Genomic DNA, 115,343 nt, shown 5'->3' on the forward strand with positions numbered 1-115,343 from the left:
TGCCCCGGCTCCCTCGGTCTCCGCGCCGGGAGCCACGTCCAGGCCCTCCAGGGCGTCGCTGTCGGCGGAGTCCCGGGTCAGCGGGGCGGCGAGCCGGTCGGCCTCCTCGGCGCTGGCAGCGACGGCTGCGGCCGAGCGGGTCGTGAGGGTCTGGGAGGCGGCCCGGGGCGAGGAGACCAGGGAGCGCAGCAGGGCGATCGCCGACCACCAGGCGATCCGCGCCTCGCGCCGCCCCTGCTCATCCGCCGCCTGGACGCGCTCGCTCGCGTAGGCGATGGCGTCGTCGAGCAGCGCCCGGTACGCCGGGGACAGCTTGTACTTCTCGTCCTTGGACTTGCGGTCGGAGGGAAACACGGTCTTCTCGGCCAGGCTGTCGTCTGCGAGCCCGCTCTCCCTGGTGAGGTACTGGCGTACGTCGCCACGCTTGCGCTGCACGAAGTGCTGGGCAAGGAGCCGTCGACCACGGTCCGTCTCCAGGTCCACGTCGGCCAGTTCCGGACGGACCAGGCCGAGGAGGTTGCGGAAGCCGGACTCCTTACCGCTGTGCGGGGTCGCGGTGACCAGCAGGAGGTGCCGATCGGTGTTCGCCGCGATGCGCCGCAGCAGCTCGTAGCGGAGCTGATTCTGGGTGGAGACGGTGTCGTCGGCGGCTACACAAGTGTGGGCCTCATCGACGATGACGAGGTCGGGGCAGTGCCGTACGAAGTCGTCTCGGTGCCGGGTGGACTTGATGTAGTCCGTCGAGACGATGACGTGCGGGTACCGGTCGAACAGGGACTGGCCGAGGTCCAGGCCGCGTTCCAGACGGGAGACCGTGGAGGCGAGGACGAGTTCGGCGTCGATGCCGAACTTGGTCCGCAGCTCCTCCTGCCACTGCTCGGCCAAGGCGGGCGAACAGAGCACGGCCAGGCCCCTGGCCTCGCCCTGGGCCAGGAGTTCCTTCGCGATCAGGCCCGCCTCGACGGTCTTGCCGATACCGACGTCGTCGGAGATCAGCATCCGTACGGTCTGCTGCCGCAGAGCCATCAAGAGGGGCACGAGTTGGTAGGCGCGGGGCTCCACGGCGATGCCGGCGAGGGAGCGGAACGGCCCGGCGCCGGAGCGGAAACCGATCCGCAGGGCGGAGCGCAGCAGCCCGGCCGCCCGCTGGTCGCCGAGGTCGGCCGGGGATGGGTGCGCGAACTGCGCGTCCCGTACCCGCTCGAACGCGGGGAAGACGGCGGAGATGTCGTCGTCGGAGCCGCCCAGAGGACGCAGCACGAGCAGGTCCGGCTCGCTTTTCGGAAGGACGACCCACTCGCGGCCACGGGCGGTGACCAGGGAGCCGGGGGTGTAGGTGTGCGTCATCGGGGCATCCTCGCGGAGATGTCAGCCGGTTCCACGGCCGGGCGGGGCGGGAAGTGCGGGCGTGCCGTCACGAGGACGGGCCGAGACCGAAGTAGCGGGCGTGTTCGGTGGCGATGGCGTCCCAGTCGCTGCCTTCCGGGAAGCGGATGACGTCCCACCGGGCGAGGTACAGCCGCTCCTCGGCATCCTCGTCCCGCGCCGCGTCGTCCTCGGCGTCCACGTCGCCGAGGAAGACGGCGAGGTTGACCCCGGGCATGCGGTAGACGAAGTCGGGTCGGGCGTCGGCCTCGGGGACCGTGATCCCCGCCTCGTCGGGCAGCCGGAGGCCGCGCTCCCTGAGCCAGGTCAGGAACTCCGCCTCCACCGAGGTGAGCCGGGCGGCCTGACCGGGGGTGGAGGCGGACGCCGCCACCAGCCTGCGGTGCTGATCGGTGGTCGTTTCACCGCGCCTCTCGCTAGTCGCTTCGGCAGAGGCAAGCCGAAGCAGCAGGGCAGTGACCGAGTGGCGGTTGATCACGCCGTGGTGGAGCTGGTTGCCGTAGGTCAGCAGGCACTCGTAGCAGCCTCGCGCACAGGGCCGGTCGGGGTGCGGGCCCTGTGCGTCCTCACCGTCCTCATCGAAGTGACAGATGGCGAGAGCCTGTTGGGCCGCCTTGGCCAGAGCCCGCGGTTCGGCCTGGAGCCGCCGGAGGACGCCCGCGCCTCCCTCTGCGGCCTCGGTGAACAGCAGCCGGTCGCGCGGGCCGTCGGCCGGCGGCAGCAGCTCGCTGGTCAGCTCGGAGTCCTCCAACTCGAAGGCGGTCTCGATGCCGCGCTCCAAGGCGTACATCAACGTCAGGGCGACCGGTTCCGGCAGCGGCTCGTCAAGGGTGACGACGAGGATGTTACGGCGGTCCTCGACGAACGGGATGACCCGCTTCTTGCGGCGCTTCTCCTTGCCGTCCTCGTCGATGACGGGCATCTCGCTGGAGTCACCGGAGGCGTCGGAGGCGTCCCGCTCGTTCATCCAACGCCCGTCGGCCGGGTCGAGCCAGTAGCCGGGCGGCTCGTTGTCCTTGGCGCGCAGCCTGCCGACGTTGGTGATGCGGACGGTGGCGGAGTCACCGTAGGTGAGCTTGGCGAGCGGACCGGCGAAGTCGGCGACCTGAGCGTCCTGCCGTCCCTTGCGCGTGCCGTGCCGCCGGAAGCGGTACGACGTCTCCAGCCGGAATCCAGCCCGGCGGCGCTCTTCCTCGTCGGAGGAGATGCGCTCCCGGCGCTGGGTGTAGACGGTGTGCAGGTGCAGCAGATTGTAGGTCGGCGCACCCAGCGGCTCGTCACACATCTCGCACTTGTCCCGGCGCTGCTCGGGTTCGTCGAGGTAGCCGCAGTGGGCGCATCGGCGAGCCTCACTGGTGGAGATGTCACCGGAGGAGTCGGGCGGCAGCTGGATGCGGGTGACCTGGTAGCGGGCGCCCTCGTGGTAGATGAGCGCGCCGGGGCCAAACTCGCGGATCGCGAGGAAGCGGGGCCTCTGGAGATAGTTCCCGTCGCCCTGACGGCCGCCCCGCGTGGGGATGAAGGCGGCCAGCGGCAGCCGGGGGAAGGAGTAGCCGGGCAGGAAGCCCTCGGACGCGAGGTAGCGGTAGGGGTTGAAGTCGGACAGGACGGAGCGGTTGTCCGGGCTCTCGTTCTTGAGCAGGTTGAGCTGGGTCTCGGCCTGCGTGCGGCGCCGGAACGCCTGCCGCCGGTCGCCTTCGGTCAGGGTGTGGTCGAGGACCCGCTTGTTCTGGACGTACTGGTCCACGAGGGCCGCCCGGTACAAGTCGCGCCAGCGGTCGAAGGCCCGGTCGAAATTGCTCGACGCCTCGCGCACGGCGTCCTCGATCCACCGTTCGTCCCACCATGTGGTCTCACCGAACTGGGGCAGCAGCGGGCCGAGGATGCGCCGGGCGGCGGCCACGGTGCGGTCCTGCGCGCCGGGGTCGTGGGAGGCGTCCCGGATGCCGTCAAGAAGAACGAGGCCGGGATCCGGGCTGCCGGAGGTCTCGTCGTGGGCGATGTCGAGGATCTGCGGGATCGCCCGCCCCAGCGTGAGGTCGGCCTCGGCGAGCCAGATGCCCTGGAGGTGCGAGCGGACCAGGTCCTCGTTGGCCAGGTCCAGGCGCGGCGGGGCCACGGCGCCGGCCACCATGCGGGCCGAGTCGCGGAAGTAGTACTGGTCGTGGCTGTTGCCGGTGGCGCAGTAGGTGGTGACGAGGGCGGGCTGGCCGCTGCGCCCGGCACGGCCACTGCGCTGGGCGTAGTTGGCCGGGGTGGGAGGGACGTTGCGCATCATGACAGCGTTGAGCGAGGAGATGTCGACGCCCAGCTCCATCGTCGGGGAGCAGTAGAGCAGCTTGAGTTCGGCCTTGCTGAAGGCTTCCTCCCGCTTCTGCCGGTCCTCGGGGTCGACCTGCGCGGTGTGCTCCCGCGCGAACAGCCCGGACAGCCCGTCGGCCGTTTCGCGGTAGAGCTGGCGGAAGAAGGCGTTGACGCGCGGGCCGTCGCCACTGGCATACGTACGGGTGAGGGGATCATGGGCGCCGGTCTCGCCCGTGCCGGCCCGCCAGATGATGGAGGCGGCCGACACCCGGTAGCCGGTGGCGGTCGTCGTCGGCCTGCGGAAGCGCCCGGCCCTCTGCGGGGCCACGGACACCTCGGTCACGAGCGCGGCGTTCTTGAGGACCTTCAGCAGATCCTCGATGACCGTCTGAAGGTCGGCGGAGTCCATATTCTTGTCGAACCCGCGATGCGTGCGGCGCAGGTACTTGCCGTACTTGCCGCGCGCGGACAGGAACACCCCAGCGCGGTCCATCCCCGGCTTCGAGGGCTGAGGATAGGCGGTGGCGACCTTGGGGGTGTCGCTCTTGGAGAGCACCCACGGGTCGACCAGCCTCTCCTCACTGGCGCTCTGGAGTGAATCGAAGTCGTCACGGAAGTACTGCACGTCGATGGCGAGCGACCGGCGCATCTCGTCGAGCAGCGCCTTCATGATCTCGCCGCGCAGGGAGGCGTCGGCCTCACGCAGGGAGGGGTGCGCCTGCTCCCAGCGCTCCTGGCGCTCGGCGACCCACTGGAGGTCGGCGTAGTCGATCTCCAGGAGTCCTGTCTGCTCCAGGTTCGGCATGGTGACGCGCCAGCCACGCTCCAGGTCGAGGTAGAGCCGGAAGGCGATCACATCCCGCAGGGTCCTGGCCGCGGCGGCGGCCAGCCGCGGGGGCAGGTCGGACGCGCCCGTGTACACGACCGGCTCCAGGGCGAGGGCGTTGGAGACCCGGGAGGTCAGCTCCTCATGCGGGATACCGTCCGGGCCCGCATCGACGGCGGCTCGGTACAGCGCCCCGCGCAATTCGGTGACCTGGACGAAGTCGTTGAAGTGACCGGCCTGGAGGGAGGCGTCCTGCCGGTTGTCGACGAACGTGAGGAGCTTGCGTGCTTCTTCGGGGAGCGCCGCCTTCGGCACGCTGTTCAGCGAACGCACGACGGATGCGGAGATCAGCGAGGTCGCCGAGGAGCGGCCTTCCTGGTCCAGGGTGGCGAGCTTGGCGAAGTCCTTCCCGCGGGTCTGCTCGTAGGAGACCGAGCAGTGCAGGCAGAACAGGAACGGGGCGGGGATGAACGCCGCGTGCAGTTCGCCTTTGGACTCGTTTCCGTACGGGTCGACGGTGATCGCCCGCGGTAGCCGGTCCCGGTAGGACTTCTTGACGACCTCCTGGCCCCTGTCATCAACCTCCAGCCAGGACTCGGGCAGCCGCCGGTCGGCGATGGCCTCTTCCGAGGTGTGGGGCCAAGGAGTGGTGTGCTGATAGCGGTCCGTGTCGAGGTAGAGGTAGCCGTCACCGGCGCGGCCCCCGGTGGCAGCGGTGTCCCGGCGCGGCTCGTAGCGGACCTCGCCCTCCTTCTCCGTGCGCCACACGGTGAGGTACTCCTGACCGCACTCGCGGCAGAAGGCGAGGGGCATCAGGACGTGTCCGTCGGTGCCGGGTCGGACCCGCTGGTAGTCACGGGTGGGGTGGCGGTCAGCCTTGTTCTCCAGGGTGACGTAGACGGTGTCGCCCTTGGACAGGAACTGGTGAAGCCGGAAAGCGAACAAGGGGCGTTCGGTGACGGGGTGGTACGCCTGCGAGCCCGCTTCCAGCGTGGCCCGAAGGGCGTCCGCGCACTGCTTCTCCGGCACCCCGCTCTGCCCCGCGAGTTCGGCGGCGGCCTCCTCGATCTTGCGGGGGCTCTGGCGCACGAGCTGCCCCGTGGCGTCGTCGGTACCCAGGCCGAAGTACGTCTCGATCCATCGCGCGAGAGGATCGGTCACGAGGTCGGCGTAGGCACGCGGGGCGGAGGTCTTCGTAAGGCGCTCGACGGGGACGGCGGTCGGGGTCTCGCCGGTGGCGCGAACCAGCGTCTCGCCGATGACGTGCTGGGGGCTGACCTTAGTGCCGAAGAGCTTGGTCGCCATGTCGGCCACCACGTTCTTCTGCTCCTCCAGACTGCCTTCGGTCGACATCGTCGCGGAGGTCCCGATGCACTGCACGTCGTCGGCGCGGCAGGCGTCGCGCACCCGGCGGATCAGCAGGGCGACGTCCGCGCCCTGCCGCCCCCGGTAGGTGTGCAGTTCGTCGAAGACGAGGAACCGCAGCCCCTCGGCCATGGCTACGAGGCTGTCGCGGTCGTCGGGCCGGGTGAGCATCAGCTCCAGCATCACGTAGTTGGTGAGCAGGATGTCCGGCGGGTTCTTGCGGATCTGCCTGCGGGTCTCGTCGTCCTCCTGGCCCGTGTAGCGGGCGAAGGTGACCGGCTCGTTACCGACGCCGTAACCATTGCGCAGGTACTTCTCCAGCTCCTTGAGCTGGCTGTTGGCGAGGGCGTTCATCGGGTAGACGATGATGGCCCGCACCCGCTTGGGCGCGTCGGGCCCGACCTGCTGCCGCTCGTTGAGAACCCGGTCGACGATCGGGACCATGTAAGCGAGGGACTTGCCGGAACCGGTGCCGGTGGTCAGGACGTAGGAGACGCCGGCCGCGGCCGCGTCGATCGCCGCACGTTGGTGACGGTGCAGGGTGAGCGAGCGGCCGTCGCACACGGTGGAGTCCTCGGACTTCCCCGCCTGGAAGATCTTCGCGCATTCGTCGTGCAGGACCTTCTGCGCGGCGAGTTCCGCGACCGTTCCGGCGGAAGCGAAGAAGGGGTTGAGCGACAGCCAGGGGTTGGGCCACTGCGATTTGTCATCAAGGTCCTTCTTCACGAAGTCTTTGATGCGCTCGTCGCGGATCACGGTGCCGCCCTCGGTGAACGAGCGGTAGTCCTTGATGAGCTGCTCGTGCACACCGAATACGTCCATGCCGGAGCCAGACAAGGAACGCTTCGCGGGTCCCGGTGCCGCCGGCTCGGAAGACTGCGGCCCGGTGACCGAGGCGGCCTCGTTGGCCGGCCGTAGCAGCCACTTCACCGGGTCGAAGTCCTGCCAGACAGGAAGAGCGCTGCCCTCCGCCACAAAAGGAAGCAGCGCATCCCGGACGGCCACCGCGTCAGTCGGGCGGTCGGCGGGGTTCTTCGCAAGGAGGCGGTCTACAAGGCGGGCCAGCGCCTCCGGCACATCCGAACGGAGCAGACGCACAGGCGTCGGCTCCTGATTGACGTGCTTGTCGCGGAAATCGAAGGCGGTGTTGCCCATGAAGGGCGGGTTGCCCAGAAGCATCTCGTGCAGCAGGCATCCGAGGGCGTACAGATCGGCGGCCTGGGTGACGAGGCTGCCCTCGAACTGTTCCGGCGCCATGTAGCGGGCCGTGCCGACAGTCACTCCAGTGCTGGTCAGCTTGGTGCCGTCGGGGTCGTCGACGATCCGGCCGATACCGAAGTCGAGGACCTTGACCACGCCACCGCGGGTGATCATCACGTTGCGGGGCTTGAGGTCTCGGTGAACCACTTCGGCAGCATGAGCGGCGGCCAGGGCGTCGGCCATCTGTGCCCCGATGGCGGCGACCCAGGGCACCGGAAGCTGCCCCTCCTCCGCTACGAGGTCGGCGAGCGGATGCCCGTCCAGGAATTCCATGACGAGGAAGGGAAGATCGCCATTGGTCTCGTCCACCCCACCGTCGATCGTGCGGGGCAGGTTGGGATGGCTCAGCAGATGCATGATGCGCACCTCGCGCGCAAACCGCTCGACCGCCTTCGGATCGGTGCGGGTCTCCACCAGCGTCCCCGAGCGGCGGCGGCGGATGAGCTTGAGGGCAACGACGCGGTCGGGAGAGTCCTCGGCCTCGTCCAGGTCCTCGGCGCGGTGAACCTCACCCATGTTTCCCGAGTCGACGTAGCTCAGCAGGCGAAACCGCCCTGCGACCGTCTCGGAACCCTCACTCATGCTGCTGCCTCCCCGTGCGGCCCCGCCGAGAGAGCACGCGTTTTCCCCATGTGGCGGGCGTGCTCATCGTGTCAGACGAGAACACCCAGAGAAGGAACGTACACGAGAATCGCAACGTGAACAACCATTAGCGTGTTAACATCGTCAACGCGCCATGGAGTGGACTACCTCGGCTGCACGATCCACCCCGCACGACCACGGGCGGGGTGAAACGGGCTCAGACCAGCAAGGTCGCCTGCCCCACGCAGGTGTCGCGGCATGGGAGGGGCCGGCGCAGCGGTGCCGAGGCAACGGCCTCCGTGACCGGATGGCGACGGACTGCGCGACCTTCGTCATTAGTGTGCTCGCGAAGACAGATCATGACAGCCGGAATGGGGAGACGAAATGGGCGATCTGGCCAAAGCCGTAGCGGAACTTGAGGAAGAGGTCGAGGACGTCCGTGAGTTGCGAAAGATCGTGGAGCGGCTCGACACCGAAATCAGTGCCCGCATGGAAGAGATCGAGGGCATCGGAAGTGAGGTCCTCGAACTCCATGGCGACCTCGACAACCAGATCGCCGAGCACGACTACGTGGCCGTCGAACAGTCCGTCACCTCTCTACGAGGACTGGTGGACATAGAGACAGTCCTGCCCGCAATAGATGCCGTGCTGCTCCTCACCGCCCTGCGCGACGACGATCCCGTACCCGATCTCAGCCTGCCCCTGTCATCGTTCGACGAAGATGACTCCTGGGATCATCCTCGGCTCTCGCAGGAGAACCTGGACGGCGCGTTCAAGGCCGCGCTGGCACGGGCGGATCAGCGCTGGGAAGAGATCTGGGGCGATCACTCCTGGGAAGACCTGGACGAACGGGACTCCCAGCGGGCCGAGGACCACGCTGATGCCGAGCGGGAAGCGATCAAGGGCCGGGCCCGCCGGGCCGGGGCTCATGTCATGGAAATTGTCGACTACATCGGTGACACGCTCTGGCCCGACCTCGTGGAGGCGGTGGAAGCCGGCGCCCGCGAGCGGGCGGTCCAGGTGCTGGCAGCCGCGTACGCTGCCGCACGGGAGACCGAGCCAGCCTACAAGCTGTACGAAGTCAACCTGTCGCTTCAGTACGAGTCGGCGCCGATGTCCCTCGGCGCTATGGGCGAGTTCCTGAGCGGTGCCGAGGCGTGGTTGATGTCGCCGAAGGCACAGTGAAAAGCATAGCTCTCGCCGGCCTCCCCCAGTGCTGAAGCGTTGGTGATCGGAGAGAGCCGATCGCCACCTCAGCTTGGTCACGGAGCACTTGCAGCCACACCGCAAAGGCAGCCGAACGCTCCACGTAGCCTCGCAGGCATGGGCAGCACCCTCAACCACGCCAACCAGACCACACCGACAGCTCGGCTGCACTGCCTACGCCGCGTCAGCAGCCTCAGCCACCGCCGCTCTCTGAAGCAGCTGAGCAAGCTCCTCCCGCCCGCGCCTGATCAAGCCGAAGGCAGCCACCGGGTCCGTGTCCGGCGGCAGCGGGGTATCGGTGAGGACATCCGTAAGGGTGTACCGGCCGAGCAGCCACCGCTGCAGTGCGCGCCAGTCGGCACGCCGGTCAAACGGTAGGCCGTCCGCCCACGGCGATGCCTCGTATCGGGTGTCGTCGGTGCCGCTGGCATGGAGTAGCCCGGAGCGACGCACTAGGCACGGGAAGCAGACTCCGCAGTTGGCGATGGGAGGGCCGCCGCTTCGGCGGGTTGGGGGCTTGCCGCAGCTCAGGGTGGACTCCAGGTCGGACGGGGTGAGGCCCGCATCACGTCCGGCCTTGCACACCTCGCCTTTCGTGAGCTGGACCAAGGGGTTGACCACCTGCACCGTGCTCTCCGCATCACTCACGGCAGTTACCAAGGCGTTCAGATTGCCCAGCGTTCGCGGGTGCACGGAGCGGGTGGAGCAAGCGGCCGAACGTGCTGCTGTCAGGAGAGGATTGAGGGCGAGCTGGCCGTTCTCGGGGATGTGGACGGTACTCACCCCGTGCGCGGTGGCGGCGCGGATCGCACCTGCCGCATACAGCAGGCCACGTGTGCGGGAGGAGGTCTCCAGCCGTGACCCCGAGCCGTCGCCCGCCGGGGTCTGGCTCATCGGTAACCGCAGGACCGGCCGTGCTCCGCCCAGTCGTTCGACGGCCTTGTACACCCGCTGCTGGAGACGCAGCAGGCCGATCTCGCGGAACATCACGAGCAGCAGCGGGCGGGAGTCGTCGGCACGCGAACGGGTGGCGGCCCAGCTGAGCGAATCCAGTCCACCGGAGAACAAGGCGACTTCCGAGGCGCGGGGGTCGTCCGGAGAGACCAGCGCCTCTTCGACGTAGTAACCGGTGAGAGGCCGGAAATCCACATTCCAAAGATCCCCGGTGAGAACTTGGAGGAGCGCAGCGAGGTGGGTACGGACTGTTGCGCTTCCCCATCGCTCGTGTTCCGTGACGGGCACGGCGAGGCTGATACGACGGGTCCACCGGTCCCGTACTCCGGTCCGGCGTACGTACTTGTCGGCGATGAACGCAGCCCTGGCGACGCGGAACAGATCCTCGGCCCAGTCGGGGACGGGACCGGGCAGATGGTGCCGGCCAGTGATCCGGCGCTCCCTTTCCTGGAAGGCTTCCTCGCCGATCTCCGTCCAGCGGTCGCCACGAGGACGGTCGCCCTGGGGCCCGCGCCACCACAGAAAGTCGTCGGAATCGGTCACGCCGCAGCTCCCTCCTCTCCGGTGATCTCCTCAGTGATCAGGCCAAGCACCTTTCCGACCGCCCGCGGTACCAATAACTCGGCGATCTTGGGCAGTGCAGCCGCCGGATCCTGCACAGCGCCCACCACCGACTGCGCGGTATCCACAGCCTGTTCAAGGTCCGTCGCTTCGGCGGACTCCTCGCAGGGATTCGGCACCAGGTCCACCACTTTCTCCGCGACCCAGTCAGCGATCCTGCTTTCCGGATCGGTCACGATGAGCACCGGGACCGCCAGCTTGACGTGCTCGGCGACAACGGACCTGAGGAACTCCCCCACCATCTCGGCGAAGAACACCTGGTAGAGGTCGCACAGGATGTCCCAAGTGAAGCCACCGCCAGCGCCTCCGCCCATGGCGTCGTCCAGCTCGGGATGTCTGCTCCGGACATCGCGGACCGCCGCGGCCATCCCTCTGCGCACCGCGGCGTCGGCGAGCGTGCCGCCGTCCCCTCCGACCTCCGACACGAGGCGCGCGACGAGCGCGTCCTCCGACTCCGCGCCCTCTGTGGCCAGAGATCCCAGGGCCCCGGCGAGCCGTTCACCGGCCGCACAGGCCGTGTCGTACAACCCGAAGGCCGATCGATCGGCACGGAGCGTCTCGTGCAGGGCGCTCAGGTGGTCCGCCGCGATCTCCTCCAGCCGCTGATCCGCTTTGCGCGAGTCATCGCGCCAGCGCGCCAGCCGCCTCCCAGCGGAGCTCCACCGATCGCCGTTCGGCCCTTTCCATCGCGTGGATGTCCCCACATCGCCCCCAACGATGGTGCTCCAACCTGCACTTCGTCCATGGCATCAGACCGGACAATCCCCAGGTAGGGCGGGACTCGGCCAGGGCCTCACGGACCAGGCAGGTGCTGAAACAGCCGGGTGTATCACTTCCCGTGACGCCTACACCTAGAAGCGTGACCAGCCGTAACTTTGAGTTACAGGCATCCCGCAAGTCCCCGTTCAGGGCAGGTGACGGGCTGGCAAGATTGGCCCTTGCGCCATATGCCCTGTTGTTCATGGCCTCTGCAGAGGGCTCGCTGACGGCGTCTCAAATCAGCAACCTCCGACTGCCCGCACCAGACGACATCAGTCGCCTGAAGGCCGCTTGCGATCCGAGTCCGGTCGCAAATTGTCATCCATCACACGGGCAGCCGGCATACGGGGCGGCCACGCCGGCATGGATTCCGCGGTCGTGCACAGGAACCCGGCGAGCGGAGGGTGAAGCCCATGGCCAAGCTCACGGAGGAGTGGGAGCGAGAGGGTACACACCTCAGCTGGGCGGAGTACGTGGATGGTGAGCCCTGCCGCGGTTGCGGACAGCCCATGACGGATGAGCTGGGGAGCTGGCCACCCCTCATGAAGTTGTCCGAGGCGGAGAAGCGCGAATACGAGAAAGCCAAGCAGAGGTTCCGCGAGCGGCACGCCGACTTGCAATGGGTTGTCGGCCGGGAGCCCTCGTGTATCGAGGCGTCAGGACTCAGCGGCCGAATCGCGCCCCGGCCAGTGCTTCGGCGGGGCGATGGCCGGGTCCGTGATCTGGAGGCGCTTCTGCCGGGTCGGGTCGATCGACGTCAGAGAGACGAGACGCTGGCCGTCAACTGCTTCGAGTTCGGACAGGGCGTGAGGAAGGGCCGCGCAGACAGTGGCGATCGCAGTGCCCAGGCCCACCAGGCCACCGTGCTTGTTGTTCTGGCGGTACTCGATGCGATGCAGGCCCGACTGTGCAATGGCCGCTACTTCGAGGGGCCGGCTGAGCTGCTTGGTGTCGTTGGTGATCACGACCTCGAAGCCGTCGGCCTTGGCCTTGGCGTACAGCTCGATGTCCTTCGTGCCCATCCAGCCTTTGAGATCGTGGACGTGGACGACTTCATGCGCCTTCAGCAGGATGCGCACGATCTCGGCCATGGGGCGGGGCACATTCTCATCAAGCAGCAGTTTCAAGCGACGGCCTGCCGGGGTTCACTGCTGCCGTAGCTGTCGACGTACTCGCTGAAGTCAGCCGCATCGCGGGCGGCCTCGGCCGTCACGCCTGGGTAGAACTCGCCGATCTGGTCCGGCGGGATGCCGTCTCTTACGAGGGCGGCGATATCTGACGCCGGGATCCTGGTGCCTTGGATGACCGGTTCTCCGCCGCGGACCGACTCGTCGACCGCGACATGCTCACGGGGGGTGAGCAGAGCGGGAATGCTGCGGCCGTCCTTGTAGAAGGGCGCGAGAACATCCACCATCTGGTGGATGACCACGTTGCCCCCCTTGATCAGGTCTACGGCGTGGTCGGGCTCGGCCAGATAGATCGTGTCCGGGCCCGCGACGAGTTTGTACGTGGAGAGGTGCTCCCACTCGCCGAGGTCTTCTCGAAGCGTGTTCAGCGCACGGCGGATCTTCTGCAACGAAGCCTCTTCGCGCAGCTGCACACAGATGCGGAGTGCGACAACGTCGCGGAACGAGTAGAGGATGGGCCTCTCGCTGGAGATCTCGGGGACGAGCACGGCGCCCTTGGGCCCGGAGGCCCGGCGCCAGTGGGACAGCTGGCGCAGCGTGGCGCCGGAAAGAGCCGCGGCGAGTTTGGGTTCGTACGACACCGCATGCCTCCTTCCGTCTTCCGCCCCCATCGATATCGGCCTGAACGTACCCCATTCTCCTGGAGGCCACTCAGCACAGAAAGCGAAGGGGCCCATTCAGGGTGAGCCGGGAACGCCGGACGCCCCCATGTCGCACAGACCACCGCCACGGGAATCGCCACACGCCGGCACACGTCCGTGGCATTTTCGGCCACCCACCGGCGGCGCCCGTATGCGCCGCGTAACCTCACGGGCATGGGGGCATCAGCATCCGATGCAGGTCAGGACGCCGACGAGGAGGCACGGAGGCGGCTGACCGCGTACACGTACCTCAGCGCGCCCGAGCGGCTGGAGCACGTCGCGATCATGCGGGTCTTCTGCGGGACGCTGCTGGCGGATCTCGCCGTCCCGGACATCATGGCGAAACTGCGCCAGGCCGATGCTTCCGCCGCAGGACTCGACGCCGACACCCTCACGGTCCGACTGGAACAGCTGGTCCAGTGGGGAAACCTGCTCCGCAGCAGCCACACGGTCAACGCGTCCAGCATCAGCGAGTACCAGCGATCCCGCTCGCGCTACCAGCTGTCGAAACTGGGCGAACGCATTCAGCGGGACGCCGACGGGGTCCTGTCCGAAGCCGACGCCGCCCGCGAGGTGAGCAACGAACTGCTGGCACTGGTCGAGCGCGGACTACGGGAGCTGGCCGACCTCGTGACCGCGCCGGGCGGCGTCGAGCCGCAGGACGGACTGGAGCGGATCAGCACGCTGTTCGTGCAGTTCACCGAGTTCGCGGACTCCATACGCGACTTCTACGCCTACCTCGGCCAGGTGCTGTCCCGCTACGACCTGGACAGCGCCGAGTACCAGGGCTTCAAGGAGCTGCTCCTGGACTACGTCGAGGCGATCACGGAGGACGTGGCGTTCCGCGCGCCCCGGATCTCGGCGGCATTGGACACCCTGTGGCCGCACATCCCGGCTCTGCTGGACCGGCTGGACTCCCACGCCCAGGGGCTCACCGGATCCTCGGCGCAGGCGCAAAACCAGGCGCAGGCGCAGGGAGCAAACCGCCCGGAGGTCCGGATCCAGCGCAGCCGGGGCCGCGAACTCGCGGACTGGGAGGGCCTGCGCGGCTGGTTCAGCGACACCGACGGCCAGGGCAGCCAGGTCGACCAGCTACGCGACGCCACCCTGCGCGCGTTGCAGTCGCTGCTCGCCAACGCCAAGCGGATGCTTCGGTCGGCCACCGGGGAGATGTCCCGGCGCAAGGATCTGCTGCGGCTGGCCCGCTGGTTCGACGAAGCGGCGCCGCAGGACGCTCACGACATCGCCGTCGCCGCCTTCGGACTGTACGGCGCTCGCCATCTGGGCATACCTCCGGCCACCGACAAGGTGGTGCCCGCCTACACGAGCTGGTGGACCGGTCCGGTGGTCGAGGTGCCGGTTGCCCTGCGCGAAAGAGGCAGCCGAGCCCAGCGGGGCCGGGCCTCAGCGGTGGAGGACCACTCCGCGCAGAAGCAGCTGTTGCGGGAGGCAGCCCGTCAGCGGGCAGCGGCCAGAGCAGCAGCGGCCGACGAACTGCGCAGCGCGTCCGGCCGGTTCGCCGAGGTACGCCTCACGTCCGCGGCGCTCGGCCTGCTCCTGGAGCTGCTGGCCACAGCGCTCGGAAACGCACAGCTCAGCAGGCCCCTCAGCACAGGCGGGGAGAGGACGGCAGCGTTCGACCTCGACTCGGCCAGCAGTGAAGACGCCGAACTGCATATCCGCCTCGCCGTGCGCCGTACGGCGGGCACGCGAACGGTGCTGCACTCGGCCGACGGCGACCTGCTGCTGGACGACCTGGAGCTGGATATCGGTCGCATCTCCGCCGCGGTCGACAGCGAAGCGGAGGCGAGCATGTCATGACCCTCCCCTCGGCTCACGACGTAGCCCTGGCCGCCGAGCGCCGCACCGCCGCCCGGTTACTGCTCGCCCACCCGCTGATCGCGTCGGACGGCCCTCACGCCGACCTCTTCCCACTGATCCGCAGGCACGCTGACTGGCTGGGCAAACGGTTCCAGCAAGTGCTCGGCTACCGCCTGCTGGTCGACAGCTCCTACGCCCGGCTGTTCAAGGCGGGGCTGGGGGCAAGTTCGGGTCATCGGCTGGAGCGCTCCACCGGCACCCCCTTCACCCCACACACGTACGCTTGCCTCGCGCTGGCCCTGTCCGTGCTGGTGACCGCGCCCGAGCAGATGCTGCTGTCACACCTGGTCGCCGATATCAGGGCTGCCGCAGCCGACGCCGGGATCGAGCTGGAGGAAACGGGCCGGGCGGCCGGGAAACGAACCCTGGTCGCAGCTCTGCGCCAGCTCGTCGACTGGGGCGTGCTCATCGAGACCGAGGGCCATGTGGCCGCGCTTGCGCAGGAGGCGGGCGGAGAAGCCCTGATCACGATAGATCGGGAGCTGGCACGCGTGGTCGTCGCCGGCCCGCTCTCCCGGGCACGGGACGGCGCCGACCTGGTCCGGCGGGCAGCGGACCCGGGCTTCGGCGGACCACGCACCTACGTGCGCCGGATGCTCGTCGAGACACCTGTCGTCCACCTCGACGAGCTGACCGACGCCGAGCGCGACTGGCTGCGCACCCGGCAGCGCCGCGAAGCCCAGGCTTTCTCCGAACTCCTGGGCCTGGAGATGGAGATCCGCGCTGAGGGCGTGGCGCTGGTGGACCCCGAGGAGGAGCTGACGGATCTGCACCTGCCGGGCACCGGGACCGTCGCACAGGCCGCACTGCTGCTGGCGGAACAGCTCGTGGAACGGCTTCGGCCGCAGGAGCCGGGGCATCCGGCGACCGGCGGGATGCTCGTCATCGGGGTGGCCGTCCCGGACGGCCTGGTGGACGAGGTACTGGCCGGGCTGATCGCCGAGTACGGGCAGCGCAGCAACTGGCAACGCGGCTACCTGGAGGACCTTCCCTCCCTGCAAGAGGCCGTACTGGACCTGCTGGTCCGCATGCGGCTGATGGCCCGCGCGGGCCGGCTGCGCGCCGAGGGCGAAGGACTGCCGGAGGGGTACGTCGAAGAGGCGTCGGAAGGACGCACGGTGACCGATGTCCAGGGTGCGCGGCCCGGCGGCGGCTGGGTGCTGCTGGCAGCAGCGGCCCGCTACGCCACCCACGTCACGGTGCGCCCGGCCAACGCAGCCGGCAAAAACACGGACGTTCAAGAGGAGTTGCCGCTATGACCACGGACGCGCGTGGCCTCGTACCGCTGCCGCGTTCCGGCGTCGCGACAACCGCCGGCCCTGCGACGACCGCCAGCACCCGCTTCCGGCTGCACCGGGCGGGCATCCAGAACGTCTGGCAGTACGACGAGCAGGAGTTCTCCTTCGGCGACGGACGGCTGCTGCTGCGCGGCAAGAACGGCGCCGGCAAGTCCAAGGCCCTGGAGATGCTGCTCCCGTATCTTCTGGACGGCGACTCGCGGGCACTGGACGCGACAGGCACCGCCCGCACCACGCTCACCTGGCTGATGCTGGACGGGTTCGAGCAGACCAACCGTCTCGGATATCTGTGGGTGGAGTTCCGGGGCACGGCCGACGACGGCGGTCACCGCCACCTGACGCTCGGTGCCGCCATCCGCGCCTCGAAGTCGACGCAGAAGGCCCTGCCGACGTTCTTCGTCACCCCGCTGCGGATCGGCGAGGACCTGCATCTGGTCGAGGCCGGTAAGCCGCTGCCGGTCGACCGGCTCAAGGAGATCGTCGGCTCCGACAACACGACCGACCGTGCGGTCGAGCACCGCTCACGCGTGGCCCGGGAACTGTTCGGCGTTACCGACGCGACGCGCTACCGCAACCTCACCCAGCTCCTCCACCGGCTGCGGCGCCCGACAGTCGGCGACCGGATCGAGCACGGGGGCCTGGTCTCCCTGCTGAGCGAGACCCTGCCGGGGCTCGACGAGGATGTGGTCGAGAAGGTGGCGCGCAACCTCCACGACCTCGACGCCGTACGGGACGAACTCGGCCGTCTGGAACGCACCGACGCGGCCTTGCGCACGTTCCTCACCAGCTACCGCGGCTACCTGGCCGGAGTCCTGCGCACCTCCGCCCGGAACGTGAGTCACGAGCTGGGCGTCCTCGCTCAGCGGCGCCGGGCGGCCGGAGACGCGGCACAGCGGACGAGCGACCTGAGGACGCAGGAGGAGGAGTCGGAGGGCCGGCTGGAGACCTTGCGTGAGGAGGAACAGGCCGCCCGGACCGACCTGGCCGCCCTGCACGCCAGTCACGCCTACCGCAGCCTGCGCGAACTGTCGGAGCGTCGCGGCACGGTGGAGGCGCTGCACACCGCCGCCGTGGCCGCGTTCACCACCCTGCGGAACGCACACGACGCGGAGGAGGGTTCGGCGGAGCGGCTGGCCGAAGGTGTCGAACACCTCGGAAGCCGGCTGGCCGAGCTGGGGACCGAACACCGGGAGCTGCTGACGCAGGCGGAGAAGGCCGGGCTTCCCACCGGCCATCTCGGCGAGGCGGTGGCTCTGCCGCGCACGGTTGTCGCCCAGGCCACCGAGACCGAACTGACGACGCCGGACGGGGAGATGCGTACCGTACGGCACCGGTCGGTGGCCCGTGTGGACACGGTCACGGCGCAGGAAGGGCTGCGGTCCTGGCAGAACCAGCTGGAGGACGCCGAGGCGGTCGTGAGAAACCGGGCCCGGATGGTTCAGGAGGTGACCCGCCTCATCTCACGGGCGGACGAGGCCCGGGCCGCGGCGGCTCAGGCCGATACTGAGCGCGAACGGCTGGAGGGCGAGGCGGAAGACGCCGCCGGTCATCTCGACGGCAGCCGTCAAAAGGTCGCCGAGGAGAGCGGCGCCTACTCCCGTCAGGTCGCCGAGTGGGCGGCGCGCACGCGGAATGCGCTGGGCCCCGACTGCCCGTCGCTGGACGCCGTCCACGCCACCGTCGGCCACGAGACCTCTACCGACGCGCCGTTCGAGGACCGCACGCTGCCGCCCGACATCGACAGCCAGGCGTGGCGGGCAGCTCAGGGCGCGTTGGAGCCGTACGGCGAGGAACTCATCGGACACCGGGACGCCCTGGCACTCGGCGTCAACCGGCTCGGCGAGGAACTCGACCACCTGGCGGAGCAGAAGCGGGACTGGGAGCAACGTACCGACCCCGAGCCGCCGGCCCCGCACCATCGTGTCGCCGCGAGGACACTGGGCAGTGGAGCCCCTTTCTATCGGCTCGTGGACTTCGTGGACGACCTGGCTCCGGCCGACCGAGCCGGTCTGGAAGGGGCGCTGGAGGCGAGTGGAATCCTGGACGCGTGGGTGAGTGCGGACGGCGTCCTGCTCGATCCCCGCACCCGGGACACCCTGCTCCAGCCGGGTCCCGTGCTGTCCGACGGGCCGACTCTCGCCTCGGCCCTGCGCCCGGCCCCTGAACCGGGTTGCGGCGTCACGTCCGAGCAGGTGGGGGGTCTCCTGGCCACCATCGCACTCGCATCGGCACAGGAGACCTCCGCGCACAACGCGGTCTTCTTCGACGGCAGTTGGCGTCTGGGCGTACTCAGCGGCCGTCACGACAAGGGCGACACCGAGTACGTGGGGGCAGCCGTACGCGCCGAGACTCGGCGACGCATCCTCTCCGAGTTGGAGGAGCGGATCGCGCATACGGAACAGCGGCTGGCCGACGTCCGCGAGGAGCTCGCCGTAGCCGATGCCATGCGTCGGGCTCTCACACTCGCGGAACGGGATTTCCCCAGGGCACGAAATCTCGCGGACGCATGGAGCAGGACCGAATCAGCCGAGCGGATGCTGCGCGACCTGACCGCCAAGGCGACCCGGGCGGCGCGGCTGGCCGAGGAGAAACGCGCGCTCGCGGTATCGGCGCGGACCGAGGCGGATGCCACCGCGACCGCGCACGACCTGCCCGGCGACCCCGCCGCCCTGGACCGTGTGCGCACCGCACTGGCCGGCCTGCTCAGCGGTGTAGGGCATCTGCGCAGGGCCGTCGGCGGCACGGGCGAGCGGCTCGGTACGAACCAGGCCGATGCCGACCGGTACGGACGCGCCCGAGAGGATCGCCTGGCCGCGGGCGAGAGTTACCGGCTCCACCTCACCGGACTGCGCACTGCTGAGCAGGACCTACGCACCCGCGAGGAGGCCATCGGGTCGTCCGAGGAGGAGATCCTCTCCCGCGAGCAGGAGTCCAAGCAGCGCATCGCGAACGCCGTCCAAGCGCTCCCCGCGGCGCAACGAGCTCGCGACGATGTCCACGACCTGCGCGTGCGCGCGGAAGAGGACGAGAAGAGCCTGCGCGGGGGCCTGGCGGACCAGGAGGCGGTGGTCATCGACACCGGCAGCGCTCTCCGCGGTGCTATTGGCCGACCGGAGGTGGTACTCGGCGCCGGCCTTGAGCGGTCCTCGCTGCCCGAGTACGTATCGGATGATCCGGGCGCGGACGTCCGCAGCCGTCTGCGCGCGCTGCGGGCCCTCGCCGAAGCCGTGGAGCAGGCCCTCGGCCGCCCCACGGGCGAGGTGTCGGACAGCACTCTGCTCAACCGCCACACCGATCTCCGCGACCAACTGGCCGGCGGTTTCGACGCGCAGCTGGAGGAGCACGCCGGGATCAAGGTGTGCCGACTGGTCGACGACCACGGATCCCATGATGTCGCGGCCGTGGGCGAGCGGATCGCGGTCCAGGCGGCGGAGGCACGGGGACGGCTCACCGAGCGCGAACGCGAAGTGTTCCAGCGGTTCCTGACCGGTGAGCTCGGCGACCACCTCTCGGCGCAGGTCATCACCGCGGCGAACCTGGTCGCGGCTCTCAACGACACCCTGAAGACCGTACGCACCTCCCACGGCCTCGGTGTCGAGCTGCTGTGGAAGCTGGACGAGGACGTGGACGCGGATGTGCGCGCGGCCGTCGAGCTGTTGCGCAGTCCGTCGAGCCTCAGGACGCGCGACCAGACCGAGCAGCTGCGCGAGGTGCTGCAACGCCGGATCGAGGACGCCCGCCGTGCCGACCCGTCAGCCGGTTACGCCGCCCATCTGCGGACCGCCCTTGACTACCGCGACTGGTTCCGCTTCCACACCTTCGTGGTGGAGGACGCGGCTCCGGGCCGCCGTAGGAAACTGACCGGCCGGACCGGGCTCAGCCAGGGCGAACAACGGGTCCTCTCCTACCTCGTGCTCTTCGCCGCAGCAGCCGCCCACTTCACCAGCCTCGCCGAGTCGGCACCGCACGCGCCACGCCTGATCCTCCTGGACGACGCCTTCGCCAAGGTCGACGAACCGACCCATGGTCGGCTGGGCCGCATCCTCGTCGACCTCGATCTCGACTTCGTCCTCACCAGCGAGCGGCTCATGGGCAACTGGCCCGAGGTTCCGTCCCTGCACATCTACGAGTGCCTCCGCGATCCCCACGTACGCGGGGTGGCCACCCTGCACTACACCTGGAACGGCCGCCACCGGCGTCTGGTGTCCATATGAGCGGGCTGCCCTCCGCAACGCGCGACTGGCTGACGGGACCTGGACTCACCCGGCTCTGGCAGGGGGCACGTAAACGCCTGGAGAGCAACGGCGTACAGGCCACGGGTTCGCTCCGGCTGACCGCGATGAGCGCCCAGGAACGCAACGACCTGTCGCTCCTCCTGGGCAAAGCCCTCACCGGTGCCGCCGTGACCGTACGGCTCGACGTGCTCGACGCACGGCTACGCGCTTCGGCCGCCGGACTCGGCCTCAGGCAGACCCTGGAGGAGCTCGGTCCGCCACTCACCGACCGCCGTGGCGCCCGCGCGGACGTGGCGGCACGGCGGGAACAGGTGTGGTCGTCGCTTGCTTCGTCACTGGATGCCTCCCCTATCGCCGACCAGGAATGGCCCCGGCAGTGGTACGACCTGCTGCGCCGTGCCGGTGTTCCGAGAGGAGTGTCGCCCGAAATGGCGATCTGGACACTCCAGCAGGCGGTCCAAGTCCTCACCGCTCTCCTCGGACCCGAAGGACCTGAACGCAACGGCACACACGGCCGAGGAGAACTCGCCGCCATGACGACCGGCTCCGCGCACGGCCTGGACGACGGCACCTGGCTCGCACGCCTTGTCCAACGCGGGGTCGCCCTCGCACATGGCACCGAGTTCCCGGACGACGCGGCCGGTCGACGCGCTCTGTGGCGGCTGGTGTCCGTCACGCCGGACGAGGTCTCCAGCACGGTGCTGACGTACGGGCTGCGGCCCGAGGGTGAGGGCTGGCGGGAGCGTGCAATGCGGGAGCGAGCCGACCATCACGCCGAAGTTCACGTCACACCACGCGACCTGCATGACCTTCGGTTGCAACTGTCCGCCGGAACGCTCATCCACATCTGTGAGAATCCGCGCGTGGTGGAAGCCGCGGCGGACGCGGCCTGCGTCCAGCCCCTCGTATGCACCTCCGGCAGCGCCGCCACCGTGGTCTTCACGCTCCTCGACGCACTCGCCGCCACGGGCTGCCGCTTGGCCTACCACGGCGACTTCGACTGGCCAGGGATCACTCTGGCCAACCGGGTCATCCGCCGCTACGAAGCCTTGCCGTGGCGCATGGGCACCGCGGATTACGAGCACCTGGCCGCTCGCAGCCAGGCCGAGGGCATCCCTCAACTGGCACTCGACGGCCAGCCGGTCGACGCGGACTGGGACGCGGATCTCGCCCCTGCCATGACCGCCCTCGGCGTCGCGCTTCATGAGGAGGCCACTCTCGACCTCTTGGTGGCCGACCTGTCACGTCAGGCGTAGAGACATCGGCACTATGCCGGGCCCCGGGAGCCGACCTGTTCCGAAGGCCGCCGGCCTGGGCGGGTTTCCAACTCGGACACCGCCCCGGAGTCGGAAGCAGCAGCAGAGTCAGCGCCATGCCGTCCCCCGGAGCCCTGTGACGGCGGCGTGCCTCCACCCTGGCGCCAGGCCGAGTAGAGAACGGCCGCGGCGGAGGTGCTCGCGATGACCTGATCGGAAGGCAGATTCAAGGCGATCAGAGCTGCGGGCGTCCCGACGATGATGGCGAAGGCGCAGAGATCGGCCGTGCGCTGACGCATCGACGTCCTTTCTCACGTAGCGATTTGCGGCTGGGGTGACCACGGTGCCGGACGGCCACGAAACCCGGAAGTTCGATCTTCCGATCAGATAGATTGAATACTCTTTTGAGGAGATCGAAGGGGCGGGGGCGAGGACGTGGCGCGCCGAAGACGGGGCGGCCAGTGGTCAGAGGTGGACACGGAACTCTGCATGCCCATGCGGGAGATCGTGGGGCTGCTGCGTGATCTGGTCGACAGCAGCGGAGTCCAGCTGAAAGGGCTGCAACAGCTACTGCTGGCGCAGCACCGGGAAGGCCCGCGCCCTCCGTCGTATCAGGTGCTCTCGGACCGGCTTCGAGGCAGAGGGCTCCAGAACAACGCCTCGTTGATCTACGCGATCATCGCGGTACTCGCTCCACCAGAGCGTAAGGAAGCCATGACCGAGGAGGTCAGGCAGCACCTGGTGAACGCGCGGGCCACGCTGGCAGCCGGCAGTACACAACCATCGCAAGAGCCGACGCACGATAGCCCGGATCAGGAACTCCTGGACGTGCTGCGAGAGAACCGCGACCTTCGCAGCAAGGTGGAACGGATCGAGCGCCGCCTGGCGCGCAAGGAGAAGCACCTCCAAGCACTGCGCGACGAGCTGGCCGCCGCCGAGCGCCGAGCTCCGGCTCCGTCCGTCGACCCGGCACGGGATGAACCGACCACCGTGATCCCGCCCTTTCCGGACGAGGGTGTCGCAGCGACCCGCTTGGCAGACTCCGACATCGCAGCCGCGACCAGCAACCCTTCTTTCGCCGCCGCAGGAACTGAAAACGGGTCTGGCTCTGGCTCCTCCGACGCCGCAACCGTCGCGGATACCCTCGGCGGAATACCGGACTTCGAGGGAGCAACGGCGAACGCCCTGCGCCACGCATTCGACAGCGTGCTCGACGGACGGCGAACGGGGCGATTCGACCCGGCTACGCTCGGGAAATCCGAGAAGGTCTACCTCGGCGCCAAGGTCACTCACGAGCTCACGGCGGCCTGGGGATTCCCGCCTGGCCAGGAGACCACCGACCTCCCGATAGGACGTCAGCAGGTGGTGCTGAAGTTCACCACGGGCTCGGCATGGACGATTACGCCCGGGGAGGTCGGGAGGGTGTGCCTGCTCGTGTCAGCCAACGACGAGCGGTCCTGCTGGAGCCTCGGACTAATCCGGATCGAACCCGGCCACCTCAGCCGAGCAGCCAACCGCGACTTCAAGCGCACGCTCTCGGCCGCAGGCCGACAGGCCGTCACCTGGCTCTTCCACAACGCGCACCTGCCGGAGAACACCCTTCTCCACCTTCCGGCGCCGCTTCGAGAGAAGATTTTCGCCACCGAAGTGAGCCAGCGCGGCAGCCAGGCCCGGGTGAACAACCTCTTCAGGCTCGCGCAAGGACGGCTACTCAACCGAACCACGATCTCCACCGTCGCCATGACCGCAGATGGCCCGAAGCGAGTTCGAACCGCCCGGGAGGCGTTGCGCGGCGATGGCATCCTCGTGCTCGGCGGCACCAATCGACAGGCGACGATCGCCCGTAGCCTCGGCCTGCCCGTGCCGCGCGACGGTGAATGGGTCAGTCAACGGGTCACCCGCCGATGCCCCGAACATGGCGATGCACCGAGCATTCCCCTCTCCGATGAGGTGTGGACACTAGCTGGACCAGACGACCCGATCGAGGAGGCCCCGTCGCTCGCGAAACTCTGGTAGCGCTGAGGGAAACGTCGGCGAACCCGTCCTGGAAGGCGAGGGTGTCCGATTATCCGGTGGAGCTGCCGCTCCGGAAGCCCGCCTGTCGCTGGAGGCACTCCGAAATCTGATCGACGGCTAACTGCGGTTCCTTCGAACACAGCCCGGGGAAGAACCGTGAACCGACTGGCTACGCCAGACGAAAGCTACTGATACGAGGGGGACATGAACCAGTTCGAACTACGCCGTGTGGAAGGGCAGCTCCGCGAAGCGCTGCAAGACACCGCCCTGAGTTGGGTTCTCGACGATGTCGACGCGGCAATCGCCGCGGGAGTGCCGGAGGAGAAGATCCTCCGCCGGCGCCAGCAGCGCCGCGGCGATGACCTCCCCGCCACGAGTCCGGCTGCAGCAGCGGCTCGATACGAGGTCGTGGACCGCAGCATGCTTGGCCTCGGAGAGTACGAGTCTTCACGCAAGGGAGGGACCCTGGTCATCGCCACGCGAGCCATGACAGAGGAAGAACGTGTGCTGCTCCTCCTTGATGCGGTAAAGCGCGTGCTCGTCGACCTGCCTGAAATGGAACTGGAGGTGCTGAAGACGCTCCGGTCTGAACCCGAGGGCGACACTGGCAGCCGGAGCATGGCTGAGGGGGTCGTGTTCGAGCCGGACGAAAGCGCTCGATCGCGCCGTAGCCGAACTGAGTTCCGGGAAGATCGGGTGCCGACTGAGCGACGTACACGCGTCAGTCAGCTGCTGGCCGAAGTGACGAGGGAGGTAGTCAGTTGAGCACAGTCGATGACCTAGTCAACGAGATCAAGAGCCTTCTGGCTGCGGGGGCGGTGTCGTACGACTCCGCTTCGAAGCCGTCCGACGTCTACGAGGGCTTCATCTTCTCCCTGATCGTCACCACCGCGAGTCGGCATGGTGCCACTGTCACGTACGAAGACGTCTACGGGTTGAAGGCCAGCAACCTTGTCTTCCGGACGGGGCCCGGTCACCTGTACAGCGACAGCCAGCCCTTCACCCACGCCGTGATCGAGTTCGACGGCGCTCCCGCCCTTGAAGTCCACCTCGGCGTCTATGTGACCGGCTCGTCGGGCGTCCTGCACGAGTGCGACGTGCTGGTGCTGCCAGCCGAGGAAGCCGCCCTGAGCCGAGCACAGGGCATCGCACCACGAGGCAGTCAGAGCATCCTCATCGTCGAGTGCAAGTACTACGTCTCCAACCTCGACATCAGCCTCGCGCGGAACTTCGAGGGGCTGCGCGCCGACATCCGCACCCAGAACGAACTCTTCGTCGCCAACACCAGATCGTCGAGCATCGTGCGGTACCTCGATGCCCGGAAGAGAGGCTTCGAGCCCGACGTAGTACCCAACTCACCGCAGGCAGGCTATCTCCAGGCAGAGATCAGGAAGACCTTCAAGAGCTACCTGAGCAAGCACGCACCCTCAACGGTGATCTGACCCCGTCGCACGAGTGTCGCGCACACGTATTCAGCGCGTGCCGATGTGGGGGAGGACGGGCGGCCCCAGCGACCGTTGGCTGTGGTCCCCTTGGGAGCCATCTGGGAGCCGACCCGCTCCCCGAACCCCTTCGGGGCCACCCGAGACCGCGACAGCCCAACGCCCTGAACAGGGAAAACGCTGTCCACGCAGGCAAGATCACCACCCGCCCCTCATTCGGGACGAAGAGGTCGTGGGTTCAAATCCCGCCACCCCGACAGCTAAAACGCAGGTCAGGCCCGGTGCTGAGAGATCAGTGCCGGGCCTGATCTGCGTTGCGGCCCTGTTTTGGGTGCCATTTGGGTGCCGACTTCGGGGAGCGGCTTCCCGGTGGCTCCCGGCGAGAGGCGTTCCGCCTTTGAGTGTGCCGTGCGCCGTGTGTGCTCCGGGAGAGTCCTCCCCACGGCTTGTGCCGAGGTGACCACGGGCGGTACGACGATCGCCACGCCCGTCGTCGGCGCAGGAGGAGTTGCCGCCCGGACAGCATGATGTGCGGCGAAGCAACACTACGATCACCGTCATGGATTGGCTGGAGCGTGCCGCGAACCTGAGGCAGTGGAGCCGGGACGGGGCACGGGCGCCGCACAAGCCGTTGCTGCTGCTGTACGCGCTGGGCCGCTTTCAGGCGGATGCCGCGGACGAGTTGCCGTACAGCGCGGTGGAGGCGGATCTGAAGCGACTGCTGGTGGAGTACGGCCCGCCGCGCGGGACCACGCCCGCCTATCCCTTCCACCATCTGGTCAGCGACGGGGTGTGGGAAGTGCGGACCGAGCACGGCGCCAGCAGCCCAGGCACCGGAGTGCGGGAACTACGGGCCAGCCGGGCCACTGGGCGGCTGGCCCCGGACCTTCGGGTGGCGCTCCAGCGGGAACCGTCGCTGCTGGGCCGCATGGCAAGGGTGCTGCTGGATCTGCACTTCCCGGCGTCGCTGCACCAGGACCTGTGCGACGCGGTGGGCCTGGAACTGGAGCTGGCGGAGACAGCCACGCTGGCAACGCCCGAGAGGCGGCAGCGGGACCGGCGGATGCGGGAGATGGTGCTGACCGCGTACGAGTACCAGTGCGCCTTCTGCGGCTACGACGGCATGATCGGCGCGACGCCCGTCGGACTGGAGGCCGCCCATGTGCGCTGGTGGGCGTTCAACGGCCCGGACGAGGTCGACAACGGGCTGTGCCTGTGCTCGCTGCACCACAAGCTGTTCGACAAGGGAGTGCTCGGCATAGCCGACGGCCACCGCATCCTGGTCTCGCAGAGCTTCGTCGGCCGCAGCCCCGCCGCCCGCGAGCACGTCACAGCACTCGCAGGCCGTCCGCTCATAGGCCCCCAACCCGGCATCCCGCCCATCGCGGCAGCCCACCGCTCCTGGCACACCAGCCAGGTCTTCCACGGCAGCGCACGTCCGACTGCCGCCTGACCTGGTGGTTAGTGCGGGATTCCAAGGCACACGTGGCGAGGGCTCATCGCCAAGCGGGCATCGAGCGGACGGTCCCAGCGGAGGCCTGCCGGGGCAGACCCCGAAGGATCAGCTCCATGTGCCCATACTTCTGAAGGTGCATGAGGTGCATGAGGTGCATGAGGTGCATGAGGGGCTTGAGGGGCTTGGTGGGCAGAGGCGGCTTATGCCAGTGCCGGATGCGGCCTTGGAGAGTTCCGGGGTTCCTGGGTGATTAGGCCGTTACCACGTTCAGTGCCGCCCCGGCCGCCGTCAGTACCGTTCGGGACTGGTGTCCCACCTGGTGGTGTATGGGTACTCGGCTTAGGCGTAGGGAGCTTTTGAAGTCTGTGCTCCATGTGGTGAGGAGTTCGTTCACGTCGTGGTGCAGGGTGGGGGGTGTCGGGGCGGGGGTTGTGTTCAGTAGGTGGTGGAGGAGGCCTGCCGCGCGGAGTGGCTGGCGGCGGGCCACTATGTCCAGGGCGCAGATCTGGGCTGTCGTCAGCGGGTGGGACGCGTCGGTGGCCAGTGGCTGCCAGGATTCGGCCACCAGGTCGTACAGCCCGTCGGCCATCCACTCCAGTACGCGTCCGCGCGGGCTGTCCTGCGGCTCGGGCAGGAAGGCTCGGGCCTTGTCCAGGATCGCGGTCACCTGCCGGCCGCCGTCGAGTACCAACGCGGACAGGGCGCGCAGGGCAGCGGTGGGGTCCGGGTGGGGGGTCGGGTCGTCGGCCATGTCCGTTGTCCACAGGGGTACTTCGATGATTGCTGTGGTGCCGCCGTAGCGTGGCGGGGCGCACCAGGTGGACAGTGCGATGTTCTCGGAACCGGCCGCCAGGCGGTCGGTGAGGTCCGGGGGAGGCAGGATGAAGATCCCGGGGGCGGGGTTCTCCCAGTACAGGGCGTCGAACGTGCCGTGCTGCACGGGGATGCCGTTGTCCGCGGCGGACGTGTGGAAAGGCGCGGCGAGTTCGGGGAGGTCGCGGGTGAGCTGGACCCAGGTGCCGCCCGCTTCGACGCTGTGCAGGGAGCACTGGAGGAACGGCCGCAGCTCGTCGATCACGTCGAACAGGGCCTGGCTCTCGGGGAGTTGCCGCGAGACGATCGGTGCCCACTCCGGCTGTTCCGCCGCCATCGGACGGTAGGCGGCACGGTAATAGCCTTCCAAGGTGTGGTCGGCGCCGGCCGTCGCCTCCTCGATTCCCTGGCTCAGTGCCGCCCCGTCCGGGTCCAGGCACAGGACGAAGTTCCAGGTGACCGTGGTGAGATTGGTCGCGACCGTGGTGAGGTCGGTCGCCCTGGACGCTCCTCCTTCACCGCGTGCCATTCGCTCTGCCAGGGCCATCGCCGTCGCCGCGCCCACCGGCTCATCGGGGTGCGGGCGGGCGACCACCAGGACGTGGCGCGGGCCGTGTCCCACCGAGAGCATCTGGATCGGGCGTCCCCCGCGAGACGTCCCGATCCGGCGCAGGCGGCAGGTTCCGGGGAACCGGGAGACCAACCGCCGCGCCGAATCGGTGACTTCCGCGACCGTGGGATAACGGTGCATCATGCGCAATTGATCAACCGCCGCCGTTGCCACCGCTGTCGCCGGTGGTCTCCTTCTTGTCGAGCGGCCGGATCTGGATCTTGTTCGCCATGTCATCTCCTCCCGTTGACGGCCTGTGCTGCGCTGTTGCCGTGGTTCGAGTGGTTCGAATGGTTCGGGCGGTTCGGGTGGTTCAAGTGGTTCCGCGGTGCGCTTGCCAGCGTTTGCCTCTCGGTGGCGTTTGTCAATGTCCCCTGTTCCAACGGAAGTTGAGGTGGTGAGAATGGCTCGAAGGTGACGGTGGTGCCTGTGCTCGGTGCACTTGTCAGGGTTTGGTTCTCGGGTGACCCTTGTCGATGTCCGTTGCCGACAGGGGAGTTGGGGCGACCAGATGGGCGGGGAGATGACGGTGCCCGCGATGCGGCTGCCTCGGATCAAGCCGGAACACCGGGCCTATCGGACCGTCGACGGTCACGTCAGAATCGGAAGCGTCGTTCACGGCATCGGCTCCGAGGTGAAAGATCCCGACGGCTGGGTGTGGACGCTGGTCGAGGCCATGGACGGTACGCGCGGCGCCGCGGACATCGTCGCCGTGGTGTCCCGCAGCCACCCGGAACTGCCGCTGCCCGAAGCGGACATCGTCCAGGCCATGACGGATCTGGCCATGGCCGGGTACGTGGAGGACGCCGGTGCCGCGCCGCCGCCTGAGCTGTCCGAGCGGGAGCGCGAACGGTACAGCAGAGGCATGACCCTGCTCCGCTGGATGGACCTGCGGCCCAGGGAGAGCGCCTGGGAACCGCAACTGCGGCTGGGACGTGCCCGGGTCCTGCTGGTCGGCGTCGGCGGTACGGGCGGAGCCGCCGCACGGGACCTGGTGGCCTCCGGCGTGGGGCTGCTGCACTGCGTCGAACCCGACGTCGTCGAGCTGTCCAATCTCAACCGGCAGACCCTCTTCCGCGAGAGCGACCTCGGTACGCCCAAACTCGACGCGGCGCTCACCGCGTTACGCGCCCTGAACTCGGACACGACCGTCACCGGCGAGCGCCGCGTCGTACGCGGACCCGCCGACCTCGAAGACCTGCTGACTGGCGCCCCCGCAAACGGATCGGAATACGGAACGGAATACGGAACGGGGTACGGATCGCGGTACGACGTACTCCTGATGGCCGCCGACCGGCCCCCCGTGATCCGCGGATGGGCCAATCAGGTCTGCCTCGCTTCCGGCACGCCGTGGGCCGAAGCCGGGTACCGCGGACCGCTGGTCAGCGTCGGGGTCTTCACGCCCGGCCGTGGCGCGTGCTGGGAGTGTCTGCGCACCACCGAGTCCGAGCGACGCGATCTGCGGCTCGCGCCCGGCCGGGACGAGGACGTCGCCTCACCCCGTATGCCGTGGAATCCGGTCAACGCCGTGACCGCGGGTCTGTCGGGCAGTCTGCTGGCCCATGCCGCGCTCACCCTGCTGTGCGGGATCCCGGAGATCGAGCCCGGATACCGGTTCGGCCTCAACCTCATGGTGCCCGGCGACCCGATCGCGCAACGCTCGGAGCGACGCCCCGACTGCCCGCGTGCCGGACGGAATCGGACGCGGAAGCGGAAGCGGAAGCGGAAGCGGCGATGGATGCCATGGAACCGTCCGCCGACCCGCCACCCCAGGACCACCCGTGACGGACACCGCCGCCGAGGACCACCCCCGTGCCGACCACCCCCGTATCGAACCCTCGACCCGCGTCCTCCTCCGCGACCTCGGCATACGCCCCGACCGCGACGAGTGGATCGTGGGCCGCATGTCCACCCGTACCTTCGTCGCCGTCCCCGCGGCCGGTGCGCGCGCGGTGGAACTCCTGGGCGAGGGGCACAGCGTGGCCCGCACGGCGGAGATTCTGCGTGCCGAGACCGGCGAGGAACTCGACATCTCGGACTTCGTCAGGGATCTGGCCGCGCTGGGGTTCGTGGCGCGGATCGGGGACCGCCCGGTTCCGGACACCGAACCGCCGCGCGCGACCCTGCCACGGCTGCGCCCCCGCCATGTCCGGTACGCCCTGCATCCGGTACTCCCCGTACTCGTCGCGGTGCTGTTGGCGGCTGCCGTCGCCGCCCTGATCCGGCGTCCCGATCTGGTCCCGGGCTATCGCGATCTGCTGTGGAGCCCGCACGGCAGCCTGGTCCTGGTCAGCGGCGCGGCGGCGGGGTGGACGCTGTTGCTGGCCCACGAGCTGGCGCACCTGGTCACCGCACGCGCCGCGGGCGTGCCGGCGAACATGCGGCTGGGCACCCGGCTCCAGTTCCTCGTCATGCAGACCGACATCAGCGGCATCGAACTCGCGCCCCGCCGCCACCGGTTGACGGCCTACCTGGCCGGTATCGCCCTCAATCTGGCCGTCGCGTCGTCCCTGGTCCTGGTCCTCGCCGTGACGGACACGGGGACGACGGCCCACCGGATGCTGGCCGCTGCCCTCCTCCTGTCCCTGATGCCTCTGCCCTTCCAATGCATGGTGTTCACGCGCACGGACCTGTACTTCGTCCTCCAGGACCTCACCGGCTGCCGGGATCTGTACGGCGACGGTCTCGCGTACGCCCGTTACGTGCTCCGGCGGGTGGTCCGACGGCCGCGCCGTGCGCGCCGCGCGGGGACGGCCAAGGCCGTCGACCCGAGCACCCGGTTGCCCGCGCACGAGCGCAGGGCCGTCCGTCTCTACAGCGTCGTCCTCGTGGTCGGCACCATGGCCTGTCTGACGTTCCTGGCTGCTGTCACGATTCCCGCCGACGTCACGCTGCTGGCCCGCGCGGCCCGGGGGCTGGGCCCCGACCACGGCCTCGCGGCCAACGCCGACGCGGTGGCGGTGCTGGTGATTCTGGGTGGGGTGAACATCCTGTGGGTGGTCACCTGGTGGCGTAACCGGCGGTCGGGCAGGCGGAGGTCCGCGCGCACGGGGTGAGCGACACCGCCGGCCGGCTCACCCGTCCACGGTGCCCAGCCACAGCACATCCCTGGCCCTCGTCATGGCTACGAAGAGTTGGCTGCGGGAGAGTTCGTCGCGTTCGCGGTGCGTTTCGGAGGGTTCCGCGGCGGGGGGTGTCAGGAGGGTGTCGTGTTCGGGGAGGTAGACCTGTTTGAACTCCAGGCCCTTGGCCCGCCGGTAGCTGCCGAGTTTGACGGCGTCGACCGGGTTGCCGTCGTAGTGCTCCAGCGGGCAGGTCGGGATGCCGGCGCGTTCGAGGAGGCGTTGGTAGTGGCCGATGGCGCGCATCGAAGGGCACAGCACCGCGGTGTCGGCGTGGGCGCCGGGTGGCAGATCCCGCAGGGCTCGCAGCAGGGCTTGGTCGTGTTCCGCCGCGGTCGGCTTCGCCACGCGGATCACCTGGCCGTCGTGGTACGTGAGGTCGACGTCCCGGCGGCCCGGCGTACGTAACCCGTCGATGTCCTCGAAGGAGTCGTCGGCGACGACGGTGAGTGCCGCGTCGAGGATCGACTTGCTGTTGCGGTAGTTGGTGCGCAGCACCTGGCCGCGGTCGCCCCGGATGTCGATTCCGGCGTCGGACAGGCGGAACCCGCCCGGGTAGACGGCCTGTTGGCCGTCGCCGACCAGGAGGAGGCCGTTGGGGGTGTCGCCGACGAGGGCGTGCAGGAGCCGTACGCCGACGAGGGTCAGGTCCTGGACCTCGTCCACGATCACGGCCGCGTAGCGCGGGGGGCCCGTGCGGCTGCCCACCTCTGCCAGGGCCAGGGACAGGACGTCGTTGAAGTCGTGCACTCCGCGCTCGGTGCGCAGTGCTTCGTACGCCTCGTACAGCGCCCAGACGGCCTGTCGGTGGGGGCGGCGCAGGCTGGCGCGGCGGCGTCGGCGGGGCACCGTCGCGTACTCGTCGAAGGAGGTGACGCCGCGCCCTTTGACGACGTGGTCGATCTCGTCCTTCCAGTACTGCGGGCCCGGGTCGATCTCGGTCAGGCAACTGTCGCGGCCCGTGTGCGTCCACGCGAGGCTGAACGCGGTCTGCGCCTTGGCCCCGTGCAGGCGAACCGGGACACCGCGGTCGTGCAGGAACTCCTGGGCCCAGGAGTGCAGGCTGCGGAAGTCGACCTTGTCGGCCACGGCCGGAGACATGGCCTTGAGGAAGGTGGCCTGCACGCGGGGGAGGTTGTTGGCGAAGGTGACGTACAGGATGCGGCCGGTGGTGCGCTGGGCGAGGTGGGCCGCCCGGTGCAGGCCGACGACCGTCTTGCCGGTGCCCGCCGGGCCGCTGATGCGTGCGGGGCCGGCCCAGTTGCGGCGTACCAGCGCCACCTGATCGGGGTGGAGGAAGGTCATCCACTGTTCGATGGGGGCCCGTAGTGCCTCCTCCAGCGCCGCCTCGCGTAGGCCGTCGAGGTCGAAGAGACCGTCGGACCCGCCGTCGGGCAGTTCTTCTGGGGGCTGAGGGTGTGGCGAGGGCGGTACGGGCGGTACGGGTGATGTCGACTCCGCGAGGGAGGAACCCTCGTACTCGGGGAAGACCCGCTCCAAATGGTCGGCGATGGCACGTACGGATGCGGCGCGCAGCCGGTGGCGTTCCGACAGCAGTGCCGGTCCGGCCTCGCGCTCCCCCAGGAGCCGAACCCTGCCCAGTGCGGTGTCGACGCGGTGCCCCGCGAAGACCATGAGGGGTTGGACCGCGACCGGCGACATCCCCAGGGACGCCACCGCCGACTCGGCCGCCTTCGTCACGGCGAGGAGCTTGGTCACGTGCGCGTCGCGGCGCTCGCCACCGGAGCGGAGCGTTCCGTCCGAGGCGTCCGGTGCGGAGCGCCAGTTCTTGACGTCGAGGACGAATACACCGCCGGGGCCGACCAGCAGCATGTCCACATTGGCCGCCCGGGTCCCCGGCCACCTGCGGTCCACCAGTAACCGCCAGCCGCGCGCGGTCAGGACCAACAGCTGGGCCGCGACGCTGCGTTCGCCCTCGCTCGCCGCTTCCCAGCGGCGCGCCCGCTGCCTGGCAGCCTGCCACTGCTCCCTCAGCAGCCGCTCCTGCCGCCGCGCCTCCTGCGCCCGCCGCGACGCCGACCCACCAGCCGACCCACCAACCGATCCACCAGCCGCCATTACCCACGCCCCCTCGTACGCAGAGTGGCGATCATAAGACGATCAGCGACGATGCGGCAGGGCGCACCGACGCACCAACGAAGTCGGGGTGCCTGGGTGTCCTGCTCCCAGGAAGGCCCGGCCTTCAACCTCCGAGGTCGCCGGGGCAGAGTCGCTCTGTGGCGGGCCGCCAAGTGGTGGGGGCCGGGGGGCCTACTTCGTACGGAGTCGATCGTGAGAGTCCTGAGAACCGCGAATGCGGTGAACGCCGTGAACGCCGTGAGTACCGAGAATTTCTCCGTTGACGGCGGATTCAGCATGACCATCGGTGGTCGTCCGTCGAAGGGGTCGGTGTCCTTCGGGACGTCGTGAATACTGCCGACGAGTCCTGTTCGGCCGGGCAGCTCGATCAGGCGGTCGACGCCGCCCGTTCGGCCTTTCCCGGGTGGGCCGCGTGTCCGTACGAGGAGCGGCGTGGGCGGGTTCTCGCGGTGGCCGATGTGGTGGAGGGCGTGTCGAGGAGTTGGCCCGGGTGCTCAGCGCCGAGCAGGGGAAGTCGCCGGCCGATGCCGCCGGGGAGACCCACGGGTTCGCGTACTGGCTGCGGGAGACCGCCACGCTGTCGTTGCCGGAGGTGGTCAACGAGGACAGCGCTCAGCGGCTGTCCGTCACGCGGCGGGTGCCGCTGGGGGTCGTAGGGGCGGTCGTTCCCTGGAACTACCCGATCGGGAATGCCTGCTTCAAGCTCGCTCCCGCCCTGCTCGCGGGCAACACGGTCGTGTGGAAGCAGTCGCCCTTCACGCCTCTGACCACGTTGAGGACCGGCGAGATCCTGCGGGGCGTACTGCCCGACATCGACGTGCACGACGTGGACGCCCTGGACGTCCTGGCGGAACGGCTGTTCCGGGGCGCCTTCGCCAACTCCGGACATTTGTGCCTGGCGATCAAACGCCTCTACATCCACACCGATGTGTACGAGCCGCTGACCCGCGCCCTGGCCACCCACGCCGCACGCGTCCGCCTCGCACCGCTCCAGAACCGGCTCCAGTACGAGCGGGTCCTCGGCCTGATCCAGGACTCCCGCGACCAGGAGGACGAACAGCGGGCCGGGTACTTCGTACCGCCCACCTTCATCGACAAACCGCCCGAGCACTCCCGCATCGTCCAGGAAGAGCAGTTCGGACCCGTCCTCCCGCTCCTTCGCTACGACGACATCGACGACGCGGTCGCCCGCGCCAACGCCGGCCCGTACGGACTCGGCGCCTCCGTCTGGTCCGCCGACCCCGGGGCCGCCCTCGCCGTCGGCCGCCGCCTCGCGGCAGGCACCGTCTGGATCAACGAGGTCCAGCACCTCAGCCCCCTCGTCACCTTCGGCGGCCACAAGCAGTCATGCATCGGGTCGGAGGGCGGGGTGGAGGGGCTGTACGAGTACACCGTGCCCCGGACCGTGACCGAGGCAGCGGCTCGGACCGTCCCGTTGTTCCGGGGGGTCCGAGCCGCTGCTGAGTGGTTACGCGGTTGCGGTTACGCGGCCTGCTTGGCCGGGGCGAAGCCGAAGATGTCCACCGCGTGGTAGTACGTCCACGCCGTGGCGTTGCACGACGCCTTCGTGGCGCCCGAGTAGTTGTTGCAGACGCGCTTCAGGTCCTCATAGAACGCCGAGTCGATACGGGCCTTGTTCGCGGAGAAGGTGCCGGCCGCCTTGTAGTTGCGGTAGCCGAAGTCGTGGCGGGCGCAGGACGTCTGGAACGGGAAGCCGAAGGGGTTGTCCGGCGAGGAGCTGCAGTAGTCCGTGGACCAGTCGAAGGCGTACGCGGACCAGGCGCCCTGGTTGTTGCGGGCGGCGAGCCAGGCGTTGTAACTGGCGGCGCTCGTCTGGGTCCAGGAGCTGAGCACCTGCGGCTTGTCGGCGGGCGCCGCCGACGCGGAGACGGCCGGGAGCAGGGCCAGCGGGACCGAGAGGGCGGCTGCGACGAGGGGGAGGGTGACACGGCGACGCATGGGGGGGACCTCCGGGTGTGGGGGGCCTGAACGCCCCGTGGGGTCTCACGGGGCGCACCCAGATTGCCGCCATGTCCCTGTCAGAGATAGAGGGGCACGGGAAGAGCTAGGTGGATTACTGAAGAAGGGTTCGTGAAGGGCGTCGCCCGGCGGCCCCTCGATGCCCCGTGACCCGCACCGGAGCGCCGTACGCCCCATCTGACATGCGCCCCCGTCCCCCCGGTGCTCAGATGGATCCGTACGCCCACCCCCAGGAACGGAGTGGTACATGAGTGGTCAGGCGGGGTCCTTCGGGGGTGTCGGTGGATCGGGGGGTGTCGGTGGGGGCGGGCCCGACTTCGGGGATCGGCGGGACTTCGAGAGTGCCGATCGGGGGTTTGTGGCGGGGCCCGCCGAGCGGACCGTGGTCGACGCGGACGGGCGGGTGGTGTGGAGTTTCGACGACACCGCGTTCCTGGACGGGGAGTGTCCCGAGACCGTGCATCCGAGTCTGTGGCGGCAGTCGCAGTTGTGCGCCAAGGCCGGGCTGTACGAGGTGGCGGACGGGGTGTACCAGGTACGGGGGTACGACCTGTCGAACATGACCCTCGTCGAGGGCAAGCAGGGGGTCGTGGTCGTCGATCCGCTCGTATCGCGGGAGTGTGCCGCCGCCGCGCTCGCGCTGTACCGGGCGCACCGGGAGGAGCGGGGGGAGCGGCCCGTCACCGCCGTACTCTTCACGCACTCCCACATCGACCACTTCGGCGGGGTGCTCGGCGTCCTCCCGGACGACGGCGCGTCCGACCCCGTACCGGTCGTGGCGCCCGAAGGCTTCATGGAGAACTCCGTCGCGGAGAACGTGTACGCGGGTACGGCGATGCTGCGGCGGGGCGCGTACTACGCCGGTTCCAACATCGACAGTGGTCCGACCGGGCTGGTCGGGATGGGGCTCGGATTCACGGCGTCGGTCGGCCACCCCGGCCTCGTACCGCCGACCGTCGTCGTCCGGCACACCGGGCAGGAGGAGACGCTTGACGGGGTGGTGTTCCGGTTCCAAATGACGCCCGGTACGGAGGCGCCGTCGGAGATGAACTTCCTGCTGCCGGAGCGCCGTGCGCTGTGCATGGCGGAGAACGCGACGCACAATCTGCACAACATCCTGACCCTGCGCGGCGCGGTCGTCCGTGACGCCCGGATCTGGGCGCGGTACCTCGGCGAGGCGATCGACCTCTTCGGCTACGACGCCGACGTCCTCTTCGCCTCGCACCACTGGCCGACGTGGGGCGGGCCGGAGCTGCGGACGTTCCTCGGCGAACAGCGCGACCTGTACGCGTACTTGCACGACCAGACGCTGCGCCTGGCGAACCAGGGCCGTACCGGCATCGAGATCGCCGAGCTGATCGAGCTGCCGCCCGCGCTCGCCACGTCGTGGCACGCGCGCGGCTATTACGGCTCGGTGAGCCACAACGTGAAGGCGATCTACCAGCGTTACATGGGCTGGTACGACGGCCACCCCTCGTCGCTGTGGGAGCATCCGCCGGTGGAGAGCGCGCGGCGGTACGTGGACTGCGTGGGCGGTCCTGACGCGGTGCTGGAGAAGGCGCGCGGGTATGTCGACGCGGGTGATCTGCGGTTCGCGGCACAGCTTCTGAAGCATGCCGTGTTCGCGGCGCCGGACAGTGCCGAGGCCCGGGAACTCCTCGCGGGCACCTTCGAGAAGCTGGCGTACGGCGCCGAGAACGCGACCTGGCGCAACTGCTACCTCATGGGCGCCGACGAACTGCGGCACGGGATCACGCGCACGGTTCTCCTGGCCGGGGGCATGGAGTCGGCCCTCAGCGTCGGACAGCTCTTCGACTCGCTCGCCATCCGGGTCAACGGGCCCCGGGCGTGGGACCTTTCGCTGAACATCGGCTGGAATCTGACGGACCTCGGCGAGACATACCGGACCACCCTGCGCAACGGGGTCCTCGTGCACACACGCACCACCGCGCCCGCCGACGACGCCCACCTCGTCCTCACCCTGACGAAGGCCCGGCTCGGAGAACTGTTCGCGGCCGGGGACGCCGCCTCCCTCGGCGGGATCGAGCACACCGGCGACCTGGAGGCCCTGGAGTCGCTGATGTCCGTACTCGACACACCGGACCCGGACTTCGCGATCGTCACACCACCCAGCCAATAGCCCGCCACTGCAAGCCCCTACTGCAAGCCACCTGCTAGAAGGCCCCCTAGTCGGAGACTTCTCTCGTCGTCAGGTCCGTCAAGGATTCCCGGCGGATGAGGAGGCGGGCCGTGGTGTTGTGGACCGTGATCAGTGGTGGGCGGCCTATCAGGTTGTAGGGGGCCGCCATCGAGAGGTGGTACGCGCCTGCCACCGGGACGGCCAGCAGGTCGCCCGGTCGGATGTCCGCGGGGAGGGGGACGTCCGGGGCCACCACGTCGCCCGCCTCGCAGTGGCGGCCGACCACCGTGACCGTCGTGGGGGCGGCCAGGGAGTGGCGGCCCACCAGGACGGGCGCGTACCGGACCCCGTACAGGGCCGGGCGCGGGTTGTCGCTCATGCCGCCGTCGATCGCCACGAACAGATGGGTGCCGGTGCGTTTGACGGCGAGGACGCGGTAAAGGGCGACGCCTGCGGGCCCGGCGATGGCGCGGCCGGGTTCCAGGGTCAGCCGGGGTACCGGGATACCGGCGGCGCAGCAGCTCGCGGCGAGTTCGGCGCGTACCCGGCGGGCCAGCACCGCGAGGTCGAGGGCGTCCTCGCCGGGCCGGTACGCGATGCCGTGGCCTCCGCCGAGGTCCAGTTCGGGCAGGTCGAGCCCGTGGAGCCGGTGCAGCCGGGCCATCAGCCCCACCACCCTCCGCACCGCCGCCAGATACGGTTTCACGCTCACGATCTGCGACCCCAGGTGGCAGTGGAGTCCGGTGAGCCGCAGTTGCGGCTGATCGAGGATGCGGGCGATGGCGTGCTGCGCCGAACCGTCCGTGACGGACAGCCCGAACTTCTGGTCCTCACCCCCGGTACGGATCTTGTCGTGGCCCCCGGCGACGATCCCGGGCACCACCCGTACCATCACGCGCTGCCGCCCCCCGGGCCCGACGGCGGCGGCGATCCGGGCCACCTCCGACGCGCTGTCGATCACGATCCGCCCGACGCCGAGCCGCAGCGCGGACTCCAGGTCCTGGGGGCTCTTGGCGTTGCCGTGGAGCAGGATGCGTTCGGCGGGGAACCCGGAGGTCACGGCGAGTTCCAGCTCACCGGCCGAGCACACGTCGAGCCCGAGCCCTTCCTCCTCCACCCACCGTGCCATCGCCCGGCAGAGGAACGCCTTGGCCGCGTACGCGATGTCGGCGTCGGGGAAGGCGTCCCGGTACGCACGGCAGCGGGCCCGTACCTCACCCTCGTCCAGTACGTACGCGGGCGTACCGAACCGTTCCGCGATCTCGGTGAGCGGCACTCCGCCGACGGCGAGGTCCCCGTGCGGGAGCCGGGCGGTGGAGGCGGGCCACACGGACAGGTCGGGGCCGGCCTCGACGGCCGCCCGGGTACGGGTAGGGGCGGTCATCGCTCACACCTCCTGGAGGACGGCGGTACGGCGGGGATTCGCCGTCCGCAGGGTGGCCGGCTTGGGGGCGGGCGCCACGAACGCCGGGTCGACGGTGAGCCGGTCGACGCCGAGCGGCGCGGTGAGGGCGAGCAGCGCGGGGGCGGCGAGCCGGATCCACGGCTGCCCGTCGCCGAGCGCGTCGGTCAACCGCCGTGAGCTGGTGAAACCGACGGTCGTACGGTCACCGAGCGGCGTACGGAACAGCCGCGCCGCGCAGCTTCCACCGGGTCCCGGCCGGACAGGTACGTACCGGACCGGTACGTACAGGGGTCCGGCCGGGGGTCGATCGGAGGGTTCGGGGTCATCGGCGCACGGAATGTCCTGCATGGGATTCCTCCTGGAGGGTCCTCGAAACGGAACCACAGCTTGAAGCTATGCCCGTCCGACCGGCCTCTCGGCCACCTCCTGACGAGACGCTGACGCCCTGGAAGAGCGAGTTGACGCCCCTCTTACGCACACCCACCACGCTCAGTCCTGTGGGCACGCATCGGCTTCACCTCCGCGGCACAGACACACACCCGTTCCCGAGCCCGCGCCACAGGCACACACCCGCCCCCCAGGCCGCGCCACAGGCACACACCCGCCCCCAGCCTGCGTCGCAGGCAACACCCGCCCCCCAGCGCGCGCCGCAGGCAAACACACCCCCCACTGTGCGCGGCATACGGGCGACCGGCCCAGCGCTGCGGTTTGGGCCATCGGTCCGCTCGGTGCTCGCAGCAGGCGAAAGAGGGGCGGGTGGGTGGGGACACCGGCGCCGCAGGCCGGCACACCGCCCGCCCCGCCCGCCTCGTACGACCGGTGCGCGCCTCGCCGCAGGCGAAGGAAGGGCGGGTGGGTGGGGACTCCGGGCCTGCGGGCGAGCACCACCCCACCCCAGACCACCTCGCCCGAAGCCCGCCGCAGGCGAAAGAGGGGTGGGTGGGTGGGAACGCCCACGCCTCAGGCGCACCAACCCGCCGCCTAAAGTCAACGCACGTGACCACGTACAGCATCGGCCAGGCCGCCCGCCTCCTCGACGTCAGCCCGGAGACCGTCCGCCGCTGGGCCGACGCGGGACGGCTCCGGGTCGAACGGGACGCCTCGGGGACCCGCGTGATCGACGGTGTCAGCCTGGCCGCCCACGCGAGGTCCCGCGCCGATTCGGCCCCTCGGGTACCCGACCCGGCCGCCGCCAGGACGTCCGTACGCAACGCCTTCACCGGCATCGTCACCGCCGTGACGACGGACGACGTGATCGCCCAGGTCGAGGTGCAGGCGGGACCGCACCGCATCGTCTCGGTGGTCACCAGGGACGCGGTCGAGGAGTTGGGGCTACGGGTCGGGGTACGGGTCACGGCCCGGGTGAAGTCGACCCATGTGTACGTGGACCGCCCCACCAGCAAACCGTGACCCCCGCCACCCCCATTACCCGGCATCTGCGCGACGCCCACTCGCACCACCCTCCCAAAAGCAACCCCCGACCACGGTTCCGCCCCGCTTCCGCCGGGCATCCTTGGGGGGCGCGGTCACGCGACGGGAGGGGCTGCCATGGGAGCGGCGGGATCGACGGGGACGGCGGGATCGGCGGGATCGGCGGAGGCGAACCGGTTCACGGTGACGGGCGCGGTGGCGCACCCCGTCCGCCTGACGGTCGCCGAACTCCGCACGTCCTGGCCCCAGCACACGGCGGACGTCGTCTTCGACTGCGCGACGAGCGGCCCGAGGAAACACCGTTTCGCGGGCCCCCTGCTGCGCGAGGTGGTCACGGCGGCGGGCCCGGCCTTCGATCCGCGCCGCCGCAAGGACCGTTCCCGTTTCCTGCTGGAGATCACCGGCGGCGACGGCCACGGCACGGTGCTGTCCTGGGCGGAGGTGGACGAGGACTTCGGCAACGCACCGGTCCTCCTGGCCACCAGCCTCGACGGCCGCGAACTGGACATCGCGGGAGCGCAGTTGGTGGTCCCGTGGGACCGCTGCGGCGCCCGGTACATCAGCGGGATCACGCGGGTGTGGCTGGGGACGTGCCCGGGGCGGTGGCCCGTCACCCCAAGTCCGACGCCGCCTCCGACGCCGCCTCCGCCCGCACCTACGACCCCACCTCCAACGCCACCTCGGTCGACTTGATCAGCGCCACCACCGGCATCCCCTCGGTCAGCCCCAGATCGTCCACGGCCTCCCGGGTGATGGCGGAGGTGAGTTCCTGGCCGCCGTCGAGCCGGACCTTCACGGACGCCATCACCGCGCCGGTCGTCACCGATACGACGGTGCCGGGGAGTTGGTTCCGGATGCTCAGGGCCATGGGAAACGCCTCATTCCGATACGGGCATATGCCGGGCCTCTACCGCAGACCTATATGCCGGATTTGTACACATCCGTGCCCGTACTGTACCGACCCCTCCCCACCCCCTCGTGGACCTCCCCCTTGAACTCCTCTCGGACTCCCCTTGGACCTTCCTCCGACCCCCCTCGCATCTGCTGTGGACCATCGCCCAAAGACTTGCAAATGACAGGTGAACCTCCCTACCTTGGCGCACATGCAGTCCTACACGATCGGCCAGGCCGCCCGGCTTCTGGGCGTCAGCCCGGACACGGCGCGCCGCTGGGCCGACGCCGGCCGCGTCGCCACCCATCGCGACGAGGGCGGGCGCCGTCTCATCGACGGCAAGGACCTGGCGGCCTTCTCCATCGAGGTCGGCCAGGGCGGTATCGGCGACGAGGACCCCTCGTACACCTCCGCGCGCAACGCCTTCCCGGGCATCGTCACCGCCGTGAAGCTCGGCGATGTAGCGGCCCAGGTGGAGATCCAGGCGGGCCCGCACCGGCTGGTGTCCCTGCTCACCCGCGAGGCCGTCGAGGAACTGGGCCTGGAGGTGGGCATGCAGGCCACGGCCCGCGTGAAGTCGACCAACGTCCACATCGACCGCAACTGAGCCACGTTTCCGGCGTGGTTCCCGCACCCGCCACCCGCACGCACACACCCGCACACACCCGCACCCGCACCCGCACCCGCACCACCCAGCGGCGTCGCCGTCCCCGGCGCGGCTCGTCCCGACCGACCGGGCCGTCCACACCGGCCCGCCTCACCAAGGAGCCTCACGCCATGTCCCGCAGACTCGCCCTCACCCGGCGCCGCGCCGCCACCGCGTTCGTGACCGCCGTGCTGCTCATGCCGCTCGCCGCCTGCGGCAGCTCGGACGACAACACGAAGGACGCCGGCAGCGGCAAGGAGACCGGGAGTACGGGCAGTTCGGCGCCCGACGCCAAGCTGACGGTCCTCGCCGCCGCGTCGCTCACCGACGTGTTCGCCACGGCGAAGACGGCGTACGAGAAGAAGTACCCGGGCACCACGCTCACCTTCTCCTTCGCCGGCTCGCAGGAACTCGCCGCCCAGATCAAGCAGGGCGCTCCGGCGGACGCGGTGGTCACCGCCGACACCAAGACGATGGACGGCCTCAAGGCCGAGACCGGCACCCCGGAGATCATCGCCAAGAACCGTCTCGTCATCGCGACGGGCGAGGGCAACCCGAAGAAGATCGAGAACCTGAAGGACCTCGCGGACACCAAGCTCAAGGTGGTGCTCGCCGCGCCCGAGGTCCCCGTCGGCCGCTACAGCCGCCAGGTGCTCGACGCGCAGAAGATCACCGTCAAGCCGGTCTCCGAGGAGCCCAACGTCCGCGCGGTGCTCAGCAAGGTCGAACTCGGCGAGGCCGACGCGGGCATCGTCTACAAGACCGACGCCGAGACCGCGCCCGACAAGGTCGACGCGATCACCATCCCGGACGAGCAGAACGCGATCGCCGAATACCCGGCGGCGACCCTGAACGAGTCCAAGAACAAGGCGGCGGCAGCCCAGTTCGTGGAGTGGCTGAACTCCCCGGAGGCCCAGAAGATCCTCCAGCAGGCAGGCTTCCAGCAGCCGTAGTCGACGAGACAGGTGCCGGTACCGGAACGATCGGTACCGGCCACCCGGAAGGCACCCCAGCCGATGAGAGCGAAACCCCCGCTCACCCTCACCCTCCCCGCCCTCCTCGCGGTGGCCTTCCTCCTGCTCCCCCTCCTCGGCATCCTCGCCCGCACCAACTGGTCAGAACTCGGCGGCCACCTCACCAGCCCCGCCACGGTCACCGCCCTCAAGCTCTCCCTCCTCGTCTCCTTCTGGTCCCTCGGCCTCTCCCTCGTCCTCGGCGTCCCGCTCGCCTGGCTCCTGGCCCGCATCCCGTTCCCCGGCAAAACCTTCGTCCGCACCCTGGTCCTGCTCCCGATGGTGCTGCCCCCCACGGTCGGCGGCGTGGCACTGCTCCTCGGCTTCGGACGGCGCGGGCTGCTCGGGCCCTGGCTGGAGGACTGGTTCGGGATCACGCTGCCGTTCCACACGTCGGGCGCGGTGGTGGCGTCCACCTTCGTCGCGATGCCGTTCCTGATCATCAGCCTCGAAGGCACCCTCGCAGGGCTGAGCACCCGTTACGAGGAGACCGCCGCCTCCCTCGGCGCCTCACCGGTACGGGTCTTCTTCACCGTCACTCTCCCCATGGTCGCCCCCGGTCTGGCCGCCGGAGCCGCCCTCACCTGGGCCCGCGCGCTCGGCGAGTTCGGCGCCACCATCACCTTCGCGGGCAACCTCCCCGGCACCACCCAGACCCTCCCCCTCCAGGTGTACCTCCTCCTCCAGGACAACCCGGAGGCCGCGACCTCGGTCTCGCTGCTGCTGCTCGCCATCGCCATGGCCGTACTGATCGCGCTACGGGGCCGCTGGACCGCAGCGGCCACAGGCACCGCGACCGCAACCGACCCGACGGCAACCGCCCCACACCCCACCGACGACACCCCGAAGACCCCCGAACCGGCAGCCCGCGAACCCGCAGCCTCCGAACCCACGGCCCCCCAACCGCCCGAACCCCCCACCCCCTGGCCCCTCCACGCCGAAGTCACCGGCTTCACCCACCTCACCCTCGACGCCGGCCCCGGCACCACCATCGCGGTCGTCGGCCCCAACGGCGCCGGAAAAACCACCCTGTTGCGCGCCCTGCTCGGCCTCACCGACCGCGCCCACGCCGACCTCCGCCTCGGCCCCACCGACGTCACCGCCCTCCCGCCGCACCGCCGCGCCGTCGCCTGGGTCCCCCAGGACGGCGCCCTGTTCCCGCACCTGAACGCCCTCGCGAACACCGCGTACGGCCTGCGCACCCACGGTGTCCCGCGCGCCGAGGCCCGGCGCGAGGCCAAGCGGTGGCTGGACCGGCTCGGCGTGGGCCACCTCGCGCACCGCCGCCCCGGCCAACTGTCCGGCGGGCAGGCGGGCCGGGTCGCGCTGGCCCGCGCGCTGGCCGCCCGCCCCCGGCTGCTGCTGCTCGACGAACCCCTCGCCGCGCTCGACCAGACGACCCGCGCCCAGGTCCGGCACACCCTGCGCACCCATCTCGACGGGTTCGGCGGAGTGTGTCTGATGGTCACGCACGATCCGGTCGAGGCGGTCGCGCTCGCCGACCGTGTCCTCGTCCTGGAGGACGGCCGCATGGTCCAGGACGCCCCGCCCGCCGAGGTCACCCGCCACCCCCGCTCCCCATGGGTGGCCCGCATGCTCGGCCGCAACGCCTGGCCCGGCACCGCGACCGCCGACGGTCTCCGGCTCCCGGACGGTACGGGGATCGTCGCCGCCGAACCGCTCACCCCCGGCACCGAAGCCCTCGCGATCATCGCCCCGGAATCCGTCGCCGTGCACCGCACCCGCCCCGACGGCAGCCCGCGCAACGTCTGGCCGGGCACGGTAAGGGAGTTGACCGCTCTCGGCAGCAGACTGCGGGTGCTGATCACCTCCGACGCGGCGCCCGACCTCGTCGCCGAGATCACCCCGCAGGCCGCGACCGAACTCGGACTGAGGGACGGCGTCGCGGTGTTCACCAGCGTCAAGGCCACCGAGGTCACGCTCGTAGCCACGTAACGTCGTCGGCGGAGAGGCCCGCAAGGCCGAGGAGGTCACCGTGTTGCTACGCCAATTGGAATACCTCGTCGCACTCGCCCGCGAACGGCACTTCGCCCGCGCCGCCGACGCCTGCTACGTCTCCCAGCCGTCCCTCTCCGCCGGGATACGCCGCCTCGAAGCCGACCTCGGCGTCCCGATCGTCCGGCGCGGCGTCCGCTTCCAGGGCCTCACCCCCGAGGGCGAGGTCGTCCTCGCCTGGGCCCACCGCATCCTCGGCGAACGCGACGTACTCCACCAGGAACTCGCGTCCCTGCGCGGCGGACTGACCGGCACCCTGCGCCTGGGCGCCATCCCCACCGCACTCACCGCCGCGTCCCTCCTCACGACCCCCTTCTGCGAACGCCACCCCGGCGCCAAGGTCAGCCTGGAGTCCCTGTCGTCCCGCGACATCACCCGCGGCCTGACGGACTTCACGATCGACGCAGCCCTCACGTACCTCGACGACAGTGACCTCCGCGACGTACGGAAAATGCCGCTCTACGAGGAGCGGTACGTGCTGCTGACACCCGTCGACGGCCCGTACGCGCCGGACGCCGAGGTCCGCTGGGCCCAGATCGCCGCACTCCCCCTCTGCCTCCTCTCCCCCCGCATGCGCAACCGCCGCATCCTGGACGAGAACTTCGCCGCCGACGGCGCGATCGCGTCCCCCGCCGTCGAGTCGGACACCGTCGCGGGCCTCTACGCCCACCTCACCGCGGGCCGCTGGTCCAGCGTCATATCCCACGCCTGGCTCCACATGTTCGGCATCCCGGACGGCATGAGAGTCCTCCGCATCACAGGCCCGACCCACGGCCCCAGAGTGGGCCTGGTAACCACAACCCACCACCCGGAACCCCCCATGGCCCGAGCCCTGTTGGAAACAGCAAGGGAGGCGGGAGTACGGGAATCCCTGGACGCACTACTGAGGGAACACCTCGACGCACAGCCGCCGCAGCTCCCGTAGCTGTGGGCAGCAGTGCCGCTGGGGCGGCACGGGTGGGCACAGCGGCACCCCGCTGGCGCCGGGTGCGCCATCCGCCGTAACCCCAGCCCCCACCACACCCCCACCCCCTCCACCCCGGACCAGCCCTCATAGCACCCCCCTATCCCCGCATAGAAACCTTCGCTTTGACCGACCCCGACCCCACCCCCGACCGTAAAAGGAGCCCCACCCCACCCGCCGAAAAAGACACCCGTGAGGACCCGCCATGGCCAAAGTCCTGTGCGTGCTCTACGACGACCCCACCGACGGCTACCCCACCACCTACGCCCGAGACGACCTCCCCGTCATCGACCACTACCCGGGCGGCCAGACGACCCCCACCCCGGAAGCCACCGACTTCACCCCCGGCCACCTCCTCGGCAGCGTCTCCGGCGAACTCGGCCTCCGCGCCTTCCTGGAGAGCCGGGGACACACCCTGGTCGTCACCTCCGACAAGGACGGCGAGGGCTCGGTCTTCGACCAGGAACTCCCGGACGCGGACGTCGTGATCTCGCAGCCGTTCTGGCCCGCGTACCTCACCCCGGAACGCATCGCCGCCGCGAAGAACCTGAAGCTGGCCGTCACGGCGGGCATCGGCTCGGACCACGTCGACCTGGACGCGGCCATCGCGAAGGGCGTCACCGTCGCGGAGGTCACGTACTGCAACAGCATCAGCGTCGCCGAACACGTGGTGATGATGACGCTGTCGCTGGTACGGAACTATCTGCCGTCCCACCAGGTCGTCCTGGACGGCGGCTGGAACATCGCGGACTGCGTGGAGCGCTCGTACGACCTGGAGGGCATGCACGTCGGTACGGTCGCGGCGGGCCGGATCGGCCTGGCCGTGCTGCGCCGCCTCGCCCCCTTCGACGTGAAGCTGCACTACACGGACCGCCACCGCCTCTCCTCCGAGATCGAGGAGGAGCTGGGGCTCGTCTGGCACGACTCGGCCGCCGCGATGGTCCCGCACTGCGATGTCGTCACCGTGAACGCGCCCCTGCACCCCGAGACCCAGGGCCTGTTCGACGACGAGCTGATCGGCACGATGAAGCGCGGCGCGTATCTCATCAACACCGCGCGGGCCCTGATCTGCGACCGTGACGCGGTCGACCGCGCCCTGCGCAGCGGCCAGTTGGCGGGGTACGCGGGCGACGTCTGGTACCCGCAGCCCGCGCCGCCCGACCACCCGTGGCGCACGATGCCGCACCAGGGCATGACCCCGCACATCTCGGGCTCGTCCCTGTCCGCGCAGGCCCGGTACGCGGCCGGCACCCGCGAGATCCTGGAGTCCTGGCTGGCCGGCAAGCCGATCCGCGACGAGTATCTGATCGTCGACGGCGGCGCCCTGGCGGGCGTGGGAGCCCACTCGTACTCGGTCTCCAAGGGCTGAGGCGGGGGCGCGCGGTGCCCGTACGGCTGAGCCGCACCGTAACGAGACGAGACTCCCGGCGTTGAAGGGGAAGTGCGGACGCGATCGTGCGCCCCGCACTTGGTTCGACAACTGAAGGAGAACGTGATGTCTCGCATCGCGAAGGCAGCCGCCGTCGTCGCCGGCACGGGTGCCGTGGTGCTCAGTGGTGCCGGTCTGGCCATGGCCGACTCGGGCGCCTCGGGCGAAGCCGTCGGCTCGCCGGGCGTCGTCTCGGGCAACGTGATCCAGCTCCCGATCAACATCCCGGTCAACGTCTGCGGCAACACCGTCGACGTCATCGGCGTGCTGAACCCGGCGTTCGGCAACAAGTGCATCAACGCCGGCGGCCACCACCGCGGCGGCTACGGCGGCTGATCGCCCCTCGACACCAGCGCAGGCCCCCACCGGTTCCTCGAACCGGCGGGGGCCTTCGCGTGTCACACGTAACGATAGATCCGGCTGTGGTCGGAGAGCTGGGACGGTGTCACGTCCCACGGCGGCATCGGCTCGTCCCGGGCGACGATCCGGCCGCGCTGCGTGGAGCCGATCCCGGGCGGCCGGTCGGGCAGGTACGCGGCGTCGGGGTGCGCCTGCTGCCAGCGGGACCAGAGCAGGTCGACGAAGGCGTGGTGCAGCCAGAACACGGGGTCGTTGACGGAGGCGCCGCCGAGCATGTTCCCGCCGACCCAGCGGTGCACCCGGTTGTGGTTGCGCCACCGCGCGTCGCCCCGCTCCCGCGTCCAGCCCTCAAGCCGGTTGCGGAACCCGGACGAGGAGGTGGAGTCCCACGGCGACACGTCGTACACGGACTCCCGCATCGCGCCGTCGAGTTCACTCCGGGTCGGCAGCTCCAGCGGCGTCGCGGGGCGCCCGAGGTCCCGTACGAGGAAGTCGGCGTCGGTGAATCCGTCCTTGACGATCCACCCGCTCCGCCGCGTGAACGGGCCCGTGGTCACCTCACGGTCCGGGCCGCGTCCGGTGCCGCCGAGCAGGTCGTCGGTCCAGGGCCCGGCCACCGGCGAGCGGTCCACGGTCCAGTCCCAGTACGGCACGGTGACGCCCGGCGCCTCCTTCTGGAGGGCCCGCTCGAAGTCGAGGAGGAACTGCCGGTGCCACGGCAGGAACGTCGGCGCCATGTGCGCGACGCGCAGTCCGGGGTCGCCGTCGGAGACGTAGTAATCGACATGGGTGCGGACGAAATCGTCGTACCGCCCGCTGCGTTTGACCGCGAGGACGGCGCCGACGAACCGCTTCTTCTCGGCGGCGGTCAGGCTGCTCACGTTCTTGCGCGTGTACACCACGGCGGGTCCCTCCCCAGGGGCAGTCAGACGGTGGGCGGCGCGACACGCTCCCGGGCGAGCCGGGCGGTCCCCAACTCGTCAACGGCGGCACGGGCCGCCTCCAGGGGAGTGGCGTAAGAGGCGTAGTGATCAACCATGCTCAAGTACCCACCATCAGCCCGCCGCATCAATTCCAACGACCGCCCATCAACAGTGACCCGCACACCCCCACTCCCCTCCCCATGCCCATGCCCCACCCCCACCACATCCACAGGCACCCCCCGAATCCGCCGCCCCCGATACACCTCATCGAACACGACATCCCGAGGAACCCGATCCCGCCGCACCACAACAACAGGCACCAGAGCCCCACCAACCCCCCCAGTCACCACCACGACAAAGAGAGACCGAACCAGAACCCGACGCTTCAAGACAACTCCTACGGATGCACCCTCGAAGGGGCGCGGGGAACTGCGCAACAAGCCACGACGGCGCCGCACCCGAACGAACAACCCGCACCCCCCAAAAAAGGGGCGCGGGGAACTGCGCAACCGGCCACCAACACCCCCCACACCCAAACCCCCCTCAATCAACCAACAACTCGGCCCCAGGCGCAGCCTGAACCAGCGGAGCGCTCAACGCAGCAACGGGCAACGTCAACCGAGGCAACCCGAACTGATCAGCCTGCGGAGCACTGAGCGGGGCATCCAGCGAAGCCCCCGGCGTCTCGGTCTTCAGCTCACCACCCCCGGTCGAAAGACCGAGCTGATCCGACACGCCCCCCAACAACCGCGGCAGCGGCGCCGTGAGATTCGCCTCGGGCAACGGACTGCTGAGCGGCACCTTGGGCAGCGCGTTGGCGGGCAGCATCCGGCCCTGCACATAGCGGGGCCTGTCCATCACACCGGGCACCGGCACCGGAATGCCGCCGCTGATCTGGGGCGCCCGGATGCCGAGCACGTTCTCCACGCCTTCCATCGGCACCGACACCGGCACCTGCTCCCCCGCGACGGCGGGGCCGGCGGCGGTTGCGGCGGCCACACACGACAGCAGTGCGGCAAGGCTTCCTCGTGCGGTCGACTTCATCTCGGGCGGTCCCTTTCCGGGTTCGTGGGCGCCGGTGGGTGCCCCGGCGGCACTCGGGTAACGAGTCGCCCGGCCGCTCCACTGCAAATTTCCCCCGCCCGTACCAATCGGACGACTGTCAGCTCGTCCAGAAGTCCCACCAGCGGGTCAGGACCAGCATCCCGATGATCCCGACGTGCAGCACGGGCACGACCCAGGTGAACTCGCCGAAGAAGCTCCGCAGCCGGCCGGGCGCCGGCAGGAACCCCTTGCGGACATTGAACGAGGTCACGTACCAGAACATGACGATCGTGGCGACCCACGCCAGGGAGCACCACAGACACAGGGAGCTGATGCGGTAGAGCGACTGATACTGGAGCCAGCTGCAGAAGCCGACGCCGAAGAGGGTGCCCGCGTTGAGCGTCAGCCAGTACCAGCGCGGGAAGCGGGCGCGGCCCAGCAGGCTCATGCCGACGCAGATCACGACGGCGTACGCGGCCAGACCCAGCATCGGGTTCGGGAACCCGAACGCCGACGCCTGCTCGCTCTTCATGATGTTCCCGCACGACACCACCGGGTTCAGGCTGCACCCCGGCGTGAAGTTCGGGTCCTCGAGCAGCTTGAACTTGTCGAGCGTGATCACCCACGAGGCGAGCAGCCCCGCCGCACCCGTGACCACCAGAAGCAGCGCGAACGCCCGGCTCCCACCGACCGCACCGGACGAACTCTCACCGAACTCGCCGTACTCGCCGAACTGGCCGTCCCTGTGCGGGACTTGGCGGCGTACGGGTTCGGGTGCCGGGGCGTCGGCGGGGCGGCGCGGGGGCCGGACGCGGGCGGTGTCACCGGTGCTCATGGGTTCCCTCACCGGTCCGGTTCAGGACCGCAGGCTGCGCGCGGGCAGCAGGCAGTGCGCGGCGGCGGCGAGCATGTCCTCGTCACCGGCGTACGCGGCGAGGGTCTCCTCGGTCATCTCGACACCCGGCTTGCCCTCGGGCCACGGGACGGTCGAGAAGAGGAAGCAGGCGTGGCCGCGCTTCTTGACGGCCGCGAGCCACTCCGGCGGGACCATGCACTGGGCGTTGAGCGGCGGCATGTTGAGGATCGCCTGCCCGGCCTCGACGAGGAGGGTGACCGGGAAGCTGGGCTGCTTGGCGGCGTCGACCACGGGTCCGCCGACGGGTACGCCGTTCTGGGCGAGGAGGGCGCGGGCCGCCGCTACGGAGGCTTCGGGTCCGTCGGGTCCGTCACCGAGGGTGTAGGCGAGGAGGTAGGGCATGTCGCCCTTGCCGTCGTGGTGTTCGCCGCTCCAGGCGACGACGGCGATGGTGCCGAGGTCGGCGGGGCGGAAAGGGCGCGTTTCGGGGGGAGTCGAGGTCACCCGGGCACCGTAGCGACATATCCGGATGACCCGGATGTCCGTGTCACCCGACCGGGGGACACGGGGGCTCCGATCACACGAAGGAGGGCCGGTTCCGTGGAACCGGCCCTCCTTCGTGCCGTGTCGGCTACTTGCCGAGGGGCAGGCCGCCGAGGAGCTGCGTCGGCGACGAGGCGCCGCCCGCGTTCAGCTGGTCGGTCGTGTCTCCAAGGCTGTTCACGAGCGAGCCCTCCTTCTCGGTGTCGATCGCGTCGGTGTGCAGCGGGTGCGCTTCGAGCGTCGACTGGCTGCTGATCGCTTCCAGCGCGCCGTTGAGGCTCGTGGGCGTCAGGTCGGCGGCGAACGCCGGTGCGGCGGCACCGACCACCGCGAGCGACCCGGCAACGACGGCGGCAGCCTTCAGGGGCTTCATCGTGGTCCTTTCTTCGGCGACGGAAGGTCGCCAGCGGGAGTACGCACTTCGCGGTGGCTAACGATCTCTCGCCGGGACGGAAACTACGGGCCAAGAAATTGGCCGGGAACCCACTCGAACGAAGGGGAAACGTTTCTGATTCTCATATGAATACCTGTGTGTACGAGTGCGCGTGCCGCGTATTCCGAACATATGTCGAGACGCCGTAGAAACAGGGGTCGAAGCCCGAACACACGTCGTGCCGGCCCCGTGAGAACCGGGACCGGCACGACGTACGGAAATCCGCTGCTTTCCGGTCAGGAGGGCAGCGTGGGGACGGTCGGGGCCGACGGGAGGGACGGGGCGGACGGCAGCGCGGGCAGGCCCGGCAGGTTCGCGGCGGGCAGTCCGCCGCCGACCAGCGTCGCGGCAAGGAAGTTGACCAGGCCGGTGACGACGACGGGAACCTTGGCCGCGACCCCCGCGACATCGCCGGCCGTGGCCGCCTTGACCAGCGCGTCGACCGCGGACTGGAGCGCGGCGAGCGCGTCCGCCTTGACGTCCATCGGCGCCTTCTCGCGCGCCCCGTCCGCGTGCGGGGCACCGGGGGCCGGGGCGGTGGCCTTCGCCGCGTCGATCGCCGCCTTGGCGTCGGCGGCCAGCTTCGCCGCGTCGGCCGCGGGCACGTGGCCGTTGTCCGCCTTGAGGACCGTGTTCAGCAGGTCCGTCACCGGCGTCAGCACACCACCCGCGTCCTTCAGCGTCTTCGTCTGGGCGAGGAGCGCGTCCGCTCCCGCGACCGGAACCCCCTGGGCCGCCTGGGCGGCGGGAGCTGACGCCCCGTCGGCCGCGAAGGCGGGGCCGGCGACGCCGGCGAGGAGGGCGGCGCACAGTGCGGTGGTGGCAAGGCGTCGTGCCGGAAGAGCACGCATGTGTGTTCCCTTCGGTGGTGCGTACACAATGTTGTGATCACCGTGAAAGCGGTGACACCGGTACGCAACCGGCCGCCGCCATTCGGGGCACGGACCGCCGGGAGACTGGTGCGGACGGGGGAAAAGGGCCCCTGCGAGGGCCCGCCCGCCGGAGCGGCGAGACACGACCGGCCGCCCTCCCCGGGAAGGGGTGGGCGGCCGGCCGCGAGGTGATGCTCAGAAGGTGTCGCTCAGGCGGTGATACGCCGTCAGCCGTTGGCGCAGAAGTTGCCGAAGGCCGGGTTCAGCACACCGATGACGTCAACGGTGTTGCCGCAGACGTTGACCGGGATGTGGATCGGCGCCTGGATGACGTTGCCCGAGATCACGCCCGGGGACTTCACGGCCGCACCCTGGGCACCGCTGTCGGCGGCGGCGATGCCCGCGGTGCCGGCGACGGCGGCGGCAGCGACGGTGGACAGGACAAAAGCCTTCGCGGTACGCGACATGGGGAGTTGCTCCTCGGTATTCGTGAAATCACCGGGGCGGGATGCCCGGCCCATGCTCAACGCCGTACGCGGCTTCGGGTTCCGCCTCCGAAAGGGTGATCTCTCGCGGTCATGCTCATCCCTCGCGCGTAGCCTGCCGAACGAAAGCGCGGATGCTCAACTAATCCGACACACTGACTTGCGGAGATTCTGAAACGAAATAGTGCGTAAGGCTAGAGTGACTTCCCTCCTGACACCTGCCGGTACGGGCACGGGAGTTCACGCGTCAATATGTGATGGTCATGCTGCCCTCCGCACAGGGTCAGATTCTTTACATCCCGAAAGGGCAAAGCCGGTCATGCGCAATTCCCTCGGTCTTGTTCTGCGGCGCGGCACCGTGAGCGCCTTCACCGCCCTTTCCGTACTTTCCGCCGTACCCGCTCCGGTCGCCGCGTCACCCACCGGACCCTTCGCTCAGCCGGTCGCCGCCCCGGACACCGCGTGGGTCGCCGACGAAGCCGAGAACATCCCCTTCACCCGGCGCTTCCACGCCGTCCAGCACGGCGACCTCGTGCGCGCCGCCAACTCCTCCCTCAGTTGCCGCGCCACCGTCGACACTCCCGCCAAGGCGGCCACGGCCTGCGCCGACGCGCGGGCCGGGCAGCGGGGCGGCGCGCGGGCCGCCAACCACGATTTCGACATGTTCTACGTCGATGTGGACGACGACCCGAACACGTACAACTCCAGCCAGGCCGAGCTGAAGGTGCCGGACGGGGCGGACGTCACGTACGCGCGGCTCTACTGGGGCGGCAATCTGCTGGTCGGCGAGCAGAAGCCGCCTCGGGACAACGGGCGGGTGCTGATCGCCGAGCCCGGGGGCCGCTACAAGGAGGTCCTCGCGGACACCGTCGTCGGGCACCGGGTCGCGCGCGGCGTGGACGCGTTCCAGGCGTCCGCCGACGTCACCGAGCTGGTGCGGTCGAGCGGTCCGGGGATGTGGACGGTTGCTCAGGTGAACGTCGCCATGGGCCGGTCCGCCGCCGGTGGGTGGGGTGGCTGGACGCTCGTCGCCGCGTACGAGAAGGCGAGTGAGCCGCTGCGGCAGCTCGCCGTCTGGGACGGGTTCGCCGCGTTCGAGCCCGGCCACCGCGATGTCTCCGTCGCGCTCGACGGGGTCCGGATCCCGGCCGGCGCGGCCGGGCGGGCGGGCCTGGTCGCGTACAACGGCGACCGGGGCACCACCGGGGACTCGCTGACCGTGTCCACCGGGAAGGGCGCGGCGACCGCCCTGTCCGACCCGCGCAACCCCGCGGGCAACGTCCTCAACTCGACCATCGGCGAACCGGGCACCCCGCAGGCCGGGCGCAGACCCGCGTACGCCCACACCCTCGGCTACGACTCCGACGTGTTCCCCCTCGACCGGGCGCTGAAATCCGGTGCCGGACGGCTCGAACTACGGCTCTCGGTGCGGCAGGACGCCGCGTGGGCCGGGGTTCTCTTCGCCGCCGCCGACACCCGGCCCTGAGACAACCTCGTACCCCCCGCGGGCCGCCGCACCTCCTTCCCCTTCTCCTACGCCCTCCTCCCTTTCCCTGAGCGGAGCGCCGCGCATGCCGCTGCCACCCCGACCCCGATCCCCCCGCCCCCGGGTGCTGCATGTCGTGCAGCCCGTCGACGGCGGTGTCGCGCGCGTGGTCGCGGATCTGACCCGGGCCCACCACGCGACGGCCACGGACACGGACACCGGTGCCGACGGCCCGTACCGCATCGCCGTGGCCTGTCCGCAGGACGGCCCGCTGTCCCGGGCGGTACGGGATCTCGGCGCCGACTGGTACCGGTGGGAGGCGACCCGCTCCCCCGGGCCCTCGCTCGCCGGTGAAGTCCGGGCGCTGGCACGGCTGGTGGACGCGGTGCGCCCCGACGTGGTGCACGCGCACAGCGCGAAGGCGGGGCTCGCGGCGCGGCTCGCGGTACGCGGCCGGAGGCCGACCGTGTTCCAGCCGCACGCCTGGTCCTTCGAGGCCGTCGGCGGGGCCACCGCGCGGCTCGCCCTGCGCTGGGAGCGCGCCGGTGCCCGCTGGGCGTCGCGCGTGGTGTGCGTCAGCGCGGCGGAGCGGGCCACCGGGATCGCCGCCGGTATCCGGGCGGACTGGGCGGTGGTCCCCAACGGTGTGGACACCGCCAGGTTCGCCCCGGGCGACGCGGCGACCGCCCGCGCCACGCTGCCCGCCCTCGACGGGACCGGTGACGGGCCGCTCGTCGTGTGCGTGGCGCGGCTGTGCCGGCAGAAGGGGCAGGACGTCCTCCTGCGCGCGTGGGAGACCGTCGCGGCCCAGGTGCCCGGCGCGCGGCTCGCCCTCGTCGGCGACGGGCCCGACGCGCGGCGGCTGCGTACGGCGGCGCCCGCCGGGGTCGTCTTCGCGGGCGCCGCCGCCGACGCGGCCGACTGGTACCGGGCCGCCGACCTCGTCGTCCTGCCGTCCCGCTGGGAGGGCATGGCGCTGGCGCCGCTCGAAGCGATGGCCTGTGCGCGGGCCGTCCTCGTCACCGATGTCGACGGCGCCCGCGAGAGCCTGCCGCCCGGCCATGCCCCATACAGCCTCGTACCGCCCGAGGAGCCCGGCGCGCTCGCGCGGGCCGCCGTCGGGCTGCTGCGGGACCCGGGGCGGCTGGCGGCGCTCGGCCGGCAAGGGCGCCGGCACGTTCTCACCACCCACGATGTGCGGCACGCCGCCGACGCGGTCGCGGCCGTCTACCGCGGCCTGCTCGGCACGGCGCACACCGAGTGCAGGGAGTCCATCACCTCGTGACTGCGGACAGCACCGTTCCCCCTCCCGCGGGGCAGCCACGCGCGGCGGGGCACGCCTCCTCCGTCGCGGTCCTCCACCCGCGCACCCCCCACGGCGGGTTCCGCCCGCCGCCGGGGCGGCTCGTCGAACCCCGCACCCGGCACCTGCCGCTGCTCGCGGTGGACGGCGCCGCCGCGCTCCTGAGCACCCTGGCCCTCAGCGCGCCGCAGCGGCACCCGGTGCTGGTCGCGCTCCTGATCGCCGGGGTCGGCGGCTGGAACGCGCGCAGCGCGCCGCGCCGCACCGTCGCGCCGCCCGCCCTCCTCGACGAACTGCCCGCCCTGTGCGGCCGGATCCTCGTCGCCTGGGCCCTGCTCGCCGCGCTCGTCGCGGCCGTCGCGCCCGGCCACGCGCTGTCGCCCGGCACCCTCCTCGTCGCCTGGTCGCTCCAGACGCTGTCGAGCTGCGCGGGGCGCGCCGTCGTGCACAGCAGACGGCGCGCCGCGCTGGTGCGGCAGCCCCGCGCGGCCCTCGTCATCGGGCCCGCCGACACCGCGCAGCGCGTCGCCGCCGCCTTCCTGCGCCAGCCCAACTGCGGGGTGCGGCCCGTCGGCATCGTCTCCGCGCCGTCCGCCCAACCCGCGCAGTCCGGCAAGCGCTCCGACGCGGGCCCGGGGCTCCCCGTCCTGTCGTCCGACGAGGAAGTGCAACGGGCGCTCATCCAGAACGGGGTGCGGGCCGCGCTCGTCGTCGGCGCCGACGCGGGCCGCCGCCACGCCCCGCTCCTGCGCACCCTCGGCGACCAGGGCTGCGCGCTGTGGCGGATCGAGCCCGACTCACCCGCGTACGACACGCTCGACGGGCCGTCGCACGGCGGGCGGATCGCCGGGTTCGCGTACCGGCCGCTGGCGTTCGTGCGGGCGGGGCGGCGGCGGGTGGGCAAGCGGGTCCTCGATGTGACCGTGTCGGGGGCGCTGCTGCTGGTGAGCGCGCCCGTGCTGCTGCTGTGCGCGGTGGTCCTGCGGGTCAGTGACGGGCCCGGTGTGGTGTTCCGGCAGGAGCGCATCGGCAAGGCCGGACGGCCGTTCACGCTGCTGAAGTTCCGTACGCACCGCCCGGCCGACCCGCACGAGGCCGCGACCCGGTGGAGCGTCGCCGACGAGCAGCGCATGCGCCCCTTCTGCCGCTTCCTGCGCCGCACCTCGCTCGACGAACTGCTTCAGCTGTGGAACGTGTTCCGGGGCGACATGAGCCTCGTCGGGCCGCGCCCCGAACGCCCCTACTTCGTCGCCAAGTTCAGCCAGACGTACACCGGTTACGCGGCCCGGCACCGGATGGAGACCGGGATCACCGGGCTCGCGCAGATCCACGGGCTGCGCGGGGACACCTCGATCGAGGACCGGGCCCGCTTCGACAACGCGTACATCGACAACTGGTCGCTGTGGCAGGACATCTGCATCCTGCTGCGCACGGCCGCCGCGCTCGTCCGGCCGACGGGGAGCTGAGCCGGTGACCCAGTCGACGCCGACGGCACCGGGCCTGACGGCCGCTCCCGCGCTCGGCCTGCTGTGCGCGCGGGGGCGGCTGTGGGGGCGGCGGTACGCGCCCGTCCTGCCGGTGGTCCTCGTGGTCGCCCTCCTCGGGCTGCCCGCCGCGCCCGGCGGCGGGGGCTCCGGCGACTCCGGCGGCGGCACGGTCGCCGACGCCGCGTCCGGGCTGCTCGTCGTCTGCTGCGCGCTCGGGCTGCTGCGGCGGGCCCGGCGCCCGCTGACCCGGACCGCCGCCGTCGTCCTCGCGCTGCCCGTCGCCGGGATCGCGGTCGCCGCGACCGGCGCCGCCGACGCGGCATCCGGGCTCACCGGGCTCGGCCGCTACCTGCAGATCTTCGTCCTGGTCCCCGCCGCCGTCCTCCTCCTGGTCCGCGACCGCGCCGATCTGCGCCTGGTCGCCTGGGCGTTCACCGCGCTCGCCCTCTGGCAGGGCGGCATCGGCGTCCACCAGTACGTCACCGGCACCGGCGCCTCCTACATGGGCTCCGACATCCGCGCCGTCGGCACCTTCGGGGCGGCGGACGTGATGGGGATGTCGACGGTCGTCTCGTACGGACTCGTCTGCGCGGTGGGGCTCGCGCTGGGCCGTGACCGCGAGGGGCCGCGCGACCCCGCGACCCGCACCCGCCGCCTGGCCGCCCTCGGCTGCGCGCTGCTGCTCCTGGTGCCGCTCGCGCTGTCGTTCAGCCGGGGCGCCTGGATCGCGACCGCCGTCGCCTGCGCCGCGCAACTCCTGCTCGCCGGAGTACGGCGGGCCGTAGCGGTCGTCGCGGCGGCCGGTGCGGTGGTCGTCGTCCTGGTCGGCGGGGTCGGGGTCGGCACCACGCAGCTCCAGGAGCGCCTGGACAGCATCACGCGGGTCACCGCGCAGCCCGACCAGTCCGTGGTCGACCGGTACACGATGTGGTCGGCGGCGTTCGACATGTGGCGCGAGCATCCGGTGACCGGGGTCGGCCTGAAGAACTTCCCCGAGTACCGCGACAGCCACGCCTCGCTCGCCCTGTCCTCCGGCAGCGACACCGCGGGCGCGGGCGCCGCCTTCCGCCGCCAGCCGCTGCTGTCCCCGCACAACATGTACCTCCTCGTCCTCAGCGAACAGGGCGTGATCGGGCTGACCGCGCTCGCCGGGAGCTGGGCGGCGCTGCTGGTGTGCGGCCTGCGGAGACTGGCGAACGCGCGGCGGCGGGCCGGCCTTGGAGGAGACCGGGGCGCGGACTGCGGGCTGCTCGCCTGCGGCCTGCTGATCTGGCAGCTCGTGGACTTCGCGTACGCGGACATCGGCGGCCCCTCGACCGTGCTGACCGCCGTGGTCCTCGGCATCGTCGCCTGGTGGGCGCTGGCCGACCGGGCTCCGGCACCGGCCCTCGCGCGCGTCGGCGCGTTGCCCGGAAAGGCCGTCGCCCGGTGACCCCGCCCACGGGCCCGGCGCCCCAGGTCACGGACGGTCCCCCGACGGCACCGCTCGGACCGCCGCGTACCCCGCACGGCGAGGCACCGCACGCCGAGGCGCCTCCTGCGGACGGCGGGCCCGCCGCCACCAACCGCTTCCTCGCCCGCGCCGCGCTCGTCACCGGGGTGCTCGCCGTCGCCGGGGCGCTGCTCGGGCTCGGGCGGGACCAGACGCTCGCCCATCTGTTCGGCGCGGGGCTCGACACGGACGCGTTCCTGGTGGCGTGGACGGTGCCGGAGTTCGCAGCGACGCTGCTGATCGAGGACGGGATGGCGTTCGTCCTCGTACCGGCGTTCAGCGTGGCGCTCGCGCGGCGCGCAAGGGGGCAGGGGCAGGTTGAGGGCCAGGGTCAGGGCGGCCAACTGGCCGATCCCGTAAGGGAGTTCGTGGCCCGTTCGCTGCCGCGCCTCGCGCTCGCCCTCGCGGCCCTCACCGTGCTCCTCGTCGCCGGGGCGCCGCTCCTCGTCCGACTGCTCGCCCCGGGCCTGCCGGACCCGGAACTCGCCGTCGACTGCACCAGGATCATCGCGACCTGCGCGTTCTCCTTCGGCCTGGCCGGATACGCCAGCGCCGCCCTCCGCGCCCACCGCCGCTTCCTCGCACCCGCCACGATCTACGTCGCCTACAACATCGGCATCATCACGACGATGTTCGTCCTCGGGGGACGCTGGGGCGTACGGTCGGCGGCGATCGGGGTCGCGATCGGCGGCTGTCTGATGGTGGCGGCGCAGGCGCCTTCGCTGTGGCGGGAGTTGAGGGGGCGGCGCCGGGCCCCCGCCGCTCCGGACACGGCGGGCGAGGAGCCATCGGCGCGTCCCGAACCTGTCCCGGTGACGGGCCGGCGCATCACCGGAATGGTCCTCATCTCCACCGTGCTGCTCTTCGCGCTCTGCCGCCAGTGCCAGGTCCTCATCGAACGGTTCCTCGGCTCCTCGCTGCCGGCCGGCGCCATCTCGCATCTCAACTACGCCCAGAAGGTGGCGCAGATGCCGATGGTGCTGTCGCTGATGCTCTGCACGGTCACCTTCCCGGTCGTCGCACAGGCCCTCGCCGACGGCGACACCGAACGCGCCCGGATCCGCGTCGAACGCGACATCGCGCTCGCCGCCCGCACCGTCCTGCTCGGCACCGCCGCCGTCGTCGCCTGCGCCCCGCAACTCATCCACCTCCTCTTCCAGCGCGGCGAGTTCACGGCGGCGGACACGGCCGCGACGGCGGGCGTCATGCGCGTGTACGCGCTCGGGCTGCTCGGCCACACCCTGGTCGGCGCCCTGTCCCGTACGTACTTCTCGGCGGGGCGGCCCACCTGGTACCCGACGGCCGCGATGGCCGTGGGCATCGTCGTCACCGGCGGGGTCGGCGTGTGGGCGGTCGGGCCGTGGGGCGTACGGGGCATCGCCGCCGCCAACGCCCTCGGCATCACCGTCGCCGCCGTCCTCCTGCTGGCCGGCACCGGCGCCCGCACCGTGCCCCTGCACCGCCTCCGCGTCCTCGCCGGACTCGTCCGGCCCGTCACGGCGGCGCTCTGCGCGACCGGCGCGGGCCTGCTGTGCACGGTCCGGATCGCGGACCCGCTGCTCGCCGTGGTGGCGGGCGCGGCGGCGGTGGCGGCCGTGTTCGCCCTGGTCCTGGTCCTCCCCGTCCCGGGCACCCGTACGCCCGCTCTCTCCTCTCTCGCCCGCAGGACTCCCGGTCTCCGCTCCCTCGGCAGAAAGCGCGCCCATGTCCGTTGACCCGCTCCCCGCCGCATCCGACGGCCCGGCCGCCCCCGCCGGGCGGCGGTCCGCCGGGGCCCCCGAGTGGATCGCCATGTACCACTCGGTCTCCCGCACCCCGGACGACCCGTACCGCATCACCGTCACACCCGAACGCCTCGACGACCAGTTGCACCGGCTGCGGCGGCGCGGACTGCGGGCCGTCGCCATGACCGAACTGCTCGCCGCGCGGGCCGCCGGATCGGCGCGGAACCTGGTCGCGCTCACCTTCGACGACGGCTACGCCGACTTCACCGAGCACGCCCTGCCGATCCTGCGCAGGCGGGGATGCGGCGCCACCTTGTTCGTCCTGCCGGGCAGGCTCGGCGGCGACAACGCCTGGGACCCGCTCGGCCCGCGCAAGCCCCTCCTCTGCGCCGACGGCATCCGGCACGCCGCCGCCCAGGGCGTCGAGATCGGCTCCCACGGCCTCACCCACACCGACCTCACCCAGGCCGACGACGCGACCCTGCGCGCCGAGACGGCCGACAGCCGCGCCCGGCTGCGCGAGCTGACCGGCCAGGAGATCGCGGGCTTCTGCTACCCGTACGGCACGGTCGACGCCCGCGCGATCGAGGCGGTACGGGCAGCCGGGTACCGGTACGCGTGCGCCATTGCGCCCGGTCCGCTCGCCGGGGACCTCGCGCTGCCCCGGGTGCACATCGGGCAGGAGGACACCGGGATGCGGCTGGAACTCAAACGGCGGATCAGCCCGTTCCGGCGCCCGATGCCGCCGGTTGATCAGGCGCTGCCTGCTCAAAAGTCGCCCTCGCTGGAGTCGCCGTGAGAGTGCTGCACGTCATCACGGGGCTGGGCGTAGGGGGCGCGGAGCAACAACTCCGCCTGCTCCTGCGCCACTTGCCCGCGCACTGCGACGTGGTCACGCTGACCAACCCGGGCCCGGTCGCGGACGGCCTCACCGCCGACGGCGTCCGCGTGGTCCACCTCGGTATGACGGGCAACCGCGACCTGCGCGCCCTGCCCCGCCTCACGGCCCTGATCCGCGCGGGCCGCTACGACCTCGTCCACACCCACCTGTACCGGGCCTGCCTGTACGGGCGGATCGCGGCACGGATCGCGGGGGTACGGGCGGTCGTGGCGACGGAACACTCGCTGGGCGAGGCGCACTTGGAGGGCCGGCCTCTCACGGCGGGCGTACGCGGCCTCTACCTCGCCGGCGAACGCCTCGGCCGCGCCACGGTCGCCGTGTCGCCGACGGTCGCGGACCGCCTCCGGCGCTGGGGAGTACCGGCCCAGCGCATCCACGTCGTCCCCAACGGCATCGACGCGGGACGCTTCCGCTTCGACCCGGCGGCCCGGACGCGCGTCCGCGCGGGGTTGGGGCTGCCGGAGGAGGCGGTACTGATCGGAGCGGTGGGCCGCCTGACCCCGGCCAAGCACTTCGACGTACTGATCAGATCCCTCCCCGGACTCCCGTCCACGCACCACGTGATGCTGGTGGGGGACGGCCCGGAGGCGGCGGGGCTGCGGCGGGTGGCGAGGGAGGCGGGGGTGGGGGCCCGGGTCCACTTCACGGGCGAATGCCCTCAGCCCACCGCGTCGGCGAACGAGGACTCCCCCTCCGTGCTGCCCGGCCCGCTGTCCGACCTGCTGTCCGCCATGGACGTCTTCGCCTCCCCCTCCCCCGAAGAGGCCTTCGGACTGGCCGTCCTCGAAGCGCTGGCCGCCGGCCTCCCCGTGGCGTACGCCGACTGCCCGGCCCTGGACGACCTCCCGAACGGCCCGCCCGCCCAGGCGACCCGCGTCCCGAGCACCCCCCAGGCCTTCGCCACCGCCCTACGGCACCCCCCGTCCCTCCGGGACCGCACCACCCCCCACCCCGCCGTCCACCACTACGACATCGCCCACAGCGCCACCCGCCTCACCCAGCTCTACGAGAAAGTGACATCCCGATGACCGAGAACCCCAGCCGGCGGCCCCTCCGCCCCGGCCGGCCGGGCGCCCGGCTCCGGTCCCGCGCCCACCGGGTCCCCACCTGGTCCGTACTCCCCGCGTGCGCACTCGTCGGCGCCCTCGCCGGTGGCGTGTACGGCGTCGCCAAGACACCCGAGTACACCGCCACGAGCTATGTGATCGCCGTCCCGACAGCGAAGTCCGACCCGGCGACCGCGCTCGGCTTCGCGCAGGCGTACGGCCGCGTCGCCACCCAGCTCGCGGTACTCGGCGACGCCCAGGTCTGGGCGGGCGTACCGGTGGGAACGCTGCGCGACAGCGTGCGCGCGGAGACCTCGCCGGACGCCCCGATGGTCGCGATCTCGGCCACCGCACCGCGCCCCGCGCAGGCCGCCGACATCGCCAACGCGGTGTCCCGCGCCCTGACCATCAACGCCAACCAGACCGAGCGCGACACCCGCGTCCAGCTCCTCCAGTTCTCCCGCGCCGTCAAACCCGCCGAGCCCACCTCGACATCGGCGCCGGTCACGGCGCTGGTGGGCGGCTGCGCGGGCGCGCTGATCGGCGGTCTCGCCCTGCTGGTCCGCCCGCGCCGCGTCCGCGACGACCTCCCCGCCTCGGTGCCGAGCCCGGCCCCGGCGGCGGACCTCCAGCGGTGAGCGGCAGGCCCACCGAGCCCCTGCGCATCGAACTGTGCCGGGACGAGGCCGAGTTCACCGCGCTCGGCGCCGACTGGAACCGGCTGTACCGGCGGTGCCGGTCGGTGACGGCGTTCCAGAGCCACGCGTGGCTGCACTCGTGGTGGATGTCGTACGGGAGGCCCGGTCGGCTGCGGGTGGTGCTCGTACGGGACGCGGACGGCGAACTCGTCGCCGCGGCGCCGCTGATGCTGGTCCGCGCACCGCTGCCCGCGCTGGTCCCGCTGGGCGGCGCGATCTCCGACTTCACGGACGTCCTCCTGGACGACGAGCGCGCCGAACCGGCGGCCCGTGCCCTCGCCCACGGTCTCGCCGGGGCGGCCCGTACGGCGCTGGTCGACCTGCGCGAGGTACGGCCCGGCGGCGCGGCCGAACGCGTCTACGCCTGCTGGCCGGGCCCGCGCCGCGCACTGCCCGACTCGCTCTGCCTGGAGCTGCCCGCGCTCCCGATGGACGACCTGGTGGCCCGGCTGCCCACACCCCGCGCCCAGCGCGCCCGCGCCAAGATGCGCAAGATCGACGCGGTCGGCGTACGGCGGCGGGTGGTCGGCGCGGACGAGGCCGAGGGCGCCGTACGCACCCTGCTCGACCTGCACCGGCTCCAGTGGCAGGGCCGGAAGGTGACGACCGAGCATCTGCGGCCCCGGTTCTGCGAGCACCTGATCCGGTCGGTCGGCCCGATGGTCCGCTCCGGCGCCGCCGTGGTCACCGAGTTCCGCCTCGACGACACGGTGGTCGCCGCCGACCTGACCCTGCTGGCCCCCGGCCTGACAGGCGGCTACCTGTACGGCGCCCACCCGGACCTACGGGACCGCAAGGTCGACGTGGCGACGATGCTCCTGCACGCAAGCACGGAGCACCTGAGCGACAGCGGCGTACTGAGCCTCCTACGAGGCAACGAACCCTACAAACACCACTGGCGCCCCTCACAGGTCACCAACCAACGCTTCCTCCTCTCCCGCAAACGCACGGCCCCCCTACTGGCAGCAGCAATGTGCAACGCAAAGGCCAAATCCCAGGCAAAGCAACTACTGCGACTGCACAGGGACAACCCATGAACCCACACAAGGGGCGCGGGACTGTGACATATGCGACTCCGCCACGAGGACACACCCTGCGCAAGGACGCACCCATTAAGGGGCGCGGGGAACTGCGCAACAACCCGCGCCCAAAGACAACCTCACCCCCGACGGTCGTACCAATCGAACCGCAGACACAACTTCCCCCCGAGCCAGTACTCCACCCAGTCACCGAGATTCACAGGCGAACACCCGGGCTGATGGGTCGGCGGCTTCACCGGCGGAACCACTGGCGGCTTGACCGGCGGAGTCGCTCCACCCGACAACAACGCCCGGTACACAGCCGTCGACTTCGGATTGCGCCCACACTGCCAGACCCCATGCGGACAGTAGTCCGTAATGGTGTTGTAGACCGGCTTGTGCGCGTTCATCCACTCGATCATCCGCCGCATGTATTCCGCGTTGTCGCCGTTACGGAACAGCCCCCATTCCGGGTACGAAATGGCCTTCCCGTGCGCCTTCGCGAAATCGACGTGCTGCTGAAGCCCGTACGGCTCCTTGATCTGCTGGTCGAAATCCATGCCGCGCGGCTGGTCGTAGGAGTCCATGCCGATGATGTCGACGGTGTCGTCACCGGGATAGCACTCGGTCCAGGGCACCGCGTCCCGCCCCCGACTGGGCGTGAAATCGAAGCGGAACTTCTGCCCCGGCACGGACCGCATGGTGGTGACGATCCGGTTCCAGTACGTCTTCCACGCCTGCGGATCCGGCCCGCAACGGTGGCTGTACGTAACGCCGTTCATCTCCCAGCCGAGCACGATCACGGTGTCCGGGATCTTGAGGTCGACGAGCCGCTGCGCGAGGGCGCGGTAGTGCCCGTCGAAGTCACCGGCGGCGCCTTGGCGCAGGTTCTCCCGGACCCGGCTGTCGCTCAGCCCCTCCTCGTTGCGCTCGGCCATGGGCACGTTGAGGACGAACAGCCGGTCGGGGTCGGCGCGGCGCCAGGTCGCCCAGTTGCCGAGGAAGTCGACGTTGCCCTCGATGCCGGCCCAGCGGTCGCCCGGCAGGTAGGTGTGGCCGACCCGGAGATCCGCGCCGCCGAGCCATGTGGACAGCTCGGTGATGCGGTCGACGCCCCGGGGCCCGTAGTCGAGGTAGGCACCGAAGGCGGGCGGCACGACAGGTTTGACGGGAGCCGTCGGAGCCGTCGGAACTGTCGGAGCCGTCGGAGCCGTCGGAACTGTCGGAGCCGTCGGAGCCGTGGGCGCGGTCGGTGCCGTTCCGGTGGTGGGTGCCGTAGCCGTCGTGGGCGTGGGCGTGGCCGCCGTCGGATCGGTGGGCGCCTCGGGGGCGGGCGGTGGTGTCGGTGCCGCGGTCGGCGGCCCGCTCCCCGCGATGCCGCCGGGTACGGCGAGCGCCGTACCGGACGCGAGGGCCGCGGACGCGACGACCCCCGCGGCGATCGAGAGAAGCCGTCTCCTGACGGTCCCGCGCTGCTGACTGGCCATACCTGCTCCTCGGACTGGTGTGCTCCGCGTTCGACTCTGTCTGCTGATTCCGACCGTGCCTGCTGAATTCGACCCTGCCTGCTGACGCCGAGTCATAAATATTTCTATTGCGCCGATCGAGCCCCTTAACCCATTGCGGGCAGGTCTCCCCCGGTCGGGTCAGTGAAAGTGGAGGAGATGACCGTGTCCTTGCTCGATCCCCGAGTTCCGGCCGTCCTGCTGCGGATCGACCGGAACCCTTTTCATCACGGCACACTCGGCGCCGTACGCTCACTCGGGCGCTGCGGAGTCGAGGTCCACGCCGTCGCGGAATCCGCCGGAAGTCCGGTGCCGCACTCCCGTTTCCTGCACCGGATGCACCCTCCCCCGCACCCCGGCGCGCTGCTCCCCGACATCGCCGCCACGCTGCGCAGGGTCGCCGCCCGCGTGGGGCGCCCGGCCGTGCTGATCCCGATGGACGACGCGGGCGCCATCGCCGTGAGCGGCCTCTACCGCGAGCTGACCGACCTGTTCCTGCTGCCGGGCCAGCCGGGCGGACTGGCGGAACGCGTCGCCGACAAGGCCGAACTCGCCGAGGTCTGCCGCGCCCTGGACATCCCGCACCCGGTGACCCTTGTCCCGCAGAGCCCGGCGCAGGCGGCGGCAGCGGTCTGGCAACTGGGCCTGCCGGTGGTCGCGAAGTGGAGCCGCCCATGGCTGCTGCCCCCCGGCTCGGGCCTGCGCAGCACGGTGCTCCTGAAGTCCGCGCTGGAGGCGGAGGCGCTGTACCGGCGGGTCGGCGAGGCGGGCAGCCCGCTGCTCCTCCAGGCGTATCTGCCGCCGGGCCCGCGCCGCGACTGGTTCTTCCACGGGTACGCGGACCGGTCGGGCACGGTGCACGGCGGCGGCTCCGGCTGGAAGCACCGCGCCTGGCCGCCCGGCGCGGGCCTGACCGCCGTGGGCCGCTGGCTGCCCAACCCGCACCTCCAGTCGGCCGCGGAGGACCTCGTACGCGTCCTCGGCTACCGGGGCATCCTCGACCTCGACTTCCGGCTCGACCCGGCGACGGGCACGTACCACCTGCTCGACTTCAATCCGCGGCCCGGCGCACAGTTCCGGCTCTTCGCCGACGGGACCGGGCTCGACGTCGTACGAGCGCTGCATCTCGACCTCACGCACCGGCCGCTGCCGGACCCGGCACCGCTGCCGGGCCGCACGTTCGTGGTCGAGAACTACGCCCCGCTCGCCGCCCTGCGCACCCTCACCGCACCGGACCCCCGGCACGAACTGGCGTGGTACGCGAGCGACGACCGCGCGCCCGGTCTGGCCATGGCCACCTTGTGGTGCCGCCATGTGGCGCACCGCCTGCCGGGCCTGCTGCGGCGCGGCGGCGCCGCACCCGTGCGGGCGCCGGGCCTGTTGGCACGTCAGCCGAACGGCACAGGACCGGACGGCACAGCACCAGACATCGCCGGGACCGCCCGGCGCGACGACGAGAAAGCGAGCAGCTGTTGATGTACGACCTGGTGGTGGTCGGGGCCGGACCCTACGGCCTGTCGATCGCGTCGCACGCGGCGGCGTCCGGCCTCAACGTCCGTGTCTTCGGGCGGACGATGGCGTCGTGGCGCGACCACATGCCCCGTGGCATGTTCCTGAAGTCGGAGCCGTGGGCATCGCATCTGTCCGACCCGGAGAGCCGGTTCGGCCTCGACACCTACTGCGCCGGCATCGGCGTCGCCGCCCGGCACGCCGAGCCGATCCCGGTGGAGACCTTCGCGCGGTACGGGATGTGGTTCGCGGACCGTGCGGTGCCCGGGGTCGACCAGCGCATGGTCACGGGGGTCGGCACCGGGCCCGGCGGCTACCGTGCGGTCACCGAGGACGGCGAGATCGTGCACGCCCGCACGGTCGCGCTGGCCATCGGTGTCCTGCCGTTCACGGAGATCCCCGCCGCGCTGCGCCACCTCGGCCCCGAACTGGTCTCGCACAGCAGCCACCACGAGGAGCTGCTCCGCTTCCACGGCCGGGACGTCACCGTGGTCGGCGCAGGACAGGCCGCCCTGGAGACCGCCGCGCTCCTCGCCGAACAGGGCACCCGCGTCCGCGTCCTGGCCCGCTCGGACCGCCTGAACTGGAACACGGTGCCGCTCCCGTGGCAGCGCCCCTGGTGGCAGTCGGCCCGCACCCCGCACAGCGGCCTGGGCCCCGGCTGGCGCAACTGGGGCTACTCGGAACTGCCCTGGGCCTTCCGCCGCCTCCCGGAGGCCACCCGCACGCGGATCGCGTCCTCGGCGCTGGGCCCGGCGGGCGCCTGGTGGCTGCGCGACAGGGTCGAACCGAAGGTGGAAGTCCGCCTCACCCACCACATCACCGGGGCGACACCGACGAACAACGGCGTACGCCTGGAGGTGACGGGCCCGTCCGGCCCCCTGGCCCCCTTCGAAACGGACCACGTCATCGCGGCAACGGGCTTCCGCCCCACCTGCGACCGCATCGCCCTGCTCTCGGACGAGCTACGGGACGGCCTGGCCTCCTGCGCCGACGGCTCACCGGAGGTCAGCACGGACTTCGAGTCGACCTGGCCGGGCCTGTTCCTGGCGGGCCTGGTCACGGCATCGTCCTTCGGCCCGTCCATGCGCTTCGTCCACGGCGCGACCTACACGGCACCCCGCCTGGTAAAGGGCGTAAACCACCACCTACGCCACCCGGCCCCCAAACTCCCGTCCCCCACCAGCCCACCCCCCACAAAAAGAACCCTGAGCCGCGCATAAGCCCCTCAAGGGTCACAAAGAGCCGGTCCCCCGTAAGCCACGGGGAACCGGCTCTTTTTTAAGGGGCGCGGGGAACCGGCTCTCTCTTCAGGGACGCGGAGAACCGGTTCTTTCCTCAGGGACGCGGGAAGCCGGCTCTTTCCTCAGGGACGCGGGGAACCGGTTCTTTCCTCAGGGACGCGGGAAGCCGGCTCTTTCCTCAGGGACGCGGGAAGCCGGCTCTTTCCTCAGGGACGCGGGAAGCCGGCTCTTTCCTCAGGGACGCGGGAAGCCGGCTCCTTCTTCAGGGACGCGGAGAGCCGGTTCTTTCCTTAGGGGCGCGGGGAACTGCGCACCCAGCCACAACGAACCCGCACGCCACAACAATCAGCCACCCCCACCCACCAGGGGCGCGGGGAACTGCGCAACAAACCACGACGCACCCGCACCCACCCACCCCCCTCCACCCAGACGCACCCCATAAGGGGCGCGAGGAACTGCGCAAACCCGGGCGCCCCCAAAACCCACCGGCCAGGAAGGACGCCAAAGGCGTCACTTCCCGGCCGGGAACCACAACCGCAGGGAACCCTAACGACGAGCCACCACAACCCCCCGCCGATAAAGAACCCCACCCCCGATCAACAGAGCGAAACTCGCAGCAGCCGCCCCAATCACGCCCCCATCCACCCCGGTCTCCGCCAACGAGGCCCCCACCACAGGCGACTGATGAACCCCCGCCCGAACACCCCCGGGAGGAACCATCCGCGTCCCAGAAGTAACCGGCCCCGGCGGAACAGCCCGTACAACCGGCGGAGCCTCCCGCGGAACAACCCCCACGACCGGCGTCGTCCCAGGACCCTCCACACCGGGCTCACCGGGCACCGCCACACCGGGCGGCGCCACCTCAGGCCCCGGCACACCCCCACCGCACCGATTACCGAACACCGGATTGAGCAACGCCACGACATTCACGGTGTTGCCGCACGCGTTCACCGGCGCGTCCACCGGCGCCCCGAGCAGATTGCCGGAGAGGAACCCGGGCGACCCCTCGGCCCGCCCCTGGGCCGAACTCCCCTGACTCACATGGCGAGTTGGCGAGGCATGCCGAGCGGGGGTGGTATGCGTGGCGGGCCCTGCATAGGGACCGGACTCGGCACGAGGCACGACCCGCTCGGGAACCGGAGCGGCGTGTCTCGCCGGAGCCGCCCGCTGAACGGGGACGGGCGCGGGGGTCGGCGCGGGCGCGGGCGCCGCCTCAGGCGCCGGTACCGCACGCGGCGCCTGCGCCCGGTGGGGCGCCGGAGCCCCGCCATTCGAACAGCCGTTGCCGAACGAGGGGTTCAGCGCGGACGCGCCGTTCGCCGTGTTGCCGCAGACATTCACCGGCACCTCGATCGGCGCCGACACACTGTTGCCCGACAGCACACCGGGCGAACCGACCGCCGCGCTGTCCGCGTCGGCGGCGAAGGCGTGACCGCCCGGCAGGGACAGGATGCTCGTGGCCGCGGCGGCGGTGAGCATCCCCTTGCTGAGAGCCTGTCGCATCTAGGGGTCTTCCTGCTCGGAGTTGGAATCGCCGGCCCCGGCACCGTCACGGACGGGCCAAGGCCGGCGGGTGGCGCAGCCAGACAAGCTGGTGCGCTACGTCAGCCGTTGTGGCACTTGTTGCCGAAGGCCGGGTTCAGCAGCCCGATCACGTTCACGGTGTTGCCGCAGACGTTGACGGGCACGTGGACGGGAATCTGGATGACGTTGCCGGACAGGACGCCCGGCGACCCCACGGCCGCACCCTCGGCGCCGGCGTCCGCCATCGCGGGAGCGGCGGCACCCATGGCCATGAACAGACCGGCGACGACGGCCGCCGACTTCTTGAGCTTCACGGAATATCCCTTCTGAGCAGTCACGGCAATGTGTCGGCGATAAAGCCGAGCGGACACGGCATGAAGGGCCCGCACCGTGATCTGCGAACTGTCAACGACCACGAACAGCGGAGGAAACCAAACCCGCTGTTCCTTTTTTGCATTCACCCGAACAACCGGAAAAATGTAAGGCCCAGCGCCAAGAACCGAAACTTATGGGACGGAGCACGCGGGCCGCCCGCGCTCGGAGTTGCGGGCGGCCCGGGTACGTGAAACCGGTCGGACTGGATCAGTGGTTGCCGGCGCCGTTGCCCGAGAGCACCGGGATGTTGCTGAGGATGTGCGACAGCGGCTCGTCGCCCTTGGCCTGCGTGGAGTTCTCGGTGCACTGCTGGTTCTGCGGGTTGGACAGGACGTTGATGTCCTGGACCGTGATCGGCACGACGCCGACCAGCGAACCCAGGTTGGCCTTGACCGGCACACCGAGGCAGAGCTTGTTGAGCGAACCCTGCACGGCACCGAACTGCGGGCTCATGTCGCCGTGCGTGGCGGAGTTGCCGTACAGGGAGTGCGCACCGTTGCCGCTGACCGAGGTCGTGCCACCGTCGTCGCCGATCGCCAGCGCCGAGGGGGCGGCGGCGGCCGAGATACCGACCACGGAGACAGCGACACCAGCCGCGGCCATAACCTTCTTGAACATTTCCAGTGTTCCTTTTCTGCAGAACAAGTTACTGGCCCTCTGCACAACTACGCCCCGTCGGTTTGGTTGCGGAGCTTCACCCGGTCGGCCCGCGTCATCCGCTTGGCGCAGAGGGATCCGTTGACCACAGCGCCGGAAAAACCGCGCGCCCCTTCTCAGGTCGGCCGCCGGAATCCGATGATCCGTCCGGCCGACCACGACTCAGCGAAATTCGCCCCGGCCATCGGGGACGACTCTGCCGTCATCGGCAGTGGAAGGATTCCGTGAAGCGCGTGATCATCAAGAACGGCAAGCCGGGCAGTAGCGGACCGCACGGCGCGTGGACGGATCGCGAGCTGCGGCTCGTGGACCGACTCGCCACCGTGCACGAGGAGTTGGACACGCTCAACAAGGAGCGCGCCGCCCTCATCGCCTATGTCTCGCGCCTCCACGCCGGCTGTGTCACGGCCCCCGATCCGGGAGGCTGGCGCGTCGTGCACGTCGACACCGCCGCCGGGAAACTGTCCTGGCGGATCGCGCCGGAGGAAGCGGATCTGATCGGCGACACCGAGCCCCGCCCGGTGGCCGTCGGCGCGCGGAGCCGGTACCGGGACACCGTGACCCGGCTGTCGTTCCTGCATCTGCACCGGCGCCCGAACCGCCCGGCGCGCCACGTGTAGGTCGCGCCCCTGGCGCCCCCGGCGCCCCCGTACACACCGTTCACGCACCCGTCCGCTCCCCTGTCACCCCCGCTGTGTACGCCATCGGAGTGAAGCGCAGCAACCATGCCCGCCCGCCGAAGTTGGGCAGTGCGCTCCGGGACGGGCAGAGAGCCACGGGACGGGGCTTCTCAGAAGGGAAAACTCGTGATCAAGAAGGCTATGGCCGCCGCGGCCATCTCCGCTTCCGTCATCGGAGCCACGGCGGCGGCTGCCGCTCCGGCGCTGGCCATCGGCAACGACGGCGGCACCACCTCGCTGAGCGGGAACGGCGCCACGCAGGTCTACGGCAACTCCGCCACGCACGGCGACATGAGCCCGCAGTTCGCGCTGATCCAGGGCTCGCTCAACAAGCCCTGCATCGGCCTGCCGGCCAAGGCCAACCTGGGTTCGCTGGTCGGCGTCGTGCCGATCACCGTGCAGGACGTCAACGTCCTGTCCAACCCGCAGAACCAGCAGTGCACCGAGAACTCCACGCAGGCCAAGGGCGACGAGCCCCTGTCGCACCTGCTCAGCAACATCCCGGTCCTCTCGGGCAACGGCGTCGCCAACCACTGATCCCGGCTCCGCTGATCCCGGCTCCACGCGAACGGGCCGCCGTGACCACCACGGCGGCCCGTTCCATGCCCGCCGCCGAAATCCGGATCACCGAACCAACCACCCGGTCCCCTGGTCGCCCGGTCACCGGGGCCAGATCTCCCGGGTGACGAGCTTGTCCCACTCCGGGTCGGGCCGACCAGGCACCGTACGGCCCGCTCGGTGCCACGCCTCCACGAGCGAGGTGTAGACCGGCTCGGGCGCCCGGTGGCCGGGTGCCCTGCGGCTCACCGGGATGAATCCCTGTCTCTTCCAGCCACCCTTAGTTGCCGTCATGTTCCCTCGCCGTCAGTGGACGTGCCCGTCGCCGGGTCCAACGCCCGGACGCGGTACCTGTCATGGGCTGCGCCCCCACTGCGCCGGGAGCGCTCCGCCAAACGGGTCATCTGGCGCAACCCCCGGGTCGAACACGCAGTTGATCATCACGCAGCTCCGTCCCCGGAGCCCGCTTTCGAAAGGGAACACACATGAAGAAGCTCTGGGCAGCCGCGGCTGTCGCCGCCTCCGTCGCCGGTGTCGCGGCGGCGTCGGCCCCCCAGGCCCTGGCCATCGGTGACGAGACCGGCACGACCTCGCTCAGCGGCAACGGCGCCTCGCAGGTGTACGGCAACTCCGCCACCCACGGCGACATGAGCCCGCAGTTCGCGCTGATCCAGGGCTCGCTGAACAAGCCCTGCATCGGCCTGCCGGCCAAGGTCAACGCGGGCTCGCTGGTCGGCCTGGTGCCGATCACGGTCCAGGACATCAACGTCCTGTCCAACCCGCAGAACCAGCAGTGCACCGAGAACTCGACGCAGGCCAAGGGCGACGAGCCGCTGTCGCACATCCTCAGCAACATCCCGGTCCTCTCGGGCAACGGCGCCGGCAACCACTGACCGCCGCCTCGCAAGGGGGTCGACCGTCGTGCCGGTCGGCCCCCTTCGTGCTGCCCGGAGCCTCCCGCACCGGGACCCCGCCGCGCCGTCACCCGAAGATGCGTTAATAAGGCGTAAGGATCAGCCAGGGAAACCGGGGGCCATGTGACCGGCAAGGACATACCCGAGGACTACCTCGACGGGTACGCGCGTCTGCTCGGTGAGGTCGCGGCGACCGGGCGCCGGCTCACCCGTGAGGAGTTGCAGGAGCGGCGCGCCCTGGGCGAGCAGGCCGCGGAGGCCGGGGTGCGGATGCGTCCGCTGATCACCGCGCATCTCGCCGCGACCCGCGCGCACTGGCCCACCGGTCCCACGATGCGCTCCGGCGTCGCCGTGGACCGGGTGCTCGCGGCCGTCGAACAGGCCGTCGACGCGGTCGCCGAGGGGTACGAGCGGGCGCAGCGGATCGCGGTGCGCCAGGAGGAGGCGGCGCGCCGGGAGTTCATCGACGACCTGCTGCACGGCCGCAGCGACCTCGGCCGGCTGTCGGCCCGCGCGGAGCGGTTCGGGCTGCGGTTCTCCACGGCGCACGCGGTCGCCGTCGCGGAGGGCACGATCGGGTACGAGGAGGGCGACTCGGTGCCCCGGCAGGTCGAGCAGGCGCTCATCGCCCGGTTCGGCGACCGGAGCACACTGCTGACCACCAAAGACGGGCGCATGGTGTGCGTCGCGCCGGGCGACCAGCACGACGTCCTCAACTACTTCGCCAAGCAGGCGTACGCGGCGACCGGCGGGTCCCGGGTCGGTATCGGGCGGCCACGGCCCGGCGTCGGCGGGGTGACGCACTCGTACGAGGAAGCGCTCAACACGCTCGATCTGGCCACGCGGCTCGCCTTCGACGGGCCCGTGCTGCGCGCCGCCGATCTGCTGGTGTTCCCTGTCCTGTCGCGGGACCGGCAGGCGATGGCCGACCTCGTGCACCACACGCTGGGGCCGCTGGAGCAGGCGCGTGGGGGCGCGGTGCCGCTGCTCGACACGCTCTCCGCGTACTTCGACTCGGGCTGTGTCGCCGCCGAGGCCGCCCGGCGGCTGTCGCTGAGCGTGCGGGCGCTGACCTACCGCCTGGCACGCATCCACCGGCTGACCGGAGCCGATCCGTCCGATCCGGTGCAGCGGTACACCTTGCAGACCGCGGTGATCGGGGCGCGGCTCCTCGACTGGCCCGCGCGGGCGACGGCTCCCTGATCAACTCCCTGGCCGATTCCCTGACATCTCCACCGGGAACTTCTACAGTACTGTAGAAGTTAGCTGAGACCGGAAGTTATGACGAGCCCCGTCGACATCATCGGAGTACGCATGGCCCTGTGGGATCGCATCAAGGAATCCGCATCAACGATGCAGACCCAGCTCACGGCGAAGAAGAACGACCTCAAGAGCGGCGCGTTCCGTGACGCCAGCATGGCGATGTGCGCGCTGGTCGCCGCCGCCGACGGGCACATCGACCCGGCCGAGCGGCAGCGCGTCGCCCAGCTCATCGGCACCAACGAGGTTCTCCAGAACTTCCCCGCCGACGACCTCCGGCGCCGCTTCGAGGAGAACCTGGACAAGCTCACCGCCGACTTCGACTTCGGCAAGGTGAGCGTCCTCCAGGAGATCGCCAAGGCCAAGAAGAAGCCCGCCGAGGCGCGGGCCGTCATCCAGATCGGCATCGTCATCGGCGGCGCCGACGGCGACTTCGACAAGACGGAACAGGCCGTGGTGCGTGAGGCGTGCTTCACGCTGGATCTGCCGCCGCACGAGTTCGATCTGTAGATCCGCCCCGATCCGCAGGTACGCCGTGCGCGGTGAGCGGCCGGTGCGAGGTTTCCGCCTCGCACCGGCCGCGTTCTGCTGCGTAGGCAGGGTTTTTCAGAGCGCGGTGGCGGCCTTGAGGACGAGGAAGAGGGTCACGGTGGCGTTCGCGGAGGACAGTGCCGAGCCCGCCGCGCCCATCGCCGCCGTCCACACCGCGAGACCGACCACCGTCGACGCGGGCGGCCAGGTGCGGTCGGCGGGCGCGGGGCCGAGCAGCGCGGCGACGCGGCGGGGTACGGGTCCCGGCGCCGCGAAACCGGTCAGCACCGGCAAAGGCGTACCCCGCGAGACCAGGGCGGCGCGGCCTATCGCACGGGCCACCGCCCTGCGGTCGCCGAGCGCGCGGGCGGCCTCCTCGTCGGCCCAGCGCTCCGCCGTGTACGCGACGGCGCCCTGAAGGGGCCGTAGCAGCGGGTTGGCGCGGGCGGCGAGCCGTACCGCGAGCAGGAAGCGGTGGTGGCGGCCCGCGAGATGGGCCCGCTCGTGCGCCAGCAGGGCGCCGCGCTCGCGGGCGTCCAGCGAGTCGAGCATGCCGGTGGAGACGACGACGCGGCCCCGGGGAGCGCCGGGGAGGGCGTACGCGTACGGGTCGGGGTCGGGGACGACGGCGACGTCGGACGCAGCGTCGGGGCCGGGCAGGCCGGTGAGGGCGCGGTGGGCGGCGCGGTGCACGGCGCGGTGGCGACGGAGGGTCGCGGCGCAGGCCACGGCGACCGCGCCGAGTACGAGGATCCCCGCGCGGCCCGCCACCTCGTCGTACGGCACCGCCGCCCTGACCTCCGGATCGGACCAGGCGTCGGGCAGCGGATTGCCGGGCAGTTGCGCCGTACCGACCACCACGAGCAGGACCAGGCACAGGGTGCTGCACAGGGCGAGGACCACGGCGAGCGCGGTCAGGAGCCGGGTGGCGAGGCGGGGGTGGAGATGCTGTTCGGCGAGGCGGGCCACCGGCATCGCGGTGAGCGGGAAGAGCAGCGGCAGAAAGACGAAGACCCCCATGGCCCGGTCCTCAGTCGCCTTCGGGCCCGTCGGGGCCTTCGGGGCGCTCCAGGAGGTCCCTGAGCAGTTGTTCGTCGTCGGGCGACAGCGCCGTCACGAACCGGGCGAGCACCGCCTCGCGGTCGGACTCGCCGTCCAGGACGCGGCGCATGCGCAGGGCGGCGAGGCCCGCCTCGTCGGACGCGGCCTGCCAGGCGAAGGAGCGTCCCGCGCGTGCGCGCGTGACGGCGCCTTTGTCGTACAGCCGGGTCAGGATGGTGATCACGGTGGTGTACGCGAGGTCGTCGCCCAGCGCCTCCTGGACCCAGCCCGCGTTGACCGGCCCGGGTGCCCGCCGCAGCGCGCCGAGGACCTGGGCCTCCAGCTCGCCCTGCCCGCGCCGCCGCGCGCGCCCCGCGCCGTCGGTGATGTCCGTCATCCGCGGCCCCACCTCCCCTCGCCCCGCCCCTGTGGCCGATGCCCCATGCTACGGCGCGCCCCGGCGCCCGCGCGGGGGTGCCGGTGAGCGCTTTCCGGAGGGACACTGGGGCGTATGGAATTCGCCGTGTTCGCCACGTTGCCCGGACTCGTCATCCTCCTCACGGCCATCGCCGTGATCGACCAACTGCTGTTGCGGGCCGGACGCGCGGGTGTGCTGCCGTGGCGCAACAGCGCGCGCGTGGGGCAGGTGTCGGCGACCGGGTTCGAGCAGTTGCACGGCGCGCTGTCCCCGGGCAAGCAGCACGAGCTCAAGGAGCGGCAGTCGGCGCTGATCATGCGGGACGACGAGGAGGACGGCGCCCCGCCGCACCGCACCCGGGTGGATCTGGACGGCGGGGTGGCCGTGATACGGATGCCGGCGGCCGAGGAGCCGGGGGCGCGCGACGTTCGCTGACGTACGCGCGCGTGGTCCTCAGTGCGGGCGCGTGGCCTTGAGTGAGTACATGAGGGGGATGCGGGGGCGGTCGGCGGGGAAGGCGTAGCGCCCGTCGCCGCTGGGTTCCAGGGCGCCGAACCGCTCGAACAGGGTGAAGTCGTGCTCATGCAGGAAGTCGAGGCGCAGCCCGGCCGCGGCGAGCGCGGAGACGACCTCGCCGATCGGGTGCTGCCACTCGACGCTGCGGTTGTGGACGGTGGGCGCGTCGAAGTCCGTGTACGAGCCCGGGGTCTCGTCGACCCAGGCGTCGCGCGCGAAGTAGTCGTGGACGACGCGGGACCCGGTGGAGTCGTCGAGGACGTCGCAGAGCGGGTGGAACTCGGCGAGGTAGAGGAAGCCGCCGGGCGCGACGAGCGAGGCGGCGGTCTCGGCCCAGCGCCGGATGTCGGGCAGCCAGCACAGGGCGCCGACACCCGTGTACACGATGTCGTAGGAGGGATCGGGCACGGCGTCGGCGGCGTCGTACACGTCGGCGGCGACGAACGTGGCCCGGTCCTGGCCGATTCCGAGGCCGGCGGCGAGTTCGCGGGCGGCGTCGACGGCGGGTTCGGAGAAGTCGAGGCCGACGACGCGGGCGGCGCCGTGCCGGGCCCAGGACAGGGTGTCGAGTCCGATGTGGCACTGGAGGTGGAGCAGGGACCGGCCGGTGACGTCGCCGACCTCGGCGGTCTCGAAGGCGCGGAGGGAGTCCTGTCCGGCGCGGAAGGCGTCGAGGTCGTAGTAGTCACTGGCGACATGGAGGGGGACCCGCTCATCCCAGCGTCTCCGGTTGGCGTCGCGCCAGTCGTCGGGGGTCGGGGAGTACATCCTCGGAAGTTATCCACAGGCTGGGGACCTCGCCAGCGAATTGTCGCCGGGTGCGTGCACTATGGGGCCATGACTGAGAGCAAGGGGTCCGTGGGCGGGGACAGCGCGATGCCGGACTGGGAGAAGCGCTTCCGGGCGCCCAGGGTGTCGCTGCCGGACTGGGCGGAGGACGCACCGCACCGGTCGCTGTTCGTGTCGAACGCGACGGGGACGTATGAGCTGTACGCGTGGGACCGCACCACCGGGGAGCAGCGGCGGGTGACCGACCGGGCGAACGGGACGACGGACGGCACGCTGTCGCCGGACGGCGCGTGGATCTGGTGGTTCGACGACAAGGACGGCGACGAGTTCGGCGTGTGGCGCCGCCACCCCTTCGAGGGGTACGAGGAGGGGGACGCGCCCGAAGGTGGCGACGCGGCGGCGGTGCCGGGCCTCGACGCCTCCTACCCGGCAGGGCTGGCGATCGGGCGGGACGGAAGCCTCGCGGTGGTCGGGCGCTCCACCGACGAGGACGGCTCGACCATCCATGTCGTGCGGGGCGCGGGCGACCCGGTGGAGGTGTACCGGCACCGGGAGTCGGCGGGCGTGGGCGACCTCTCGCGGGACGGCTCGCTGATCGCGATCGAGCACACGGAGCACGGCGACGCGATGCACTCGGCGCTGCGCGTGATCAGGCCGGACGGCTCCCGGGTCGCCGACCTCGACGACACCGAGGGGGGTACGGAGGAGCTGGGCCTGGAGGTCCTGGGCTTCGCCCCGGTCGACGGCGACACCCGGCTGCTCGTCGGGCATCAGCGGCGGGGGCGCTGGGAGCCGATGGTGTGGGACGTGGTGTCGGGCGAGCAGCGGGATCTCGCGCTCGATCTGCCGGGCGATGTGTCGGCGGAGTGGTATCCGGACGGTTCGGCGCTGCTGATCGTGCACAGCTTCGAGGCGCGCAGCGACATGTGGAAGTTCGACTTCGCGTCGGGCGCGCTGACCCGGATCGGGACGCCTCTGGGTTCGGTGTCCGGGGCGACGGCCCGGCCGGACGGCTCGGTCGAGTATCTGTGGTCGTCGGCCGCCGAGCCGCCGGTCGTGCGGTCGACGGCGGGCGGCGTGGTCCTCGACCCGCCGGGGATGCGGGCGCCCGGTTCGGTGCCGGTGGAGGACGTATGGGTGGAAGGACCTGGAGGCCGCATCCACGCCCTGGTGCAGAAGCCGGCGGGCACGAGCGGTCCGCTCCCCACCGTCTTCGACATCCACGGCGGACCGACCTGGCACGACAGCGACTCGTTCGCGGCGGGCCCGGCGGCCTGGGTCGATCACGGGTATGCGGTGGTGCGGGTCAACTACCGGGGCTCGACGGGGTACGGCAGGGAGTGGACCGACGCCCTCAAGCACCGGGTCGGGCTGATCGAGCTGGAAGACATCGCGGCGGTACGGGAGTGGGCGGTGACCTCCGGTCTGGCGGACCCGGAGCGGCTGGTCCTCACGGGCGGCTCGTGGGGCGGCTATCTCACCCTCCTCGGCCTGGGCACCCAGCCGGACGCCTGGGCGGTGGGCATCGCGGCGGTCCCGGTCGCGGACTACGTGACGGCGTACCACGACGAGATGGAAGCCCTCAAGGCCATGGACCGCACCCTCCTGGGCGGCACCCCGGAAGAGGTCCCCGACCGCTTCGAGGCGTCGTCCCCGCTGACGTATGTGGACGCGGTCAAGGCCCCCGTCTACATCTCGGCGGGCGTCAACGACCCCCGCTGCCCCATCCAACAGGTCGAGAACTACGTGGCCCGCCTGGCCAAGCGGGACGCCCCGCACGAGGTCTACCGCTACGACGCGGGCCACGGCTCCTTGGTGGTGGACGAACGGATCAAGCAGGTCAGGCTGGAACTGGACTTCTTGAAGCGGAATGTGCCACCGGCGGTTTAGCGGCCCCACGACGGAGGGGCTGTCGCCCCTCCCCTCCCACCCAACACGGTGACCGGTGTCGTCCACAGCGGCTCGCCGCCGTGGCTTGTCGCGCAGTTCCCCGCGCCCCCTGCGGGGCCTGACCGGTGACCTCCACAGCGGCGCGCCGCCGTGGTCGGTCGCGCAGTTCCCCGCGCCCCTTATCCGGGGAAGCTTGGCCCGTCGACCACAGCGCGCCCCGTCCGTGGCTTGTCGCGCAGTTCCCCGCGCCCCTTATCCGGGGAGGCTGAGCCCGGCGGCCACAGCGCGCGCGGTCCGGCGTAGGGGGTGGAGGGGCGCAGCCCCTCCTCTTGAGACCGCCGCGACGGTGCGCAACCACCGTCAGGCTGACCGGCGGTGCCGAACCGGGGGACCTCGGGGGCGGGGTCAGGGGGCGGAGCCCCCGTGACCCCTCCGGTCGGCCCCCGGAGGGACCCCGTACCGTGGGGGTCGTGTACCGGTTCCTCCTGACCCCCCGCTGGTGGGGAATCAACGTCTTCGTCGTGCTGGCCATCCCCTTCTGCGTGTTCATGGGGTCCTGGCAGTTGAGCCGGTTCGAGGACCGGGTCAAGGACCACCGGTCCGAGACGGAGCAGTCCGCCGAGAACAAGACCGCGGCGGCGAGACCGCTGGCGTCCCTGCTCCCCGTGGACAAGGAGACGTCGGGCAAGCGCGCGCGGGCCACCGGGCGGTACGGCGAGCAACTGCTCGTCCCGGACCGGGAACTCGACGGCAAGCGCGGCTTCTACGTGGTGTCCATGCTCCGTACCGATGACGGCAAGGCATTGCCCGTCGTGCGGGGGTGGCTGCCCGGTGACGTCGATCCGGACCGGGTCCCCGCCGCGCCGACCGGCCAGGTCACCGTCACCGGGGCGCTCCAGGCGTCCGAAAGCCCGGGTTCCGGTACGGCCGGGGGGCTGCCCAAGGGGCAGCTCGGCATGATCAGCGCGGCATCGCTGGTGAACCTCGTGCCGTACGACGTGTACGACGCGTGGGTCACCGTCGACCGCGCGGACGGCGCGATGAAGCCGGTGCCCGCGGCGGCGCCGCAGGGTACGGGCCTGGATCTGAAGGCGTTCCAGAACCTGGGCTACACCGGCGAGTGGTTCGTCTTCGCGGGGTTCGTGGTGTTCATGTGGTTCCGGCTGCTGCGCCGCGAGGCGGAGTTCGCCCGCGACGCCGCCCTGGGCCTCGCCCCCGAAACCGCCCCCGTGAGCTACGACGACGCGGGCAAGGCCCCCGTGTAGTACACGGTTCCCGCGCACGCGTTGGGGATCGTCGTCCCGGTCGACGGGCCGCCCGGTTCCGCCGTGTGGGAGACCGTCACGCTGCCGTCGGCCGTCCCTCCGTCGGCGCGGTACAGCTGGGTCGACGTGCCCTGGTCCCCGGTGGCGCCCCCGGCCCCACCGGCGGCCCCGGCCGAGCCGCCCTCCGACGGTGACGGATCCGGTGAGGGACCGCCCGTACTGCCGCCGCCCGGCGGACAGCTCGCGGACGGCACCCAGGCGAAGCGCACCTCGTACGAGGAACCGGGCTGGAGCAGGACCGGGGCCGCCGCGGCCGAAGGGGCGGGCAGTCCGGTGGCCGGGTCGCCCGCGGTGTGTGTCGCCGTGGTGATCTTGCCCTGGTCGGCCGCGCCCGAGACCGCGGTGCTCACGGAGCCGCCGCCCTGGACGGTGCAGACGCCGCCGGAGACGTTGGTGACCCGGAACGTGCCGTACACCTTGCCCTCGGCGTCCGGGGTGCCGGCGAGCGAGGTGGCGTTGCCGAGTTCCGCGGTGCCGCAGGCGGGTGCGGTGGTCGCCGTCGTACCGGACGGGTTGCCGGTGCCGGCGGTCGTGCCCGAGCCCTTCCCCGTATCGCCCGGCTTGTCCTTCTTCTCGCCCTTGCCCGCGGAGCTGGCCCTGTCGGACGGGTCGTCCGTGTCCTTCCGGTCGCTGTCGGTGCCCTTGCCCCGCCCCGTACCGCCCTGGGTCTCCTCACCGTGTCCGGCGATGGACGTGCGGTCGTCGCCGGAGCCGCCGGTCTGGGAGACATGGACCAGTGCGGGGATGGCGGTGCCGATCAGCAGCGCGGCGGCTGCGGCCCCGACGAGGGCCTGCCGCTTACGGGCGCGCCGCGCGGGGACCGCCCGGCGCAGCTGGTCGAGCGAGCCGTCGACCGGCTCGATGTTCTGCACGGCGTGCTGCATCAGCCTGCGCAGCGCCAGCTCGTCGGAGCCCAGGTCGAACGCGCCGGTGTCGACCGTGTTGGCGTCCACCGCGTCCCGATCGACCGCGTCGGTGTCGGGACCGTCGGACGGGCGGCCGGTGTCGTCGGGCGAGCGATCGGGGCCGTCGTTCACAGTTCCGTTCCCAGCGCTCTGCTCGTTCTCGTACCACTCGTGCTTGCTCATACCGGCGCCCCCATGGCGACGCGCAGGGCGGCTATGCCGCGAGAGCCGTATGCCTTCACCGAGCCCAGGGAGATGCCGAGGGTCTCGGCGACCTGGGATTCGGTCATGTCCGCGAAGTACCGCAGGACCAGGACCTCGCGCTGGCGCCGCTGGAGTCCGCGCATCGCCTTGATGAGGGCGTCGCGCTCCAACTGGTCGTACGCGCCCTCCTCGGCGCTCGCCATGTCCGGCATCGGCTTGGACAGCAGCTTCAGCCCGAGGATGCGGCGGCGCAGCGCGGACCGGGAGAGGTTCACCACGGTCTGCCGGAGGTACGCGAGGGTCTTGTCGGGGTCACGGACCCGTTTGCGCGCGGAGTGCACGCGGATGAACGCCTCCTGGACGACGTCCTCGCAGGACGCCGTGTCGTCCAGGAGCAGCGCGGCCAGACCGAGGAGCGACCGGTAGTGCGCGCGGTAGGTCTCGGTGAGGTGGTCGACCGTGGTGCCCTCGGCCACCGCGTCGGCGGCCGGCGCGTCACCGGCGCGCTGCGACGGGACGCGCGTGGACCGGGCCGCCGGGATCGGCGCGATCACGGGCATACCGCCGAGCGGTGCGCCGGACCTGCGGGGACGGCGGGCCGGGCGCAGAGCCGCGCCCCGCACCTGGACCACTGGGAAGTCGAGTACCTCTGCCACGCCTGTTGGACACGCGTCCCCCCGGCAGGGTTGTACGCGCCGTCGTGCGTCTTGTACGCGACAGACGTCACACTCCCGCCGCGTGGCACCCCTGACGTCACGTCACATGCCCACATGCGTACCAGCTCTTCCCTTATGCCCCGTTGTGTCCCGCGCCACGCCCCGGAAGGCGACCGCAAAGACGCTCCCCGCCAGGTGCGCGGTTGCACACGACGGGGAGGAATTCTCGGCCGCCGGAACGGCCACGACGGCCAGGACGGTCCGGTTCACATGACACGGCCCCCAGCCGCCCCATGGAACTCACAGAGATCCTACAAATGAATCCGCTGAATACCAGAGGGAGTCCGGCTATCGGACGCGCGAAACGCCGTTTCTCCTGTGACCCGGCACTCCACCCGTCCTCAATCCCCGCTCAGCGCCCGCCCGAGCCGGAGCCCGACCCCGACCCCCTGGCCAGCTCCGCCGCGACCAGCTCCGCGATCTGCGCGGTGTTCAGCGCGGCGCCCTTGCGCAGGTTGTCGCCGCAGACGAAGAGTTCCAGGGCGGTCGGGTCGTCGAGGGAGCGGCGTACGCGGCCGACCCAGGTGGGATCGGTGCCGACGACATCGGCCGGGGTGGGGAACTCGCCGGCGGCCGGGTTGTCGAAGAGGACGACCCCGGGCGCCGTGGCGAGGATCTCCCGGGCGCGGTCGACCGTGACCTCACTCTCGAAGCGGGCGTGCACGGTCAGCGCGTGCGTGGTGACGACGGGCACCCGGACGCAGGTCGCGGTGACCCGCAGCTCCGGCAGCCCGAGGATCTTGCGGGACTCGTCCCGTACCTTCATCTCCTCGGACGACCAGCCGTCCTCGCGCAGCGTTCCGGCCCACGGCACGACGTTCAGCGCGACGGGCTCAGGGAAGGGTCCGGTGCGGTCGCCGACGGCGCGGCGTACGTCGCCGGGCGAGGTGCCCAGCTCCGTACCGGCGACGAGGTTGATCTGTTCGCGCAGCGTGTCGACGCCCGCGCGGCCCGCGCCGCTCACCGCCTGGTACGAGGAGACGATCAGCTCGCGCAGACCGAATTCGGCGTGCAGTGCGCCGATCGCGACGATCATCGACAGGGTGGTGCAGTTCGGGTTGGCGACGATGCCGCGCGGCCGGACGCGGGCGGCGTGCGGATTGACCTCGGGCACCACCAGCGGCACGTCCGGGTCCATCCGGAAGGCGCCGGAGTTGTCCACGACGATCACGCCCTTGGCGGCGGCGATGGGCGCCCACCGCGCGGCGATGTCGTCGGGTACGTCGAACATCGCGAGGTCGACGCCGTCGAAGGCTTCCTCGCTGAGCGCGACCACCTCGGTCTCCGCACCGCGCACGGTCAGCTTGCGGCCGGCCGAGCGCGGTGACGCGACGAGTCGGATCTCGCCCCAGATGTCCGCGTGCTGGGACAGGATCTGGAGCATGACCGTGCCGACGGCCCCGGTCGCTCCCACGACCGCGAGCGTCGGTCGCCCGGTCATCGCCCGGTGCCCCCGTACACCACGGCCTCGTCCGAGTCGGAGTCGAGGCCGAACGCGGTGTGGACGGCGCGCACGGCTTCCTTGACGTCGTCGGCGCGGGTGACCACTGAGATACGGATCTCGGAGGTCGAGATGAGTTCGATGTTGACGCCCGCGTCGCTCAGCGCCTCGAAGAAGGTCGCCGTCACGCCCGGGTTCGTCTTCATACCGGCGCCGACGAGGGAGATCTTGGCGATCTGGTCGTCGTAGCGCAGGGACTCGTAGCCGGAGGCGGACTTGGTGCGCTCCAGGGCGTCGATGGCCTTGCGGCCCTCGGCCTTCGGGAGCGTGAAGGAGATGTCCGTGAGCCCGGTCGACGCGGCCGACACGTTCTGCACGACCATGTCGATGTTGACCGCGGCATCGGCGATGGCGCGGAAGATCGAGGCGGCCTCGCCGGGCTTGTCCGGGACGCCTACGACGGTGATCTTCGCCTCGGAGGTGTCGTGCGCGACACCCGAGATGATGGCCTGCTCCACCTTCTGGTCCCCTTGCCTGGCGTGTTCGCTGCTGCTGACCCAGGTGCCCTGGAGTCCCGAGAAGGACGACCGGACATGGATCGGGATGTCGTACCGGCGTGCGTACTCCACACAGCGGTGGAGGAGCACCTTGGAGCCGGAGCTGGCCAGCTCCAGCATGTCCTCGAAGGAGATCCACTCGATCTTCCGGGCCTTCTTGACGACCCGGGGGTCGGCGGTGAAGACGCCGTCCACGTCGGTGTAGATCTCGCAGACCTCCGCTTCCAGCGCGGCGGCGAGCGCGACGGCCGTGGTGTCACTGCCGCCCCGGCCGAGCGTGGTGATGTCCTTCTTGTCCTGGGACACACCCTGGAACCCGGCGACGATGGCGATGTTGCCCTCGTCGAGCGCGGTACGGATACGGCCCGGCGTGACATCGATGATGCGCGCCTTGTTGTGGACCGAGTCGGTGATGACGCCCGCCTGGCTGCCCGTGAAGGACTGGGCCTCGTGGCCGAGGTTTTTGATCGCCATCGCCAGCAGGGCCATGGAGATCCGCTCCCCGGCGGTCAGCAGCATGTCGAACTCGCGCCCGGCCGGCATCGGGGACACCTGCCCGGCGAGATCGATCAGCTCGTCCGTCGTGTCGCCCATCGCGGAGACCACGACAACCACCTGGTTGCCGTTCTTCTTGGCTTCCACGATCCGCTTGGCGACGCGCTTGATGCCCTCGGCATCGGCTACGGAGGAGCCTCCGTACTTCTGCACGACAAGGCCCACGTGCGCTCCTCGCTCATTCCGTCTCGGTCCGCACCACTGCGGTCGGCTCAGTTTAACGAGCGGCCGGTCACGGCCCGGTATGTATCACATGGTGAGATGTCCAGCCCACCACTTGATCACTCGATCGGACGGCCCGATCCGACCCGCTCCGACCCGCTCTGTCGCGGAACCTGCCCGCCGGGGCGTCGGCCACTCCGAAAGTGTCCCGGTTCACATGGGGTGCGGTACGGGGATGCTCCTACGGATGTCAGGCGTCGCCCGTGGACGCGGTGCCGATGTCGCCGCCCGCCGCGATGGAGCGGGGGCCGGAGGCGGAGACGCCGCCGGGGGGCGGGGTGGAGGTCGGTCCCGGGGACGGGGACGGGGGCGGCGGGGTGCCGGGGGTCGCGCCGTCACCGGTCGTGGCCGAGCCGATGTTCCCGCCCGCCGCGATCGACCGCTCACCGGCCGCGTGGACGGTGGGCTCGGGCGCGCGGGCGCCGAACTGGGCGTACAGGGCGAGGGCGAGTCCGACGAGGGCGACGACCCCGCCCGTCACGCTGGCCGTCTGGTCGGCGCGCCCCAGATCGACGACGGCCACCACGACCAGCGTCACGGCCCCGGCCGCGCAGAGCCCAACACCCGCCCACATCAACGCCTTTGAGGTCATCCCTCCATCATGCCGGGTCCCCGCCGGACGCGCCGGGCAAAGCGAGGCGCGCCGCTCCGTCTCCCGCGCCCTCCCCGCCGTCTGCCTCCGCGTCCTCCGCGTCCTGCTCCATGTCCATGGAAGCCCGTATCGACTCGGCCCGGCGCACCAGCTCATGGAACGCCGGGGAGTCACCGCCGAGTACGTTCCGCGCGGATTCCAGGGCGTCGTCCACGTCGAAGGCGCCCTGCGCCTCCGCCTGCCGCATGAGGTGCATCAGCAGGAGGATGCCGCGTGCGCTGAGGGTGGCGGCGTCGTCGGGGCCGAGGTGGCGCGCGGCGTCTTCGGCGCTCCGCTCGGCGTGCTCGATCGCGCCGTCGACGTCCCGGTCGAACACGCACAGCTGCGCGACCGTGAGCCTGGCCTGGATGGTCTCCAGGTGCCCGGGACCGAGCACCCGCTCGCAGTCCGCGAGCTGTTCCTTGGCGGCGACGACCTCGCGGCGCGCCCATTCCTGGGTCTGCTCCGGGTCCACGTACTCGCTGAAGCCCTTGACCAGGGAGGTGAGGTCGGTCTCGTCGAGCCGGTTGCCGATGCTCATCAGGGCGGCGCCCGCGTCGCCCAGGAGGCTGTCCAGGTTGGACACCTGGGAGAGCCGGCCGCGTGCGTCCAGGGTCGCCGGGTGGGTCTCGCCGAGCGCGCGGGCGCTGTCGGCGATGGTGCGTTGCAGACCGTCCACGGCGCCCGCCAGGTTCCCCGCCCTGGCCAGGATCATGGCACCGGCCGTCCGGGCCTCGAACGTGCCGGGGTGACCGGCGCCCAGGACCCGCGTACGCAGCTTCACCACGTGCTCGACGATCCGCCCGGCGCGTTCGGTCTCGTCGGCCTTGAGGCAGGCTCCGGCGAGTTCGTAGCGCGCGGTGAGGGTTTCGGGGTGGCGGGGGCCCAGCACCCGTTCGCAGTCGGCGAGATGGCGTTCGGCCTCCGGGACGGGCAGCGGCTCGCGGGTGACCATGCGGTTGCGGGCGATCAGCACGCTGGGGTGGTCGGGGCCGAGGTGCCGCAGCAGTCCGGCGGCGCCGCGGCCGAGGAAGCGCAGGGCGCGCTGTGACATGCCCTGTCCCGACATGAACGCGCCCATCCTGCTGACGGCCCGCGCCAGTTCGACGGGGTCGGCGTCCTGCGGGCAGTGCTCGGCCATCGCCTCGACGTGCGGCAGCAGGGTGCGCCAGGCGGGCCAGCCGGCCGGGTCGTCGGCGTCGGTGGGCAGCGACTCGGCGAGGGATTCGGCGGCGATCTCGCGGGCCTGGGCGACGGCGCCGGGTGCGCGGTGCGGGTCGTCGGGGTCCGGCGTACGGGCGACGGCCTGGACGAGTCGGTGCACGGACAGGGTGGTGCCGTGGGGGGTTGCCCCGTGCAGGGTGAGCATGCTGTGGGCGGCGAGGCGGCCGACGGCGCGGTGGACGGCGGGGCGGGCGCCGAGGGTGTCGAGGAGGGTACGGGGGATGCCGTCGGGGGCGTACCAGGCGAGGGCGAGCAGGATGGTGACGGCGAGCGGGTCGTCGGCGATGCGGTCCAGGGTGAGGCGCCAGACGCGGGCGACGGTGCGCTGGATGTCACCGCCCTCGGCGGTGGCCGTGTACATGTGGGCCGGGTAGTCGGCGAGCAGGTCGAGGTAGTCGCGGGCGGTGGCGCCGGTCTCGGCGCAGTACGCGGCGGCCTGTTCGACGGCGAGCGGGAGGTGGCCGAGTTCGGCGCAGACCTCGGCGGTGCCGTCGCCTGCGGTGGGGCAGATCCGGGTGAACAGGTCGGCGGCCTCGGCGGGGTCGAGGACGTCGAGGCTGATGGGTTCGGCGATGCCGTGCCAGCCGGTGGCGCGGCGGCTGGTGATGAGGAACCGTCCGGTGGTCGCGGCGAGCAGTGGCTTGAGGTCGGCCGGGTCGGAGACGTTGTCGAGGACGACCAGCCAGTCGTCGTGGGCGGTGAGCCACTGAAGTGCCCAGTCACGCAACTGCCGTTGCTGGAGGAGGGTCGTCAGGGCGGGTTGGAGGGTGCCGGCCAGCGCGGCGAGTCCGGCGTCGACGGAGGCGGGGCTCTCGGCGGTGATCCACCAGACGGGGGTACGGCGGGCCCGGTCGGCGGCCCAGCGGGCGGCGAGCGTGGACTTGCCGATCCCACCGAGCCCGTGCACGGCGTGCACGACGGCCCCGCCGGGACTGGCCAACGCGGCATCCAGTAGGGCGAGTTCACGTTCGCGCCCCACGAACAGCGTGGGCCGCTCGGGCAGATTCGTCAGCCCGGGGGGCCACGCGACGGAGGCGGCGGGCCGGTACGCGCCGGCCGGCAGCACGGTGGCGTGATCGATCCGTACGGTGCCGATCGCCCCGTCCCCGGTGACGGCGACCCCGATGTCCCCCTGCGCCGCCACGGCACCGTCCCCCGACGCCCCCACCACCGGCCGCCGCTCGAACATCCCGCTCATGGGTCACATGATGACGCCCCCGGGCTCGAACCGTCAGGTTTCTGGGGACACTTGACGGCTACCGGGGGTCAGCCCGGCCCCCAGGACGAGGGGCGCGCACCCCTACGTCCCTAGACCGGGAGCATCCAGCTCGGCCCCTGGGACCCACGAAGCCAGATCCTTTGACCGTCCCGCGCAATCGTCATCCCGAACTCGGACACGTGGGGCGACCCCTGGTCCCGCCACCTGCCGATCGAGTCCTCAACCTGGTCCCACAGCCTGAGCGGCCCACGCTGGATCACGGTCCAGCCGTCGCCGTCATCGTCCGCGCGGACCCGCGCCTGGGACCCGGTGGCGACATCGAGCAGCACCTGCTCGACCCCTGCTCCGAGACGTTCGGCGGAGGGGGCAGCGAGCTGCGCGACGAACCGGCCGGTCCAGTCGTCCAGCAGCGCCGGGTCGATCCGGCTCGGGCGTTCCTCTCCGGGGAGCAGTTCGAACGGCCCGTGCGACGGCTTGTCGTGGGGGCGGGCCATCATGAACGAGGTGTACCCGGGCAGAAAGCGGCCTTCCGCGGATGAGCCGTCCCGCACCGTGAGCCGGACGAGCCCGTACGCCGCGCTCCAACCGGAGAGCGTGACGAGCAGTGTGCCGCCGGGGCTGATCTGCTGGAGCAGACCGTACGGAACGTGACGCATCGAGCAGAACGCGATCACCACGTCGTACGGAGCCTGCCCGGGGTAGCCGCGCAGGCCGTCAGCCGTGACGAGCGTCGGGACATATCCAGCCGCGCCGAGGGCCTTACGAGCACGTTCTGCGACATCGGTGTCGGTCTCGATCGAGGTCACGTTCCGTGTGCCGGCGATCTCACAGGCGTAGGCGGTGGACAGGCCCGTTCCGGTGCCGATGACGAGGACCCGCTTACCCGGGGCAATGCCGGCCTGCTCGATCATCCACAGGACGACCCCGGGCAGGGTCGAGGACGAGGTCGGGCTGCCTCCGCTGACGGGCCCGGGAGCATTCTCGGCGAGTACGCCGTCGATCTGGGTCACCCATGTCTGATTCCGGTAGGTGAGGCGCAGCCACTCGTCGGCGGGGGTGTCGTCGCGGCGGACGGGTGTCCAGACGGTGACGCCGGGGGGAGTGCTCGGCCGGTAGACCGCGCTGCCGAGGAACACCTCGCGGGGGACGGCCTCAGCCGCGCGGCGCACCTCGGGATCGTGCAGTACGTCGTCGGCGACGAGCTGCCCGACGAGCCGGTGGCGTAGCTCGGCGGCGGTTTCCTGGGTCATGTGCTGGTGCCCCTCTCTGCCGAAGATCGCCGACGTCCGTCTGGCCGGGCGGCGGGCTGGAGCACTTGTTCTCGGCATCGCGATTGCGCGCGGGATGGTCGACATTCAGTGCCCCCGTAGCGCGCAGGACCTCCATATAGCCGTGGCGCGACTGTTCCGTCCCGAACCGCTGCTCGGGCGCCAACGACAGCCCCCGCCCACGCAGCGTAGGGGACGGACCCGCCGCCTGGCCGCCCGGCCGAGGCCCGCAGCACCGCTCGTTTATGCGATGACGCGAATATTGGCGTTGCCGCGTGGACACTGCTCCGGCCCCGCTCGTACGGTCATGGCAACCGGCCCGCAAGGGGCTCGTGCAAGGGGGTTCTCGGCTGTGGCTCGTGAGGAACTGACGCGACTCACCGGCAACGGAAACGGCACATGCGGCAAGGATGACTGCCCGAACGTCTACCGGACCGCATCCGGCTCGATCGTCGTACAGGGCGACTTGTCCAACGCTTTCACAGCGCCGGACGGGGAAGGACTTGTCGAAATTCCGGAGGAAACATTGAGGGAGGCCGTCCGTGCTCTTGGCTGGTGAGGAATGGGCCGCGCGTTTCGAAGGCTTTCAACGGGAAGCCTGGCGCCTTGAGACGTTGCCGCAGTACCTCATGCCCCAAGAGGCGGAGGAGTACGAGGAGTTCAGGGCCGGGGCGCGTATCGACCCGGCGACTGTGTCGGACGAGTACACCGAGCGGCTACGCCGACAGGCCGCGCAGGGTCGGATCCAAGGTCGCGTTCACATCGTCAGCCGGCCACTCTCGGACTACCTCCGGTTTGAGTTCCATCATTACTACAAGGCTCACGCGCTTGCTGGTGAGCAAATCCGCATTCTCGACATCACCGACCGCCCCAACCCTCTCGACGGGGTACAGGACTACTGGATGTTCGACCACGCCGAGGTAGTCCTCATGAACTATCACCCGGACGGTAGGCAGATCAGTCGGGAAGTATTCGACAGCGACGTCGCACCGTTCGTTGAATACCAGCGGATCGCAATCTCCGAGTCGGTTCCCTTCGAGGAGTACGTGAAGGGCCTTTGAGGTTTGAGCCTGAACGGCTGGGCCGGTCCAGGTCGGACCTGGCGGAAGCCGTGCGCAGTCTGCGGAAGCGAGCCGGGAAGACACAGACCTGGCTCGCTCGCCGCTGCAACATGTCTCAAACCAAGATCAGCAACATCGAAGCCGGGAAACTCACCCCGGCAATTGTCGATGTCGAGCTGATTCTAGAAGTACTCGAAGTCACCGGCCCGGAGGCCGAGAAACTCTTCTCGCTGGTTCGTACGGCCAACACCGAGTGGCAGGATCACTGGGCGTCTCGACGCCGAGGCTTGGACAAGAAGCAGAATGAGCTGGCGCAGCTTGAGGCCGTGACCACAGAGTTCCGGTTCTTCCTTCCCACGATGATCACGGGCCTGCTGGCGACACCGGACTATGTACGCGCAAGTCTCGCGCGGAGTCCAGGCGATATCTCCAAGGTCGTAGCCAAGAAACTGGAACGTCAGACGGTCCTCCTGAACCGGTTGAAACTCTTCACCTTCCTCCTGACCGAGCAAGCGGTGAGATGGCCCCTGGTGCCCCCTATAGCCATGGCCATGCAGCTCGACAGGCTGGCGTCCGTATCACGGATTCCGAACGTGCGGCTGGGCGTGATCCCTCTGGGCGGAGCGCAGATCCCGGAAACACCGATCAGCGTCTTCACGGTGTACGACCGACGACTGGTGCAAGTCGAAACGCACACGGGTGCTCTTATACTTCGTGATCACAGAGATGTGAATGCCTACCGTGAGGATTTCGACAGGTACGAGACGTGTGCCGTCTTCGGAGAAGAGTGCCGAGAACTCCTCGCGCAGTGGTCCATGATCTTTACCCGACAAGGCCAATAAACCGTCACTGCGCAGCATCTCCGGTCGATAGTCCCTGGTGTGAAGAATCCCAGGGAGGCGGACACATGACGCACAGACAGACTGCACCGGATCGGGTAGCGGTCGATCTCCCAACTGGCTTCAACGCCTGGCTACTTGACTGCGCGCCGACGCCCGACTGCAAGGTCTGCGCCGCGAATTGGCGACAGCTCGTGGAGCACCGGGACAAAGGCAGGATCTACCAGGCGGCCCAACATGCCACGGAGATCAGGGACCACTCGTCGGGCGTACACGAGGAGTCGTGACCAGCGCTGACACATTCCGCCCCGCCCGTCACGGTGCGGGGCATAGTTCCCCTTCGCCCACTCTCAAGTGGTGGTAAAACTGGGCAACTTGCGGAGGCATCAGGAACACCTGTCGGCGTGGACCGCTACGCCGGCGACACCACCCCTGGGCGCGACCTCGGGGGCGCACTACATCCGATCGCGGGGAAACTTCATGGCCACGAACTACCGCATCCGGTACGCGATCCTGCCAGCCGGCGTCGGGCCCGACGACTACGAGTCGGAGGACTTGGAGCACAGGACTGAGGTGTTCAGGCTCGATGATCCGGTACCGGACGGCCCTGTTGGCAGTGGCCTTGAGGTGCGCTATGGGCAGCCCGTACCGGCGATCCAGAAGGCCATCCGTGACCACCTCGGGGACGACGGTCGGGAACCGATCGTGCTGGAGATCATGCTGGACACGGATGTGACGGACGACCAGTCCGCCTAGGACCGGCGCTTCGCGATGTCAGCCAGGCGTGATGGCGAACCCGATCCCGGAGGTACCCCGGCGGGTCCGCCAGTGCCGAAGCGCTTCTTGGCGAGCACGCCGTCGGCCGGAGGGCGGAGCCTTCCGCATCCCATGGCCAGGCACGAGAGCCCCGCGCGGTCGGTCCAGGCGGGGCTCTCAGGTGAGAACTTCAGCTCACGTCTGCCGTCCGCGCGAGCGCCACGAGAGCAGCGAACGCGGAGGCAGACACCATCAGAACAGGACCATCCGAGCGCTTGCTGTCCCGGACCGGGACGACACCCGTCACTGTCGCGCCATCGGGCGCCCACTCGATGCAAGCGCCGCCGTTCTGAGTGCTGTAGGAGGACTTGACCCACCGCAGGAGAGGTGAGCTGGTCGTAGCCATCACGGGGTGCCCTTTCGTAGTTGTTCGATCATGGCGACAGACTCCGCCTGGGAAGCTGCCTCGATCTGAAGCTGATGATAGTTCTTCACCAGCGGTAAGACGGAGGACATTTCGCGGTCCAAGTGCCCCTGCGTCTGCGACTCAACGTAGGACATCAGGGACCGATCAGGCAGCGTCAGAAGGTGGACCAACCGAAGGAACGGCTTCCGCTCCCCCATGGCGAACGGAGCGATCTGGAGCGCTGTACTCGACTGTTTGGCGAACTCGACCAAGTGTGCCAACTGGGCATCGATAACAGCGGGTCCGCCGATGACGTTACGGATACAGCTCTCGTCCAATACCGCGAAGATGAGGGGCGGTGGCGTTCGGACGAGCGTGGCTTGCTGCTCCATCAAGAAGCCAACTCGTTCATCCGCCTGTTCGGGCGTGATGTCACCTCGCTGCACTGCGCTGTCCGCCAGTACCTGCGCGTACTCCCGCGTCTGGAGTAGTCCGGGGATGACTCCAGACTCAAACACCCGGATCTCTGCCGCACGCTCCTGGTATCCGACGTACTCCGGATACCCCTCCAGCAAGCTGCCGTTCTGCATCTCCCGCCACTGACGTTCGAACGTATCGACTGTGGCAGTCAGCCCAAAGGCCACGTCAGCAGCTTTCGCGAAGCCTAAAGATGGCATTTTGCGAGCAGTTTCCACGCCCGAAATATGCCCGCTGGAAATGCCCATGTGCCGGGAGAGGTCGTCCTGTCTCCAGCCGCGCGCCTCGCGTGCGCTGCGTAGACGTGCTCCGAATGCCGCCTGCGGGCTGCTCTCCGGGTCCAGTTCCTTGCGGTTCACCCATCACCCCTGACTTATCTGGCTGCCAAGCCACGTTGAACCAGTTCTGACGGTAGGCCAACCTGAATCCGCCCGGTAGTGGAATCGCTACGGAGAGGAGCGGGCCATGTCCGACAAGAACGTATCGGAACATCAGGCACCCCAACTCAGCGTCGGTGAACTCGCCTATGACACCCGGAGGGAAGTCCTTGGGGTGGTCATGGACACCGGTACGCAGACGGGGGGTGGTCGCTATGCCCTTCGCCCGCCGAAGGGCGGTATCGAGTGGAACGCATCGCGTGCGGACGTTCGGCCGGCGACCCTGGCGGACCGAATTCGCCCCGCCCTCACCGAAGTGAACGAGCGCAGCAGCGGAGGCTCTTCATGGGGATGACTCGCCTGTTCCGTCACCTCTCATGGACGCTGACGCAGGTGGAGTCCGAGGGCGTCCACGCACATATCGAGTGCGTATCCGGTTCCCCGCCGTGCGGGGCGGAACCGCCCGACGCCACGAAAGGGCTCACCCCGGACGGAGTTGAGGCGTGGGCCGAATACCACTTCCGTCGCACTGGACACCGCCGCTACGAACGGACCGCCTGCGACACCGTCCAATGGGACCCGCCCGCGGATGTGGACCCGCGCACCATCAAGGGGGTGACCACTTGAACCCAACCAGTGACCAACTCGGCGTACCGGCGCGGTTACGCGGATGGGCCGACTCGGGACCGAGCGGCGCGCCGTCGGCGAGCGGTTGAAGACCGGCGACCCCTTCGCGTTGATCGTGAGTGATCACAGCGGTGTGTACGTGACCCCCGCTTCGTGCGGCAGCGTCCCCGGCGCTGCGAAGGACCGCACGGAGCGGCACCCCCCTCGGTCCCGGTGCGGTCGGTCCGCTCGGGCCCGAGGGAAGGGGGGCGGCCCATCCCGCTCCCGGCCCCGGCCGTCCCTGGTCCGCCCAAGGACGACCGGGGCCGCCCCCATCCCGACCACCCCGACCACCCCGACAAGGACCCACGTGCCCGCTCGACACGACATCCCCGCCGAGACCGAACTCTGGGACGCCTACGCCGAGTCGGCCTTCAGGGGCGACATGGCTCCCGTCTTCCACTGGACGCAGTACGCCGGACACGGTCCCGGGCCCGAACTGCTCGGTGATCCCAAGTCCGCACTGGAGATCGGCTGCGGAACCGGCCGCGCCCTGGCCCACCTCGCCGGCCTCGGTGTGACCGCCCTTGGCGTCGACCTGTCACCGGTCATGGTCAGGAGGACCAGTGAGCGATGGGCCGACAGCGGCGCCGAGTTCGTGTGCGGCGAAGTCCTCGAATTCCTCGGCGCCGACACGACGAAGTACGACGCTGTGTACTCGATCTTCGGGGCCGCCTGGTTCACCGACCCCGTCAAGCTGTTCCCGCTGGTACGCCAACGGCTGAGCCCCGGCGGCGCGTTCGTCTTCTCGCAGCCGCCCGCGATCCCGGGCGCGTACGGCCCTCAGGGGATGTACAAGGGCGGCTTCGCGGGCAAGGCGATGTTCACGTACCGCTACAGCTACAAGCCCGCGAAGTGGGAACGGCTCCTGCTGCACAGCGGGTTCCGCGAAGCCGAGGCGACCGTTCTGGAAGCTCCGACGCCGGGACACATCGGCACGCTCATCGTCCGCGCCCGAAGCTGACCGGGGCGCTTCACCGACCCGACCGAACCCCCAGACGTGGGCCTTCGACCACCCGCGACGGCACCCCGACCACACCAACTGCGCCGAAGGATCCGCGTACGCGGGGCATCTCCATCTCTCCCCCTAGGACCAGACATGCGTCAATGCGAAGCCACAACCGATGTGCCGCCCGACGGGCTGCTGTTCGCGATCCTCGCCGGGCAAGGACGTGTCCTCAGCAGCGAACTGGAACACGCGCCCCAGCGCGCCCGCTGCGAACTCGGGCACCAACACCACGGCGAACACGCCGACCACGTATGGGACTGGGACCAGAAACCCACCCACGCCCTCTGGGCCCGCTGGAACACCGACGGAACAGCGCGGTTCGAGAACCTGCACTGGTGCAAGACGGAGGGCGGCCCGGACGGCGACGCGTGCACCCTCCACCGGGACCACACCCACGAGCACTCGTGGCACGTCCACGACCCCGGTACGGAGACACTGCGCTGAGGGGCCTGGCCGAAAAAGCGCGGTCGTGGTTCAGCCGCTGGGCTCGTCCGCGCCGCTGCGATCCCGCACGTACGTCCCCCTCTGCGGCACGGTGTAGACGTATCCGAGTTCGCGAAGGTGTCGTACCGCCCGCCGTGCCGTGTCCCGGGCCACGCCCCACCGCTGGATCAGCGCGGACTCCGACGGAATCGGACGGTCCACAGCGAGCGTGCCCGACTCGATGTCCCGGATGATCTCCGTCGCGATCTGCTGATACGGCGGTGTCGGGGCGTCGTAGTCGATGCTCGGGCTCATGGGGGAGAGCGTAGACAACTGGCCACACTGACGGCCGTTTCCATACGTAGGTAGACGAGGGTAGAGGAGTTGCCTTAACGTCGGATACGAAAACGCCCCGGTAAACCGCTTAGGACCGGTTCGCCGGGGCTCAGCCGCACAGCTTTCATAGGAGCTGAACGACCTTGCGCGATGCTATCGCCCGCACCCTCTCCTGGGTGCTCTCCGTCCTCGCCCCCCGCCCGCCCGGACGCCATAGCGCGGAATACTTCGCCGCCCGGACCCCACAACCCGGGCCTGCCCCCGTATCACCCTGGTCCCGCCCGTGGACCGGGCCCACCAAAGAAGAAGCCGCCGCATACTTCCGGCGCCAGGCGGAGACCGCCCCGGAACTCCGGCTCCAACGTGAGCGCCGGCGAGCCCTCTACTACGCCACGCTCGGCGTAGACCTCCCGTACACCTACCCAGGTGCCCCCTTCCCGCGCTCCGCCTTCACGGCGGTGGGGGCGACCGCATGACCCGCGACGGGCTCACCGCCGCGCCCGCCTCCCACCCGGGCGCGCTCTGCTGCCGCTGCCGGAAGCGGACGTACGCCCCCGTGGCCGTCCGCTACGTCGAGCGCACCAGTGGCTCAGGCGTAACCCTGTACGCGTGCCCGAGCCACGCCGTCGCACTCGGCGCGGGTCCGACACCCGAGGACCAACTCCGCGCGCCGTAGCGAGCGGACAGACACACCAAGACGCCCCGTGCGGCCCAACTGCTGCCGTGCGGGGCGTTGGTGGGAGTCGTCAGGGTGTGGTGCGGAGGCCCAGGGGGGCCGCGATTTCTTCTGCCATGACTCGGCCTGCCGCTTCCGCCAAGTCGTCGTCCGCCAAGTCTTCGTCCGTGTCGAGGCCGTCCAGGGCTTCCAGGGGCTGGTTCAGGCGGACGTGGGCCACCAGGGACTGGAGGGCTCGCAGGGCGCCGGAGGCGGAGGAGCCCCAGTTGGAGAAGTACGAGAACTGCCACCACCACAGGGCTTCCACGACGCGGCCCGCGCGGTAGTGGGCCATGCCGTGGCGCAGGTCGGCGACCACGTTGGCGAGGTCGTCGGAGATGCGGCAGGCGACGGGGGCCTTACGGGGCTCGTAGGGGTCGAAGACCTCGGAGTAGACGTCGACCGGTTCGAGGAGGACCGCGAGGCGCTCGCGCAGCTCGTCGGCGTCCGGCTCGGGGCCGAGGTCGGGCTCGTACCGCTCGTCCGGGACGATGTCCTCGTGCGCGCCGAGCCGGCCCCCGGCCAGCAGGAGCTGCGAGACCTCCAGGAGGAGGAACGGCACGGCGGAGTCCGGCTCGTCGCCCTTGGCGACCTCGCCGACGGCGACGAGGAAGCTCTCGATCTGGTCGGAGATCTGGACCGCGAAGTCGTCCGGGTCCTGGGTCGTGGCGTGCAGCGTGGCGTCAGACATCTAGGAGTCGTCTCCCCTCGAAGGCGCGTCCGAGAGTCACCTCTTCCGCGGCGGCTCTTGTTGCGGTGCGATACGCCGTGCCGGGCGCCGCCCGGCGAGTGGGGTGGCCGGTCATGTCAGACATCCAGCAACCGCCTCCCCTCGAAGGCCCGGCCGAGGGTCACCTCGTCCGCGTACTCCAGGTCCCCGCCCACCGGCAGGCCGCTGGCGAGTCGGGTGACCTTCAGGCCCATGGGTTTGATCATGCGGGCGAGATAGGTGGCCGTGGCCTCGCCCTCCAGGTTCGGGTCCGTGGCCAGGATCAGCTCGGTGACCGTGCCGTCCGCGAGGCGGGCCAGGAGTTCGCGGATGCGCAGATCGTCCGGGCCGACGCCCTCGATGGGGCTGATGGCGCCGCCCAGTACGTGGTACCGGCCCCGGAACTCGCGGGTCCGCTCGACCGCCACGACATCCTTGGGCTCCTCGACGACACAGATGACCGCCGGGTCGCGCCGGGTGTCACGGCAGATGCCGCACTGCTCCTCCTGCGCCACATTGCCGCAGACCGAGCAGAAGCGGACCTTGGCCTTCACCTCCAGGAGGGCGTGGGCGAGGCGGCGTACGTCGGTCGGCTCCGCCTGGAGGATGTGGAAGGCGATCCGCTGCGCGCTCTTGGGACCGACGCCGGGCAGCCTGCCCAACTCGTCGATGAGGTCCTGGACCACGCCTTCGTACAACGGACTGCCTTTCCTGGGGTGCTTCGCACGTAACCGTAGTTGGCCGTCGACCGCCTTAGAAGGGCAGGCCCGGAATGCCTCCGCCGCCGAGTCCCTGCGCGAGCGGGCCGAGCTTGTCCTGCTGGAGTGCCTGTGCGTTGTCGTTCGCCGCCTGGACCGCCGCGACGACCAGGTCGGCCAGGGTCTCGGTGTCCTCCGGGTCCACGGCCTTCGGGTCGATGACCAGTCCCCGCAGTTCGCCTGAACCGGTCACGGTCGCCTTGACCAGGCCGCCGCCCGACTGACCCTCGACCTCGGTCGCCGCCAGTTCCTCCTGCGCACGCGCGAGATCCTGCTGCATCTTCTGGGCCTGCTGGAGCAACTGCTGCATATTGGGCTGGCCACCACCGGGGATCACGATCAGCTCCTGGCTGCCGGCGCTCTCCACGCCGGCGGACGACGGTACGACAGGTCGGCGGGGTTTTCCGCCTGGCACGAGCCTACGTGCTCGGCGGGTCGCTCGCCCCAGCACTCTTTCGAGTGAGTTGGGCCGTTCTCCTATACCTGATCAAGGGCCACTTCCGGGCGGAAAACCTGCGAAAACGGAAGTGGGGCCACCCATTGGGCGGTAGGAAGGGGGCGGCCATGGCTGCCGATCGGCGCCACATGCCCCATCAACATCACGTAACGTCGCCCTTTCATTACGCAGCGCAGTCGTCACGTACCGCAGTCATCACGTTTCGCAGGACACGCAGCACATAGGGAGTGCCGGGTGAGTCAGCCGGAGATGCAGCCCGAGGGTCCGCCGCAGGACGGGCGGGGCGAGGGCGGGGGCCCCCGGCCTGACGATCTGGCCGGGCGGCGCTTTCCGCTCGGCGACTGGGCGGAGCCCGCGCAGCGGCTCGAAGAGGTGTACCGGTGGGTGGAGCAGGGTGCGCTCGCCACCGCCGACTGGTATCTGGCGGACCGGGTGTGGAAGCGGCGGGGGGCGCGGGCGTTGCGAGGTGGGGCGGCGGTGGGGGCCGCTGCCGCGGGGGCGTTGCCGTTGGTGGATCTGACCGGGGCGTTCGGGGGTGGCGGGGTTGCCACCTGGGGGTATCTCGCGCTGTTGCTCGCGGTGGCGTGTGTGGTCGGGGACCGGTACTTCGGGCTGACGTCCGGGTGGATGAGGGATGTGGCTACGGCGCAGGCTGTGCAGCGGCGGCTTCAGGTTCTTCAGTTCGACTGGGCTTCGGAGTGTGTGCGGGAGGTATTGGGGCCGACCGAAGGGACCGCCAGTGAGGCGGCCGATCGGTGTCTTGGGGTGTTGCGGCGGTTCTGTGATGACGTGACGGAGCTGGTGCGGGCGGAGACGGCGGATTGGATGGTGGAGTTTCGGGCTGGGCCTGCGCCGCTTGGTTTGCAGGCCGGGGTGGTCGGGGTCGCCCGGGGCGACAGTGCGGGTGGGGGGCGGGTCCTCCCGCACCCTTCGGGCGCGGCTCGGCCCAATATGCCTCGGCAGCGGCCTCCCGAGCCTAGGTGAGCGACAGATTCGGGGTTCCGGGCGACTCGGGTCCCGTTGTGCCCACCCGTTCCGCCGTGCGGAACGCCTGCCCACAACGGGACCGGGGGGTGTACGGGAACCGAGGGATGAGCGGGACCGGGGGATCGGCGGAACGGGGGCCGGGGGTGGGCGGGGAATCGGCGTGCGGAACGCCTGCCCACAACGGGACCGGCAGTAGTGACGGGACCGGGGGATCGGCGGAACGGGACGGCGGGTGGGCGGGGGTGGGGATCGGTGTGCGGGGCGCCTGCGCGCGGCGGGACCGGCAGTAGTGACGGGACCGGGGATCGGCGGAACAGGTGCCGCGGGTGGGCGGGGGTGGGATCGGTGTGCGGGGCGCCTGCGCGCGGCGGGACCGGCAAATGTAGCTCGGGCCGGTACTCCGCTGGAGTTGGATTTGGCTGGGTTAGCTGAAGATGATCATGGAGCCCTGGGCGAGGCTTCGTGTTGTTGCTGCGTGTAGGCCCAGCCACACGTGGCGTTCTCTCGCGAAGGGGCTGTTGTCGGGGGGTGCGGGGGTCGCTGGTTCTTCCAAGTCCGTGGGGCCCGCCGGGGGCTGCGGTGGGGTCGGGGGGTTGGCCGGGTCGATGCCGATGGACGGGGCCACGTACTCCAACTCCCGTAGCAGGGCCTGCGATGAGCCCAGGGGGCCGCCGCCCGCCAGCAGCTCCTCGTTCGACAGCGGTGCCGGGAAGTCGAGGGGGACGTACGCGCCGGCGTGGTCGTAGTGCCAGACGAGGTGTGACTGCTGGGCCGTGGACTCGAACATCTCCAGGAGCTGTTCGTAGTCGCCGCCGAGCGCGTCCACCGGTGTCACGGCGAGTCCGCAGATCTGGAGGAGATAGGCGCGGCGCAGGAAGTGCAGTGCGTCGTAGTCGAAGCCGGCGACCGGGGCCACGTCCCCGGACAGGCCCGGCATATAGGCGTAGACCGGGACCGGCGGCAGGCCCGCCTCGCCCAAGGTCCGGTCGTAGAGGGCGAGTTCCTCGGCGAAGGGGTTGTCGGAGCTGTGGCAGAGCACGTCGACGAGCGGGACCAGCCAGAGGTCACAGGCCAAGGGAGAGCACTCCTCGCGAGGGGAAGAGGGAAAGACGCCGGGGAAGCAGCGTAATGCGCCTCCCGCCGGTCGGCCCCCGGCGGGAGGCCACACCGTCACACTCGTCGCGGCAGGTCCCATACCCACACCCCGTCGACCCACGTCCCCGGGCGGCCGATGAGCTGTTCCAGGGTGGTGCGCAGCGCCTCGTCGTTGGGCTGCGGGGCGAGGACGACGGCGCCCGCGTGCCAGTACGCGAAGTCCTTGCGGGCCTGGTTGCGCCAGGAGTCGCCGATCGCCGGGGGGCGACCCGAGTAGCGGACGTCCCGGAGCATGTTCGACGTCCAGCGCGGCGAGGCGCCGTAGATGCCGATGCGGTCGGGCCCGTAGGGGCCGTTGAAGTAGCCGCCGGGCAGCTTGAAGCCGAGGCCTGCGGCGGTCTGCCAGTGCAGCGCCTCGGCGGCGCCGGGGTCCGGCAGCGGGACCGTGACGAGGGATTCGCCGCGCGCGGTGTCGACGTACGAGCGCCACGTGCCGTCGGCGATGAACGCCGGTACGGGCACCCGGTCCACGGCCTTCAGGGGCATCGGCACGATGGGCAGCAGGGCGGCGGCGACGGCCGCGAGGCCGACCACCCGGTTGACCCGGTGGCGGGTGGTGAGCAGGCGTTCCAGGGCGAGCGCGAGCAGCATTCCCAGGGCGGGGGCGCAGATCATCGCGACCCGCGACTCGATGACCGATTCGAAGAGCGGCTTCGATGACAGGAACTTCCAGGGGCCCGGCAGCACGATGTCCGTCAGTGGGATGCGGAACTCCGGGCCTAGCGAGAGCAGTGCGGCGCACACGGCGGTGCACGCGAGCGCCTTGACGACCGCCCGGTCCCAGAGGCGGATGACGATCGCGAAGGCGAGGGCGGTGAGCGGCCAGCCGTAGAAGGCGTTCTGCTCCGTCGGGTTGAGGGACAGCCGGGACGCGCTCTCGGCGTCGCCCGCGAGGGAGCGCTCGGCGAAGGAGAGGAGGGCCAGGGGGCTGTTGCCCGCGTTGTCGCCGTGCAGCACGCTGTGGTAGCTCTGCGGCCCGAAGAACTGCCAGTACAGCGGGAACGCGACCAGCGGCAGGCACACCGCGAGCGCGACACCGATCCCCCGGGCCAGGGGCCGCCACGCCGCGCGGGCCACGTCCCGGCGCAGCACCCCGTACGCCACGACGAACAGCAGCAGGCCGATCGCCGCGAGCAGCAGGGGTTCCTCGCCGACGAAGATCTGGTACGTGGCGAACAGGCCGAGTACGACCCCGTCGCGGACCGGTCGGGCGCCCTCGCAGAGCCGCAGGACGCGGTCGACGATCAGCGGCATCATGAACAGGACGACGAAGTTCGGGTGGGCGTTGGCGTGGCTGACCATGGGCGGCGCGAAGGCGGCGAGCAGCGCGCCGACGGCGGCGGCGCCCCGGTGGTGTACGAGGCGTTTGACGAGCAGCCAGTACCAGGCGAGGGCGGTCCCGGCGAGGCCGAGCGTCATCACCAGGGCGAGGCTGATCGCGGGGCCGAAGAGCCAGGTCACGGGCGCGAAGGGGACGGACAGGCCGAGCATCACGGTGTTCGCCATCAGGTTCACGCCGTCGGGGAAGCCCTGGAGTGTGGTGAACAGCGGGTTCCGCAGGTGCGCGATGTTGTCGGCGGTGACGGCGAAGAACCACTCCCATTGGTTCTGGTCCTGCATGGAGTCCGTGAGGTAGCGGCCGGCCGGGCCGCCGCCGGACCAGCGGCCGGAGTAGAGGGCGACGGACGCGATCAGGAACAGGGCGGCGGCCAGCAGGTCGGCGCGGCGCAGGGAGCGGGCCTTGAGTACGGAGAGTTCGGCGAGGACGCGGGCGTAGTCGAGGGGGCGGACCTTGGAGCCGGGCTGGTGGGCCCAGCGCACCGGGACCTCGGCGACGGGCGCGCCCTGGCGGCGCAGGTACTGGAGTATCTCGACGTCGATGCCCCAGCCGGAGAGCCGGGACGCGGCGAACGCCTCGCGCGCGAGGTCGCCGTCGAAGAGTTTGAAGCCGCATTGGGTGTCGCGGATGCCGGGCACCGCGATCCCGCGTATGAGGAAGTTTCCGGTGCGGCCGAGGAGTTCCCGGACGCGGTGCTGACGGTTCTCGATGGTGGCGCCCGGGGTCGCGCGGGACCCTATGGCCGCCGCGTGGCCCTCGGAGAGCGCCTTGTCGAGGTGGTCCAGCTCCTCTATCGGTGCGGCGAGGTCGGCGTCCGTGACGAGGACGCGGCGGCCGTACGTGGCGAGGACGCCCAGGCGCAGGGCGTGGCCCTTGCCGCCGTTGCGCTCGCTCGCGACGACCTGCACGCGTACGTCACGGGCGGCGGCCTCGTCGGCGATCTTGCGGGTGGCGTCGGTCGAGCCGTCGTCCACGACGATCAGTTCCCAGGTCCCCCAGCGGCTGTCGGCGGCGCCCAGATGGGCACATATCGCCTCCAGCGTGGGGCCGAGCCGGTGCTCCTCGTTGTACGCGGGGACGACCACCGACAGGTCCACTGCGTTCATCCAGCGGCCAGCCGTTCGATCAGGGCGAGTGAGTGCGCGTTGTACGCGGCGACGATCGCGCCGGCGTCGGACGGGTCGCGGCGGGCGAGGGCGTCCACGAGTTCCGTGTGGCCGGCCCAGAGACAGCCCCTGAGGTCCGGCTCGCGGCGGAGCAGCGGCACCGCGCAGACCCAGGACTGGACGCGCAGCCGGTGCAGGAAGTCGGAGAGGTACGGGTTGCCGAACAGGGCGCCGAGTTCGCGCCAGAACCGCAGGTCGTAGCCGATGAGGACGTTCAGGTCGCCCGCCGCCGCCGCGCGCTGGGCCTCCTCGCCCCGGCGGCGGACCGCGCGCAGCGCCTCGGCGGCGCCCCGGCGCTGCGAGATCTCCGTGAGGCTCCGGAAGAGCCCCTCGGTGACCAGGCTGCGGGCCTCGACCATGCCGCGGTAGTCGGCGACCGAGAACTCGTGGACCCGGAAGCCGCGGTGCTGTACGGAGTCGAGGAGGCCCTGCGCCGACAGGTCGACCAGGGCTTCGCGGACCGGGGTCGCGGAGACGCCGTACTGGTCGGCGATCTCCTTGACCGTGAACTCCTGGCCCGGCTGGAGACGGCCGGCGAGGACCTCGTCGCGGAGGGCGTCGGCGATCTGCTGGCGCAGGGTGTTGCGGGTGACGGCGGCGGCGTTCGTACCGATGCCTGGCATGGGGCGTCCTCCCCCCGGGCGGTATGGGTCACTATTCGCTCTGACGAGCGGGGGTAACCCTACCTTTCCGGGGGGCCGGAAATCGGTGCCGAATGTCCGCGGGGCTTTCAGGCGGCGGGCTCTCGGACGGCGGGCTCTCAGGCGGTGAAGCGGTCCGCCTCCGTCAGCGCCTCGTCCAGGGCCGCAAGCCCCTCCTTCGCCTCCGCCTCGGTCACATTGCAGGGCGGGACGACATGCGTGCGGTTCATGTTGATGAAGGGCCACAGGCCGTGCTTCTTGGCCGCCGCGCCGAACGCGGCCATCGGGGCCGCGGCCTCACCGCTCGCGTTGTACGGGACCAGGGGCTCGCGGGTCTCGCGGTCGCGGACGAGTTCCAGCGCCCAGAAGACGCCGGTGCCGCGCACGTCGCCGACGCTGGGGTGCCGGTCCGCCAGGTCGCGCAGGCCGGGTGCGAGGACGTCGGCGCCGATACGGGCCGCGTTCTCGACGACGCCCTCGTCCGCCATGACGCCGATGGTCGCGACGGCCGCCGCGCAGGCCAGGGGGTGCCCGGAGTAGGTGAGTCCGCCGGGGTAGGGGCGGCGCGCGAAGGTCTCGGCGATGGCGCCCGAGATGGCGACGCCGCCGAGGGGTACGTACCCGGAGTTGACGCCCTTGGCGAAGGTCAGCAGATCCGGGACGACGTCGAACTGATCGGCGGCGAACCAGGACCCCGTACGCCCGAACCCGGCCATGACCTCATCGAGTACGAAGACGATCCCGTACCGGTCGCAGAGGGCGCGGACCCCGGCGAGGTAGCCGGGCGGGGGCATCATGATGCCGGCGGTGCCCGGGATGGTCTCCAGGATCAGGGCCGCGATGGTCGCGGGACCCTCGAAGGCGATGGTGTCCTCCAGGTGCTGGAGCGCCCGCTCGCACTCCTGCTCCTCGGTCTCCGCGTAGAAGGGGGACCGGTAGAGGAAGGGCGCCCAGAAGTGGACGACGCCGGACGAGCCGTTGTCGGACGGCCAGCGGCGGGGGTCGCCGGTGAGGTTGATCGCCGTGGAGGTGGCGCCGTGGTACGAGCGGTAGGCGCTCAGCACCTTGTGGCGGCCGGTGTGCAGGCGGGCCATGCGGGTGGCGTTCTCGATCGCCTCGGCGCCGCCGTTGGTGAAGAAGATCTTGTCCAGGTCGCCCGGGGTGCGCTCGGCGATGAGGCGTGCGGCCTCCGAGCGGGCCTCGACGGCGAACGCGGGCGCGAAAGTGGTGAGCTTCGCGGCCTGCTCCTGGATCGCGGCGACGACCTTCGGGTGCTGGTACCCGATGTTGGTGAAGACGAGACCGCTGGTGAAGTCGAGGTACCGGTTGCCCTCGTAGTCCCAGAAGTACGCGCCTTCGGCTCCGGCGACGGCCAGCGGGTCGATGAGGTCCTGGGCGGACCAGGAGTGGAAGACGTGTGCCCGGTCGGCGGCCTTGACGGCGGCGCCGGCCTGGGGGTTCGGCTGAGGGGTCATGGGGGTGAGGGTAGGTGGTGGGGGGTGGGGGGTGGGATGGGCGACGTGTGTGAGGTACGGCGCCTGACGCGACAGTCTGTCCAGACGGGCGACCCTGGTCGGGGGGCGGAGGACTGTGCCCGGGTGTTCCCGAGTGGCGGGGTGCAAGCCCACCACCCGGGCATGTCCGTACGCGCCCGACGGGCCGGGTCGGCGCGCCGTGGTCACCGCGCCTCGGTCACCGCGTCCGGAAGCTGTCCACGATGAAGTACGAGCCGGTCTTCATGACTCCCTTGAGTGTGTGCACCCCCGAGGCGAGGCCCGCCTTGCTGAACACGGTCTTCTGGTGGACGCGGGTGTCGTTGTGGTTGTCGATCGTGGTGACGTACTCGCCGTCGAGGTAGAGGTCGACCTCGCCCTCGTCGCTGTTGACCTGGGTGATCACGTCGATCGCGGTGCCGTTGAAGGCCAGCTCGAAGGAGTCGCCCTTGGTCTGGGTGGCGTGGATGTCGTCCAGATGGCCGCCCCCGCCGCCCCGGGACGCGTTCTTCCAGTCCCAGCCGGACCCGCCGTACACGACCCCCGAGGTGTTGTTGAGCTGTTCGCCGTCGGCCGGGCGGCGAAGCGTGAGCTGGGTCGCCGCCTGGTTGCGCCAGAGCTTCAGCGTCACCGTGGCGCCGGGCGCCGTCGTGTTCCAGACGGTCCAGAAGCTGTTGCGGTCCGTGACCGGGCGGCCGTCGATCTCCCTGATGACGTCGTTGCCGCGCAGCCCCTGCCGATAGGCGTCGGAGCCGTCGGGAACGCCCTTCAGATACAGACCGTCGGTGTCGGTGAGCCCGGTGGAGGACTTGATCTCGTCCGAGTAAATGCGGGTGACCCGCGCGCCAAGGAGTGGTTCGGCGAGGGAGTCGGCGGTGTCCTCGGTCACCGGGGTGCGCCACTCCAGCGGCGGCGGGGTCGGTGCGCCCGCCTTGCCGAACCCGGTCATCGGAATGTTCCTGAAGCCCAGTGCGAGAGCGGGCGAGTCCGGCGCGACCGTGTAGTCCAGCTTCCCCCAGTCGGTGAACGGGCTGGTCCCGGTGAACCTCGGGTCGGCGATCACCGAGCGGGTGTCCAGGCCCTTGGCCCGCCAGGCTGCGTCCACGTCGGCGACGGCCTTGCCGTTGTTCCAGAACAGGTTGTCGTCGATACGGGGCTTGCTCCTGGCCATGTCGACCTGGATCAGGTCGTAGGGGTCGCCGGTGATGAAGAGGTTCTTCTCGACCACGTCACCGTTGTCGGCGTACCAGACGTGGAAGTGCCCGCCGCCGTTGACGAAGATGTTGTTGCGGACGGTCCTGTGGAAGCCCTCGCGGAGCTTGACGCCGCCGTTGAGCAGCAGGTTGTTCTCGACCAGGTAGTTCGACGAGCCGTCGTCCAGGTCGATGTCCCAGTGCTCGGAGTGCCGGATGCGGTTGTGCCGGATGACGGTGGTGTCCACCGCGTCGAGCTTGGCGTACGCCTTCTTCGTGGTGTCGTCCGCCGCCAGCGGCCAGAAGCGGTCCCGGCCCCAGGCGTTGATCGGCCCGTGGTCGGACGTCTCCTTCACGCAGTTGAAGATGTCGTTGTTCTCGATGACGTGGCCGCCCCAGGTGCCGTCGTTGATGTCGACGCAGGCCCGGGGACCGTCGTGGATCGTGTTGCCGTCGACGGTGACGCGGCGGCTCATGGAGATCTGGACGCCCGAGGTCTGCTTCTCGAACTGGCCGTTGTCGTGGAGGTAGTTGTCGCGGACGGTGATGTCGCGCGGGTAGTTCTGCGACCTCGGCCCCGGTGTGGTGTCCGTGATGCTGGTGCGCATCGCGTCCCAGGTGGAGGGTTCGCGTACGGCGTCGCTGCTGCCGATGACCGCGATGTCGGTGGCGCCGGAGTGGCTGAACTCGTTGCCGGAGACGGTCGTCCGGCTGTTGTAGCCGTCGATGAAGACGCCGTTGCCGCCGAGTTGGTCGAAGGTGGAGCCGCTGAGCGTCACGTGCTCGGTGTTCTTGAGGTGGACGGCGCCGGCGCGGGCAATGGCCCAGTCGCCGAGTTGCAGCTTCTCGTACGGCTGGTCGAAGAGGGTCCGGTGGGTCCGGGTGTAGGTGAGGCCGTCGAAGGCGAGATGGCGCACGGGTGAGCGCGCGCTCCCGCCCTCGACGCGGATCAGTTCGTCCTGTTCGGCCGTCTCCACCCGGGCCCTGGCGAGGTCGGTGCCCTGGGGCGGGAGGAAGTAGAGCTTGCCCGCGGGCTTGTCGTAGAACCACTCGCCGGGCGCGTCGAGCTCCTCGAAGACGTTCTCGACCATGCGGTACGTGGAGTGCAGGCCGCTGCCCCGATTGTTGTCGCCGACCCACGTCAGCGTGGGGTTCCCGGCGGCGTCCACGCCGGTCACCTTGAAGGAGTTGCCGCCCCACATGCCGTGATGCAGTCCCCGTACGAGGGCGGTCGTCGGGTTCTTCCAGCGGGCCACCCGCTGCGGGGACAGGGCGTCCGCCGCGTAACCGCCGAGGATGGCGGTCTTCGGGTCGAGGTTCGGGTAGCGGGCGAGTGTCTGGCGGGCTCCGTCGAGAAAGAGCCCGTCGAAGTCGAGCCGGGTCCCGACGTCGGCGACCTGGATGCCGTCCTTGTACGGCTTCCACCGTGGCGTGAGCGACCGGCCACCGCTGAGCACGGGCCGCTCACCGGGGGCGGCGGTGTAGCGGACGGGTGCGGCGGCGGTGCCGGAGTCGGCGGCGGTGAAGGTGAGGGGGCGCGACAGGTGGTACGTGCCTCCGTGTACGACGACCTGGACCGGCACCGGCCTCCGGTGGTGCCTCTTCGAGGCCGTCTTCGTGGCCTTGCGGGCGGCCTGTTGGGCGCGTTCCAGCGTGCGGAAGGGGTGCCTCGCGGTCCCCGGGCCGCGGTCGCTGCCCGACGGATCGACGTGGAGGGTGACACCGCGGGGCGCGGCCGGGGCGGCGGAAGCCGACGGGGCGAGAGGGGAGGAAGGGGCGAGGACAAGGCCCGCGCCGAGCGCGCAGACGGTCATCGCGGTGACGGCCCGAGCCGTCGGTGGACGGTGGACGGTGGGCGGTCTGTGGTGCGGCTCTGACGTCCCGTTCACGGCGCTCCTGAAGTAATCCGATGTATACGTGGACTTCGAACAGAGGGTGTGGAGTTAAGCAGAGTTGCGCGCTAGGAAGCTATGGATTCATCGGATGACTGTCAATGAAATGTGCGGAGTTCGGCGGCTCGACTGTCGGATCCACGGCCGCCAATCGCCGGGTATGCGACCGCGTATCTCGCGCGTGGGGGGTTCGATGTGCGGACCGTCGGGGGCAGCCGGGAAGCCGTGGCCACCATCGGCGGGCTGCGGGTTCAGCCGGATCTCGCGCTGGACGACTTGCGGCCCCAGGATTCCTCCCTGCTCATCCTCGGCGGCGCCGATCTCTGGGACAGCGGGAGCGAGTTGGCGCCGTTCGCGCGGCTTGCCCGGCGCTTTCTTGATGCCGGGACGCCCGTCGCCGCGATCTGCGGGGCCGTGTTGCGGGAGCCGCTGCCGGTCGCCGGGATCGCCCGCGCGATGGGCATCACCCGGCAGAGCGTGCAGCGCGTCGCCGACCTCCTGGCCGAGCGCGGCCTCGCCGAGTACGTGCCCAACCCCGCGCACCGCCGCGCCAAGCTGCTGCGGCCCACGGCACAGGGCCGCGCGGCCGTCGCCGAGATCGACCCCGGTCACGCGGACCTCGCGGACCGGCTCGCGGGCCACCTCGGGGACGAGGCGTTCGCCGAGACGGTACGGGTCCTGGAGCGGCTGTCGGCGGCCATGGACGAGGTGACGGGGAGGTAGCCGCCGTTACGGAACCGTAGATGGCGGGCCCGGTCCCCCGGCGCGGGGCCCGCACTATCCTCGGTGCATGGAACAGCTGGGGGCGGGGGATCCGCAGCGGATCGGTGCCTACAGACTGCTGGCGCGGCTCGGCGCGGGCGGTATGGGGCAGGTGTATCTGGCGCGGTCGGACCGGGGACGCACGGTCGCGGTGAAGCTGGTACGGCAGGAACTCGCCGAACAGGAGGAGTTCCGGGGGAGGTTCCGGCAGGAGGTACGGGCCGCGCTGCGGGTCGGCGGGCAGTGGACCGCGCCGGTGCTCGACGCGGACACCGACGCGCCGATCCCCTGGGTGGCCACCGGATATGTCGCGGGCCCCTCGCTCCAGACGGTCGTCGGGCACGACCACGGGGCGCTGCCCGAGCGGTCGGTACGGATACTCGCCGCCGGACTCGCCCACGCGCTCAAGGACATCCACGCGGCCGAACTCATCCACCGCGACCTCAAGCCGTCCAACGTCCTGATCACCATCGACGGCCCGCGCGTCATCGACTTCGGGATCGCACGGGCGCTGGAGACGGTGACGGACGGCGGCCTGACCCGGACCGGCGCGCTGGTCGGATCGCCGGGGTTCATGGCGCCCGAGCAGGTGCGCGGTGACCGGATCACCCCGGCGTGCGACGTGTTCTGCCTCGGGTCGGTCCTCGCGTACGCGGCGACCGGGGCGCTGCCGTTCGGCACCGCCAACAGCGGGGTGCACGCGCTGATGTTCCGTATCGCGCAGGAGGAACCGGACCTGTCCGCGCTGCCGGAGGGCCTGGCCGACCTCGTACGGGACTGCCTGCACAAGGACCCGGCGTCCCGGCCGTCCCTGGACGACATCCTCGCCCGTACGGGGGCCGAGGACACCGTGTCGGACGGCCGCGCGCTCGATCCGTGGCTGCCGGGGGCGCTGGTGGCCCAACTCGGGCGGCATGCGGTGCAGTTGCTGGACGCGGAGGATCCGGGGGCGGGAGAAGGGGAGGCGGGGGCGGATTCCCGTACGGAGGAGGGGGGCGCGGAAGGCGGGGTCGCCCCGCAAGGGGAAGCCGCCGCTGAAGCCGCCCCCGACCCCCGTACCGACAACGCGGCCCCCGCGCCCCCGGGTACTCCCCCGCCGCCCTCCTTCGACCACCTCCCGACCCAGCTCGGCGCCACCCCGCCCCCCACGCCGCCGGCATCCCCCTACGGCTACCCGCAAGGCACGCCGACGCCCTACGCATACGGGTACCCGCAGCAGCAGCCCCCCGGCGCCCCGGGGTCCACCCCTCCCTACGGACCGTCGCCGTACGGTTCCGCCGCCGCGCCCGTCTACGGCATCACACCCCCGTACGGCCCCCCGCCCGTCCCGGAGCCGCCCCGGCGCGGCAGCCGGTCGACCGCCGTGCTCGCCGCCGTCGCGCTCGTCGTCGCGCTGGGCGCCGGCGGGGCCGTGTACGCGCTGATGAAGGACGACGGCGACACGCGGGCCAAGGACGACCCGAAGCCGACGGCCACCTCCGGCGCGCCCAGCACCCCGGGCCCGTCCACCGAGGACCCTCCGACCTCGTCGGCGCCGCCGCAGTCCTCCGCCCCGGCGAAGGACGACGGGACCGTGCCCGACAAGTACCTCGGCACCTGGTCCGGGACCATCGACAACGCGTCCGGGCACAGCACCCGCAAGCTCGTCATCCAGCAGGGCGAGGTCGGCGACACGGTGATGTCCCTCACCGCGGAGGGTCCGATGGACGGCGGCGGTACGTATCGCTGCGTGTTCCAGGCCGAGTTGGCGTCCGAGCCCTCGGGTGACGGGCCGCTGGAGATAGGGCCGTCGCGGGTCACCGTCGGGGAGCCGATGTCGTCCTGTACGCCGGGCGCCGCGACGACGGTGACGATCCTCTCGGACGGGAGGCTGCGGCGCGTGAACAACGACAACGGGGACGCGCTGACGTACAGCAAGAGTTGAACCAAAGGCAAACTCCTGACGGCCAATCAGAACACTTGTTCCCGGGCGGCTCCGGCGCTTTTACCGTGGAGCGGTGGAGTGGCTGAGCCCCGAGAACGTGGTTGCCGTCGGAACGGCCGTGCTCGGTGTGCTGACCTCGGTCGCGGTCCTCTGGTACGAGCTGAGGGTGCCGAACCGCAAGCGCATCGGATACCGCGTACAGCTGGACACGCCGGTCGGCCGCGAGGCGCACGACGGCCGGGCGAACGTACGCCGGGGCTGGTTCGCCGACGTGCCCGGCATGGAGGACGCGACCCTCGTCCTGCTGCGCATAGAGAACGACGGCTCGCAGTCCATCGACGAGGACGACTACCGGCGCCGTGAACTGCACGGCCTGGAGGTCGTGTTGACCGACCGCACCATCAAGGGCCTGGTCGTGAGCGTGCCGCGCGCGTACGGGCATCTGATGGGTCACTTCACCGAGACGGCGGGGCTGCGGTACGAGGGGTCCGAGCTGTGCGTGCCCCGGGTGCCGCTCAACCGGGGCGAGCACTTCAAGCTGCTGATGCTGCTGTCCGGCGGCGGCGTCGGCCGCCCGATCCGGATCGAGGGCGGCATCAAGGACGGCCAGGTCAAGCCGAACCGTTCCACGACACCGGACGACAAACCGCCGGTGTTCAGCCGCGCCGCGCGCGTGATCACCGTGCTGCTGACGGCGTGCGTCGTCGTACTCGCCTCGATCATCGTCGTACGCGAGGACCGGCCGCCGCCGATGGGCTGCGCCCGGGGCTCCCTGACGATCACGGGTTCGACGGCGTTCCGGCCGGCGCTGCTGCGGCTCGCCGGCCAGTACGAGGACGAGTGCGCGGGGTCGACGGTGACCGTGGACACGCACGGCAGTACGGCGGGGATACGGGGGCTGGTCGACAAGGGGCGGGCGGCGGCGAAGGGGAGTTCACCGGCGGTGGTGACGCTGTCGGACGGGCCCGCGCCGGAGGACTACACGGAACTCGCGTACACCCAGGTCGCCGTCTCGGTCTTCACCCTCGTGGTCAACGACGAGGTGACGAAACCCACGAACCTCACCCGCGACCAGGTGCGCCGGATCTACCGGGGCGAGATCACCAACTGGAGCGAGCTGGGCGGCCCGAATCTCGCGATACGCCTGGTCAGCCGGGACGCGAACTCCGGTACGCGGCAGGTCTTCCAGCGCCGGGTGCTGGGGGAGGGCGAGCCGGCGAACACGTCACTGGACTGCGTCAACCGGGACAACGCGGGCCCTTCCCTGATCCGCTGCGAACTCGAAGGCACGGACCAGGTGCTGGCCATGGTCGCCCGGCTCCCCGGCGCCATCGGCTACAGCGAACTGCGCGCGGCGGACGGCGTGAAGGGCCTCCACACCCTGAGCCTCGACGGCAAGGCGCCGTCGCTGGACGCCCTGCGCGCGGGCGACAAGAACGGCTACCCGTACCGCGAGATCGAATACGCGTACACCTTCCGCCGCCCACCGGCGGAATCCCTGGCGGCCAGTTTCATCGCGTTCATGAGCCGGGGGACGGGCCAGGACATCATCCGCGACCTGGGACATCTGCCGTGCCAGACGACGGAGGGGTTCGGTATTTGCGGGGCGGAGGAGGAGACGGGGTGAGCGTGGGCTGAAACGTCAGAGCGTGCCACCGCTCCACATGCAGGGGCCGGTGTGGAGGAAGCCTCGGTGGGGGGAGCTGTAGCCCATCCATACGAGGGGGACGAAGGTGCCGGTGTTTTGTTCGTGTTCGGTGAGGGGGGTGTGGCAGGAGAGGCAGGTGGGTGGGGGTTTGTGGGCGGCGGTGCGGGCGTGTAGGAGTGCGGTTTGTTGTGGGGTGGCGGTGGCGCAGAGCGGGTCTCCGGTGAGGGCGGCGGTTTCGCAGGGCTCGCAGGTGGTCCAGTGGGTGTGGAGGTCGCGGTAGGTGGTGACGACGGCGGTGCGGATGGGGTAGCAGGTGGGGCAGGAGTGGGGGGCCCAGCCGATGCCGGCGTGGAGGTTGATGCGGGTGGAGGGTGGGAGGGGTTCGGCGCACCATACACAGGCGGCACCGGTGATCTGTGTGTCGGTGAGCTGACGCATGTGGGGGATCTCGAAGAACTGGAGATCGGTGAGGTCCTGGTCGGTCATACCCGTGTCCCTACGGCGATGGTGGTGGACCCGGCCAGCTTGGCGAGGGCGCGCAGCACGATGGCGAGGCGGCGGTCGCCCAGTGACTCCAGGTTCCAGAAGGTGATGTTGCGGGGAAATCGGACCGCGACGATGAGGGCGAGGAACGCCTTGTCGGATGACGTGAGCCCCGGCGCCCGGGTGTACCGGGCCTCGAACGCCAGCCAGTCGCACGACACCGCACCGTCATCCCGCTCGGTGACCAGCAGCCCCCGCACCCACTCCCGCGCCAGTAACTCGTCCTCTTCAATGAGCGCGGCCAAGGCGAACCGCTCACAAGGGGGTTGATCCCGCACCCACGCGATCAGGCGGTCGGTCAGCAGAGGCGGGGCATCCTCTGGGGAATCCGTATCGGTTGGGTCCGGTGCGGTTGTACCGTGCGGCACGTCGACTCCTTGGTGGTCGGCCATGCCCCGGGGCCGTTCGCGCGGTCGCCGGGGTCTTTCGTACAGACTCAGAGTGCCGACGCGAAAGGGCCGCAGTGTTCCCGGATCAGGAACACCGCGGCCCTTGACAGGCGTCTACATGCCAACCCACGCCGCAAGCGAGGCCAGACCTTGCGGCGCTCGCCGTTGCCGACGCACCAAGACAGCGATGGTCTCCCGCATCAGCGGATGATACCTGGCCTGCTGTGGAGCAATTTCCCTTGCGCGGTGGAGAGCTACTTCGGCTGATTCAGGCTTCCCCATCTGCGCGTAGGCCCGAGCCATTTCGATGTGATATCGGCCGATGCGCATTTTGGGATGGTCGGCAGGGAAGTGAAGCTTGCGGGCCGATTTCATCGCCTCACCGAGGTTTCCTAATTCAACTGCCGTGGCGACATCGAAGTGAGCCACGTTAGTCATGCCGAATGATGCCCAGTAGACGCGAGGCACATCCCGACCGATCTGTTTTGCCGCTTTGCGAGCCAGGTCAAGTTGACCACTCACCGCATCACTGTTCTGCGCTTGCGCTTCCGCGATGGCACCGGCCAAGTACAGGCTTCCAGAAACCGCCAACGCCGGAACCGATCCCGTGTCGTCATACTGATCGATCAGCCGGTGGCCACGCTCCAACACCTTCAGTGCCATCTGGTTGTTCCCGCGCCGAAGCAGCATGCTGCTTCGCTTGCCCAGACGGAGAGCGAGCAACAAGGGATCTTGCGCCTGCTCCGCCATCCAACCCATTCGCTCCAGCGCGATCGTTGCCAGTTGGTGATACCCCAGTCGGTAGGCAAACTCGTAAGCAACCCAGTAAGCCCAACTCAGAGATGACGCAGCCATGCTCCGGTCGCTCCCCATGGGAAGGAGGGCTACGGCAGTTGTCAGCTCACCTATGAGACCGGGAAGTTTGGATCCCACGCCCTTGTACTCCGTCGCACAGGCGCTGGCGCACAGTTCGTCGACGTCGGCTGCAATCTGGGCGACGGGCCTTGGTTTGATGTCCAAATCGGGCCCAAGGTCGTACAGGTCAAGCGCGTCGGACAGTGGCAAGATCATGCGATCGAGTCTGTCCTGTCGCATTTCCGAGACGTATGGCTGACCGTTGAGGATTGCCACATCGATCTCAAGCACCCGCGCCACCGCAGCAACGATGGTAGGTGTTGCAGGGGTAAGCCCAGCCTCTACCTTGGCGATCGTTCCTCGGGAAACGAAAGCGCGCTGCGCCAGGCCTGTCTGCGTGAGTTGGCGCAGCTTCCGGTAGTCGGCAATCCGTGCGCCGATGTGGTCGTCGGTGTGCTGGGGCATACTGACTCCGTTCTGACCTGGGCACTCAGAACAGTACGCTTTGCGGCCCTCGCCCTGCGGCGCCTGCGGTGGAACCGGCGTGACCGAGCACGAACAGCACACCGTCAAAGCTCGGCGAGCTGGCGCGGCGGGCCGTCGGACTGGAGGGCGAACCCCGCCGGCCCCGGCTCAGCAATCGGGCAGCCCACGGGCGTCGCGCCGCTGCCACTCCCAACGGCGGGCGAGGCAAGCTGCGTTAGACACAACAGCGCCCAGCCCCCACCTAACCCTGTTTTCCCACTTGGCCAGATCACCCATATCCACCGGGTATCTGGCC

Annotated in this window: 99 protein-coding genes and 2 pseudogenes (1 of these 101 only partly in view); 52 read left to right on the forward strand and 49 right to left on the reverse strand. The window is 70.5% G+C overall.

What is annotated here, in order from left to right; translation table 11 throughout:
• Both ACIQNU_RS15495 and ACIQNU_RS15500 read right to left on the reverse strand, forming a co-directional pair.
• Positions 1-1,347, reverse strand: the start of a protein-coding gene (locus tag ACIQNU_RS15495; protein WP_401366087.1) for a helicase-related protein. It extends 1,575 nt beyond the left edge of the window; 1,347 of the gene's 2,922 nt are visible here — the first part of the coding sequence; its start codon is at positions 1,345-1,347; the stop codon falls past the left edge of the window.
• 67 nt (positions 1,348-1,414) lie between these two features.
• Positions 1,415-7,723, reverse strand: coding sequence for a protein kinase (locus ACIQNU_RS15500; protein WP_401366089.1), 6,309 nt, complete (start codon positions 7,721-7,723; stop codon positions 1,415-1,417).
• A gap of 384 nt (positions 7,724-8,107) precedes the next feature.
• Between ACIQNU_RS15500 and ACIQNU_RS15505 the strand changes: the two genes are divergently transcribed.
• Positions 8,108-8,908, forward strand: coding sequence for a hypothetical protein (locus tag ACIQNU_RS15505; protein ID WP_401366091.1), 801 nt, complete (start codon positions 8,108-8,110; stop codon positions 8,906-8,908).
• A gap of 195 nt (positions 8,909-9,103) precedes the next feature.
• Here ACIQNU_RS15505 and ACIQNU_RS15510 read toward each other — a convergent pair whose 3' ends face one another.
• From ACIQNU_RS15510 to ACIQNU_RS15525, 4 genes are all read right to left on the reverse strand, one after another.
• Entirely contained in the window at positions 9,104-10,426 is a 1,323-nt protein-coding gene (locus tag ACIQNU_RS15510; RefSeq protein WP_401366092.1) for a 7-cyano-7-deazaguanine synthase, read from the reverse strand.
• The gene (locus tag ACIQNU_RS15515; RefSeq protein ID WP_401366093.1) at positions 10,423-11,208 is read right to left on the reverse strand and encodes a hypothetical protein; all 786 of its coding nucleotides are present in this window, start codon (positions 11,206-11,208) and stop codon (positions 10,423-10,425) included. Before ACIQNU_RS15515 ends, ACIQNU_RS15510 begins: the two co-directional genes overlap by 4 nt.
• Positions 11,209-11,919: 711 nt before the next feature.
• Entirely contained in the window at positions 11,920-12,390 is a 471-nt protein-coding gene (locus ACIQNU_RS15520) for a DUF5615 family PIN-like protein (protein ID WP_401366095.1), read from the reverse strand.
• Positions 12,387-13,031, reverse strand: coding sequence for a DUF433 domain-containing protein (locus ACIQNU_RS15525; RefSeq protein WP_401366097.1), 645 nt, complete (start codon positions 13,029-13,031; stop codon positions 12,387-12,389). The genes ACIQNU_RS15520 and ACIQNU_RS15525 overlap by 4 nt, the downstream gene beginning before the upstream one ends.
• Positions 13,032-13,265: 234 nt before the next feature.
• Here ACIQNU_RS15525 and ACIQNU_RS15530 point away from each other — a divergent pair, with 234 nt between their 5' ends.
• The 8 genes from ACIQNU_RS15530 to ACIQNU_RS15565 all read left to right on the forward strand — a co-directional run bounded on the left by ACIQNU_RS15530 (position 13,266) and on the right by ACIQNU_RS15565 (position 26,672).
• Positions 13,266-14,912, forward strand: a complete 1,647-nt coding sequence (locus ACIQNU_RS15530) for a TIGR02677 family protein (RefSeq protein ID WP_401366099.1) — start codon at positions 13,266-13,268, stop codon at positions 14,910-14,912.
• Positions 14,909-16,231, forward strand: a complete 1,323-nt coding sequence (locus ACIQNU_RS15535; protein ID WP_401366101.1) for a TIGR02678 family protein — start codon at positions 14,909-14,911, stop codon at positions 16,229-16,231. The genes ACIQNU_RS15530 and ACIQNU_RS15535 overlap by 4 nt, the downstream gene beginning before the upstream one ends.
• Positions 16,228-20,484, forward strand: coding sequence for a TIGR02680 family protein (locus ACIQNU_RS15540; RefSeq protein WP_401366103.1), 4,257 nt, complete (start codon positions 16,228-16,230; stop codon positions 20,482-20,484). The genes ACIQNU_RS15535 and ACIQNU_RS15540 overlap by 4 nt, the downstream gene beginning before the upstream one ends.
• Positions 20,481-21,761, forward strand: coding sequence for a TIGR02679 family protein (locus ACIQNU_RS15545; protein WP_401366105.1), 1,281 nt, complete (start codon positions 20,481-20,483; stop codon positions 21,759-21,761). Before ACIQNU_RS15540 ends, ACIQNU_RS15545 begins: the two co-directional genes overlap by 4 nt.
• A gap of 495 nt (positions 21,762-22,256) precedes the next feature.
• Positions 22,257-23,777: a NaeI family type II restriction endonuclease gene (locus tag ACIQNU_RS15550; RefSeq protein ID WP_401366107.1), complete on the forward strand. Its 1,521-nt coding sequence runs from the start codon at positions 22,257-22,259 to the stop codon at positions 23,775-23,777.
• 204 nt (positions 23,778-23,981) lie between these two features.
• The gene (locus tag ACIQNU_RS15555) at positions 23,982-24,542 is read left to right on the forward strand and encodes a hypothetical protein (protein WP_401366108.1); all 561 of its coding nucleotides are present in this window, start codon (positions 23,982-23,984) and stop codon (positions 24,540-24,542) included.
• On the forward strand, positions 24,539-25,219 hold the full coding sequence (locus ACIQNU_RS15560) for a hypothetical protein (protein ID WP_401366110.1): 681 nt from the start codon (positions 24,539-24,541) through the stop codon (positions 25,217-25,219). The genes ACIQNU_RS15555 and ACIQNU_RS15560 overlap by 4 nt, the downstream gene beginning before the upstream one ends.
• Positions 25,220-25,778: 559 nt before the next feature.
• On the forward strand, positions 25,779-26,672 hold the full coding sequence (locus ACIQNU_RS15565; RefSeq protein ID WP_401366112.1) for a phosphorothioated DNA-binding restriction endonuclease: 894 nt from the start codon (positions 25,779-25,781) through the stop codon (positions 26,670-26,672).
• Between the two features lie 253 nt (positions 26,673-26,925).
• Here the strand turns inward: ACIQNU_RS15565 and ACIQNU_RS15570 are convergent, their stop codons facing one another.
• Positions 26,926-28,239: a M14 family zinc carboxypeptidase gene (locus tag ACIQNU_RS15570; RefSeq protein ID WP_401366414.1), complete on the reverse strand. Its 1,314-nt coding sequence runs from the start codon at positions 28,237-28,239 to the stop codon at positions 26,926-26,928.
• Between the two features lie 382 nt (positions 28,240-28,621).
• On the opposite strand from ACIQNU_RS15570, the pseudogene ACIQNU_RS15575 reads away from it, so the two are divergent.
• Both ACIQNU_RS15575 and ACIQNU_RS15580 read left to right on the forward strand, forming a co-directional pair.
• Positions 28,622-29,791 (forward strand): annotated as a pseudogene (locus tag ACIQNU_RS15575) (HesA/MoeB/ThiF family protein); the annotation flags it as partial.
• Between the two features lie 88 nt (positions 29,792-29,879).
• Positions 29,880-31,154, forward strand: a complete 1,275-nt coding sequence (locus ACIQNU_RS15580; protein ID WP_401366114.1) for a hypothetical protein — start codon at positions 29,880-29,882, stop codon at positions 31,152-31,154.
• An 18-nt stretch (positions 31,155-31,172) separates the two neighbouring features.
• Here ACIQNU_RS15580 and ACIQNU_RS15585 read toward each other — a convergent pair whose 3' ends face one another.
• Positions 31,173-33,299: a UvrD-helicase domain-containing protein gene (locus tag ACIQNU_RS15585; RefSeq protein WP_401366116.1), complete on the reverse strand. Its 2,127-nt coding sequence runs from the start codon at positions 33,297-33,299 to the stop codon at positions 31,173-31,175.
• A 511-nt stretch (positions 33,300-33,810) separates the two neighbouring features.
• On the opposite strand from ACIQNU_RS15585, the gene ACIQNU_RS15590 reads away from it, so the two are divergent.
• Positions 33,811-34,854 carry an aldehyde dehydrogenase family protein gene (locus ACIQNU_RS15590; protein WP_401366118.1) on the forward strand — a complete coding sequence of 348 codons (1,044 nt, stop codon included), beginning with the start codon at positions 33,811-33,813 and terminating at the stop codon, positions 34,852-34,854.
• Here the strand turns inward: ACIQNU_RS15590 and ACIQNU_RS15595 are convergent.
• Positions 34,803-35,279 carry a phospholipase gene (locus tag ACIQNU_RS15595; RefSeq protein WP_401366120.1) on the reverse strand — a complete coding sequence of 159 codons (477 nt, stop codon included), beginning with the start codon at positions 35,277-35,279 and terminating at the stop codon, positions 34,803-34,805. The two genes, ACIQNU_RS15590 and ACIQNU_RS15595, sit on opposite strands and share 52 nt — an antisense overlap.
• 268 nt (positions 35,280-35,547) lie before the next feature.
• On the opposite strand from ACIQNU_RS15595, the gene ACIQNU_RS15600 reads away from it, so the two are divergent.
• A complete protein-coding gene (locus ACIQNU_RS15600) occupies positions 35,548-37,440 on the forward strand; it encodes an alkyl/aryl-sulfatase (RefSeq protein ID WP_401366122.1) in 1,893 nt (630 codons plus the stop codon).
• A gap of 46 nt (positions 37,441-37,486) precedes the next feature.
• Here the strand turns inward: ACIQNU_RS15600 and lysA are convergent, their stop codons facing one another.
• Positions 37,487-38,824, reverse strand: a complete 1,338-nt coding sequence (lysA, locus tag ACIQNU_RS15605; RefSeq protein ID WP_401366124.1) for a diaminopimelate decarboxylase — start codon at positions 38,822-38,824, stop codon at positions 37,487-37,489.
• A 3-nt stretch (positions 38,825-38,827) separates the two neighbouring features.
• The gene (locus tag ACIQNU_RS15610) at positions 38,828-39,193 is read right to left on the reverse strand and encodes an SAV_915 family protein (RefSeq protein ID WP_401366126.1); all 366 of its coding nucleotides are present in this window, start codon (positions 39,191-39,193) and stop codon (positions 38,828-38,830) included.
• Positions 39,194-39,841: 648 nt separating this feature from the next.
• Between ACIQNU_RS15610 and ACIQNU_RS15615 the strand changes: the two genes are divergently transcribed.
• Positions 39,842-40,255: a molybdopterin-binding protein gene (locus ACIQNU_RS15615; RefSeq protein ID WP_401366128.1), complete on the forward strand. Its 414-nt coding sequence runs from the start codon at positions 39,842-39,844 to the stop codon at positions 40,253-40,255.
• 138 nt (positions 40,256-40,393) lie between these two features.
• Positions 40,394-40,969 carry a molybdopterin-dependent oxidoreductase gene (locus ACIQNU_RS15620; RefSeq protein WP_401366130.1) on the forward strand — a complete coding sequence of 192 codons (576 nt, stop codon included), beginning with the start codon at positions 40,394-40,396 and terminating at the stop codon, positions 40,967-40,969.
• On the opposite strand, the pseudogene ACIQNU_RS15625 reads toward ACIQNU_RS15620, so the two are convergent.
• Positions 40,938-41,144, reverse strand: a pseudogene (locus ACIQNU_RS15625) (molybdopterin-binding protein); the annotation flags it as partial. The gene ACIQNU_RS15620 and the pseudogene ACIQNU_RS15625 sit on opposite strands and share 32 nt — an antisense overlap.
• 235 nt (positions 41,145-41,379) lie before the next feature.
• Here ACIQNU_RS15625 and ACIQNU_RS15630 point away from each other — a divergent pair.
• From ACIQNU_RS15630 to ACIQNU_RS15655, 6 genes are all read left to right on the forward strand, one after another.
• On the forward strand, positions 41,380-41,775 hold the full coding sequence (locus ACIQNU_RS15630) for a molybdopterin-binding protein (protein WP_401366132.1): 396 nt from the start codon (positions 41,380-41,382) through the stop codon (positions 41,773-41,775).
• A gap of 170 nt (positions 41,776-41,945) precedes the next feature.
• Positions 41,946-42,767: a molybdate ABC transporter substrate-binding protein gene (gene modA / locus ACIQNU_RS15635; protein WP_401366134.1), complete on the forward strand. Its 822-nt coding sequence runs from the start codon at positions 41,946-41,948 to the stop codon at positions 42,765-42,767.
• Positions 42,768-42,830: 63 nt separating this feature from the next.
• Positions 42,831-44,783: an ABC transporter permease gene (locus tag ACIQNU_RS15640; RefSeq protein ID WP_401366136.1), complete on the forward strand. Its 1,953-nt coding sequence runs from the start codon at positions 42,831-42,833 to the stop codon at positions 44,781-44,783.
• Between the two features lie 40 nt (positions 44,784-44,823).
• A complete protein-coding gene (locus ACIQNU_RS15645) occupies positions 44,824-45,768 on the forward strand; it encodes a LysR family transcriptional regulator (protein ID WP_401366138.1) in 945 nt (314 codons plus the stop codon).
• Positions 45,769-46,012: 244 nt separating this feature from the next.
• On the forward strand, positions 46,013-47,176 hold the full coding sequence (locus tag ACIQNU_RS15650; RefSeq protein WP_401366139.1) for an NAD-dependent formate dehydrogenase: 1,164 nt from the start codon (positions 46,013-46,015) through the stop codon (positions 47,174-47,176).
• Between the two features lie 126 nt (positions 47,177-47,302).
• Entirely contained in the window at positions 47,303-47,572 is a 270-nt protein-coding gene (locus ACIQNU_RS15655; protein WP_401366141.1) for a chaplin, read from the forward strand.
• A 62-nt stretch (positions 47,573-47,634) separates the two neighbouring features.
• Here the strand turns inward: ACIQNU_RS15655 and ACIQNU_RS15660 are convergent, their stop codons facing one another.
• From ACIQNU_RS15660 to ACIQNU_RS15695, 8 genes are all read right to left on the reverse strand, one after another.
• A complete protein-coding gene (locus tag ACIQNU_RS15660; RefSeq protein ID WP_401366142.1) occupies positions 47,635-48,498 on the reverse strand; it encodes a tyrosinase family protein in 864 nt (287 codons plus the stop codon).
• Between the two features lie 23 nt (positions 48,499-48,521).
• Entirely contained in the window at positions 48,522-49,049 is a 528-nt protein-coding gene (locus tag ACIQNU_RS15665) for a tyrosinase family oxidase copper chaperone (RefSeq protein ID WP_401366143.1), read from the reverse strand.
• A gap of 13 nt (positions 49,050-49,062) precedes the next feature.
• A complete protein-coding gene (locus tag ACIQNU_RS15670) occupies positions 49,063-49,563 on the reverse strand; it encodes a hypothetical protein (protein ID WP_401366145.1) in 501 nt (166 codons plus the stop codon).
• A 118-nt stretch (positions 49,564-49,681) separates the two neighbouring features.
• Positions 49,682-50,398, reverse strand: a complete 717-nt coding sequence (locus ACIQNU_RS15675) for a vitamin K epoxide reductase family protein (protein WP_401366146.1) — start codon at positions 50,396-50,398, stop codon at positions 49,682-49,684.
• 21 nt (positions 50,399-50,419) lie between these two features.
• Entirely contained in the window at positions 50,420-50,923 is a 504-nt protein-coding gene (locus ACIQNU_RS15680; protein ID WP_401366148.1) for a DUF5949 family protein, read from the reverse strand.
• A 127-nt stretch (positions 50,924-51,050) separates the two neighbouring features.
• Complete coding sequence (locus ACIQNU_RS15685) at positions 51,051-51,335, reverse strand: hypothetical protein (RefSeq protein WP_401366150.1); 285 nt, start codon at positions 51,333-51,335, stop codon at positions 51,051-51,053.
• A gap of 296 nt (positions 51,336-51,631) precedes the next feature.
• Entirely contained in the window at positions 51,632-52,246 is a 615-nt protein-coding gene (locus ACIQNU_RS15690; protein ID WP_401366152.1) for a hypothetical protein, read from the reverse strand.
• A 248-nt stretch (positions 52,247-52,494) separates the two neighbouring features.
• Positions 52,495-52,734, reverse strand: a complete 240-nt coding sequence (locus tag ACIQNU_RS15695; RefSeq protein ID WP_401366154.1) for a chaplin — start codon at positions 52,732-52,734, stop codon at positions 52,495-52,497.
• A 337-nt stretch (positions 52,735-53,071) separates the two neighbouring features.
• Here ACIQNU_RS15695 and ACIQNU_RS15700 point away from each other — a divergent pair, with 337 nt between their 5' ends.
• The 9 genes from ACIQNU_RS15700 (at position 53,072) to ACIQNU_RS15740 (ending at position 63,926) form a co-directional block, all read left to right on the forward strand.
• A complete protein-coding gene (locus ACIQNU_RS15700; protein WP_401366155.1) occupies positions 53,072-54,238 on the forward strand; it encodes a DUF3344 domain-containing protein in 1,167 nt (388 codons plus the stop codon).
• Positions 54,239-54,323: 85 nt separating this feature from the next.
• Positions 54,324-55,523 (forward strand): glycosyltransferase family 4 protein, encoded by a 1,200-nt coding sequence (locus ACIQNU_RS15705; RefSeq protein WP_401366157.1) that lies wholly within the window; start codon positions 54,324-54,326, stop codon positions 55,521-55,523.
• Positions 55,520-57,007: a sugar transferase gene (locus ACIQNU_RS15710; RefSeq protein ID WP_401366159.1), complete on the forward strand. Its 1,488-nt coding sequence runs from the start codon at positions 55,520-55,522 to the stop codon at positions 57,005-57,007. Before ACIQNU_RS15705 ends, ACIQNU_RS15710 begins: the two co-directional genes overlap by 4 nt.
• Positions 57,008-57,068: 61 nt before the next feature.
• Complete coding sequence (locus ACIQNU_RS15715) at positions 57,069-58,460, forward strand: O-antigen ligase family protein (RefSeq protein ID WP_401366416.1); 1,392 nt, start codon at positions 57,069-57,071, stop codon at positions 58,458-58,460.
• Positions 58,457-60,235: a murein biosynthesis integral membrane protein MurJ gene (gene murJ / locus ACIQNU_RS15720; RefSeq protein WP_401366161.1), complete on the forward strand. Its 1,779-nt coding sequence runs from the start codon at positions 58,457-58,459 to the stop codon at positions 60,233-60,235. The genes ACIQNU_RS15715 and murJ overlap by 4 nt, the downstream gene beginning before the upstream one ends.
• A gap of 76 nt (positions 60,236-60,311) precedes the next feature.
• On the forward strand, positions 60,312-61,043 hold the full coding sequence (locus ACIQNU_RS15725; RefSeq protein WP_401366417.1) for a polysaccharide deacetylase family protein: 732 nt from the start codon (positions 60,312-60,314) through the stop codon (positions 61,041-61,043).
• A complete protein-coding gene (locus ACIQNU_RS15730; protein WP_401366162.1) occupies positions 61,040-62,173 on the forward strand; it encodes a glycosyltransferase in 1,134 nt (377 codons plus the stop codon). The genes ACIQNU_RS15725 and ACIQNU_RS15730 overlap by 4 nt, the downstream gene beginning before the upstream one ends.
• Positions 62,170-62,829, forward strand: a complete 660-nt coding sequence (locus tag ACIQNU_RS15735; RefSeq protein ID WP_401366164.1) for a lipopolysaccharide biosynthesis protein — start codon at positions 62,170-62,172, stop codon at positions 62,827-62,829. Before ACIQNU_RS15730 ends, ACIQNU_RS15735 begins: the two co-directional genes overlap by 4 nt.
• Positions 62,826-63,926 carry a GNAT family N-acetyltransferase gene (locus ACIQNU_RS15740; protein ID WP_401366166.1) on the forward strand — a complete coding sequence of 367 codons (1,101 nt, stop codon included), beginning with the start codon at positions 62,826-62,828 and terminating at the stop codon, positions 63,924-63,926. Before ACIQNU_RS15735 ends, ACIQNU_RS15740 begins: the two co-directional genes overlap by 4 nt.
• Before the next feature lie 122 nt (positions 63,927-64,048).
• Here the strand turns inward: ACIQNU_RS15740 and ACIQNU_RS15745 are convergent, their stop codons facing one another.
• Complete coding sequence (locus ACIQNU_RS15745; RefSeq protein ID WP_401366168.1) at positions 64,049-65,395, reverse strand: glycoside hydrolase family 26 protein; 1,347 nt, start codon at positions 65,393-65,395, stop codon at positions 64,049-64,051.
• A gap of 183 nt (positions 65,396-65,578) precedes the next feature.
• On the opposite strand from ACIQNU_RS15745, the gene ACIQNU_RS15750 reads away from it, so the two are divergent.
• A complete protein-coding gene (locus ACIQNU_RS15750; RefSeq protein ID WP_401366419.1) occupies positions 65,579-66,889 on the forward strand; it encodes an ATP-grasp domain-containing protein in 1,311 nt (436 codons plus the stop codon).
• The gene (locus tag ACIQNU_RS15755) at positions 66,889-68,145 is read left to right on the forward strand and encodes an NAD(P)-binding domain-containing protein (protein ID WP_401366170.1); all 1,257 of its coding nucleotides are present in this window, start codon (positions 66,889-66,891) and stop codon (positions 68,143-68,145) included. Before ACIQNU_RS15750 ends, ACIQNU_RS15755 begins: the two co-directional genes overlap by 1 nt.
• Positions 68,146-68,712: 567 nt before the next feature.
• Here ACIQNU_RS15755 and ACIQNU_RS15760 read toward each other — a convergent pair.
• From ACIQNU_RS15760 to ACIQNU_RS15770, 3 genes are all read right to left on the reverse strand, one after another.
• Positions 68,713-69,669 (reverse strand): chaplin, encoded by a 957-nt coding sequence (locus tag ACIQNU_RS15760; protein ID WP_401366172.1) that lies wholly within the window; start codon positions 69,667-69,669, stop codon positions 68,713-68,715.
• A gap of 101 nt (positions 69,670-69,770) precedes the next feature.
• On the reverse strand, positions 69,771-69,962 hold the full coding sequence (locus tag ACIQNU_RS15765) for a chaplin (RefSeq protein WP_401366421.1): 192 nt from the start codon (positions 69,960-69,962) through the stop codon (positions 69,771-69,773).
• A gap of 310 nt (positions 69,963-70,272) precedes the next feature.
• Positions 70,273-70,683: a rodlin gene (locus ACIQNU_RS15770; protein WP_401366174.1), complete on the reverse strand. Its 411-nt coding sequence runs from the start codon at positions 70,681-70,683 to the stop codon at positions 70,273-70,275.
• Positions 70,684-70,946: 263 nt separating this feature from the next.
• Between ACIQNU_RS15770 and ACIQNU_RS15775 the strand changes: the two genes are divergently transcribed.
• Complete coding sequence (locus ACIQNU_RS15775; protein ID WP_401366176.1) at positions 70,947-71,342, forward strand: hypothetical protein; 396 nt, start codon at positions 70,947-70,949, stop codon at positions 71,340-71,342.
• 186 nt (positions 71,343-71,528) lie between these two features.
• Positions 71,529-71,939, forward strand: coding sequence for a rodlin (locus ACIQNU_RS15780; protein ID WP_401366178.1), 411 nt, complete (start codon positions 71,529-71,531; stop codon positions 71,937-71,939).
• A gap of 123 nt (positions 71,940-72,062) precedes the next feature.
• On the opposite strand, the gene ACIQNU_RS15785 is transcribed toward ACIQNU_RS15780, so the two are convergent.
• The gene (locus tag ACIQNU_RS15785; protein WP_401366180.1) at positions 72,063-72,209 is read right to left on the reverse strand and encodes a hypothetical protein; all 147 of its coding nucleotides are present in this window, start codon (positions 72,207-72,209) and stop codon (positions 72,063-72,065) included.
• A 236-nt stretch (positions 72,210-72,445) separates the two neighbouring features.
• On the opposite strand from ACIQNU_RS15785, the gene ACIQNU_RS15790 reads away from it, so the two are divergent.
• The 3 genes from ACIQNU_RS15790 to ACIQNU_RS15800 all read left to right on the forward strand — a co-directional run bounded on the left by ACIQNU_RS15790 (position 72,446) and on the right by ACIQNU_RS15800 (position 74,644).
• Complete coding sequence (locus tag ACIQNU_RS15790; RefSeq protein ID WP_401366182.1) at positions 72,446-72,853, forward strand: rodlin; 408 nt, start codon at positions 72,446-72,448, stop codon at positions 72,851-72,853.
• 144 nt (positions 72,854-72,997) lie between these two features.
• The gene (locus tag ACIQNU_RS15795) at positions 72,998-74,077 is read left to right on the forward strand and encodes a PucR family transcriptional regulator (RefSeq protein WP_401366184.1); all 1,080 of its coding nucleotides are present in this window, start codon (positions 72,998-73,000) and stop codon (positions 74,075-74,077) included.
• A 111-nt stretch (positions 74,078-74,188) separates the two neighbouring features.
• The gene (locus tag ACIQNU_RS15800) at positions 74,189-74,644 is read left to right on the forward strand and encodes a tellurite resistance TerB family protein (RefSeq protein ID WP_401366423.1); all 456 of its coding nucleotides are present in this window, start codon (positions 74,189-74,191) and stop codon (positions 74,642-74,644) included.
• A 96-nt stretch (positions 74,645-74,740) separates the two neighbouring features.
• On the opposite strand, the gene ACIQNU_RS15805 is transcribed toward ACIQNU_RS15800, so the two are convergent.
• Together ACIQNU_RS15805 and ACIQNU_RS15810 are read right to left on the reverse strand one after the other, a co-directional pair.
• The gene (locus ACIQNU_RS15805) at positions 74,741-75,685 is read right to left on the reverse strand and encodes a M56 family metallopeptidase (protein ID WP_401366186.1); all 945 of its coding nucleotides are present in this window, start codon (positions 75,683-75,685) and stop codon (positions 74,741-74,743) included.
• 10 nt (positions 75,686-75,695) lie between these two features.
• On the reverse strand, positions 75,696-76,103 hold the full coding sequence (locus ACIQNU_RS15810; RefSeq protein ID WP_401366188.1) for a BlaI/MecI/CopY family transcriptional regulator: 408 nt from the start codon (positions 76,101-76,103) through the stop codon (positions 75,696-75,698).
• 114 nt (positions 76,104-76,217) lie between these two features.
• On the opposite strand from ACIQNU_RS15810, the gene ACIQNU_RS15815 reads away from it, so the two are divergent.
• Positions 76,218-76,559: a DUF6191 domain-containing protein gene (locus tag ACIQNU_RS15815; RefSeq protein WP_401366190.1), complete on the forward strand. Its 342-nt coding sequence runs from the start codon at positions 76,218-76,220 to the stop codon at positions 76,557-76,559.
• An 18-nt stretch (positions 76,560-76,577) separates the two neighbouring features.
• Here ACIQNU_RS15815 and ACIQNU_RS15820 read toward each other — a convergent pair whose 3' ends face one another.
• On the reverse strand, positions 76,578-77,408 hold the full coding sequence (locus tag ACIQNU_RS15820) for a class I SAM-dependent methyltransferase (protein WP_401366192.1): 831 nt from the start codon (positions 77,406-77,408) through the stop codon (positions 76,578-76,580).
• Between the two features lie 69 nt (positions 77,409-77,477).
• Between ACIQNU_RS15820 and ACIQNU_RS15825 the strand changes: the two genes are divergently transcribed.
• On the forward strand, positions 77,478-79,319 hold the full coding sequence (locus ACIQNU_RS15825) for a prolyl oligopeptidase family serine peptidase (RefSeq protein ID WP_401366194.1): 1,842 nt from the start codon (positions 77,478-77,480) through the stop codon (positions 79,317-79,319).
• 470 nt (positions 79,320-79,789) lie between these two features.
• On the forward strand, positions 79,790-80,584 hold the full coding sequence (locus ACIQNU_RS15830) for an SURF1 family protein (protein ID WP_401366196.1): 795 nt from the start codon (positions 79,790-79,792) through the stop codon (positions 80,582-80,584).
• On the opposite strand, the gene ACIQNU_RS15835 is transcribed toward ACIQNU_RS15830, so the two are convergent.
• From ACIQNU_RS15835 to tgmC, 7 genes are all read right to left on the reverse strand, one after another.
• Positions 80,554-81,732, reverse strand: coding sequence for a hypothetical protein (locus ACIQNU_RS15835; protein ID WP_401366198.1), 1,179 nt, complete (start codon positions 81,730-81,732; stop codon positions 80,554-80,556). The genes ACIQNU_RS15830 and ACIQNU_RS15835 overlap by 31 nt on opposite strands.
• A complete protein-coding gene (locus ACIQNU_RS15840; RefSeq protein ID WP_401366200.1) occupies positions 81,729-82,409 on the reverse strand; it encodes a SigE family RNA polymerase sigma factor in 681 nt (226 codons plus the stop codon). Before ACIQNU_RS15840 ends, ACIQNU_RS15835 begins: the two co-directional genes overlap by 4 nt.
• A 412-nt stretch (positions 82,410-82,821) precedes the next feature.
• Positions 82,822-83,910 carry an aspartate-semialdehyde dehydrogenase gene (locus ACIQNU_RS15845; protein WP_401366202.1) on the reverse strand — a complete coding sequence of 363 codons (1,089 nt, stop codon included), beginning with the start codon at positions 83,908-83,910 and terminating at the stop codon, positions 82,822-82,824.
• Positions 83,907-85,187 carry an aspartate kinase gene (locus ACIQNU_RS15850; protein ID WP_401366204.1) on the reverse strand — a complete coding sequence of 427 codons (1,281 nt, stop codon included), beginning with the start codon at positions 85,185-85,187 and terminating at the stop codon, positions 83,907-83,909. Before ACIQNU_RS15850 ends, ACIQNU_RS15845 begins: the two co-directional genes overlap by 4 nt.
• A 247-nt stretch (positions 85,188-85,434) precedes the next feature.
• Complete coding sequence (locus ACIQNU_RS15855) at positions 85,435-85,836, reverse strand: hypothetical protein (protein ID WP_401366205.1); 402 nt, start codon at positions 85,834-85,836, stop codon at positions 85,435-85,437.
• A 7-nt stretch (positions 85,837-85,843) separates the two neighbouring features.
• On the reverse strand, positions 85,844-88,297 hold the full coding sequence (locus ACIQNU_RS15860) for a tetratricopeptide repeat protein (protein WP_401366206.1): 2,454 nt from the start codon (positions 88,295-88,297) through the stop codon (positions 85,844-85,846).
• 110 nt (positions 88,298-88,407) lie between these two features.
• Entirely contained in the window at positions 88,408-89,568 is a 1,161-nt protein-coding gene (tgmC, locus tag ACIQNU_RS15865) for an ATP-grasp peptide maturase system methyltransferase (RefSeq protein WP_401366207.1), read from the reverse strand.
• Positions 89,569-89,938: 370 nt separating this feature from the next.
• Between tgmC and ACIQNU_RS15870 the strand changes: the two genes are divergently transcribed.
• The 4 genes from ACIQNU_RS15870 (at position 89,939) to ACIQNU_RS15885 (ending at position 92,242) form a co-directional block, all read left to right on the forward strand.
• Positions 89,939-90,145 (forward strand): hypothetical protein, encoded by a 207-nt coding sequence (locus ACIQNU_RS15870; RefSeq protein ID WP_401366208.1) that lies wholly within the window; start codon positions 89,939-89,941, stop codon positions 90,143-90,145.
• Positions 90,129-90,647: a DUF6879 family protein gene (locus ACIQNU_RS15875; RefSeq protein WP_401366209.1), complete on the forward strand. Its 519-nt coding sequence runs from the start codon at positions 90,129-90,131 to the stop codon at positions 90,645-90,647. Before ACIQNU_RS15870 ends, ACIQNU_RS15875 begins: the two co-directional genes overlap by 17 nt.
• Positions 90,644-91,489, forward strand: coding sequence for a helix-turn-helix domain-containing protein (locus ACIQNU_RS15880; RefSeq protein ID WP_401366211.1), 846 nt, complete (start codon positions 90,644-90,646; stop codon positions 91,487-91,489). The genes ACIQNU_RS15875 and ACIQNU_RS15880 overlap by 4 nt, the downstream gene beginning before the upstream one ends.
• Before the next feature lie 477 nt (positions 91,490-91,966).
• Positions 91,967-92,242 carry a hypothetical protein gene (locus ACIQNU_RS15885; RefSeq protein ID WP_401366213.1) on the forward strand — a complete coding sequence of 92 codons (276 nt, stop codon included), beginning with the start codon at positions 91,967-91,969 and terminating at the stop codon, positions 92,240-92,242.
• 190 nt (positions 92,243-92,432) lie between these two features.
• Here the strand turns inward: ACIQNU_RS15885 and ACIQNU_RS15890 are convergent, their stop codons facing one another.
• On the reverse strand, positions 92,433-92,648 hold the full coding sequence (locus ACIQNU_RS15890) for a DUF397 domain-containing protein (protein WP_401366214.1): 216 nt from the start codon (positions 92,646-92,648) through the stop codon (positions 92,433-92,435).
• Entirely contained in the window at positions 92,648-93,484 is an 837-nt protein-coding gene (locus ACIQNU_RS15895) for a helix-turn-helix domain-containing protein (RefSeq protein ID WP_401366215.1), read from the reverse strand. Before ACIQNU_RS15895 ends, ACIQNU_RS15890 begins: the two co-directional genes overlap by 1 nt.
• A gap of 106 nt (positions 93,485-93,590) precedes the next feature.
• Between ACIQNU_RS15895 and ACIQNU_RS15900 the strand changes: the two genes are divergently transcribed.
• The 3 genes from ACIQNU_RS15900 (at position 93,591) to ACIQNU_RS15910 (ending at position 95,621) form a co-directional block, all read left to right on the forward strand.
• Positions 93,591-93,857 (forward strand): hypothetical protein, encoded by a 267-nt coding sequence (locus ACIQNU_RS15900; protein ID WP_401366217.1) that lies wholly within the window; start codon positions 93,591-93,593, stop codon positions 93,855-93,857.
• A 621-nt stretch (positions 93,858-94,478) separates the two neighbouring features.
• Positions 94,479-95,132 carry a class I SAM-dependent methyltransferase gene (locus ACIQNU_RS15905; RefSeq protein ID WP_401366219.1) on the forward strand — a complete coding sequence of 218 codons (654 nt, stop codon included), beginning with the start codon at positions 94,479-94,481 and terminating at the stop codon, positions 95,130-95,132.
• 135 nt (positions 95,133-95,267) lie between these two features.
• Positions 95,268-95,621, forward strand: a complete 354-nt coding sequence (locus ACIQNU_RS15910) for a hypothetical protein (RefSeq protein WP_401366221.1) — start codon at positions 95,268-95,270, stop codon at positions 95,619-95,621.
• A 30-nt stretch (positions 95,622-95,651) separates the two neighbouring features.
• On the opposite strand, the gene ACIQNU_RS15915 is transcribed toward ACIQNU_RS15910, so the two are convergent.
• Entirely contained in the window at positions 95,652-95,915 is a 264-nt protein-coding gene (locus ACIQNU_RS15915; protein ID WP_401366222.1) for a GntR family transcriptional regulator, read from the reverse strand.
• 493 nt (positions 95,916-96,408) lie between these two features.
• Between ACIQNU_RS15915 and ACIQNU_RS15920 the strand changes: the two genes are divergently transcribed.
• Positions 96,409-96,612: a hypothetical protein gene (locus ACIQNU_RS15920; RefSeq protein ID WP_401366224.1), complete on the forward strand. Its 204-nt coding sequence runs from the start codon at positions 96,409-96,411 to the stop codon at positions 96,610-96,612.
• A gap of 70 nt (positions 96,613-96,682) precedes the next feature.
• Here the strand turns inward: ACIQNU_RS15920 and ACIQNU_RS15925 are convergent, their stop codons facing one another.
• The 3 genes from ACIQNU_RS15925 to ACIQNU_RS15935 form a co-directional block, all read right to left on the reverse strand.
• On the reverse strand, positions 96,683-97,342 hold the full coding sequence (locus ACIQNU_RS15925; RefSeq protein WP_401366226.1) for a DUF5063 domain-containing protein: 660 nt from the start codon (positions 97,340-97,342) through the stop codon (positions 96,683-96,685).
• A 116-nt stretch (positions 97,343-97,458) separates the two neighbouring features.
• Positions 97,459-98,058, reverse strand: a complete 600-nt coding sequence (gene recR / locus ACIQNU_RS15930; RefSeq protein ID WP_401366228.1) for a recombination mediator RecR — start codon at positions 98,056-98,058, stop codon at positions 97,459-97,461.
• Positions 98,059-98,113: 55 nt separating this feature from the next.
• A complete protein-coding gene (locus ACIQNU_RS15935; protein ID WP_401366424.1) occupies positions 98,114-98,455 on the reverse strand; it encodes a YbaB/EbfC family nucleoid-associated protein in 342 nt (113 codons plus the stop codon).
• Between the two features lie 354 nt (positions 98,456-98,809).
• Here ACIQNU_RS15935 and ACIQNU_RS15940 point away from each other — a divergent pair, with 354 nt between their 5' ends.
• Complete coding sequence (locus ACIQNU_RS15940; protein ID WP_401366230.1) at positions 98,810-99,559, forward strand: SLATT domain-containing protein; 750 nt, start codon at positions 98,810-98,812, stop codon at positions 99,557-99,559.
• Between the two features lie 427 nt (positions 99,560-99,986).
• On the opposite strand, the gene ACIQNU_RS15945 is transcribed toward ACIQNU_RS15940, so the two are convergent.
• The 5 genes from ACIQNU_RS15945 to ACIQNU_RS15965 all read right to left on the reverse strand — a co-directional run bounded on the left by ACIQNU_RS15945 (position 99,987) and on the right by ACIQNU_RS15965 (position 108,438).
• Positions 99,987-100,637, reverse strand: coding sequence for a hypothetical protein (locus tag ACIQNU_RS15945; RefSeq protein ID WP_401366232.1), 651 nt, complete (start codon positions 100,635-100,637; stop codon positions 99,987-99,989).
• Positions 100,638-100,732: 95 nt separating this feature from the next.
• Positions 100,733-103,162, reverse strand: coding sequence for a glycosyltransferase (locus tag ACIQNU_RS15950; RefSeq protein WP_401366234.1), 2,430 nt, complete (start codon positions 103,160-103,162; stop codon positions 100,733-100,735).
• Positions 103,159-103,845 carry a GntR family transcriptional regulator gene (locus ACIQNU_RS15955; protein WP_401366236.1) on the reverse strand — a complete coding sequence of 229 codons (687 nt, stop codon included), beginning with the start codon at positions 103,843-103,845 and terminating at the stop codon, positions 103,159-103,161. The genes ACIQNU_RS15950 and ACIQNU_RS15955 overlap by 4 nt, the downstream gene beginning before the upstream one ends.
• A gap of 137 nt (positions 103,846-103,982) precedes the next feature.
• Positions 103,983-105,338 carry an aspartate aminotransferase family protein gene (locus tag ACIQNU_RS15960; RefSeq protein ID WP_401366238.1) on the reverse strand — a complete coding sequence of 452 codons (1,356 nt, stop codon included), beginning with the start codon at positions 105,336-105,338 and terminating at the stop codon, positions 103,983-103,985.
• Positions 105,339-105,555: 217 nt separating this feature from the next.
• On the reverse strand, positions 105,556-108,438 hold the full coding sequence (locus ACIQNU_RS15965) for a right-handed parallel beta-helix repeat-containing protein (protein WP_401366240.1): 2,883 nt from the start codon (positions 108,436-108,438) through the stop codon (positions 105,556-105,558).
• Positions 108,439-108,636: 198 nt separating this feature from the next.
• Between ACIQNU_RS15965 and ACIQNU_RS15970 the strand changes: the two genes are divergently transcribed.
• The 3 genes from ACIQNU_RS15970 to ACIQNU_RS15980 all read left to right on the forward strand — a co-directional run bounded on the left by ACIQNU_RS15970 (position 108,637) and on the right by ACIQNU_RS15980 (position 112,754).
• Positions 108,637-109,164, forward strand: a complete 528-nt coding sequence (locus ACIQNU_RS15970) for a MarR family transcriptional regulator (protein WP_401366242.1) — start codon at positions 108,637-108,639, stop codon at positions 109,162-109,164.
• 67 nt (positions 109,165-109,231) lie between these two features.
• The gene (locus ACIQNU_RS15975) at positions 109,232-111,127 is read left to right on the forward strand and encodes a serine/threonine-protein kinase (protein ID WP_401366244.1); all 1,896 of its coding nucleotides are present in this window, start codon (positions 109,232-109,234) and stop codon (positions 111,125-111,127) included.
• Positions 111,128-111,200: 73 nt separating this feature from the next.
• A complete protein-coding gene (locus ACIQNU_RS15980; RefSeq protein ID WP_401366245.1) occupies positions 111,201-112,754 on the forward strand; it encodes a substrate-binding domain-containing protein in 1,554 nt (517 codons plus the stop codon).
• 15 nt (positions 112,755-112,769) lie between these two features.
• Here the strand turns inward: ACIQNU_RS15980 and ACIQNU_RS15985 are convergent, their stop codons facing one another.
• The 3 genes from ACIQNU_RS15985 to ACIQNU_RS15995 all read right to left on the reverse strand — a co-directional run bounded on the left by ACIQNU_RS15985 (position 112,770) and on the right by ACIQNU_RS15995 (position 115,027).
• Positions 112,770-113,261 (reverse strand): hypothetical protein, encoded by a 492-nt coding sequence (locus ACIQNU_RS15985; protein WP_401366246.1) that lies wholly within the window; start codon positions 113,259-113,261, stop codon positions 112,770-112,772.
• On the reverse strand, positions 113,258-113,563 hold the full coding sequence (locus ACIQNU_RS15990) for a hypothetical protein (protein ID WP_401366248.1): 306 nt from the start codon (positions 113,561-113,563) through the stop codon (positions 113,258-113,260). Before ACIQNU_RS15990 ends, ACIQNU_RS15985 begins: the two co-directional genes overlap by 4 nt.
• Before the next feature lie 258 nt (positions 113,564-113,821).
• Positions 113,822-115,027: a helix-turn-helix domain-containing protein gene (locus tag ACIQNU_RS15995; RefSeq protein WP_401366250.1), complete on the reverse strand. Its 1,206-nt coding sequence runs from the start codon at positions 115,025-115,027 to the stop codon at positions 113,822-113,824.
• Between the last annotated feature and the right edge of the window lie 316 nt (positions 115,028-115,343).

The organism is Streptomyces sp. NPDC091292 (assembly GCF_044757265.1).
Classification (GTDB): Bacteria; Actinomycetota; Actinomycetes; order Streptomycetales; family Streptomycetaceae; genus Streptomyces.

Excerpts from the sequence above, each read along its gene's own strand:
- ACIQNU_RS15610 (WP_401366126.1), bottom strand. The coding sequence starts at position 39,193 with ATGCAGGACATTCCGTGCGCCGATGACCCCGAACCCTCCGATCGACCC.
- ACIQNU_RS15765 (WP_401366421.1), bottom strand. The coding sequence starts at position 69,962 with ATGGCCATGGGTGCCGCCGCTCCCGCGATGGCGGACGCCGGCGCCGAG.
- ACIQNU_RS15900 (WP_401366217.1), top strand. The coding sequence starts at position 93,591 with ATGTCCGACAAGAACGTATCGGAACATCAGGCACCCCAACTCAGCGTC.
- ACIQNU_RS15920 (WP_401366224.1), top strand. The coding sequence starts at position 96,409 with ATGACCCGCGACGGGCTCACCGCCGCGCCCGCCTCCCACCCGGGCGCG.
- ACIQNU_RS15885 (WP_401366213.1), top strand. The coding sequence starts at position 91,967 with ATGGCCACGAACTACCGCATCCGGTACGCGATCCTGCCAGCCGGCGTC.
- ACIQNU_RS15530 (WP_401366099.1), top strand. The coding sequence starts at position 13,266 with ATGGGGGCATCAGCATCCGATGCAGGTCAGGACGCCGACGAGGAGGCA.
- ACIQNU_RS15620 (WP_401366130.1), top strand. The coding sequence starts at position 40,394 with ATGGGAGCGGCGGGATCGACGGGGACGGCGGGATCGGCGGGATCGGCG.
- ACIQNU_RS15910 (WP_401366221.1), top strand. The coding sequence starts at position 95,268 with ATGCGTCAATGCGAAGCCACAACCGATGTGCCGCCCGACGGGCTGCTG.
- ACIQNU_RS15805 (WP_401366186.1), bottom strand. The coding sequence starts at position 75,685 with ATGGGGGTCTTCGTCTTTCTGCCGCTGCTCTTCCCGCTCACCGCGATG.
- ACIQNU_RS15505 (WP_401366091.1), top strand. The coding sequence starts at position 8,108 with ATGGGCGATCTGGCCAAAGCCGTAGCGGAACTTGAGGAAGAGGTCGAG.
- ACIQNU_RS15960 (WP_401366238.1), bottom strand. The coding sequence starts at position 105,338 with ATGACCCCTCAGCCGAACCCCCAGGCCGGCGCCGCCGTCAAGGCCGCC.
- ACIQNU_RS15595 (WP_401366120.1), bottom strand. The coding sequence starts at position 35,279 with ATGCGTCGCCGTGTCACCCTCCCCCTCGTCGCAGCCGCCCTCTCGGTC.
- ACIQNU_RS15745 (WP_401366168.1), bottom strand. The coding sequence starts at position 65,395 with ATGGCCAGTCAGCAGCGCGGGACCGTCAGGAGACGGCTTCTCTCGATC.
- ACIQNU_RS15570 (WP_401366414.1), bottom strand. The coding sequence starts at position 28,239 with ATGCACCGTTATCCCACGGTCGCGGAAGTCACCGATTCGGCGCGGCGG.
- ACIQNU_RS15650 (WP_401366139.1), top strand. The coding sequence starts at position 46,013 with ATGGCCAAAGTCCTGTGCGTGCTCTACGACGACCCCACCGACGGCTAC.
- ACIQNU_RS15820 (WP_401366192.1), bottom strand. The coding sequence starts at position 77,408 with ATGTACTCCCCGACCCCCGACGACTGGCGCGACGCCAACCGGAGACGC.
- ACIQNU_RS15835 (WP_401366198.1), bottom strand. The coding sequence starts at position 81,732 with ATGAGCAAGCACGAGTGGTACGAGAACGAGCAGAGCGCTGGGAACGGA.
- ACIQNU_RS15915 (WP_401366222.1), bottom strand. The coding sequence starts at position 95,915 with ATGAGCCCGAGCATCGACTACGACGCCCCGACACCGCCGTATCAGCAG.
- ACIQNU_RS15565 (WP_401366112.1), top strand. The coding sequence starts at position 25,779 with ATGGATTGGCTGGAGCGTGCCGCGAACCTGAGGCAGTGGAGCCGGGAC.
- ACIQNU_RS15855 (WP_401366205.1), bottom strand. The coding sequence starts at position 85,836 with ATGACCTCAAAGGCGTTGATGTGGGCGGGTGTTGGGCTCTGCGCGGCC.
- ACIQNU_RS15700 (WP_401366155.1), top strand. The coding sequence starts at position 53,072 with ATGCGCAATTCCCTCGGTCTTGTTCTGCGGCGCGGCACCGTGAGCGCC.
- ACIQNU_RS15890 (WP_401366214.1), bottom strand. The coding sequence starts at position 92,648 with ATGGCTACGACCAGCTCACCTCTCCTGCGGTGGGTCAAGTCCTCCTAC.
- ACIQNU_RS15735 (WP_401366164.1), top strand. The coding sequence starts at position 62,170 with ATGACCGAGAACCCCAGCCGGCGGCCCCTCCGCCCCGGCCGGCCGGGC.
- ACIQNU_RS15770 (WP_401366174.1), bottom strand. The coding sequence starts at position 70,683 with ATGTTCAAGAAGGTTATGGCCGCGGCTGGTGTCGCTGTCTCCGTGGTC.
- ACIQNU_RS15540 (WP_401366103.1), top strand. The coding sequence starts at position 16,228 with ATGACCACGGACGCGCGTGGCCTCGTACCGCTGCCGCGTTCCGGCGTC.
- ACIQNU_RS15555 (WP_401366108.1), top strand. The coding sequence starts at position 23,982 with ATGAACCAGTTCGAACTACGCCGTGTGGAAGGGCAGCTCCGCGAAGCG.
- ACIQNU_RS15695 (WP_401366154.1), bottom strand. The coding sequence starts at position 52,734 with ATGTCGCGTACCGCGAAGGCTTTTGTCCTGTCCACCGTCGCTGCCGCC.
- ACIQNU_RS15655 (WP_401366141.1), top strand. The coding sequence starts at position 47,303 with ATGTCTCGCATCGCGAAGGCAGCCGCCGTCGTCGCCGGCACGGGTGCC.
- ACIQNU_RS15670 (WP_401366145.1), bottom strand. The coding sequence starts at position 49,563 with ATGAAGTCGACCGCACGAGGAAGCCTTGCCGCACTGCTGTCGTGTGTG.
- ACIQNU_RS15630 (WP_401366132.1), top strand. The coding sequence starts at position 41,380 with ATGCAGTCCTACACGATCGGCCAGGCCGCCCGGCTTCTGGGCGTCAGC.
- ACIQNU_RS15985 (WP_401366246.1), bottom strand. The coding sequence starts at position 113,261 with ATGACCGACCAGGACCTCACCGATCTCCAGTTCTTCGAGATCCCCCAC.
- ACIQNU_RS15550 (WP_401366107.1), top strand. The coding sequence starts at position 22,257 with ATGCGGGAGATCGTGGGGCTGCTGCGTGATCTGGTCGACAGCAGCGGA.
- tgmC (WP_401366207.1), bottom strand. The coding sequence starts at position 89,568 with ATGACCCAGGAAACCGCCGCCGAGCTACGCCACCGGCTCGTCGGGCAG.
- ACIQNU_RS15600 (WP_401366122.1), top strand. The coding sequence starts at position 35,548 with ATGAGTGGTCAGGCGGGGTCCTTCGGGGGTGTCGGTGGATCGGGGGGT.
- ACIQNU_RS15535 (WP_401366101.1), top strand. The coding sequence starts at position 14,909 with ATGACCCTCCCCTCGGCTCACGACGTAGCCCTGGCCGCCGAGCGCCGC.
- ACIQNU_RS15545 (WP_401366105.1), top strand. The coding sequence starts at position 20,481 with ATGAGCGGGCTGCCCTCCGCAACGCGCGACTGGCTGACGGGACCTGGA.
- ACIQNU_RS15860 (WP_401366206.1), bottom strand. The coding sequence starts at position 88,297 with ATGAGCGGGATGTTCGAGCGGCGGCCGGTGGTGGGGGCGTCGGGGGAC.
- ACIQNU_RS15995 (WP_401366250.1), bottom strand. The coding sequence starts at position 115,027 with ATGCCCCAGCACACCGACGACCACATCGGCGCACGGATTGCCGACTAC.
- ACIQNU_RS15950 (WP_401366234.1), bottom strand. The coding sequence starts at position 103,162 with ATGAACGCAGTGGACCTGTCGGTGGTCGTCCCCGCGTACAACGAGGAG.
- ACIQNU_RS15685 (WP_401366150.1), bottom strand. The coding sequence starts at position 51,335 with ATGAAGCCCCTGAAGGCTGCCGCCGTCGTTGCCGGGTCGCTCGCGGTG.
- ACIQNU_RS15925 (WP_401366226.1), bottom strand. The coding sequence starts at position 97,342 with ATGTCTGACGCCACGCTGCACGCCACGACCCAGGACCCGGACGACTTC.
- ACIQNU_RS15975 (WP_401366244.1), top strand. The coding sequence starts at position 109,232 with ATGGAACAGCTGGGGGCGGGGGATCCGCAGCGGATCGGTGCCTACAGA.
- ACIQNU_RS15845 (WP_401366202.1), bottom strand. The coding sequence starts at position 83,910 with ATGACCGGGCGACCGACGCTCGCGGTCGTGGGAGCGACCGGGGCCGTC.
- ACIQNU_RS15675 (WP_401366146.1), bottom strand. The coding sequence starts at position 50,398 with ATGAGCACCGGTGACACCGCCCGCGTCCGGCCCCCGCGCCGCCCCGCC.
- ACIQNU_RS15955 (WP_401366236.1), bottom strand. The coding sequence starts at position 103,845 with ATGCCAGGCATCGGTACGAACGCCGCCGCCGTCACCCGCAACACCCTG.
- ACIQNU_RS15640 (WP_401366136.1), top strand. The coding sequence starts at position 42,831 with ATGAGAGCGAAACCCCCGCTCACCCTCACCCTCCCCGCCCTCCTCGCG.
- lysA (WP_401366124.1), bottom strand. The coding sequence starts at position 38,824 with ATGACCGCCCCTACCCGTACCCGGGCGGCCGTCGAGGCCGGCCCCGAC.
- ACIQNU_RS15585 (WP_401366116.1), bottom strand. The coding sequence starts at position 33,299 with ATGGCGGCTGGTGGATCGGTTGGTGGGTCGGCTGGTGGGTCGGCGTCG.
- ACIQNU_RS15705 (WP_401366157.1), top strand. The coding sequence starts at position 54,324 with ATGCCGCTGCCACCCCGACCCCGATCCCCCCGCCCCCGGGTGCTGCAT.
- ACIQNU_RS15760 (WP_401366172.1), bottom strand. The coding sequence starts at position 69,669 with ATGCGACAGGCTCTCAGCAAGGGGATGCTCACCGCCGCCGCGGCCACG.
- ACIQNU_RS15690 (WP_401366152.1), bottom strand. The coding sequence starts at position 52,246 with ATGCGTGCTCTTCCGGCACGACGCCTTGCCACCACCGCACTGTGCGCC.
- ACIQNU_RS15755 (WP_401366170.1), top strand. The coding sequence starts at position 66,889 with ATGTACGACCTGGTGGTGGTCGGGGCCGGACCCTACGGCCTGTCGATC.
- ACIQNU_RS15810 (WP_401366188.1), bottom strand. The coding sequence starts at position 76,103 with ATGACGGACATCACCGACGGCGCGGGGCGCGCGCGGCGGCGCGGGCAG.
- modA (WP_401366134.1), top strand. The coding sequence starts at position 41,946 with ATGTCCCGCAGACTCGCCCTCACCCGGCGCCGCGCCGCCACCGCGTTC.
- ACIQNU_RS15725 (WP_401366417.1), top strand. The coding sequence starts at position 60,312 with ATGTACCACTCGGTCTCCCGCACCCCGGACGACCCGTACCGCATCACC.
- ACIQNU_RS15800 (WP_401366423.1), top strand. The coding sequence starts at position 74,189 with ATGGCCCTGTGGGATCGCATCAAGGAATCCGCATCAACGATGCAGACC.
- ACIQNU_RS15825 (WP_401366194.1), top strand. The coding sequence starts at position 77,478 with ATGACTGAGAGCAAGGGGTCCGTGGGCGGGGACAGCGCGATGCCGGAC.
- ACIQNU_RS15500 (WP_401366089.1), bottom strand. The coding sequence starts at position 7,723 with ATGAGTGAGGGTTCCGAGACGGTCGCAGGGCGGTTTCGCCTGCTGAGC.
- ACIQNU_RS15815 (WP_401366190.1), top strand. The coding sequence starts at position 76,218 with ATGGAATTCGCCGTGTTCGCCACGTTGCCCGGACTCGTCATCCTCCTC.
- ACIQNU_RS15790 (WP_401366182.1), top strand. The coding sequence starts at position 72,446 with ATGAAGAAGCTCTGGGCAGCCGCGGCTGTCGCCGCCTCCGTCGCCGGT.